Source organism: Streptomyces yongxingensis (assembly GCF_055597465.1).
Genome location: NZ_CM145717.1, coordinates 7,140,517 through 7,255,859, shown reverse-complemented (window position 1 = coordinate 7,255,859; position 115,343 = coordinate 7,140,517). Strand labels below are relative to the sequence as shown.

The 115,343-nt window shown below is 71.3% G+C and carries 89 protein-coding genes, 1 tRNA gene and 1 pseudogene (2 of these 91 only partly in view); 47 read left to right on the top strand and 44 right to left on the bottom strand.

The features are described from left to right. From ACZ6TD_RS30805 to ACZ6TD_RS30795, 3 genes are all read right to left on the bottom strand, one after another. Positions 1-10 carry the beginning of an ABC transporter permease gene (locus ACZ6TD_RS30805; RefSeq protein ID WP_471343374.1) on the bottom strand. It extends 2,522 nt beyond the left edge of the window, so 10 of the gene's 2,532 nt are visible here — the first part of the coding sequence; the start codon lies at positions 8-10; its stop codon lies off the left edge, out of view. After that, positions 7-825, bottom strand: coding sequence for an ABC transporter ATP-binding protein (locus ACZ6TD_RS30800; RefSeq protein ID WP_471343372.1), 819 nt, complete (start codon positions 823-825; stop codon positions 7-9). Before ACZ6TD_RS30800 ends, ACZ6TD_RS30805 begins: the two co-directional genes overlap by 4 nt. Before the next feature lie 239 nt (positions 826-1,064). Further along, positions 1,065-2,207, bottom strand: a complete 1,143-nt coding sequence (locus ACZ6TD_RS30795) for a SpoIIE family protein phosphatase (RefSeq protein ID WP_471343371.1) — start codon at positions 2,205-2,207, stop codon at positions 1,065-1,067. A 128-nt stretch (positions 2,208-2,335) separates the two neighbouring features. Between ACZ6TD_RS30795 and ACZ6TD_RS30790 the strand changes: the two genes are divergently transcribed. Then, a complete protein-coding gene (locus tag ACZ6TD_RS30790) occupies positions 2,336-3,568 on the top strand; it encodes a GNAT family N-acetyltransferase (RefSeq protein ID WP_471343369.1) in 1,233 nt (410 codons plus the stop codon). 4 nt (positions 3,569-3,572) lie between these two features. On the opposite strand, the gene ACZ6TD_RS30785 is transcribed toward ACZ6TD_RS30790, so the two are convergent. Together ACZ6TD_RS30785 and ACZ6TD_RS30780 are read right to left on the bottom strand one after the other, a co-directional pair. Beyond that, on the bottom strand, positions 3,573-4,382 hold the full coding sequence (locus ACZ6TD_RS30785) for an Fpg/Nei family DNA glycosylase (RefSeq protein ID WP_471343367.1): 810 nt from the start codon (positions 4,380-4,382) through the stop codon (positions 3,573-3,575). Beyond that, positions 4,382-4,870: a ribose-5-phosphate isomerase gene (locus ACZ6TD_RS30780; protein ID WP_471343365.1), complete on the bottom strand. Its 489-nt coding sequence runs from the start codon at positions 4,868-4,870 to the stop codon at positions 4,382-4,384. Before ACZ6TD_RS30780 ends, ACZ6TD_RS30785 begins: the two co-directional genes overlap by 1 nt. Positions 4,871-5,051: 181 nt before the next feature. On the opposite strand from ACZ6TD_RS30780, the gene ACZ6TD_RS30775 reads away from it, so the two are divergent. Next, the gene (locus ACZ6TD_RS30775; protein ID WP_471343364.1) at positions 5,052-6,524 is read left to right on the top strand and encodes an amino acid permease; all 1,473 of its coding nucleotides are present in this window, start codon (positions 5,052-5,054) and stop codon (positions 6,522-6,524) included. Between the two features lie 128 nt (positions 6,525-6,652). Here the strand turns inward: ACZ6TD_RS30775 and ACZ6TD_RS30770 are convergent, their stop codons facing one another. Both ACZ6TD_RS30770 and ACZ6TD_RS30765 read right to left on the bottom strand, forming a co-directional pair. Beyond that, entirely contained in the window at positions 6,653-7,486 is an 834-nt protein-coding gene (locus ACZ6TD_RS30770) for an alpha/beta hydrolase (protein ID WP_471343362.1), read from the bottom strand. 104 nt (positions 7,487-7,590) lie between these two features. Then, on the bottom strand, positions 7,591-8,709 hold the full coding sequence (locus ACZ6TD_RS30765; RefSeq protein WP_471343361.1) for a DUF5937 family protein: 1,119 nt from the start codon (positions 8,707-8,709) through the stop codon (positions 7,591-7,593). A 112-nt stretch (positions 8,710-8,821) separates the two neighbouring features. Between ACZ6TD_RS30765 and ACZ6TD_RS30760 the strand changes: the two genes are divergently transcribed. From ACZ6TD_RS30760 to ACZ6TD_RS30745, 4 genes are all read left to right on the top strand, one after another. Next, the gene (locus ACZ6TD_RS30760; RefSeq protein WP_471343359.1) at positions 8,822-9,835 is read left to right on the top strand and encodes a Bug family tripartite tricarboxylate transporter substrate binding protein; all 1,014 of its coding nucleotides are present in this window, start codon (positions 8,822-8,824) and stop codon (positions 9,833-9,835) included. After that, positions 9,832-10,455, top strand: coding sequence for a tripartite tricarboxylate transporter TctB family protein (locus tag ACZ6TD_RS30755; protein ID WP_471343358.1), 624 nt, complete (start codon positions 9,832-9,834; stop codon positions 10,453-10,455). The genes ACZ6TD_RS30760 and ACZ6TD_RS30755 overlap by 4 nt, the downstream gene beginning before the upstream one ends. A gap of 2 nt (positions 10,456-10,457) precedes the next feature. Further along, positions 10,458-11,972 carry a tripartite tricarboxylate transporter permease gene (locus tag ACZ6TD_RS30750; protein ID WP_471343356.1) on the top strand — a complete coding sequence of 505 codons (1,515 nt, stop codon included), beginning with the start codon at positions 10,458-10,460 and terminating at the stop codon, positions 11,970-11,972. Positions 11,973-12,206: 234 nt separating this feature from the next. Beyond that, a complete protein-coding gene (locus ACZ6TD_RS30745; RefSeq protein WP_471343355.1) occupies positions 12,207-14,240 on the top strand; it encodes a ricin-type beta-trefoil lectin domain protein in 2,034 nt (677 codons plus the stop codon). A 124-nt stretch (positions 14,241-14,364) separates the two neighbouring features. Here the strand turns inward: ACZ6TD_RS30745 and ACZ6TD_RS30740 are convergent, their stop codons facing one another. Continuing rightward, positions 14,365-15,006, bottom strand: a complete 642-nt coding sequence (locus tag ACZ6TD_RS30740) for a superoxide dismutase (protein ID WP_470005767.1) — start codon at positions 15,004-15,006, stop codon at positions 14,365-14,367. Positions 15,007-15,186: 180 nt separating this feature from the next. Beyond that, entirely contained in the window at positions 15,187-16,605 is a 1,419-nt protein-coding gene (locus tag ACZ6TD_RS30735) for an amino acid permease (RefSeq protein WP_471343353.1), read from the bottom strand. Between the two features lie 252 nt (positions 16,606-16,857). Between ACZ6TD_RS30735 and ACZ6TD_RS30730 the strand changes: the two genes are divergently transcribed. Then, positions 16,858-17,451, top strand: coding sequence for a biotin transporter BioY (locus ACZ6TD_RS30730; protein WP_191063433.1), 594 nt, complete (start codon positions 16,858-16,860; stop codon positions 17,449-17,451). Between the two features lie 107 nt (positions 17,452-17,558). Here the strand turns inward: ACZ6TD_RS30730 and ACZ6TD_RS30725 are convergent, their stop codons facing one another. Further along, positions 17,559-18,194, bottom strand: a complete 636-nt coding sequence (locus ACZ6TD_RS30725; protein ID WP_470005764.1) for a mycothiol-dependent nitroreductase Rv2466c family protein — start codon at positions 18,192-18,194, stop codon at positions 17,559-17,561. Positions 18,195-18,364: 170 nt separating this feature from the next. On the opposite strand from ACZ6TD_RS30725, the gene pepN (ACZ6TD_RS30720) reads away from it, so the two are divergent. Both pepN (ACZ6TD_RS30720) and ACZ6TD_RS30715 read left to right on the top strand, forming a co-directional pair. Next, positions 18,365-21,010 carry an aminopeptidase N gene (gene pepN, locus ACZ6TD_RS30720; protein WP_471343352.1) on the top strand — a complete coding sequence of 882 codons (2,646 nt, stop codon included), beginning with the start codon at positions 18,365-18,367 and terminating at the stop codon, positions 21,008-21,010. A 167-nt stretch (positions 21,011-21,177) separates the two neighbouring features. Further along, positions 21,178-22,203 carry a hypothetical protein gene (locus tag ACZ6TD_RS30715; protein ID WP_471343350.1) on the top strand — a complete coding sequence of 342 codons (1,026 nt, stop codon included), beginning with the start codon at positions 21,178-21,180 and terminating at the stop codon, positions 22,201-22,203. Positions 22,204-22,232: 29 nt separating this feature from the next. On the opposite strand, the gene ACZ6TD_RS30710 is transcribed toward ACZ6TD_RS30715, so the two are convergent. Continuing rightward, complete coding sequence (locus tag ACZ6TD_RS30710) at positions 22,233-23,975, bottom strand: TIGR03767 family metallophosphoesterase (protein ID WP_471343349.1); 1,743 nt, start codon at positions 23,973-23,975, stop codon at positions 22,233-22,235. Between the two features lie 337 nt (positions 23,976-24,312). Here ACZ6TD_RS30710 and ACZ6TD_RS30705 point away from each other — a divergent pair, with 337 nt between their 5' ends. Continuing rightward, positions 24,313-25,338, top strand: coding sequence for an aspartate-semialdehyde dehydrogenase (locus tag ACZ6TD_RS30705; protein ID WP_471343347.1), 1,026 nt, complete (start codon positions 24,313-24,315; stop codon positions 25,336-25,338). A 140-nt stretch (positions 25,339-25,478) separates the two neighbouring features. Further along, complete coding sequence (gene pepN / locus ACZ6TD_RS30700; RefSeq protein WP_471343346.1) at positions 25,479-28,370, top strand: aminopeptidase N; 2,892 nt, start codon at positions 25,479-25,481, stop codon at positions 28,368-28,370. On the opposite strand, the gene ACZ6TD_RS30695 is transcribed toward pepN (ACZ6TD_RS30700), so the two are convergent. The 6 genes from ACZ6TD_RS30695 to ACZ6TD_RS30670 form a co-directional block, all read right to left on the bottom strand. After that, positions 28,328-30,082 (bottom strand): SEL1-like repeat protein, encoded by a 1,755-nt coding sequence (locus tag ACZ6TD_RS30695; protein ID WP_471343344.1) that lies wholly within the window; start codon positions 30,080-30,082, stop codon positions 28,328-28,330. The two genes, pepN (ACZ6TD_RS30700) and ACZ6TD_RS30695, sit on opposite strands and share 43 nt — an antisense overlap. A gap of 51 nt (positions 30,083-30,133) precedes the next feature. After that, entirely contained in the window at positions 30,134-31,108 is a 975-nt protein-coding gene (locus ACZ6TD_RS30690; RefSeq protein ID WP_471343343.1) for an acyl-ACP desaturase, read from the bottom strand. A gap of 338 nt (positions 31,109-31,446) precedes the next feature. Continuing rightward, positions 31,447-31,689, bottom strand: a complete 243-nt coding sequence (locus ACZ6TD_RS30685; RefSeq protein ID WP_014060726.1) for a hypothetical protein — start codon at positions 31,687-31,689, stop codon at positions 31,447-31,449. Positions 31,690-31,784: 95 nt separating this feature from the next. Then, positions 31,785-33,515 carry an alpha-L-fucosidase gene (locus tag ACZ6TD_RS30680; protein ID WP_471343341.1) on the bottom strand — a complete coding sequence of 577 codons (1,731 nt, stop codon included), beginning with the start codon at positions 33,513-33,515 and terminating at the stop codon, positions 31,785-31,787. Between the two features lie 360 nt (positions 33,516-33,875). Then, on the bottom strand, positions 33,876-36,080 hold the full coding sequence (gene malQ, locus ACZ6TD_RS30675; protein WP_471343340.1) for a 4-alpha-glucanotransferase: 2,205 nt from the start codon (positions 36,078-36,080) through the stop codon (positions 33,876-33,878). After that, complete coding sequence (locus ACZ6TD_RS30670) at positions 36,080-36,370, bottom strand: hypothetical protein (protein WP_137977975.1); 291 nt, start codon at positions 36,368-36,370, stop codon at positions 36,080-36,082. The genes malQ and ACZ6TD_RS30670 overlap by 1 nt, the downstream gene beginning before the upstream one ends. Positions 36,371-36,783: 413 nt before the next feature. Between ACZ6TD_RS30670 and ACZ6TD_RS30665 the strand changes: the two genes are divergently transcribed. Further along, complete coding sequence (locus ACZ6TD_RS30665) at positions 36,784-39,771, top strand: beta-N-acetylglucosaminidase domain-containing protein (protein WP_471358190.1); 2,988 nt, start codon at positions 36,784-36,786, stop codon at positions 39,769-39,771. A 99-nt stretch (positions 39,772-39,870) separates the two neighbouring features. Here the strand turns inward: ACZ6TD_RS30665 and ACZ6TD_RS30660 are convergent, their stop codons facing one another. Then, the gene (locus tag ACZ6TD_RS30660) at positions 39,871-40,407 is read right to left on the bottom strand and encodes an HNH endonuclease (protein ID WP_030837811.1); all 537 of its coding nucleotides are present in this window, start codon (positions 40,405-40,407) and stop codon (positions 39,871-39,873) included. Positions 40,408-40,862: 455 nt separating this feature from the next. On the opposite strand from ACZ6TD_RS30660, the gene ACZ6TD_RS30655 reads away from it, so the two are divergent. Next, entirely contained in the window at positions 40,863-41,963 is a 1,101-nt protein-coding gene (locus ACZ6TD_RS30655; RefSeq protein ID WP_471343338.1) for a mechanosensitive ion channel family protein, read from the top strand. A 146-nt stretch (positions 41,964-42,109) separates the two neighbouring features. On the opposite strand, the gene ACZ6TD_RS30650 is transcribed toward ACZ6TD_RS30655, so the two are convergent. Beyond that, entirely contained in the window at positions 42,110-44,035 is a 1,926-nt protein-coding gene (locus ACZ6TD_RS30650; RefSeq protein WP_471358188.1) for a S53 family peptidase, read from the bottom strand. Between the two features lie 320 nt (positions 44,036-44,355). On the opposite strand from ACZ6TD_RS30650, the gene ACZ6TD_RS30645 reads away from it, so the two are divergent. The 13 genes from ACZ6TD_RS30645 to ACZ6TD_RS30585 all read left to right on the top strand — a co-directional run bounded on the left by ACZ6TD_RS30645 (position 44,356) and on the right by ACZ6TD_RS30585 (position 62,037). Beyond that, positions 44,356-45,591 carry an ROK family transcriptional regulator gene (locus tag ACZ6TD_RS30645; protein WP_471343337.1) on the top strand — a complete coding sequence of 412 codons (1,236 nt, stop codon included), beginning with the start codon at positions 44,356-44,358 and terminating at the stop codon, positions 45,589-45,591. A 158-nt stretch (positions 45,592-45,749) separates the two neighbouring features. Then, a complete protein-coding gene (locus ACZ6TD_RS30640; RefSeq protein ID WP_471343336.1) occupies positions 45,750-47,078 on the top strand; it encodes an ABC transporter substrate-binding protein in 1,329 nt (442 codons plus the stop codon). 11 nt (positions 47,079-47,089) lie between these two features. Continuing rightward, positions 47,090-48,043, top strand: coding sequence for a carbohydrate ABC transporter permease (locus ACZ6TD_RS30635; protein ID WP_471343335.1), 954 nt, complete (start codon positions 47,090-47,092; stop codon positions 48,041-48,043). Between the two features lie 27 nt (positions 48,044-48,070). Continuing rightward, positions 48,071-48,976, top strand: a complete 906-nt coding sequence (locus ACZ6TD_RS30630) for a carbohydrate ABC transporter permease (RefSeq protein WP_182470333.1) — start codon at positions 48,071-48,073, stop codon at positions 48,974-48,976. Further along, complete coding sequence (locus ACZ6TD_RS30625; RefSeq protein ID WP_471343332.1) at positions 48,973-50,235, top strand: 6-phospho-beta-glucosidase; 1,263 nt, start codon at positions 48,973-48,975, stop codon at positions 50,233-50,235. The genes ACZ6TD_RS30630 and ACZ6TD_RS30625 overlap by 4 nt, the downstream gene beginning before the upstream one ends. 77 nt (positions 50,236-50,312) lie before the next feature. Next, complete coding sequence (locus ACZ6TD_RS30620; RefSeq protein WP_471358186.1) at positions 50,313-51,323, top strand: N-acetylglucosamine kinase; 1,011 nt, start codon at positions 50,313-50,315, stop codon at positions 51,321-51,323. A gap of 133 nt (positions 51,324-51,456) precedes the next feature. Beyond that, positions 51,457-52,866, top strand: a complete 1,410-nt coding sequence (locus ACZ6TD_RS30615; protein ID WP_471343331.1) for a hypothetical protein — start codon at positions 51,457-51,459, stop codon at positions 52,864-52,866. A gap of 20 nt (positions 52,867-52,886) precedes the next feature. Then, positions 52,887-53,903: a glutamate ABC transporter substrate-binding protein gene (locus ACZ6TD_RS30610; RefSeq protein ID WP_471343330.1), complete on the top strand. Its 1,017-nt coding sequence runs from the start codon at positions 52,887-52,889 to the stop codon at positions 53,901-53,903. 188 nt (positions 53,904-54,091) lie between these two features. Then, positions 54,092-55,417 carry a hypothetical protein gene (locus tag ACZ6TD_RS30605; protein ID WP_471343328.1) on the top strand — a complete coding sequence of 442 codons (1,326 nt, stop codon included), beginning with the start codon at positions 54,092-54,094 and terminating at the stop codon, positions 55,415-55,417. Continuing rightward, positions 55,414-58,008 (top strand): serine/threonine-protein kinase, encoded by a 2,595-nt coding sequence (locus ACZ6TD_RS30600; protein WP_471343326.1) that lies wholly within the window; start codon positions 55,414-55,416, stop codon positions 58,006-58,008. Before ACZ6TD_RS30605 ends, ACZ6TD_RS30600 begins: the two co-directional genes overlap by 4 nt. Positions 58,009-58,011: 3 nt before the next feature. Beyond that, positions 58,012-59,382, top strand: coding sequence for a PP2C family protein-serine/threonine phosphatase (locus ACZ6TD_RS30595; protein ID WP_471343325.1), 1,371 nt, complete (start codon positions 58,012-58,014; stop codon positions 59,380-59,382). Positions 59,383-59,404: 22 nt separating this feature from the next. Beyond that, the gene (locus tag ACZ6TD_RS30590; RefSeq protein ID WP_471343324.1) at positions 59,405-60,802 is read left to right on the top strand and encodes a vWA domain-containing protein; all 1,398 of its coding nucleotides are present in this window, start codon (positions 59,405-59,407) and stop codon (positions 60,800-60,802) included. Positions 60,803-60,870: 68 nt separating this feature from the next. Beyond that, positions 60,871-62,037: an FHA domain-containing protein gene (locus tag ACZ6TD_RS30585; RefSeq protein ID WP_471343323.1), complete on the top strand. Its 1,167-nt coding sequence runs from the start codon at positions 60,871-60,873 to the stop codon at positions 62,035-62,037. Here the strand turns inward: ACZ6TD_RS30585 and ACZ6TD_RS30580 are convergent. After that, positions 62,018-63,181: a methyltransferase domain-containing protein gene (locus ACZ6TD_RS30580; RefSeq protein WP_471343321.1), complete on the bottom strand. Its 1,164-nt coding sequence runs from the start codon at positions 63,179-63,181 to the stop codon at positions 62,018-62,020. The two genes, ACZ6TD_RS30585 and ACZ6TD_RS30580, sit on opposite strands and share 20 nt — an antisense overlap. 80 nt (positions 63,182-63,261) lie before the next feature. Between ACZ6TD_RS30580 and ACZ6TD_RS30575 the strand changes: the two genes are divergently transcribed. Then, positions 63,262-63,666: a globin gene (locus ACZ6TD_RS30575; protein WP_256650867.1), complete on the top strand. Its 405-nt coding sequence runs from the start codon at positions 63,262-63,264 to the stop codon at positions 63,664-63,666. Between the two features lie 72 nt (positions 63,667-63,738). On the opposite strand, the gene ACZ6TD_RS30570 is transcribed toward ACZ6TD_RS30575, so the two are convergent. From ACZ6TD_RS30570 to ACZ6TD_RS30540, 7 genes are all read right to left on the bottom strand, one after another. Further along, on the bottom strand, positions 63,739-64,575 hold the full coding sequence (locus ACZ6TD_RS30570; RefSeq protein ID WP_471343319.1) for a DUF8185 domain-containing protein: 837 nt from the start codon (positions 64,573-64,575) through the stop codon (positions 63,739-63,741). Beyond that, complete coding sequence (locus ACZ6TD_RS30565) at positions 64,572-65,081, bottom strand: acyl-CoA thioesterase (RefSeq protein WP_470005709.1); 510 nt, start codon at positions 65,079-65,081, stop codon at positions 64,572-64,574. Before ACZ6TD_RS30565 ends, ACZ6TD_RS30570 begins: the two co-directional genes overlap by 4 nt. Positions 65,082-65,085: 4 nt before the next feature. After that, positions 65,086-66,750, bottom strand: coding sequence for an energy-dependent translational throttle protein EttA (gene ettA / locus ACZ6TD_RS30560; protein WP_471343317.1), 1,665 nt, complete (start codon positions 66,748-66,750; stop codon positions 65,086-65,088). Between the two features lie 318 nt (positions 66,751-67,068). Beyond that, positions 67,069-68,466, bottom strand: coding sequence for a Cys-Gln thioester bond-forming surface protein (locus ACZ6TD_RS30555; protein ID WP_471343315.1), 1,398 nt, complete (start codon positions 68,464-68,466; stop codon positions 67,069-67,071). Positions 68,467-68,683: 217 nt separating this feature from the next. Further along, positions 68,684-69,190, bottom strand: a complete 507-nt coding sequence (locus ACZ6TD_RS30550; RefSeq protein WP_471343313.1) for a single-stranded DNA-binding protein — start codon at positions 69,188-69,190, stop codon at positions 68,684-68,686. Positions 69,191-69,584: 394 nt separating this feature from the next. After that, the gene (locus tag ACZ6TD_RS30545) at positions 69,585-71,501 is read right to left on the bottom strand and encodes a GTPase (protein WP_471343312.1); all 1,917 of its coding nucleotides are present in this window, start codon (positions 71,499-71,501) and stop codon (positions 69,585-69,587) included. A 6-nt stretch (positions 71,502-71,507) separates the two neighbouring features. Beyond that, complete coding sequence (locus tag ACZ6TD_RS30540) at positions 71,508-73,118, bottom strand: dynamin family protein (RefSeq protein WP_471358182.1); 1,611 nt, start codon at positions 73,116-73,118, stop codon at positions 71,508-71,510. Between the two features lie 382 nt (positions 73,119-73,500). On the opposite strand from ACZ6TD_RS30540, the gene ACZ6TD_RS30535 reads away from it, so the two are divergent. Then, positions 73,501-73,576 (top strand) — tRNA-Arg (locus ACZ6TD_RS30535). A 418-nt stretch (positions 73,577-73,994) separates the two neighbouring features. Here the strand turns inward: ACZ6TD_RS30535 and ACZ6TD_RS30530 are convergent. Continuing rightward, positions 73,995-74,471: a TetR/AcrR family transcriptional regulator C-terminal domain-containing protein gene (locus ACZ6TD_RS30530; protein WP_471343309.1), complete on the bottom strand. Its 477-nt coding sequence runs from the start codon at positions 74,469-74,471 to the stop codon at positions 73,995-73,997. A 296-nt stretch (positions 74,472-74,767) separates the two neighbouring features. Between ACZ6TD_RS30530 and ACZ6TD_RS30525 the strand changes: the two genes are divergently transcribed. The 5 genes from ACZ6TD_RS30525 to ACZ6TD_RS30505 all read left to right on the top strand — a co-directional run bounded on the left by ACZ6TD_RS30525 (position 74,768) and on the right by ACZ6TD_RS30505 (position 80,235). After that, positions 74,768-75,499 carry an SDR family NAD(P)-dependent oxidoreductase gene (locus ACZ6TD_RS30525; protein ID WP_471343307.1) on the top strand — a complete coding sequence of 244 codons (732 nt, stop codon included), beginning with the start codon at positions 74,768-74,770 and terminating at the stop codon, positions 75,497-75,499. A gap of 495 nt (positions 75,500-75,994) precedes the next feature. Beyond that, complete coding sequence (locus ACZ6TD_RS30520) at positions 75,995-77,059, top strand: isocitrate/isopropylmalate dehydrogenase family protein (protein ID WP_471343306.1); 1,065 nt, start codon at positions 75,995-75,997, stop codon at positions 77,057-77,059. Between the two features lie 140 nt (positions 77,060-77,199). After that, positions 77,200-77,466 (top strand): putative quinol monooxygenase, encoded by a 267-nt coding sequence (locus ACZ6TD_RS30515; RefSeq protein WP_471343304.1) that lies wholly within the window; start codon positions 77,200-77,202, stop codon positions 77,464-77,466. Positions 77,467-77,610: 144 nt separating this feature from the next. Next, positions 77,611-78,339, top strand: coding sequence for a FadR/GntR family transcriptional regulator (locus tag ACZ6TD_RS30510; protein ID WP_471343302.1), 729 nt, complete (start codon positions 77,611-77,613; stop codon positions 78,337-78,339). Between the two features lie 447 nt (positions 78,340-78,786). Next, the gene (locus tag ACZ6TD_RS30505; RefSeq protein WP_471343300.1) at positions 78,787-80,235 is read left to right on the top strand and encodes a CitMHS family transporter; all 1,449 of its coding nucleotides are present in this window, start codon (positions 78,787-78,789) and stop codon (positions 80,233-80,235) included. A 52-nt stretch (positions 80,236-80,287) separates the two neighbouring features. Here the strand turns inward: ACZ6TD_RS30505 and ACZ6TD_RS30500 are convergent, their stop codons facing one another. From ACZ6TD_RS30500 to ACZ6TD_RS30480, 5 genes are all read right to left on the bottom strand, one after another. Next, on the bottom strand, positions 80,288-80,722 hold the full coding sequence (locus ACZ6TD_RS30500) for an aldehyde dehydrogenase family protein (protein ID WP_471343299.1): 435 nt from the start codon (positions 80,720-80,722) through the stop codon (positions 80,288-80,290). 273 nt (positions 80,723-80,995) lie between these two features. Then, a complete protein-coding gene (locus ACZ6TD_RS30495; protein WP_471343297.1) occupies positions 80,996-82,054 on the bottom strand; it encodes an Ldh family oxidoreductase in 1,059 nt (352 codons plus the stop codon). Between the two features lie 205 nt (positions 82,055-82,259). Continuing rightward, entirely contained in the window at positions 82,260-82,982 is a 723-nt protein-coding gene (locus ACZ6TD_RS30490) for a GntR family transcriptional regulator (RefSeq protein WP_471343294.1), read from the bottom strand. Between the two features lie 131 nt (positions 82,983-83,113). Next, positions 83,114-84,889, bottom strand: a complete 1,776-nt coding sequence (gene ctaD / locus ACZ6TD_RS30485; RefSeq protein ID WP_471343293.1) for an aa3-type cytochrome oxidase subunit I — start codon at positions 84,887-84,889, stop codon at positions 83,114-83,116. 433 nt (positions 84,890-85,322) lie between these two features. Continuing rightward, positions 85,323-85,517, bottom strand: a complete 195-nt coding sequence (locus tag ACZ6TD_RS30480) for a DUF2795 domain-containing protein (RefSeq protein WP_470005686.1) — start codon at positions 85,515-85,517, stop codon at positions 85,323-85,325. Between the two features lie 297 nt (positions 85,518-85,814). Here ACZ6TD_RS30480 and ACZ6TD_RS30475 point away from each other — a divergent pair, with 297 nt between their 5' ends. Next, positions 85,815-86,792, top strand: a complete 978-nt coding sequence (locus ACZ6TD_RS30475; protein ID WP_471358180.1) for a sporulation protein — start codon at positions 85,815-85,817, stop codon at positions 86,790-86,792. 100 nt (positions 86,793-86,892) lie between these two features. On the opposite strand, the gene ACZ6TD_RS30470 is transcribed toward ACZ6TD_RS30475, so the two are convergent. Beyond that, on the bottom strand, positions 86,893-88,164 hold the full coding sequence (locus tag ACZ6TD_RS30470; RefSeq protein ID WP_471343292.1) for a cation:proton antiporter: 1,272 nt from the start codon (positions 88,162-88,164) through the stop codon (positions 86,893-86,895). Positions 88,165-88,168: 4 nt separating this feature from the next. Beyond that, on the bottom strand, positions 88,169-88,639 hold the full coding sequence (locus ACZ6TD_RS30465; RefSeq protein ID WP_191068929.1) for a cation:proton antiporter regulatory subunit: 471 nt from the start codon (positions 88,637-88,639) through the stop codon (positions 88,169-88,171). 179 nt (positions 88,640-88,818) lie between these two features. Here ACZ6TD_RS30465 and ACZ6TD_RS30460 point away from each other — a divergent pair, with 179 nt between their 5' ends. Both ACZ6TD_RS30460 and ACZ6TD_RS30455 read left to right on the top strand, forming a co-directional pair. Then, positions 88,819-89,241: a hypothetical protein gene (locus ACZ6TD_RS30460; RefSeq protein WP_471343291.1), complete on the top strand. Its 423-nt coding sequence runs from the start codon at positions 88,819-88,821 to the stop codon at positions 89,239-89,241. A 210-nt stretch (positions 89,242-89,451) separates the two neighbouring features. Continuing rightward, entirely contained in the window at positions 89,452-89,862 is a 411-nt protein-coding gene (locus ACZ6TD_RS30455) for a VOC family protein (protein ID WP_471343289.1), read from the top strand. Positions 89,863-90,064: 202 nt separating this feature from the next. On the opposite strand, the gene ACZ6TD_RS30450 is transcribed toward ACZ6TD_RS30455, so the two are convergent. Next, the gene (locus ACZ6TD_RS30450; protein WP_471358177.1) at positions 90,065-91,054 is read right to left on the bottom strand and encodes a zinc-binding alcohol dehydrogenase family protein; all 990 of its coding nucleotides are present in this window, start codon (positions 91,052-91,054) and stop codon (positions 90,065-90,067) included. A gap of 147 nt (positions 91,055-91,201) precedes the next feature. Further along, positions 91,202-91,420: an MbtH family protein gene (locus tag ACZ6TD_RS30445; protein ID WP_452872526.1), complete on the bottom strand. Its 219-nt coding sequence runs from the start codon at positions 91,418-91,420 to the stop codon at positions 91,202-91,204. A 169-nt stretch (positions 91,421-91,589) separates the two neighbouring features. Between ACZ6TD_RS30445 and ACZ6TD_RS30440 the strand changes: the two genes are divergently transcribed. The 4 genes from ACZ6TD_RS30440 (at position 91,590) to crcB (ACZ6TD_RS30425) (ending at position 94,088) form a co-directional block, all read left to right on the top strand. Further along, complete coding sequence (locus ACZ6TD_RS30440; RefSeq protein WP_471343287.1) at positions 91,590-92,726, top strand: polyprenyl synthetase family protein; 1,137 nt, start codon at positions 91,590-91,592, stop codon at positions 92,724-92,726. 152 nt (positions 92,727-92,878) lie between these two features. Beyond that, entirely contained in the window at positions 92,879-93,385 is a 507-nt protein-coding gene (crcB, locus tag ACZ6TD_RS30435) for a fluoride efflux transporter CrcB (protein WP_471343285.1), read from the top strand. Further along, positions 93,382-93,717, top strand: coding sequence for a DUF190 domain-containing protein (locus tag ACZ6TD_RS30430; RefSeq protein WP_471343282.1), 336 nt, complete (start codon positions 93,382-93,384; stop codon positions 93,715-93,717). The genes crcB (ACZ6TD_RS30435) and ACZ6TD_RS30430 overlap by 4 nt, the downstream gene beginning before the upstream one ends. After that, a complete protein-coding gene (crcB, locus tag ACZ6TD_RS30425; protein WP_471343280.1) occupies positions 93,714-94,088 on the top strand; it encodes a fluoride efflux transporter CrcB in 375 nt (124 codons plus the stop codon). The genes ACZ6TD_RS30430 and crcB (ACZ6TD_RS30425) overlap by 4 nt, the downstream gene beginning before the upstream one ends. 133 nt (positions 94,089-94,221) lie before the next feature. On the opposite strand, the gene ACZ6TD_RS30420 is transcribed toward crcB (ACZ6TD_RS30425), so the two are convergent. Next, positions 94,222-95,157: a LysR family transcriptional regulator gene (locus ACZ6TD_RS30420; protein WP_471343278.1), complete on the bottom strand. Its 936-nt coding sequence runs from the start codon at positions 95,155-95,157 to the stop codon at positions 94,222-94,224. Positions 95,158-95,306: 149 nt separating this feature from the next. Then, positions 95,307-96,410 carry a sulfotransferase family protein gene (locus ACZ6TD_RS30415; protein ID WP_471343276.1) on the bottom strand — a complete coding sequence of 368 codons (1,104 nt, stop codon included), beginning with the start codon at positions 96,408-96,410 and terminating at the stop codon, positions 95,307-95,309. 587 nt (positions 96,411-96,997) lie between these two features. Here ACZ6TD_RS30415 and ACZ6TD_RS30410 point away from each other — a divergent pair. Continuing rightward, positions 96,998-99,799, top strand: coding sequence for a helix-turn-helix transcriptional regulator (locus tag ACZ6TD_RS30410; RefSeq protein WP_471358174.1), 2,802 nt, complete (start codon positions 96,998-97,000; stop codon positions 99,797-99,799). 40 nt (positions 99,800-99,839) lie between these two features. Next, positions 99,840-101,498, top strand: coding sequence for a flavin monoamine oxidase family protein (locus ACZ6TD_RS30405; RefSeq protein ID WP_471343274.1), 1,659 nt, complete (start codon positions 99,840-99,842; stop codon positions 101,496-101,498). Positions 101,499-101,558: 60 nt separating this feature from the next. Here ACZ6TD_RS30405 and ACZ6TD_RS30400 read toward each other — a convergent pair whose 3' ends face one another. Together ACZ6TD_RS30400 and ACZ6TD_RS30395 are read right to left on the bottom strand one after the other, a co-directional pair. Beyond that, positions 101,559-102,968 (bottom strand): class I adenylate-forming enzyme family protein, encoded by a 1,410-nt coding sequence (locus ACZ6TD_RS30400; protein WP_471343273.1) that lies wholly within the window; start codon positions 102,966-102,968, stop codon positions 101,559-101,561. A gap of 56 nt (positions 102,969-103,024) precedes the next feature. Next, positions 103,025-103,681: a thioesterase domain-containing protein gene (locus ACZ6TD_RS30395; protein WP_198270536.1), complete on the bottom strand. Its 657-nt coding sequence runs from the start codon at positions 103,679-103,681 to the stop codon at positions 103,025-103,027. A gap of 325 nt (positions 103,682-104,006) precedes the next feature. On the opposite strand from ACZ6TD_RS30395, the gene ACZ6TD_RS30390 reads away from it, so the two are divergent. Genes ACZ6TD_RS30390 through ACZ6TD_RS30380 form a run of 3 tightly spaced genes read left to right on the top strand, consistent with a single transcriptional unit; the run spans position 104,007 to position 107,523 of the window. Then, complete coding sequence (locus ACZ6TD_RS30390) at positions 104,007-105,035, top strand: ABC transporter ATP-binding protein (protein WP_471343270.1); 1,029 nt, start codon at positions 104,007-104,009, stop codon at positions 105,033-105,035. Then, positions 105,032-106,549 (top strand): ABC transporter permease, encoded by a 1,518-nt coding sequence (locus tag ACZ6TD_RS30385; protein WP_471343269.1) that lies wholly within the window; start codon positions 105,032-105,034, stop codon positions 106,547-106,549. Before ACZ6TD_RS30390 ends, ACZ6TD_RS30385 begins: the two co-directional genes overlap by 4 nt. A gap of 35 nt (positions 106,550-106,584) precedes the next feature. Then, complete coding sequence (locus tag ACZ6TD_RS30380) at positions 106,585-107,523, top strand: ACP S-malonyltransferase (RefSeq protein ID WP_471343267.1); 939 nt, start codon at positions 106,585-106,587, stop codon at positions 107,521-107,523. Between the two features lie 194 nt (positions 107,524-107,717). Here the strand turns inward: ACZ6TD_RS30380 and ACZ6TD_RS30375 are convergent, their stop codons facing one another. Further along, the gene (locus ACZ6TD_RS30375; protein WP_471343265.1) at positions 107,718-108,347 is read right to left on the bottom strand and encodes a TetR/AcrR family transcriptional regulator; all 630 of its coding nucleotides are present in this window, start codon (positions 108,345-108,347) and stop codon (positions 107,718-107,720) included. Positions 108,348-108,417: 70 nt separating this feature from the next. Between ACZ6TD_RS30375 and ACZ6TD_RS30370 the strand changes: the two genes are divergently transcribed. After that, on the top strand, positions 108,418-109,287 hold the full coding sequence (locus ACZ6TD_RS30370; RefSeq protein ID WP_471343263.1) for a ketopantoate reductase family protein: 870 nt from the start codon (positions 108,418-108,420) through the stop codon (positions 109,285-109,287). 19 nt (positions 109,288-109,306) lie between these two features. On the opposite strand, the gene ACZ6TD_RS30365 is transcribed toward ACZ6TD_RS30370, so the two are convergent. Next, positions 109,307-110,080 carry a glycosyltransferase family 2 protein gene (locus ACZ6TD_RS30365; RefSeq protein WP_471343261.1) on the bottom strand — a complete coding sequence of 258 codons (774 nt, stop codon included), beginning with the start codon at positions 110,078-110,080 and terminating at the stop codon, positions 109,307-109,309. A gap of 170 nt (positions 110,081-110,250) precedes the next feature. Between ACZ6TD_RS30365 and ACZ6TD_RS30360 the strand changes: the two are divergent. Next, positions 110,251-110,349: pseudogene (locus ACZ6TD_RS30360) on the top strand (hypothetical protein); the annotation flags it as partial. A 157-nt stretch (positions 110,350-110,506) separates the two neighbouring features. Here the strand turns inward: ACZ6TD_RS30360 and ACZ6TD_RS30355 are convergent. Beyond that, on the bottom strand, positions 110,507-115,343 hold the end of the coding sequence (locus ACZ6TD_RS30355) for a type I polyketide synthase (RefSeq protein ID WP_471343260.1). Its footprint extends 6,803 nt past the window's final position; 4,837 of the gene's 11,640 nt are visible here — the last part of the coding sequence; its start codon lies beyond the right edge, outside the window; the stop codon is at positions 110,507-110,509.

The window sequence follows — 115,343 nt, the reverse complement described above, 5'->3', positions numbered from 1 at the left end:
GCGGCCTCATCGGGCCCTCTCCTCGGCCCGGGCGCCCGCGAGGGCCGGAGTGCGGGCGGTGAGGCGGGTCATCCGCTCGGCGATCTCGTGTGCGGGCGAGCGGAGGAGCCGGTCGGCGATCGCGCCGTCGGCGAGGAACAGCACACGGTCGGCGTAGCTCGCGGCGACGGGGTCGTGGGTGACCATCACGACGGTCGCACCCAGCGCGTCCACGGCCTGCCGCAGGAGGGTGAGCACCTCTGCGGCGGTGTTGGTGTCCAGGGCGCCGGTCGGCTCGTCGGCGAAGACCACGTCGGGGCGGGTGACGAGGGCTCGGGCGATGGCCACGCGCTGTTGCTGGCCGCCGGAGAGCTCACCGGGCCGCCGCCTGGCCTGGTCCCCCAGGCCGACCTGGGTGAGCACCTCGTGGGCCCGGTGGCGGTCCGGGCGGGCGCCCGCGAGCCGCATCGGGAGCAGCACGTTCTGCTCGACGGTCAGGGAGGGGAGGAGGTTGAAGGACTGGAAGACGAACCCGAGGCGGGCGCGGCGCAACGCGGTCAGCCGGTTCTCACTCATTCCGGTGATTTCGGTGCCACCGAGTTTGACGGTCCCGGCGGTCGGCCGGTCGAGCCCGGCGGCGCACTGCAGGAATGTCGACTTGCCGCAGCCGGAGGGGCCCATGACGGCGGTGAAGCTGCCGTGCGGAAGGGCCAGGTCGATGCCGCGCAGGGCGTGGACGGCGGTGCGGCCCCGGCCGTAGCGGCGCTGGACGCCGTGGAGTTCGATGGCATGGGCGTGGTGCGGGGCCGGTGCCGCCGCCGTCTGTCGCCGCTTGCGCAGCCCCATGGTGGTGACCCTTCCGAGGAGTTCGCCCGATTCCCCTCGAACGTACGGATCACGGCCCCTGCGCGGCCATGACGGCCACCGGCGTATCCGAGGTGGGGCTAACCCCCGCCGGGCGGGCCGATCGGACCGTAAGGCGCCGCGGGGCAGTCCGGCGCGGCCGTAAGGCGGCCGTACTGGCTGCGGAGAGGCACCCCTACCGGTGGCCGCGAGGCGCCTCTACCGGCCGCCGCGAGCCACCCCTACTGGCGGCAGATCAGCAGCAGGGCGCGGTCGTCGTTGACGTCCTTGGCGACCGTCTCGATCAGGTGCCAGGCCGCGCCGTGGAAGCCGGAGCCGACATAGCGGTCCGCCTCGCCGGTGAGGCGGTCGATGCCCTCGCTGATGTCCCGGTCGGCGGTCTCCACGAGGCCGTCGGTGAAGAGCATCAGGACGTCGCCGGGCCGCAGGGTGCCCTTGGTGGGGTCGAATTGGGCGCCGTCGTAGACGCCCAGCAGCGGGCCGTCGGCGGACTTCTCCTCCCACTTGCCGGTGCCCGCGCTCAACTGGAGCGCGGGCAGATGTCCGGCGGAGAAGAGCTCGAAGTCGCCGCTGTCGAGGTCGAGGACGAGATGGATGGAGGTCGCGAAGCCCTCGTCCCAGTCCTGGCGCAGGAGATAGCCGTTGGCGGCCGGGAGGAAGCCGTGCGGGGGCAGGGAGCCGAGGAGGCCGCCGAAGGCGCCGGAGAGCAGCAGGGCGCGCGAGGCGGCGTCCATGCCCTTGCCGGAGACGTCGGTGAGGACGACCTCGAGGGTGCGGCCGCCGCCGGTGCGGGCGGCCACGACGAAGTCACCGGAGAAGGACTGCCCGCCGGCCGGGCGCAGCGCCATCTCGCGGTGCCAGCCGCGCGGCAGGTTGGGCAGCTTGCTCTGGACGCGGATGCGCTCGCGCAGGTCGAAGAGCATGGTGCCGCCGCGCCGCCAGGGCACCCCGACGCGGCTGCGGAACTGGGCGATCAGCAGGCCGAAGAAGCCGACGGCGGCGACGACCAGGATGGTGCCGGGAGTGACCCGCGAGGAGGCGTCCTCCTCGGTGTACGGGCCGAGCACGGCGGACTCCACGATCAGGGCCGTGGCGGCCGCCGCGTACAGGGCGAGCAGGCTGGCGGGGCGCAGCAGCAGCCCGCCCGCGACGATGGGCAGGACCAGGGCGGACGGGGAGCACCAGTCGGGCTGGGCGATGGTGCCTCCGGCGATGGCGGGGACGCCGAGGAGCAGCGCGGTCAGGGCGAGCCGGTCGGAGCCCTCACCCCGGAAGTAGTCCACTCCGGCTTTGCGCACGCCTGTGCGAGCCCGGTGCAGAGCTCTGCGCATCCGGGCCCACGGAGTGTCCACGCCGCCAGTCATTGCATCGGGACCCTACCCACCCGTTCGGACGCGCGTCGATTCGTGGCGCGTTGAACCACCCAGCCAGGGGGGCAATCGTAAGCGAAATTCGTTCGCGTGTACGGGAAACGGCTGCTAGGGATGGGAATATGAGGACTGAGCTGCGCGTGCTCGACCCATCGATTTGGGATGATTGGTACGGAAAACTGGTACTCGCATTCGGGGGAGTTCCCGAAGCGCCGGAGGAATCCGCGCTCTGGCGGGAGTTGACCGAATGCGAGCGCTCGATCGGCGCCTGGGACGGCGCCGACATCGTCGGCACGGCAGGGCTGTTCAGCTTCCGGCTGTCGGTCCCGGGCGGCGGGATCGTCCCGGCGGCCGGGGTCACGATGGTGAGCGTGCAGGCCACGCACCGGCGGCGCGGGGTGCTCCGGGCCATGATGCGGCGGCAATTGGACGACATCCGCGCGGCGGGCGATGAACCACTGGCCGTTCTGACCGCTTCGGAACCGGACATCTACGGACGGTTCGGCTACGGCGCGGCCACGCAGAACGCCTACGCCGAGATCGACACCTCCCAGGTGCGGCTGACCGTCCCCGAAGGCGCCGACGACGTGCGGCTGCGCGCCGTGCCCCCGGAGTCCGCCGTCGAGGCGTGCGAGGCTGTCTACGCCCGGCGGGTGCGCACCCGGCCGGGCATGCTGGAGCGGATCCCCGGCTGGGAGCGGGTGCCGCTGCTGGACCCGCCGGGCGACCGCGAGGGGGCGTCCCCGCTGCGCTGTGTGCTGGCCGAGTCGGGCGGCGAGGTCAGCGGCTACGTGCGGTTCGCGGTCAAGCCCGACTGGGATCTGGCCGGGCCGAAGGGCACGGTCGTCCTGCGCGACCTGGAGGCCCTGGACCCGGCGTCCTACGCGGCGCTGTGGCGCTTCCTCTTCGACCTCGACCTGACCTCGGTGGTCCGTACCGGCCCCCGCCCGGTCGACGATCCCTGGCAGCTCCTGGTCTCGGACATCCGGCGGTGCGCCGTAAGGCTGCGCGACTCGCTGTTCGTCCGCCTGGTGGACGTGGGGGCCGCGCTCGAGGCGCGGGCGTACACGACGCCCGTGGAGACCGTCCTGGAGGTCACGGACCCCTTCTGCCCCTGGAACGAGGGGCGCTGGCGGCTGAGCGGCGACGCCAAGGGCGCCTCCTGCGAGCGCACGGACGACGCTCCCGATCTCCGGCTGGGCGTGCGGGACCTGGGAGCGGCGTATCTCGGTGGGGTCTCGCTGACCACGCTGGCGGGTGCGGGACGCGTCCAGGAGGTCCGTCAGGGCGCCCTTACGGAGGCCACGACCGCGTTCGCGTCCCCGGTCGCCCCGTGGCTGCCCCACGGCTTCTGAGAGCTCAGGCTCTCTGACAGTCAGGGCACCAGAAGAGATTGCGGGCGGCGAGATCGGCGGTGCGGATCTCGCCACCACAGATGTGGCAGGGCTGTCCGGCGCGCCGGTAGACATAGACCTCGCCGCCGTGGTCGTCCACGCGCGGCGGGCGGTCCATCGCCTCGGGGGTGTGCTCGGGGCGGACCGTGTCGATCCGGTTGTTCCGCACCCCCTCGCGCATCAGCGCCACCAGGTCGGCCCATATCGCGTCCCATTCGGCGCGGGTCAGCGCACGGCCGGGCCGGTAGGGGTCGATCCCGTGCCGGAAGAGCACCTCGGCGCGGTAGACGTTCCCGACCCCGGAGATCACCTTCTGGTCCATGAGCAGCGCGGCCACGCTGACCCGGCTGCGGCGGATCCGGACCCAGGCCCGCTCGCCGTCGTCCGCCGGGCGCAGCGGATCGGGGCCCAGCCGGTCGTGGATCACCTGCTTCTCCCCGTCGGTGACCAGCGCACAGGCGGTCGGGCCGCGCAGATCCGCGTACCCCTCGGGGTTCGCCAGCCGCAGCCGGACGGTGTCGGTGGGCGGCGGGGCGGGGGCCGGGCCGAAGGCGTACGTACCGAAGAGCCCCAGGTGGACATGGACCCAGCCGGTGGCCGCGAAGTCCAGGAAGAGGTGCTTGCCGTGGGCCTCGGCGTGGCGCAGCGGCCGGCCGTCGATCAGCCCGGCGCCGTCGGCGAACTTCCCCTGTGGGCTGGTGGCCCGGACGGGCCGGCCGCCGAAGGTCTCGAGGTGATCGGCGGCCAGCCGGTGGATCGTGTGCCCTTCGGGCATCAGTCGCCTTGCGGGTGATGGGCCGGGATGGGCGGCAGCTCGCCGGTGGTCTCGTAACCGCTGAGCATCTCGATACGGCGGGTGTGCCGCTCCTCGCCCGAGTACGGGGTGTTCAGGAAAATCTCGACAAACTTGGTGGCCTCGTCCTGGGTGTGCATCCGGGCGCCGACGCTGATGACATTGGCGTTGTTGTGCTCACGGCCGAGGGCCGCGGTCTCCTCGCTCCAGGCGAGTGCCGCGCGCACCCCCTTGACCTTGTTCGCCGCGATCTGCTCACCATTGCCGGATCCGCCGATGACGATGCCGAGGCCCTGCGGGTCGGCGGCGGTCCGCTCCGCGGCGCGCAGGCAGAACGGCGGGTAGTCGTCCTGGGCGTCGTAGAGGTGCGGGCCGCAGTCGACGGGCTCGTGGCCGGCCGCTTTGAGCCACTCCACGAGGTGGTTCTTGAGTTCGAAACCGGCATGGTCGGAGCCGAGGTACACGCGCATGCACCGAGTGTGTCATGGCCGTGTGGCCCTCGCCGCTCAGGGTAGGCGTCGCATAAATCTCTGTAATGCCAAAGAACCTCATGAAAACCTCAAGTAACAATCTGGATTCAAAGGTTCAACTGGCCGACCTCCTGAGATTCACTGGCGTCGCTCGTAACGCGAGAGCAAAGGAATCGAGCACATGAGCGCACAACCTGCGACCACGCCGGAGCAGCAGCGGGCTCCCGGAGACCCGGGCTCGCCCGACGGCCTCAAGGCGGGACTCAAGAACCGCCATCTTTCGATGATCGCGATCGGCGGCGTGATCGGCGCCGGCCTCTTCGTCGGTTCCAGTGCGGGTATCGCCAAGGCCGGACCCGGCATTCTCATCTCGTATGCGCTGGTCGGCCTCATGGTCGTCTTCGTCATGCGGATGCTCGGCGAGATGTCCGCCGCCAATCCCACCTCCGGCTCCTTCTCCGCCTACGCCGACCGGGCGCTCGGCCGCTGGGCCGGTTTCTCCATCGGCTGGCTGTACTGGTTCTTCTGGGTCGTGGTGCTGGCGGTCGAGGCCACCGCCGGCGCCAAGATCCTGGAGGGCTGGTGGCCGGCCGTCCCGCAGTGGGGCTGGGCGCTGATCGTGATGGTGGTGCTCACCGCGACCAACCTGGTCTCGGTCGGCTCCTACGGTGAGTTCGAGTTCTGGTTCGCCGGGATCAAGGTCGTGGCGATCGCCGCGTTCATCGTGGTCGGCGGGCTCGCGGTGTTCGGGCTGCTGCCGCATTCGGACAACGAGGGCGCGGGCCTGGCCCACCTCACCGACCACGGCGGCTTCCTGCCGAACGGGCCGGGCGCCATCCTCACCGGTGTGCTGCTGGTGGTCTTCTCCTTCATGGGCAGCGAGATCGTCACCCTCGCGGCCGGTGAGTCCGAGGACCCGCAGCGGGCGGTCACCAAGGCCACCAACAGCGTGATCTGGCGTATCGCGGTCTTCTACCTGGGCTCGATCTTCGTCGTGGTCACCCTGCTGCCCTGGGACGCCAAGGCGATCGCCGACAAGGGCAGCTATGTCGCGGCGCTCGACTCGGTCGGCATACCGCACGCCGGCGACATCATGAACGTGATCGTGCTGACCGCTGTGCTCTCGTGTCTGAACTCCGGCCTCTACACCGCCTCCCGCATGGCCTTCTCGCTCGGCCAGCGCGGTGACGCCCCGGCCGCCTTCGCCCGCACCAACTCCCGTGGCGTCCCGCAGGCCGCGATCCTCGGCTCGGTCATCTTCGGCTTCGTCGCGGTGTGGTTCAACTACCAGTGGCCGGACACCGTCTTCACCTTCCTGCTGAACTCCTCGGGTGCGGTCGCGCTCTTCGTATGGCTGGTGATCTGCTTCAGCCAGCTGCGGATGCGCGGGATGATCCTGCGCGAGAACCCCGAGAAGCTGATCGTCCGGATGTGGCTCTTCCCGTATCTGACCTGGGCGACGATCGCGATGATCTCGTTCGTCCTGGTCTACATGCTCACCGACAAGGACGGGCGCGAGCAGGTGATCCTCTCCGCGCTGGTGGCCGTGCTCGTGGTGGCTCTCGCCCTGGTCCGGGACCGGATCACCGGCGGCCGCGGCACCGCCCCGGCCGCCTCCTCGGACCCCGCCCCGAAGGAGCGGGCGGCCCCGTAGGAACGCGCTCCGCTGATCCTGATGCCTGTGCCCCTGGGTGGCGGCCGCTGTGTCGCCGCCCGGGGGCACAGCCGTGTCCGTGGCGTGTCGGGCGCGGCCGTGTCCGTGGCGTGTCGGGCCCGCAGGGCTCAGACGACGCGCGGAAGGACCCGCTCCGCGAAGCGCCGGACCGCGTCCAGCACCCCCATCCCCAGGTGCCCGACGCCGGGCACGATATCGAGGGTGACATCGATGCCCAGCTCGGTGTAGTTGTCCCGCAGCGCGGTGATGCGCTCCACACGGGTGCGCCCGACGGCGTCGGCGCCGTCCATCCAGTTGGAGTCACCGGGGTTGTTGATCTCCCAGGTCTCGGTGTCCTCCGCCCCGACCACCATGTGCACCGGCACCTTACGGATGTCCTCCAGCCGCAGCGGGGCCCCGAAGCGCTGCTCGAACCCCTTCGTGCCCAGCCACCACTCGCGGTCGGGGTCGATCAGCGTGACCCGGCCGGGCGCGCCGATGGACACTCCGCTCAGCCGGTCCGGGTGCAGATACAGGAAGCGGTGCGCGAACTGCCCGCCGCCCGAGAAGCCCTGGAGCAGAAAGCGCTCGGTGTCGATGTGGAACCGCTCCCCCGCCTCGGCCACGATCGCGAGCAGTTGCTCGTCGTAGCGGATGCCGCGGTACTCGATGAACTTGAAGTTGTGGAGGTCCTCCGGGTCGTCGATGCCCGCCGGGAACATCGGGGTGAGCACGACACAGCCGTGCCGCTCGGAGAACTCGGCCATCGCGTCCCGGTACTGGGACGCGGTGCGCCCGGTGCCGTGCTGGATCACCATGAGCGGCAGCGGGGTGTCGGTGGTCTCGTGGACGGACGGGATGTGCAGGCCGTACGAGAACCGCTGGTCGTGCCGGGAGGCGAACCAGGTGGTGGAGCCGGTGCGGTAGAACGCCTTGGTGGTCTTGACGTGGGGGGTGGTCACGTATCGCTTCCTTCTGCCGTCGCGGGTGCCGCCACGATCCGCAACGGTCGGCGCACGCTCAAGATGATTGCCGCCTGAGCGTCAATACCTCCGCCGACGCTTTCTCAGCGGTGCAGCGCGGAGAGCAGGTCGACGCCGAGATTGCGCACCGCCGCCTCGTCCAGCTGATAGTGCACCCGCGCCCCCTCCCGGTGGGTGTGCACCATTCCGGCCTCCCGCAGCTTGCGCAGATGCCGCGACATCTGCGGCGGCGTCATCTCGAACTGGGTGGCCAGCTCCGTCGTCGTCATCGACTGCCGCAGCAGCGCCCGGCACATCCGGATGCGCAGCGGCTCGTCCAGCGCCCGCAGCCCGCGCATCACCACGTCCAGGGCGGTCGGCTCCGCGCCCGCCCCGTCGCGCACCGGGTACTGCACCACGACCGGGTAGCCGGGGTAGTGCTTGATCGCGAGATGCGGGTTGATGTGCAGCGACGGCACCAGCAGACAGGGGCTGTCGGCGAGGCTGGCCCGCGCGTTGTAGAGCTTGTCGAAGACCACTCGGGGCGGGTCCTGCTCCATGCGGGCGGTGGGGAATCCGGCCAGCACCGCCGCCCCGTAGCGGGAGTGTTCATGGGAGCGGACCCGGGCGTCGGCCTCCAGGGTGGGGCGCAGCCGCGTCCACTCCGCCTCGAAGACCTCCTCGGCCACGGCGGACAGGAAGGCGAGGAGGCCGTCGCGGAAACCGGCCGGATCGGCCAGCAGTCGCAGCCCCAGGGCGAACCGGCGCTCGGAGAGCTGCCGCAGCCGGGCCAGGAAGCGCTCCGGCGCGCGGCCGCCGCGCCGGGATCCGGGGCCCGGGCCGTGGCCGAAGCCGGGGCCGTGGCCAGACCCCGGGCCGTGGCCGTTCTTGCCGACGAGCGCCTGCTCGGTCATGGTCGTGAACGTCTCCTCGTCCAGCCGCGCCACCTCCGCCAGCTCCTCCTCCAGCTCGCGCTCCGGGCCCGGGGTGAGGGGCAGCAGATAGCGGGCGCGGAAGGCGCCCCACAGCGGCGCCCACCCACCGGCCCGCTCCAGCAGCCGCTCGTCCGCGCCCTGCAGGACCGCACCCACCCAGCGCCTGCTGGCCGGATGGTGGCGTGGCCCGTCCAGCGCGTGCAGACAGGCACACAGCTCGGCGAGCGGGGACAGACGGGTGCTGATGCGGTGCTCCGGGGCGGACCCCAGCTCGATCACGACGGGCATCCGGGCAGCGTCTGCCATTGATGCCTTCGAGTCAATCGTCTTGTACGGGCCGCTGGGGGAGGCGCAAGCTCCAGCCCACTTCGGCTTCCCCTCCCTCGCCTGGAGCGTCCCCATGCCTCCTCTCCTCAGGAACGGCCCTCGTCTGGCAGTGGTGGCCGCCCTCGTGGCCACGGTGAGCAGTGCGTGCACCATCGGTTCGCTGGACGACTCCGGCGCCGTCGCCGACTACCCCTCCCGGGGGCTGTCGATCCTCGCTCCCGGGAGCGTCGGCGGCGGCTGGGACTCGCGGGCGCGCGGCATCGGTTCCGCGCTCACCGGCTGCGAGATCATCGATGAGGACGTCACGGTCACCAACGCGCCGGGCGCGGGCGGCACCATCGGGCTCGCCCGGATGGCGGGGCGGGAAGGCGATCCGTACCAGCTGATGACCATGGACACGGTGACCATGATCGGCGGCGCCATCCAGAACCACTCCCCCGTGAAGCTGTCCGAGCTCACCCCCGTGGCGGGGCTCACGGTGAGCACCTCCGCGATCGTGGTGCCCGCCCGCTCCCCCTTCCACGACCTGCGCTCGGTGCTGGCCGCCATGCGGAAGGACCCCAGGCGGACGTCCTGGGTGGGCGGTTCGCTGGGCGGCCCGGACCACATCACGGTGGCCGGGCTCGCCAAGGCCGAGGGCATCCCGGCGCGCAAGGTCACGTACGTACCCACCGGTGGCGGCGGAGAGGTGCTCAACCTGCTGCTGAGCGGGGCCTCGAAGGTCGGCCTCTCCACGCTGACGGAGGTCCGGCCGCAGATCGAGGCCGGGAAGCTGCGGGTCCTCGCGGTCAGCGGCGGCAAGGCTCCCGAGGGCATCGACGCTCCCACCCTCGGCGCACTCGGCTACGGGGACGAGTCCGTGGTGAGCGTCGGCGGGGTCATGGCCCCGCCCGGGCTGAGCGACGACGAACAGCGGGCGATCGTGAGGGTGGTGGACCGGATGCGCCGGACTTCGTGCTGGAAACGGGCGTTGCGGCAGAACGACTGGAAGGACGTGTGGGTGCCGGGGAAGAAGTACGGCGCCCTGATCGACAAACAGCAGCGCCAGGTCGGCCAGGCGCTCACGTCCGTGGGACTCGGCTCATGAGCGCGCACGACGAGGCGGTGAGCGCGCGGGGCGAAGCGGCGAACCCGCGGGACGAGGCGGCGAACCTGACGCTGGACGCCGCGACGAACCCGGCAGAGGGCAGCGCGGCGCCCGATGCCGCGGGCGCCGTCGCCCCGCCCGACGAGCGGCCCTGGAGCCCGCGGATAGCCGCGCTGCTCTTCCTCGCGGCGGGCGTGGCCGTGCTGGGCTGGGCCTTCGCCATCCCCGAGGGGGCCATCGACCAGGACGTGGGCCCCCGTGCGTTCCCCCTGCTGGTCGGCGTGGGGCTGTGCGTGGCGGCCTCGGTCGCCGTCGTCCAGGCGTTCCGCGGCAGCGACCCGGCGCTGACCGAGCAGGCGCGCGAGGAGGCCAGGCTGACCGAGTGGCGTCCGGTGGCGGCCTTGCTGGCGCTGCTGGTCTGCTATCTGTTCGCGCTCGCTCCTTGCGGCTATTGGCAGTCGACCGCCGTGCTCTTCGCGCTGGCCGCCCGGGTGCTCGGCAGCCGCCGGATCCTCCGTGACGCCCTGATCGGCCTGGTGCTCGCGCTGGCCGTGTACTTCCTCTTCGACCGTCTGCTGGGCATCCACCTGCCGCCCGGCATCGTCCGATTGGCGTTCTGACCATGGATGTCCTCAACGACCTCATGGGCGGATTCGGCAGCGCGTTCAGCCCCCTGCACCTGCTGCTGGCGTTCGCGGGCTGCACGCTCGGCTCGCTGGTCGGCGTGCTGCCCGGACTGGGCCCCGCCACCACGGTGGCGCTGCTGCTCCCGCTCACCTTCGTCTTCGACCCCACCGGCGCGCTGGTGCTCTTCGCGGGCATCTACTACGGCGGGATGTACGGCGGCTCCACCACGGCCATCCTGCTGAACGTGCCCGGCGAGACGGCGTCGGTCCCCACCACCCTGGAGGGCCATCCGATGGCCCGCTCCGGGCGCGCCGGGGCCGCGCTCGCCACGGCCGCCATCGGCTCGTTCGTGGCGGGCACGATCTCCACCGTCGGGATCACCTTCGCGGGCCCGGCCATGGCGCGGATCGCCGAGGAGATCCAGCCCGCGGAGTACTTCGCGGTGATGGTCCTCGCCTTCGCCACGGTCACCGCGGTCGTGGCCGACGCCCCCGCGCGCGGGCTGTGCAGCCTCTTCCTGGGCCTGGCCATCGGGCTCGTCGGCATCGACAGCCTCACCGGCCAGGCGCGCTACACCTTCGGGGTGCCGGAGCTGTACGACGGCGTCCAGATCGTGGCCGTCGCCGTCGGCCTCTTCGCGATCGGGGAGGCGCTCTACACCGCGGCCCGGCTGCGGCGGGCGCCCGAGGAGCGGATGCTCCCGGTGGGCGGCAGGATCGGGATGAGCCCCGAGGACTGGCGGCGGTCCTGGAAGCCGTGGCTGCGGGGTACGGCGATCGGGCTGCCGATCGGCGCCCTGCCCGCGGGCGGCGCGGAGATCCCCACGTTCCTGAGCTACAACGTGGAGAAGCGGCTGTCCCGGCACAAGCAGCAGTTCGGCAAGGGCGCCATCGAGGGCGTGGCCGGCCCCGAGGCCGCCAACAACGCCGCGTTCTCCGGGGTGCTGATGCCCCTGCTGACGCTGGGCATCCCCACCTCGGCGACGGCCGGCGTGCTGCTGATCGCGTTCCAGATGTACGACGTGCAGCCCGGCCCCCAGTTGTTCGAGACCCAGTCGGCGCTGGTCTGGACGCTGATCGCCAGCCTCTACATCGGCAATGTGATGCTGCTCGTGCTCAACCTGCCGCTGATCCCGCTGTGGGTGAAGCTCCTCCGGCTGCCCCGACCGCTGCTCACCGCGGGCATCCTGGTCTTCGCCGCCCTGGGGGTGTACGCCCTGTCCCAGAACGCGGTCGACCTCGGCATCGCGGTGCTCTTCGGCCTCCTGGGCTTCGGCATGCGCCGCAGCGGCTATCCCGTCGCCCCACTGATCCTGGGTGCCGTACTGGGGCCGATGGCGGAGACCCAGTTCCGTCGCGCGATGGCCTTCAGCGAGGGCGACTGGACGGTCTTCTTCACCCGCCCGCTCTCCGCGGCGATCCTGTGCCTGTCCCTGATCGCCCTGGCGGGCCCCATGGCCGCCCGCGCACTACGCCGCACGCGAGCCCGCGAGCCGGAACCGGCGGGCTGAACCCGGGCAAGGCCCCCGCGTGGCGGGGGCCTTGCCGGGGTTTCGCCGGCGGTCGGCGGGCCGTGGGGTGAAGCGGGCGCGGTGAGGGCTCCCTCGGGGCGGGGTGACGTCAGGGGACAGTTTCCCCACGCACACCTCTTGTCACCGAACGACCGGGTCCACAGAATCCTTCGGAGACCAGCTACGGCCCATATCGCGAACATCGTTCGATATATCGAATGGGAGTGGTTCCTCATGCGTCCCGTGCTCCACCGCCTCCGCCGCCTGCCGCGCTTATCCCGCCCCGAACGGTCACGGCCCAGGCGCCTGGCCGGGGCGCTGCTGGCCGGTCTGCTGACCGCCACCGGAGTGGGTACCGTCGCGTACGCGGCGCCCTCGGCCGGTGCGGCCCCCGCCGCCGGAAAGACCCTGGCCGTCACCGGAAAGACCCCGGCCGCCGCCCCGCAGACCGCCGTACCCGCCGCGCCCATGGGCTGGGCCTCCTGGAACAGCCTGGCCAGCCAGATCGACTACGACACGATCAAGGCCCAGGTGGACGCCCTGGTGTCCACCGGCATGGCCGAGGCGGGCTACACGTACGTCAACATCGACGAGGGCTGGTGGTGGGGCACCCGCGACAGCAAGGGCAACATCACCGTCGACACCAAGCAGTGGCCCGGCGGGATGAAGGCCATCGCCGACTACATCCACAGCAAGGGGCTCAAGGCCGGGATCTACACCGACGCCGGCAAGAACGGCTGCGGCTACTTCTACCCCACCCCGCCCGGCACCCCGCCCGCCCCCGGCAGCGGCAGCGAGGGCCACTACGAGCAGGATCTGCGGGCCTTCCAGGAGTGGGGCTTCGACTACGTCAAGGTCGACTGGTGCGGCGGCCAGGACGAGGGGCTCGACCAGGAGGCCACCTACCGGGCGCTCAGCGAGGCCAACGAGGCGGCGACCGCCGTCACCGGCCGCCGCCTCGTGCTGTCGCTGTGCGAATGGGGCTCGGGGCGGCCGTGGAACTGGGCCGCGGGCGTGGGCGATCTGTGGCGTACCAGCACCGACATCATCTACTGGGGGCAGACGCCCTCGGCCACCGCGATGCTGTCCAACTTCGACCAGGGCCTGCACCCCACCGCCCAGCACACCGGCTACTACAACGACCCGGACATGCTCATGGTCGGCATGAAAGGCTCCAACGCCACGCTCGACCGCACCCATATGAGCCTGTGGGCGATCTCCGGCGCCCCGCTGCTCGCCGGGAACGACCTCACCACCATGACGCGCGAGACCGCGGGCGTCTTCACCAACCCCGAGGTCATCGCCGTCGACCAGGACCCGCGCGGACTCCAGGGCGTGAAGGTCGCCGAGGACGCGGCGGGACTCCAGGTGTACGCCAAGGTGCTGGCCGGCACCGGGAAGCGCGCCGTGCTGCTGCTCAACCGCACCTCCGCCGCCAAGCCCGTCACCGCCCGCTGGACCGACCTCGGACTGACCGGCGCCGCCGCCTCGGTCCGTGACGTCTGGAAGCGCGCCTCGGTCGGCACCCACAGCGGCGGCTACACCGCCACCGTCCCGGCCGGGGAGGCCATGCTGCTGACCGTCTCGGGCACGGAAGCCCCCGGCACCGCGTACCAGAGCACCACCGGCTCCTTCACCGTCACCGCCAAGACGGCGGGGCTGAAACTGGCCGACATCACGTACGCGAACGGCGGCACCGCCCCGCGCACCGCCACCCTCCGCGTCGGCGGCCAGTACGCGACCACGCTCGCCCTGCCACCCACCGGCTCCGCCACCGCCCGCCGCACCGTCTCCGTCCTGCTCTCCCTGGCCAAGGGCGCCAACACCGTGACCGTGAGCGGGGGCCCGGACGCCATCAGCGTCCAGGACCTCCCGGGCACCGACGGCGTCCAGATCGTCGGCGCCGGCTCCGGGCGCTGCGTCGATCTGGACCAGAACACGATCACCAACGGCGCCCAGGCCCAGCTGTGGGACTGCCACGGCGGCCAGAACCAGCTCTTCCGGCACACCTCGCGCGACGAACTCACCGTCTACGGCGGCAAATGCCTGGGCGCCGAGAAGGACGGCACCGCCGACGGTACGAAGGTCGTCATCGGCGACTGCACCGGTGCCACCGGCCAGAAGTGGACGGTGAGCGCCTCCGGGACCCTCGTCCACCAGGGTTCCGGCCGCTGTCTGGACGCCTACGACAACGGCACGGGGAACGGCACCCGGCTGGTGCTGTGGAGCTGCCACAGCGGCCCCAACCAGCGCTGGACCCTCACCTGATCGGAGAAGAGGCAGGGCCTGATCGGAGAAAAGGCAGGGCCCCCGCGCGAGTCGACCGCGCGGGGGCCCGTTTTCCGCCTGCCCGTGAAGGTTGAGAAGACGATCACGTGAGCAGGAGGTCCCCTTACGGCGCGAGCAGCAGGTTGTGCGCTCGCTCCTTGGCGGCCGTGTAACGGCGCGCCACATCCTGCCAGTTGACGACCTTCCACATGGCCTCGATGAAGTCCACCTTCTGGTTCTTGTACTGCAGATAGAAGGCGTGCTCCCAGGCGTCGAAGACCAGGATCGGCACCGAGCCCTGCCCCACGTTCCCCTGGTGGTCGTAGACCTGCTCGACCACCAGCCGCCCGCTGACCGGCTCATACGCCAGCACGCCCCAGCCCGAGCCCTGGGTGGTGGCGGCGGCCTTGGAGAGCTGGGCCTTGAAGCCCGCGAAGGAGCCGAAGTGCTCGGCGATGGCGTCGGCCAGCTCCCCGACCCCATCCCTCTCCAGCGGCTCGCCGCCACCGTCACCGGTCATGTTGTGCCAGTAGATGCTGTGCAGGATGTGGCCGGACAGATGGAAGGCCAAGTTCTTCTCGAGCCCGTTGATCGAGCCCCACTGATCCTTGTCCCGCGCCTCCGCGAGCTGCTCCATCGTGTCGTTCGCGCCCTTGACGTACGCGGCGTGGTGCTTGTCGTGGTGCAGCTCGATGATCTCGGGACTGATGACCGGGGCCAGTGCCGAGTAGTCATACGGAAGTTCAGGAAGTGTGTAGATGGCCATGCGAAGCCCTTCGGACCGCTTATTGCAATTAACTTGCAAGTACACGCTAGCAGCAAGAGCGATTCCCGCCAGTCGGAACCGGAGGCCCGGGCCCAAAGGAGGCTCGGGCCCAAAGACGGAGGCGGGGCGGGTCCTCCTCTCGAGGACCCGCCCCGCCTCCACGCGCGGGATGGTGTGGGCTCAGCTCCGCGCCGCCGCCATCCGCTGCCGTACGAAGCCGATGATGGCGAGGGCGATCGCCATGACGGCCGTGGCGTACAGCTGGCTGCGGGTGTCGGCCTCGCGCAGCATCAGCAGCAGGACCCCGACCGTGGCGGCCAGGGCCACCCAGGTCAGGTACGGGAAGAGCCACATCTTCACGACGAGCTTCTCCGGGGCCTCGCGCTGCAGGCGGCTGCGCATCCGGAGCTGGGCTGCGGCGATGAAGCCCCAGACCACCAGCACCGCGGCGCCGACCATGTTGAGCAGCCACTTGAAGATGGTGTCCGGCCACCAGTAGCTGAGCAGCACCGCGACGAAGCCGAAGAAGGAGGAGGCGAGGACGGTGAGGCGGGGCACACCGCCGGTGACCCGGCCCAGGAAGGCGGGGCCCTCGCCGCGGGTGACCAGGGAGTAGGACATCCGGGAGGCGCCGTAGATGTTGGCGTTCATCGCGGAGAGCAGCGCGATCAGCACGATCACGTTCATGATGTCGCCGGCCGCGGGGATGTCGAGGTGGTTGAGCACGGCCACGTACGGGCCCTTCTCGACCACGGACTTGTCGTTCCACGGGATGAGCGTGACCACGACCAGCATCGAGCCGACGTAGAAGAGGGCGATGCGCCACATCGCGGTGCGCACCGCGCCCGCGACGCTCTTGACCGGGTTCTCGGACTCGGCCGCCGCGATCGTCACCGTCTCCAGGCCGCCGTACGCGAAGACGGAGGCCAGCAGGCCGACGACCAGGCCGTTCACCCCGTTGGGCAGGAAGCCGCCGTCACCGCTGAGGTGGGAGCCGCCCGGGGCGTCGGTACCGGGCAGGACGCCGAGGATCGCGAGTACGCCGAGGACGAGGAAGATCGCGATCGCGGCGATCTTCAGCGCGGCGAACCAGAACTCGAACTCGCCGAAGTTGCTGACCGCCGCGAGGTTCGTGCCGCAGAACATCGCCATGAAGAGGGCGACCCACATCCAGGATTCGCTGCCCGGGAACCACTGGACCATGATCCCGGCCGCGCCGATCGCCTCGGCGGCGATGCCCACGCACAGCAGGATCCAGAACATCCAGCCCACCGTGAACCCGGCCCAGGGCCCGATCGCCCGCTCGGCGTGCACGGAGAACGAGCCGGAGGCCGGGTTGGCCGCCGACATCTCGCCGAGCATCCGCATCACGAGCATCACCAGCAGCCCGGACAGCGCGTAGGCGACCACGATCGACGGACCGGCGGCGGCGATTCCGGCGCCGGAGCCGACGAACAGCCCCGCCCCGATCACGCCACCGAGTGCGATCATCGACAGATGGCGCTGCTTGAGGCCGTGGGAGAGCGGCGGCGTGGCGGTCGCGCCCGTGCCGGTCGCCTCGGCGCCGGATGGCGCCGAGGACGCGGATGTCCGGTTCATTCTTCTTCTCTGTCCCTTACGAGCGCCGGTGGCGGATGCAAAACGCCCCTAGTGTGAAGGGCGTGTCCTATGGGGACAACATCGCGGACAATCTTTTCTGGATATCGGACACTTGCGTCACGCTCCGTATCAGGGATCTCTGCCAGAAGCCGCCAAGCCGATGCGTCCGGCTTTGTGGCCATCCGACGGTGTCCGAGGCCGCGCGTTGGGTTAGCGTCGCGGTATTCACCCTCTGACCTGGGAGCATCGCTGATGAGCACTGTTTCTGCCGCCGCCACACCCGGTACGGTCCTCGCGGACGCGGTCTTTCCCGCCCGGCGCGTCCTGGCCCGTGACACCGCGCTGGTCATCGGGGGCGCCGTGCTCACCGGCCTCGCGGCCCAGATCTCGGTGCCCGTCCCCGGCTCGCCGGTGCCGGTGACCGGCCAGACCTTCGCCGCCCTGCTGGTGGGCACCTCGCTGGGCGCCCGGCGCGGCTTCCTGTCGCTGGCGCTGTACACCCTGGTCGGGATGGCGGGCGTGCCGTGGTTCGCCGAGGGCAGCTCCGGCGCCGCCATGCCGTCGTTCGGCTATGTGCTGGGCATGCTGCTGGCGGCCACCGTGGTGGGCGCGCTGGCCCGGCGCGGCGGCGACCGCGGGGTGCTGCGCACCGCGGGCACCATGGCGGTCGGCTCGGCGGTCACCTACGCCGTGGGCGTCCCGTACCTCGCGCTGGCCACCCACATCTCCCTCGGCGAGGCGATCGCGGCCGGGCTCACCCCCTTCCTGATCGGCGACGCCCTGAAGGCCGCCCTGGCGATGGGCGCGCTCCCGGCCGCCTGGAAGCTAGTGGGCCGCCGCGGCTGAGCCGACGGAAGCCGAGAGAAGCCGACGGAAGACGGAAAAGGGCCCCCGCGCGGTCGACTCGCGCGGGGGCCCTGCCGTGGCGGCGGCGCAGCGGGGTGGGTCGTCCGTCAGTCGAAGATCGGGCCGACCGTGCGGGTCCGCTTGATCTCGTAGAAGCCGGGGATCGAGGCGACCATCAGGGTGCCGTCCCAGAGCTTGGCGGCGTCCTCGCCCTTGGGGGCCGGGGTGACCACCGGGCCGAAGAAGGCGATCTGCTCGCCGTCCGGGCCCGGGACGGCGATGACGGGGGTGCCCACGTCCTGGCCGACCAGGTCGATGCCCTCCTTGTGGGAGGCGCGCAGCTCGGTGTCGTACGCGTCGGAGTCGGCGAAGTCGGCGAGTTCGGCGGGGAGACCGGCCTCCTCGAGGGCGGCCACGATCGTCTCGCGGTTCTTCTCCAGGCCCTGGTTGTGGAAGCGGGTGCCGAGCGCGGTGTAGAGGGGGCCGAGGACCTCGCTGCCGTGCTTCTGCTCGGCGGCGATGCAGACCCGGACCGGGCCCCAGGCGGTCTTCAGCAGCTCGCGGTACTCCTCGGGCAGCTCATCCAGCTTGGGCTCGTTGAGCACGGCGAGGCTCATGACGTGCCAACGCACCTCGACCGGGCGCACCTTCTCCACCTCGAGCATCCAGCGCGAGGTCATCCAGGCCCAGGGACACAGCGGATCGAACCAGAAATCAGCGGGCGTCTTGGCAGTCTCGGTCACGGTTTCTCCTCGAGCGGGCGCGTAGATATCGCAAACGAATAAAGAGCTGGCTCCTTCAGGCAACGCGGGCGGGAGGGGGCTCATTCCCCGATGCCGCGTGTCGGTGCCCCGTGACATGATTCCCGCTGTCCGATATCCGAGATGCGAGACATTGGCGAGGGAGCCGCGTCGTGCCCGGTGAGAACCTGACCCGTGACGAGGCCCGTGAGCGGGCGAAGCTGCTGGCCGTCGAGCGTTACGAGGTGGCGCTCGATCTGCGGTCCGCGGTCGGTGAGCACACCGGGTCCGGGCCACGTACCTTCCGCTCCACGACGACGATCCGCTTCCGCTGCGCCGAGCCGGGCGCGGCGACCTTCGCCGATCTGCTGGCGCCCTCGGTGACCTCGGTGCGGCTCAACGGGCGGGAGCTGGACCCGGCGGCGGTCTTCGACGGCTCCCGGATCGCGCTGGAGGGCCTCGCCGCGGAGAACGAGCTGGTGGTGGACGCGCAGTGCGCGTACAGCCGGACCGGCGAGGGGCTGCACCGCTTCGTGGACCCGGAGGACGGCGAGGTCTACCTCTACACCCAGTACGAGCCGGCCGACGCCCGCCGGGTCTTCGCGGGCTTCGAACAGCCGGACCTCAAGGCCCCGTTCACCTTCTCGGTGACCGCCCCGGAGGGCTGGACGGTGCTGAGCAACGGGGCGGTGGACCGGGTGGAGCCGTCCGGTGCCGACGATGGCGCCGTGACCAGCCACTTCGTGACCACCCAGCCCATCTCGACGTACATCACGGCCGTGGTCGCCGGTCCGTACCACTACGAGAGCGACCTCTACCGCCGCACCCTGCCGGACGGCTCGGCGCTGGAGATCCCGCTGGGCGCGCTGTGCCGCAAGGGGCTGGCCAAGCACTTCGACGCGGATGACATCTTCACCATCACCAAGCAGGGCCTGGACTTCTTCCACGACCACTTCGACTATCCGTACCCGTTCGGCAAGTACGACCAGGCGTTCGTGCCGGAGTACAACCTCGGCGCGATGGAGAACCCGGGGTGTGTGACCTTCCGGGAGGAGTTCATCTTCCGCGGCAAGGTCACCCAGGCGTCGTACGAGGGCCGGGCGAACGTCATCCTGCACGAGATGGCGCACATGTGGTTCGGCGACCTGGTGACCATGGAGTGGTGGGACGACCTGTGGCTCAAGGAGTCGTTCGCCGACTTCATGGGGGCCTTCTCGCTGGTCGGGGCGACCCGCTTCACCGACGGCTGGATCACCTTCGCCAACCGCCGCAAGGCATGGGCGTACCGCGCCGACCAACTGCCGTCCACCCATCCGATCACGGCCGACATCCGTGACCTGGAGGACGCCAAGCTCAACTTCGACGGGATCACCTACGCCAAGGGCGCGTCCGTGCTCAAGCAGCTTGTGGCCTACGTCGGGCAGGACGCCTTCCTGGAGGGCGCGCGGCGCTACTTCAAGCGGCACGCGTACGGCAACACCCGGCTGTCGGACCTGCTGTCGGTGCTCGGCGAGACCTCGGGGCGGGACATGGCCACCTGGTCGCGCGCCTGGCTGGAGACCGCGGGGGTGAACGCGCTGACCCCGCGGGCCACCTATGACGCCGAGGGGCACATCACCGAGCTGGCGGTGGTCCAGGAGGCCGCCGACAGCGCTGGTTCCGATGGTGCGGCTCCGCCGCGCGGGACGCTGCGGCCGCACCGGGTGGCCGTGGGGCTGTACCGCAAGGAGGCCCCGGCCGGGGAGCGCCCCGGGGCGCTGGTGCGCTACGCCCGCGCCGAGGTGGACGTCGACGGCCCCCGTACGGTGATCCCCGAGCTGACCGGCGCCTCCCGGCCCGATCTGATCCTGGTCAACGACGACGACCTCACCTACTGCAAGATCCGCTTCGACGAGGGCTCGCTGGACACCCTGCGCGAGCACCTCGGCGAGCTGACCGATCCCCTCGCCCGCGCGCTGAGCTGGTCCGCGCTGTGGAACCTCACTCGCGACGCGCTGCTGCCCGCCCGCGACTACCTGGAGCTGGTGCGGCGGTTCGCCGGGGCCGAGAGCGACATCGGGGTGCTCCAGATGGTCCAGGCGTGGGCGCTGTCCGCCCTGCACGACTACTCGGCGCCGGACGCGCGCGAGGAGGCCGCCACGCGGCTGGCCGAGGGCGCGCTGCGCGAGCTGCGGCTGGCCGAGCCGGGCAGCGGGCACCAACTGGCCTGGGCGCGGTTCTTCGCACAGGTGGCCGTCGCCGACGCCGAGCTGCGGCTGCTGCGCGGGCTGCTGGACGGCACGGCCCGGGTCGACGGGCTGGATGTGGACCAGGAGCTGCGCTGGACGTTCCTGGCGGCGCTGGCCTCGAGCGGCCAGGCGGACGAGGCGCTGATCGCCGCCGAGCTGGCCCGCGACGACACCGCCTCCGGCAAGCGCCACCAGGTGCGGTGCCTGGCCGCCCGGCCCTCCGCCGCGGTCAAGGCAGAGGCGTGGGACGCGGTGGTGGAGTCCGACCGGCTCTCCAACGCCCTGGTGGAGGCCACCATCTCCGGTTTCGACCAGCCGGGCCAGCGGGATCTGCTGGCGCCGTACGCACCGCGCTACTTCGAGGTGATCGAGCGCGTCTGGCAGGAGCGGTCGATCGAGATCGGGATGGCGATCGTACGCGGGCTGTTCCCGGCCGCCCAGGGCGACACTCCCACCCTGGAGGCGGCCGACGCCTGGCTGGACGGGCACCCGGACGCGGCCCCCGCGCTGCGCCGACTGGTCCTGGAGGCCCGCGACGACCTCGCCCGCGCCCTGCGCGGCCAGGAGTGCGACGCGCGGGCGGCGGCCTGACGCGGCCGCCTGACGCAAACGTTCGACCGAAGCGGGAGCTCCTTCGGGAGAAGAGGGGAGCTCTTTCGGCATTCGAACTGCCGTACTTTAGTGCGGTGTTGTCCGCTTTTGTCGACGACTGTGTAACAGCGGTTAGCCGGTGGAGCGGGCGCGGGAATGGCGAGGGCATGAGCCACAACACGCCGCTGTCCCCCCGCCCCCTCCACCACCTCTCGGACGTCCAGCGCCGGGTCCTGACCACACGCCAGTTGAGCGAGCACGGTGTGACCGCGTCCGTCGCCGCCGAGCGCTGCCGGGCCGGCGGGCCCTGGCAGCAGATCCTGCCGGGCGTCCATCTGCTCCACCCGGGCCCCGCGACCAGCGAGGAGCGGCTGCTGGCCGCGCTGCTGTACACCGCGAGCCGTGGCCAGGGGGCCGACGGCGCGGCGCCGGGGGGCGGCGAGCCGTACGGCGAGGCGATGATCACCGGGCCGGCGGCGCTCGCCCTGCGCCACTTCTCCTCCGCTCCCCCGCTGGCCTCCCTCGACCACATCGACGTCCTGGTGCCGCGCACCCGGCGGCTGCGCGCCACCGGCTTCGTCCGCTTCGTCCGGGCCGGCACCCTGCCCGCCCCCCAGTACCTCGCGGGCGTGCCCACCGCCCCGGTGGCCCGCGCCCTCGCCGACGCCGTCGCCCGGCTCACCGACCCCGTACTGGTCCGCAGACTGCTCACCGAGTCCGTGCGCCACGGCCACTGCGAGGCCGCGGCCGTCGTCGCCGAGCTGAACTCGGCCCGGCTGCTGTCCCGGCCGCATGTCGTGGACGCCGTGGACGCGCTGCTCGCCGAGGGCCGGGCGATCGCCGAGGGGCGGCTGTACGACATGGTGCGCGGCCACCATCTGCCCGAGCCGCTGTGGAACGTGGAGCTGCGGCTGCCCGGCGGGCCCGCCCTCGGCGGGGTGGACGCCTACTGGCGTGAGCAGGCGGTGGCGGTGGAGATCGACGCCCGGGCGCCGCGCCAGGACGAGGAGGTCTGGCGCGGCGGTTTCGGCCGCAAGCGCGAGCACCTGGAGCGGCTCGGGATCACGGTCGTACGCGTGACCCCGAAGAAGCTGCGGGAGTCACCGGAGGAGCAGGCCGCGGTGGTCCGTACCGCCCTGATCGCCGCCGCCGACCGCGACCTGGCCTCCTATGTGGTGGTCCTGCCCCGCTGAGGTCCCCGGGGCTTCGCGGCGGGGAGGGGTCAGGGCTTGCGCAGCAGCAGCTCGGTGTTGCGGTCCGTCGCGTCGCCGGCCAGCTTCTGGCTGGCGCCGGGCGCGTTGAAGGACAGCTCGCGGTAGAGGGCCGCGAGCCCGGTCTGGGACAGGTCCGAGAAGTCCGTGCGGTGCGGCGCGGCCGACTCGATGAGCGTGGTGAACAGGGAGATCGTGCCGTCGTGGTTGTCCACGACCTCGAACACCCGGGCAAGCTGGGGGAAGTCCACGTGCGACGCGGTGGTGATCTCCCAGAAGGTGCCGCGCGGGGTGATCTCGTTCTTGTGGCTGTGGCCGTTGATCCAGGCCAGCACCTTGGGGTGGCGCTGGAAGAGGGCGACGACCTCGTCCCCGCCGTGGCGGGCCTCGCCCGGGCGGCCCGGGTCGTGGTTCATGTTGTCCAGGCTGCGGCTGTAGTGGTGGCTGAAGACGATCACGTAGTCGTCCTTGTGGGCCTTCAGCGTCCGCTCCAGCCAGCGCAGTTGGGCGGTGCCGAGCGAACCGGTGTAGTGGCCGCCCGGGTCGGTGGTGTCCAGGCTGACGCCGATCATGTTCTCGGAGATCCGGAACGAGTAGTAGAGCGTGCCCTGCTCGAGGTTGGCCTTGGTGTAGCCGTGGCCGACCGGACCGGAGCCGGTGGCGGCCGGGTCGAGGTGCGCGGCCAGGTACTCGGTCCGGGTGAAGGGCGCGCGGCGCTCGTCGGGGGTGACCGTGCGCATGTCCTTGGCGTGCGCCTCCAGCAGCGCCTTCATCTGGACGCCCTTGGGGTCGTCCCCGACGCGCGTGCCCTTGAAGAGCCGCTCCGCGTCGGCCGCCGGGATGATCTCCAGCTTGCGCTTTCCGGTGGCGAAGTCCGTGTAGTAGTCGTGGCCGAGGGAGTAGACACCGCCCGCCAGATCGTCGTGGTTGCCGATGGTGGAGTACCACGGCAGCCGCAGCCCGGGGCTGTGGACGGTGCGCAGCACGGCCTCGAGGAAGCCGTCGATGCGCGGGAAGCCGGCCTTCTTGTCGGCGTCGCGCAGCGCCTCCTCGGGATGCCAGAACTCCTTGAGCCCGCTGTTCTGGACGCCCTCGTAGCGGCGCGGATCGCCGGTGTTGGGGGTGATCCGGCCGCCGTTCATGGCGGTCAGGAACCAGTCCAGCTCGATCTTGGCGTTGTTGTCGGTGTTGTCGCCGGTGGTCATGACGAACGACAGCGGCGCCCCGGTGGCCGGTCCGCCGCTCAGCCCGTTGATCCGCTCGATGAGCGAGGCGACCCCGGCGATGGTCAGCGCCTCGTGCGGCCGCCAGGCCCCGGCGCGCCCCGAGCGCAGGAACTCATAGCGCATCGGGTGCTGGACGTCGGTCAGATGCAGATCCGTGAGCTGGACGAACGAGGCGAGCGCGGTGCGCCGGTCCTCGCGGCCGCCCTTGGCGCCGGTGATCTCGGTGCGGACCTCGCGGGCCCAGGCGGGGCCGTCGGCGAGCCGCCGGTAGCCGGTGGCGCCGTGTGCGGCCGAGAACGTCTCCAGCGTCGTACCGGCCGTCGAGGGCGCCGCCGGGGCCTGCACCACCCGGCGGCCCGCGGCGTGCGCGGTGGCGGGCTGCGAGGCACCGGCCGAGCCGCTGCCGGGACCGAAGGCGATCCCCAGACCGGCCGTGGCACCGGTGGCGGTGGCGGCGGCGAGGAAGGTGCGCCGGTCGAGGGTGGCGACGGCAGCAGCGGCGGACCGTACGGACCGTATGCGGGACATGCGCGATCTCCCCGAGTGGACACGCGGTGACGGGCGGACAGCGGGGCTGTCCTCACCTCGGATCGTTGGCATCGGGGATGGCCTGGGAGTGAACGAGACGGCAACGCGGGTCGCCGATCTCCACACGTGGATCTTGGCGGTAGCAAACGGTCATCGCGCCCTTGTGAACAGGAATTCTTCCGCTCACTCGGCGTTCATCAGATCTGGGAACCGGCCCCGCCATATCGGGGAACCGCCCCCGCCGTGGGATACATCACGGGACGGCAACGGGCCCGCCTGAGACACTTGCCAGGAGGGTAGGCGCCTCGAACAGGCACAACCAAGGAAAAGGGCTGATATGAGGATCGGAATCGTCGGAGCGACCGGCCAGGTCGGCGGAGTGATGCGCAGGGTGCTCGCCGAGCGTGACTTCCCGGCCGAGCAGCTGCGGCTGTTCGCCTCCGCCCGCTCGGCCGGCCGTACGCTCCCGTGGCGCGGCACCGAGATCACCGTCGAGGACGCCGCCACGGCCGACTACTCCGGTCTGGACATCGTCCTGTTCTCCGCCGGCGGCGCCACCTCCAAGGCGCTGGCCGAGAAGGTCGCCGCCCAGGGCCCGGTCGTGATCGACAACTCCTCGGCCTGGCGGATGGACCCCCAGGTGCCGTTGGTGGTCGCCGAGGTCAACCCGCACGCCGCGGTGGACCGCCCCAAGGGCATCATCGCCAACCCGAACTGCACCACCATGGCCGCCATGCCGGTGCTGCGCCCGCTGCACGCCGAGGCCGGGCTCACCGCCCTGGTGGCCACCACCTACCAGGCCGTCTCCGGCTCCGGGCTGTCCGGCGTGGCCGAGCTCGACGGCCAGATCCGCAAGGCCGCCGACCGCGCGGCCGAGCTGACCCACGACGGCGCGGCGGTGGACTTCCCCGAGCCCGGGGTGTACGCCCGCCCGATCGCGTTCAATGTGCTCCCGATGGCCGGGAAGATCGTCGACGACGGCCGGTTCGAGACCGACGAGGAGCAGAAGCTCCGCAACGAGAGCCGCAAGATCCTGGAGATCCCGGAGCTGAAGGTGTCCGGCACCTGTGTCCGGGTCCCGGTCTTCACCGGCCACTCCCTCCAGGTGAACGCCCGCTTCGAGCGTCCGATCAGCGTGGAGCGCGCCTATGAGCTGCTGGGCGCGGCCCCGGGCGTGGCGCTCTCGGAGATCCCGACCCCGCTCCAGGCCGCGGGTCAGGACCCCAGCTACGTGGGCCGGATCCGGGTGGACGAGACGGTCGAGCACGGTCTCGCGCTGTTCCTGTCCAACGACAACCTGCGCAAGGGCGCGGCGCTGAACGCGGTGCAGATCGCCGAGCTGGTGGCGGCCGACCTGACCTGACGCCCGCGTCTCGGCTCAGAGGGGAGCGGCCCGGCGGCCGCTCCCCTCTTTGTCTCCCCTCAGTCCCCGGTCCGACGTGCGAGGATGGCCATCCGCCTGACGCATGGCGTACCGCACATGACGAACGGGAGTTAGCCGACGTGCCTGGCACCAACCTCACAAGGGAGGAAGCGCAGCAGCGGGCGCGCCTCCTCACGGTGGACGCGTACGAGATCGAACTGGACCTGAGCGGCGCCCAGGAGGGCGGTACCTACCGCTCCGTGACCACCGTGCGCTTCGACGCCGCCGAGTCGGGCGCGGAGTCGTTCATCGACCTGGTGGCGCCCACGGTGCACGAGGTGGTGCTGAACGGCGACGCGCTCGACCCGAACGAGGTCTTCAAGGACTCGCGGATCGCCCTGCCGGGGCTGCTGGCCGGGCGCAACGAGCTGCGGGTCATCGCGGACTGCGCCTACACCAACACCGGTGAGGGGCTGCATCGCTTTGTCGACCCGGTCGACCAGCAGGCGTACCTCTACACCCAGTTCGAGGTGCCCGATGCCCGCCGGGTGTTCGCCAACTTCGAGCAGCCCGACCTGAAGGGCACGTTCCAGTTCACCGTGACGGCGCCCGAGGGCTGGACGGTGATCTCGAACTCGCCGACGCCGGAGCCGAAGGACAACGTCTGGCGGTTCGAGCCGACCCCGCGCATCTCCACATACATCACCGCGCTGATCGTCGGCCCGTACCACAGCGTGCACAGCTCCTACGAGAAGGACGGCCGCTCGGTGCCGCTGGGCATCTACTGCCGTCCCTCGCTCGCGGAGTACCTCGACTCGGACGCGATCTTCGAGGTGACGCGGCAGGGCTTCGCGTGGTTCGAGGAGAAGTTCGACTACGCGTACCCGTTCGCCAAGTACGACCAGCTCTTCGTGCCGGAGTTCAACGCGGGCGCGATGGAGAACGCGGGCGCGGTGACCATCCGCGACCAGTACGTCTTCCGTTCCAAGGTGACGGACGCGGCGTACGAGACGCGCGCCGAGACCATCCTCCACGAGCTGGCCCATATGTGGTTCGGCGACCTGGTCACCATGGAGTGGTGGAACGACCTGTGGCTGAACGAGTCGTTCGCCACCTACACGTCGATCGCCTGCCAGGCCCACGCGCCGGGCAGCAGGTGGCCGCACTCGTGGACCACCTTCGCCAACTCCATGAAGACGTGGGCCTACCGGCAGGACCAGCTGCCGTCCACTCATCCGATCATGGCCGAGATCAACGACCTGGACGACGTCCTGGTCAACTTCGACGGGATCACGTACGCCAAGGGCGCCTCGGTGCTCAAGCAGCTCGTCGCGTACGTCGGGATGGACGAGTTCTTCCGTGGCGTCCAGGCGTACTTCAAGCGCCACGCCTACAAGAACACCCGGCTGTCGGACCTGCTCGGCGCGCTGGAGGAGACCAGCGGGCGCGATCTGAAGACCTGGTCGAAGCAGTGGCTGGAGACGGCGGGCATCAATGTGCTGCGGCCGGAGATCGAGACGGACGCGAGCGGCACGGTGACCTCCTTCGCGGTGCGGCAGGAGGCCCCGGCGCTTCCGCAGGGCGCCAAGGGCGAGCCAACCCTGCGGCCGCACCGCATCGCCATCGGGCTCTACGACCTGAACCCGACCGGCAAGCTGATCCGCTCCGAGCGCGTCGAGCTGGACGTGGACGGCGAGCTGACCGAGGTGCCGCAGCTGACCGGCACGAAGCGGTCTGCGGTGATCCTGCTCAACGACGACGACCTCACCTACGCGAAGGTACGGCTGGACCCGGACTCGCTGGCCGTGGTCACCGAGCACCTCGGCGACTTCGAGGAGTCGCTGCCGCGCGCGCTGTCCTGGGCCTCGGCCTGGGACATGGTCCGCGACGGCGAACTGGCCACCCGCGACTATCTGGCGCTGGTGCTCTCGGGCATCGCCAAGGAATCGGACATCGGCGTCGTCCAGTCGCTGCACCGCCAGGTGAAGCTGGCCCTGGACCTGTACGCCGCCCCGGACTGGCGCGAGACGGGGCTGGCCCAGTGGACCGAGGCCACGCTGGACCACCTGCGGGCGGCGGCGCCGGGCAGCGACCACCAGCTGGCCTGGGCGCGGGCCTTCACCACGACCGCCCGCACCGACGCCCAGCTCGACCTGGTCTCCGGGCTGCTCGAGGGCACCGAGACGATCGAGGGCCTGACCATCGACACCGAGCTGCGCTGGGCGCTGCTGGAGCGGCTCGCCGCCACGGGTCGGGCGGACGAGGCCGCCATCGCGGCGGAGCTGGAGCGCGACAAGACCTCCGCGGGCGAGCGGCACGCGGCGACGGCGCGGGCCGCGCGGCCGACGCCGCAGGCCAAGGCGGATGCCTGGGCCTCGGTCGTGGAGAGCGACAAGCTGCCGAACGCGGTGCAGGAGGCGGTGATCGGGGGCTTCATCCAGACCGATCAGCGGGAGCTGCTGGCGCCGTACGCGGAGAAGTACTTCGCGGTGGCGAAGGACATCTGGAACAGCCGCAGCCATGAGATGGCGCAGCAGATCGTGGTGGGCCTGTACCCGGCGCTGCAGGTCTCGCCGGAGACCTTGGACGCCACGGACGCGTGGCTCGCGTCTGCCGAGCCGACGGCCGCGCTGCGGCGTCTGGTGACGGAGTCGCGGGCGGGCATCGAACGCGCCCTCCGCGCGCAGGCCGCGGACGCCGCCGCGGACCTTGGTTGCGGGGCAACCTGTCCCTGGTTGTGGGCATTCGTCCCTCCCCCAGCTACCGCTGGGAGGTGCCCCCTGGCGGGACGGGTGGGCACAACCCACCCACCGGGGTGCACCCGGGGGCGATGGCTCAGCCCGTACCGGGCTGGGCCGCACCGGGTCGGCCCGTCCCTGGCCGGGGTTTCGTTGCCGGGTACCGGCCGGTGGCCTGTTTGTGCCCACCCGTTCCTCCCCCAGCTACCGCTGGGAGGTGCCCCCTGGCGGAACGAATGCCCACAAACCGGCTACCCAGGGTCTCGTATCGCTAGGCGGGCCATTTCGCCGTAGTGGCGGAGGAGGTCTGGATAGGTCTCGGCGGCCACGCCAAGCCATCGCTCCGCCTCTTCCGTGCGCCCCAGCCCCCGCAGGGCCCGCGCCAGCCAGTACGGCGCCTCCTCATGCTCCCCCTCACACGCCACCCTCAACAACGGCTCCGCCTCCGCGCACGCCCCCCGCCGCACCATGCTCCGCCCCGCGAGAAACGCGGGCGGAACAAGACCGCTGCGCGCGGCGCGCACATACCACCGCTCGGCGTGCTGCGGATCCCCGCCGCGCTCCTCAGACGTCCAGCCCAGCCACCACGCGGCGCGCCCATGCCCCAGGTCGGCCGCCCGGCGGAACCAGATCTGGGCGGCACGCCGGTCCCCGACCTCGTCGTAGATCCGGCCGATGTCATACGCCGCACCGGCATCACCCTCCGCCGCCGCGGGCTCGTAGTACGGCACCATCCGCAGCCCCTTGGCCCCGCCCCCTTCGTACAGCATCCGCCCGAGGGCGAGCAGGGCGCGCGGGGTGCCCGCCTTGCGGTACCACTCGGCGGCCTCCGGGAGCCGGTAAAGCCGGTCGAGCGCGTCGGCGTACGCGAACCAGGCGTCCGGGCCGCCCTCCTCGGCGCGGGCCCGCAGCCCGGGCAGCCGCTCCTCCCACTCGGCGGGCGGCATCCGCTCGGGGTCGGCGCGGATCGCGGCGATGTCCCGAAGCGCCGCGACGATCCGCTCTTCGCCCTCGTCGAACGGGTTCGGATCATCCCCCTCGTCGACACCGCCGACACCGTCGACCCCCGTGGCCCGCAGCCACCGCTCCGCCTCCTCCAGCCGCCGCTGCCGCACGCACAGCACCCCGAGGTTGAAGCAGGCCCACATGTGGCCGCCGTCCGCCGCGTCGGCCGTGCGGTACCACTCCTCGGCGGTGCGGAGCTCGCCGTTCTCCTCCGCCCAGACGCCGAGGACGTACGCCGCGCCGTCGTAGCCCCGCTCATGGGCGCGCTCGACGAGGGCGCGGGCCTCGGCCCAGCGGCCGTCGTCGCGGGCGATGAAGAGGGCCTGGTCCACCAGCGCCTTGGCGCTGCCGACCGCGGCCGCCCCGGCGTACAGCGCCTCGGCCTCCGCGACCATCCGGGGGTAGCGCTCGAACATCGCCTTGCGCTCCGGGTCGAGCAGCTCGCGCAGCGCCTCGTACGCCTCCTCGGGGTCGCCCTCGGCCTCCGCCCGGGCGAGGGCCGCGCGCCAGCCGTCCAGGTCCCTCAGCATGGTCTGGATGGCCCGGCGGCTGTGCGCGGCGACGTCGTCGCCCTCGGCGGACGCCTCGGCCAGCCGCTCCAGGGCGGTGTCCCATGCGCCGCGGGCGGCCAGCAGCACGGCGCCGTTGGTCTTGCACTCGACGCTGCCGAGCGTCGCCCCGTGCTCGTACCACCGCTCGGCGCCGGCCGCGTCACCGGCCTCCTGCAGCAGCCGGGCCAGACCGAACGCACAGCCGCCGTCGCGATCGGCGGCCGTGCGGTACCACCGCTCGGCCTCGGCGAACTCGCCGCGGTCCTTATGGCAGATCGCGAGCGTGCGCGAGGCGTCCGCGTCCCCGGCGTCGGCGGCCCTGGCCCACCACGGCAGGGCCTCGTCCAAGCGGCCCCGGGCGGTGAGGAGTTCGGCGTAGGCCCGGTACGCGCCCGGCTTCCCGGCCGCCGCCGCGGCCCGCAGCCGGGCCGCTTCGGCTTCCGGATCCACCGCCGCATCTTGCGATGAATGTTCGACCATCACCCGATGGTGCCAGAGTGATCACGACCGTTCGGCACGGGCCCTGCGTCGGGCCAGCAGCGCCTGGCGCCGCTCGTCGAACTTGGTGGCCTGATCGTCCAATCCGCCCATGTAGAGCCCCAGTTCCTCCTGCGCCTTGAGCCCCTCCGGGCCGAGCCCGCCGATCTCCAGGACCTTCAGGAAGCGCAGCACGGGCTGGAGGACGTCGTCGTGGTGGATGCGCAGGTTGTAGATGCCGCCGATGGCGATCTGGGCGGCGGCGCGCTCGAAGCCGGGCATCCCGTGGCCCGGCATGCGGAAGTTGACCACCACATCGCGTACGGCGCACATGGTCTGGTCGGGGGCCAGCTCGAACGCCTTCGCGAGCAGGTTCCGATAGAAGATCATGTGCAGGTTCTCATCGGTGGCGATGCGGGCCAGCATGCGGTCGCAGACCGGGTCGCCGGAGTGATGGCCGGTGTTGCGGTGCGAGATGCGGGTGGCCAGCTCCTGGAAGGCGACATACGCCACGGTGTGCAGCATGCTGTGCTGGTTGTCCGACTCGAAGCCCTCGGCCATGTGCTCCATGCGGAACCGCTCCAGCTGCACCGGGTCGACGGCGCGGCTGGTCAGCAGGTAGTCGCGCATCACGATGCCGTGGCGCCCCTCCTCCGCCGTCCAGCGGTGCACCCAGGTGCCCCAGGCGCCGTCCCGGCCGAAGAGGGTCGCGATCTCGTGGTGGTAGCTGGGGAGGTTGTCCTCGGTGAGGAGGTTGACCACAAGAGCTATCCGGCCGACCTCGCTGACCTTGGACTGGTCGGGCGCCCATGCCTCACCGCCCATGATCCCGTCGAAGTTCCGGCCGTCGCTCCAGGGGACGTACTCGTGCGGCATCCACTCCTTGGCGACCTTCAGATGCCGGTTGAGCTCGGTCTCGACGACCTCTTCGAGTGCGTACAGGAGCTGGGTGTCGCTCCAGACGGCCTGACCGTGGCGGTGGGAGGGGGCAAGTGTCACGGAGGGGCTCCAGGGGACGGGGGCGACGGGCTATACCTACGGGCCCGTAGGTTACGACACCGTAGGTTAAAGCGAAAATAAACAGGCCAGGGCCGGTGGATGGCACACGGTGAACTCGGCGTGACGCGCTTCCACTTGGCGATCCGGGCCGACACGGGACGACTGGGCGGGGCGCGGCCGGGGCGTGGCCGGGACGACGGGACGGGGCGCGGCCGGGGGGCAACGGGGCAACGACCCGGGCATGGCCGGAAAGCGACTCGCCCCGTACACAACAAAAGCGCCCCGGCCGGATGGCCGGGGCGCTCCGCAGCGGCGTGCGCGCTTCGTCGACGATCGCGTCAGTCGGTCTGCTTACGGGACTTCCTGTCTCCCGCCATCACCAGACCCGCGATCACCAGGAACAGGATGATCGGAGCAGCGACATAGAGGCCCAGTGTCTCGGCGACACTCAGGCCCGGACCCGGGTCGTCACCGTCGTCGCGGGTGAGCGCGAACGCGGGGGACGACATCAGCAGCATCGCCGTCGTCGCGGCGATGACTGCACCGGCGCGCACGGCGTTCTTTTTGACCTTGTTGCTCACGGACTCAAGTTATCCGACGCCCCCCGGCGCCGCGTGCCCGGGGTGGCCTTAACACGGTGCTGAGATGGCCATGACACGACCCCCGGATCGCCGTCTCAGCGACGGCCCGCCTCACTGAGGTGGACCGTGGGCGGCAGCAGCCGTGGTGCGGCGCGGGAGGCGAGGACGCGTATCCGCAGCCCGTCGGCCGTGACGGGCGCGGCCAGCGGAAGGATGCGCCGGGCCCCGACGGTCGTCCCGGAGGCGATGTCCCGCCAGGTCCCGGCCACCCGGGCCTGCACGGTGAACTCCTCCACCCGCTGCCCCTGGCGGATGTCCTCGCCGAGCCGCACCCGGTCGAAGGTCACCGGATGGCCGGTCGTCGGCCGGGAGCCGGTGCCGTATGTCGTCCTTACGGCCTTGCCGAAGGCCGTAAGGGAGGCCATATCGGCGTCGTCGATCCGGCCGTTCTTCGCGGGCGGCACATTGAGCAGCAGCGAGGCGTTGCGGCCCACGCTGCGCTCGTACAGCGACATGAGCTGGTCGGGGGTCTTGGGCCGCTCCGCGGGGTCGTGGAACCAGCCGGGGCGGATCGAGACATCGGCCTCGGCCGGGTACCACTGCAGATAGCGCACACCCGGCGCGGTCAGCTTCGCGCGCGAGCCGATGTCGGCGTCGGTGGAGTCATTGGGCAGCCCGCCGCCGATGACGGTCCACGGGTCGACCGCGGACGGGGTCACCGACCACTCGGTCTCCCGGGCGATGCCGTCCTCGTTGCCCACCCAGCGCACGCCCTGGGCGCCCTGGAAGATCACGGACTTCGGGGAGAGCGCGTGGATCAGCTCGAACCAGTTCCTGACGTTGTAGTGCTGGGTGACGCCCGCACCGCCCCAGGGGTTGGCGCCGTCCAGCCAGAACTCGTCGATGGGGCCGTACTGCGTCAGGATCTCGTAGATCTGGTTGAGGTAGTACGCGTCGTAGTCGTCGGCGGCGAAGCGGAAGGTGGGCAGCGCCCCGGAGGCGACCTTGTCCGCCCGGTCGTCGCCGGGGACGAGGGTGGGGATGGTGCGCTCGGTCGGCTTGCTGCCGTTGCCGTAGCGGCCCTGGCCGGCGGGTGCGCGGTCGCCGTCCTCCAGGGCCATCCGCTCGGGCAGCGACAGCTCCTCGCCGTGTTGCTGCTTCTCGCGGATCTTCTCGACCCACTGGGCGTGCCAGGCGTGCGGCAGCTCGGCGCCGTCGGCGGGCGAGAGGTAGACGCCGACCTTGAGTCCCGCCTTACGGGCGGCCTTGACGTACGCGCCGAGGACATCGCCGTCGGGATTCCGGCCGCCGGGGCCCTTCGTCCACCAGGGGCTGGCCTCGACGTCGTGGTCGGTGTAGCGGCTCGGGTAGAGCGTGAAGCCGTCGTGGTGCTTGGCGGTGAGCATGACCTGCTGGGCGCCGGCGGCCTTGTACGCCCGCATCCACTGGTCCATGGCGAGCTCGGGCGGGTCGAAGAGCTTCTCGTCCTCGGCTCCGGAGCCCCACTGGCGGCCGGTCATGGTGTTCATGCCGAAGTGGGTGAATGCGGTGGTCTCGCGCCGCTGCCAGGCTCGCTGTCCGGGGGTGGGGACGGTGTGGGCGGCCTTGTCGATGATGCGGGCGGGGGTGTCGCAGTCCTCGACGACCTGCTGCGGGGCCGGGGTGATGGGCCCCTCGCATCCGGCCCGCGCGGCGGCCTGCGCGGGGGCGGGAGGGACGGCGGCGGCCGCGAGGGCGGCCAGGGCGAGGGCGCGGAGCGCGAGCAGCGCACGCCGCCGTCCGCGGGTTCCGTGGGTGCCGGGCGTTCCGGCCAGAGGTCGGGCCATGGTCCCCTCCAGCTCTCCGATCGGCATTGATCGGATCTCTATGGCGGTGTCCATGACAGCCTGACAGAAGAGAGACCCTCTGGGCAGACCGCATACGCCAGAGATCCCACCTATGGGGCGGGGCAGCCACTACGAGGTGTTCGGCGGACCACGCGGCGGAGGCCCCCTGGACGCGGGGCCTGGGGCAGAGCCCCGGTGCGAGGTCTGGGGCGAAGCCGGGGTCTGGGGCGAAGCCCCGGTACGGGGCCTGGGGCAGAGCCCCAGTTGTGGGAAGGGGCGGGGAGGGGGAAGCACCGATATGCGGCTCCGCCGCGTGGCCCGCCGCAGGCGCCAAGACCCGTCGCACACCCCCTGGCGGGGCTACGAGGCGGGGTCACCAGGTGCGAGCCGGACCACCTCGTCCATCAGCGCGCGCAGCCGGGGCGAGGCGACCAGCTCCTCCAGGGACATCGGGCGCCCCTCGGCGTCGGCGATCGGCAGCCGCCAGTTGGGGTACTGATCCCACGTGCCCGGCAGATTCTGCGGTCTGCGGTCCCCCACCGCGTCCGGCAGCCAGACGCCCACCATCTTCGCCGGGGTGCGCAGCAGAAAGCGGTGGACCGCCTTGACCGCCGCCTCCTCGTCACCCGGCCCCTCCGGCAGCAGCCCGAGCCGCCCCAGCAGCCCCAGCCACTCGGCGACCTCGACCGCGTCCGCCGCCCGCTCCTCGGCGAGGGGGCGGCTCAGCAGGCCCAGCCGGTGGCGGAGCTCGACATGGTCGCCGGTCAGCCGGGCGGCCGTACTCGGCAGATCGTGGGTCGTCACGGTGGCCAGGCAGTCCGCGCGCCACTCCTCCGGCGCCAGCGGCCGCGCGGCGCCCGCCCCGTTGTAGTTCCGCTCGAACCACATCACCGAGGTGCCCAGCACCCCTCGCCGCTCCAGCTCCTCCCGCACACCGGGCTCGACCGTCCCCAGGTCCTCCCCTATGACGACCGCCCCGGCCCGGTGCGCCTCCAGGGCGAGCGCGCCGAGCATCGCCTCCGCGTCGTAGCGGACGTAACAGCCCTCGGTCGGCTCCCGCCCCTCCGGCACCCACCACAGCCGGAAGAGGCCCATCACATGGTCGATACGGAGCGCGCCCGCGTGCCGTAAGAGGCCGCTCAGCAGATCGCGGTAGGGGGCGTAGCCGGTGGCCGCGAGGGCGTCCGGACGCCACGGCGGCAGGCCCCAGTCCTGGCCCCGGGAGTTGAAGGCGTCCGGGGGCGCGCCGATCGACATGCCGGAGGCGAAGACGTCCTGGAGCGCCCAGGCGTCGGCGCCCGAGGGATGGACCCCGACCGCCAGATCGTGGACGAGGCCGATGCCCATGCCCGCCTCGCGCGCGGCGCACTGGGCGGCGGCGAGCTGGGTGTCGGTGAGCCAGGCCAGCCAGCAGTGGAAGTCGGTGCGGTCCAGGTGCTCGGCCCGCGCCCGGGCGGTGCCCGCCGAGCGCGGATCGGCCAGGCCGTCGGGCCAGGTGCGCCATTCGGGGCCGTGGGTCTCGGCGAGCGCGCACCACAGGGCGTGGTCCTCCAGGGCCTGACCGCGCTCGGCGAGGAAGTCGCAGTAGGCGGCGCGGCGGCCGGGGCTGAGTGGGACCGTCCGCACCAGCTCCAGCGCCTCGCGTTTGAGGGCCCAGACGGCGTCCCGGTCGATGAGGGCGCCCTCGCGCAGGACGGCCGTACGGAGGGCGGCGGCGGCCTCCAGCAGCTGATCGGCCCGCTCACGGGCGCGGCCGCGCAGATGGGCGTATTCGGGCACGTCCTCGACGCGCAGATGGACGGGATCGGGGAAGCGCCGCGAGGAGGGGCGGTACGGCGAGGGGTCGGTGGGCGCGGCCGGGGTGCCGGGCACGGCGGCGTGCAGCGGGTTGATCTGGACGAAGCCGGCGCCGAGCGCCCGCCCCGACCAGGCGGCCAGATCGGCCAGGTCGCCGAGGTCGCCCATGCCCCAGGAGCGTGCGGAGAGCAGCGAGTAGAGCTGCACCAGGAAGCCGTGACTGCGGGCCGGGGACAACGGCATCCGGTCGGGGGCCACGATGAGGGGGGCGGTGGCGCGGCGGCCGTCGGGGGCCTCGGCGAGCAGGGTGTGGGCGCCGGGCGGCAGTGCGGCGAGCGCGGTAAGGAGGCCATCGGCGGTGGCGTCCTCCGTAAGGACGCCGTCGTCAAGAAATCTGGCCGTAAGAGCGCCGTCCTCGCGGGTGCCCCTCGTCAGGGGGCCATCGGCCCGTAAGGCCGCCGCGGCCGCCCGCCCCCGCGCGTGCGGTGCGCCGTCCTCGGGGCGCACCCGCAGCGCCGTGCCCTCGGGCAGGGTCAGACGGGGCACCTTGCCGGGGCGCACCACCACGCAGGGGGGCAGCAGCCGGTCGCGCCGCCGGCTGTCGTACCGGTCCAGCGCTTCGGTCACGGATCGGGGGGTCGAGGCGTCCACGCCGAGCGCGGCGAGCACGGCGACGACCGTGTCCTCGGGCACCTGGACGGTGCGGCCCGGGGCGGGGTCGTAGGAGGTGGCGACACCGTGCAGCTCGGCGAGCCGCGCTCTGCCCATCAGTACTCCATCGGCTCGCAGCCCGCGCCCGCGCCGGTAAGGACGGCGGTCGGCTCACTCGTCAGGGGAGGTTCGGCGGCGAGCGGAGGCTCGCTGGTCAGGGGAATGTTGTCGGAGAGCGGGGGCTCGCTGGTGAGGGGCGCCTCCGTGGCGCTTCCGGACCCGAAGCCGTCCAGGCCGCACAGTCCGCAGTCGGGGTCGGAGACCCCGTCGAAGGGATCCGGTTCGCTGGACGCCTCGGGGCCGGGTTTGGACAGGGCGGAAAGCAGGAGTTGAGCTGACGCGGCCACACGGACCTCCGTGGGGTTGTCGGCAGTGGGTCATCCCGAGCTCTACCCACTCCGGACGGGCGCAGACGTAAACGCCCCCCGGACGTGCTGTAGGTCACATCCCCTCTGGGCGGCGATTTCACGGCGCCAAGGGGTCGGGGGCACAGAGTTTACGAACAGGACCGCTCTTCATCCGTCAGACTTGCGCCGGGCGTGCCGCGCCCGGCGCGGGCCGCCCGAGGCCCGGCGCCAGGCGCCCGAGGCGTGGCGCACGCGGCAATGCCGACACTTCGGTCGTTCGCGTTGACACCCTCACCGGCCTGGTGGTGGGCTCACGCCTATCGGCGCCATATCTACGGGGACCGGCTATCTGGATCGAGGAGAGGCCCGTGCAGTTCGGGGGGAAGAGGCCCAGGGCAGCGGGCGCGACGGCCATGGCCGCCGCGGTCATCGGGGGGCTGCTCGGCGGTGCCCCGGCGGCCACCGCGGCACCGGTGGACCACGGCGCCCCGGGCGCCACCACACCGGAGCGCGACAGCAGCGACGGCATACCGCCCGTATGGCCGCGCCCCCAGTCGCTGCGGGCGCAGGGGTCGGAGGTGGCCCTGGGCGACGAGGCCACGCTCATAGCCGACGGCGACGCCGATCCGTACGCCCTGGACGCGCTGCGCGGCCTGCTGCACGACGCGGGGGTGCGCACCGTCAACGAGGCCACGCCCGGCGGCAAGGCCCCGGCACGCGGGCTGGTGGTGCACGTCGGCGGTAAGGGCGCGACGAACGCGCTGCGCGCCCTGCGCGCGCCCGAGCGCGGCGACCTCCCCTCCGGCGGCTATCTCCTGGCCACGGGCCCGGTGGACGGGCACCCCACGGTCGCGCTGTCCGGCGTCGGCCCGGACGGGCTCTTCCACGCCGTCCAGACCCTGCGCCAGTTGCTGGTGAAACGGGAGGGCCGGGGCTCCGCCCTCGCCGGGGTGACCGTCCGCGACTGGCCCGCGACGGCCGTAAGGGGGACGACGGAGGGTTTCTACGGCTCCCCGTGGTCGCACCGCGACCGGCTGGCCCTGCTCGACTTCATGGGCCGCACCAAGCAGAACCGCTATCTCTACGCGCCCGGCGACGACACCTACCGGCAGGCCCGCTGGCGCGACCCCTACCCCGCCGAGCGGCGCGAGGAGTTCCGTGAGCTGGCCACGCGCGCCCGGGCCAACCATGTGACCCTCGGCTGGGCGGTCTCCCCCGGCCAGGAGATGTGCTTCTCCTCCTCGAAGGACCTCAAGGCGCTGCTGCGGAAGGTCGACGCCATGTGGGCGCTCGGGGTGCGCTCCTTCCAGCTGCAGTTCCAGGACGTCAGCTACAGCGAGTGGCACTGCGGCGCCGACGCCGATGAATTCGGCTCCGGCCCGGAGGCCGCCGCCACCGCGCAGGCCAAGGTGGCAGGCGCCCTCGCCCGCCACCTGGCCGACCGCTACCCCGGCTCGGCCCCGCTGTCCCTGATGCCGACCGAGTACTACCAGGACGGCGACACCGAGTTCCGGCGCGCGCTGGCCGGGGCGCTCGACCAGCGTGTGGAGGTCGCCTGGACCGGGGTCGGGGTGGTGCCCAGGACCATCACCGGCGGTGAGCTGGCCGGGGCCCGGTCGGCGTTCGACCACCGCCTGGTCACCATGGACAACTACCCGGTCAACGACTGGGCGCAGGACCGGATCTTCCTCGGCCCGTACACCGGCCGCGACCCGGCGGTGGCCACCCAGTCCGCGGCACTGCTGGCCAACGCCATGGAGCAGCCGACCGCCTCCCGGATCCCGCTGTTCACCGCCGCCGACTTCGCCTGGAACCCACGCGGCTACCGCCCCCAGGAGTCCTGGCAGGCGGCCATCGACGACCTCGCGGGGCCCGATACCAGGACCCGGGCCGCCCTGCGCGCCCTGGCCGGGAACGACGCCTCCTCGGTGCTCGGCGGCGACGAGTCCGCGTATCTGCGCCCGCTCATCGACGCGTTCTGGTCGGCCCTGGGCGGTACGGACGTGGAGCGGCTGGAGCGCTCGGCCGACCGGCTGCGCGGCGCCTTCACGACGATGCGTGACGCCCCCGAGCGGCTCTCCCGCACGCTGGGCGACGATGTGCGGCCCTGGCTCGACCAGCTGAGCCGGTACGGCGACGCGGGGGTGCGGGCCGTGGACATGCTCACCGCCCAGGCCCGCGGCGACGGAGCGGCGGCCTGGAAGGCCCAGCTCGCGGTGGAGGCGCTGCGCGAGAGGATCGGGGACAGCCGGGTCACGGTCGGCAAGGGCGTCCTCGATCCCTTCCTCGCCAAGGCCCTGGTCCGGGCGGACGCCTGGTCGGGTGTGGACCGGACGCCGAAGCTGGGGCTGCGGACCGGCGAGGAGGACCGCGCTGCGGCCGACGGTAAGGCGGCCACCGAGGTGTCCTCGCCCGGCCGCCCGGTCACCGTGCGCTTCGGCCGCAGCCGTCCGCTCTCCTCGGTCTCCGCGCTCACCGCCCGGGTCCAGGACGCCGCGCCCGGCACCGTCGAGGCGCATGTCCCCGGTGAGGGCTGGCGCCGCATCGGCGCCCTCTCGAGCAGCGGCTTCACCCAGGTCAGGGCGGCGGAGGGGGACAAGAACCTGTCGGCCGACGCGATCCGGCTCAGCTGGCCGGACGGCACCACCCCGCCGGCCGTGCACGAGATCACGCCCTGGTTCGGCGACACCCCGGACGCCGGGCTCACGCTGTCCCACAAGACGGCGGACGCGCAGATAGGCGGCGACGCGGCCGTCGTCGAGGCCCAACTGGTCTCCCACCGCCCCGGCGATGTCAACGGCGACCTTACGGTGAAGGCGCCGCGCGGCATCACCGTCCGCGCCCCCGACGGGGTGACGGCCCCGCGCGGCGGTACGGCGACCGCCCGGCTGGAGATATCGGTGGCCAAGGGCACCAAGCCGGGCAGCTACTCCCTCCCGGTCCGCTTCGGGTCCGAGGAGCGCATGCTGACCGTAAGGGCGCATCCGCACACCGGCGGCCCGGACCTGGCCCGCGCGGAGGGCACGAAGGCGACCTCGTCCGGCGATGAGAACGCCGATTTCCCGGCGTCCGCCGCGATCGACGGCAAGGCGGACACCCGCTGGTCCTCCCGGGCCGAGGACGGCGCCTGGCTCCAGTTGGAGCTGGCCCACCCGGCCCGGATCGGCCGCCTGGAGCTGACCTGGCAGGACGCGTACGCCTCCCGCTACCGCGTCCAGGTCTCCAAGGACGGCCGCACCTGGCGGGAGGCGGCGACGGTGGCCCATGGGAAGGGCGGCCGGGAGTCGATCGGCATGGACGCCCCGGACACACGGTTCATCCGCGTCCAGGGCGTCGAGCGCGCCACCCGCTTCGGCTACTCCCTCTGGTCGGTCGCCGCCTACGCGGTGCAGAAGGACTAGCCGGCCTGGGCCCTGTCCGGCGGATCTGCATGGCCGGTGAAGGTCCACCGGACAGGGCCCAGGGGCTCCCGCGAGCAGACACAGTAATGGCCCGGTCTCTCAGGCAGATCTGCCGTCGATCCGGGCCATGGCGTCTTCCGCGCCGTATGCCTGCAGGTATGGCAGCCAGCGCGGGTCCCTATGGCCCGTGCCGATGATCCGCCACGCGAGCCCCGACGGCGGCGCGGGTTGATGGCGCAGCCGCCAGCCGATCTCGGCGACATGGCGGTCCGCCTTGACGTGATTGCAGCGACGGCACGCGGCGACCACGTTCTCCCAGGTGTGCTGCCCGCCACGGCTGCGCGGGATGACGTGATCGACGCTGGTTGCGACGCCACCGCAGTAGGCGCATCGGCCGCCGTCGCGGGCGAACAGGGCGCGGCGGGTGAGCGGAACGGGGCCGCGAAAGGGCACCCGCACAAAGCGCTTCAGCCGGACGACGCTGGGTGCGGGGATGGCGCGGGTCGCGCTGTGCATCAGGGCGCCTGAGTCCTCGAGGCTGACGGCTTTGTCATTGAGGACGAGTACGAGCGCGCGGCGGAGCGGTACGACGCCGAGGGGCTCGTACGACGCGTTGAGGACCAGGACATGCGGCACGGGGGCCTCCTTGTACGCCGGCGGCGCGTGGCTCGCGCCGGGACGATCTCCCCCAGTTTCCCCTGAACCCTGGCCGGAACGCCACTATCACCGGGTTAACGGTTGAGAGGCATTTCCGCGTACCCCACGTATACCCTCCGTACCCGGCGGCGACACCGACCGCTTGACCACCGGCCCCGTCCGGCTTCCGGCGCCCTCGCGCACGAGGTGCGCGGGGAGCGGGATACCACCGCGAAGTGGCAAGAATCACGGCCCGCTCCGGCCGGTGCCGCCGCACGGCCTCCGGCCGGGGCAGAAGGTGGAATTGCCGCCTCCGGACCCGCTCATATGCGCCCCCTGACCGCGCTCGCGCGCTCTCGAACACAGGAACGGCGCCACTCGCGCCCGGCTACTGTGTTGGAGGTTGCGCGCGCGGGCGATCCGTGTGGGCATGTCGCATACGAAGGGTTTCTGCTGTGTTCTGGTCCGCTGCTCTGGCCGCTGACTCGACGCCTCGTCCCACGACTCTCGACGATGCGCAGAAGAGCGCCACGAACGCCGCGGGCTGGGTGGAGGAGAACTGGTCCACCTGGCTCGGCATCGGGCTGCGCATAGCCCTGATCCTGGTCATCGCCTTCGTGCTCCGGTCCGTCGTCCGGCGGGCGATCACCAAGCTGATAGAGCGCATGAACCGCACGGCCCAGGCCGTCGACGGCACCGCGCTCGGCGGGCTGCTGGTCAATGTGGAGCGACGGCGGCAGCGGTCCGCGGCGATCGGCTCGGTGCTGCGCTCCGTGGCCTCGTTCCTGATCATGGGCACCGCGGCGCTGATGATCCTCTCCGCGCTGGAGATCAATCTGGCGCCGCTGCTCGCCAGTGCCGGGGTCGCGGGTGTGGCGATCGGTTTCGGCGCCCGCAATCTGGTCACCGACTTCCTCTCCGGTGTCTTCATGATCCTTGAGGACCAGTACGGGGTCGGCGACACGGTCGACGCCGGGGTGGCCTCCGGCGAGGTGATCGAGGTCGGTCTGCGGGTCACCAAGCTGCGCGGGGACAACGGCGAGATCTGGTACGTGCGCAACGGCGAGGTCAAGCGGATCGGCAACCTCAGCCAGGGCTGGGCGACGGCCGCGCTGGATGTCCAGGTCCGGGCCGAGGAGGACCTGGACCAGGTCCGGGCCGTGATCACGCAGGTCGGTGTGGACATGGCCAAGGAGGAGCCGTGGAACGAGCGGCTCTGGGAGCCGATCGAGGTCCTGGGTCTCGACGCGGTCTATCTGGACTCGATGATCGTCCGGGTGTCGGCGCGGACCATGCCCGGCAAGGCGCTCGGCGTCGAGCGGGAGCTGCGCTGGCGGATCAAGAAGGCGCTGAACGAGGCGGGCATCCAGCTCGTGGGCCGGCCCCTGGACCCGGAGCTCCAGACCGACGCCGTCGATCCGAGCGCCACCACGTCGGCGCCGTCGGCGCTGGCCAACCCGGACTCGCCGCAGTCGGCGGCGGCCAGCCCGATCGCTCCGGGCGCCGGTCCGGCCGCCACCCCCTCCGCGACGGTGCCGCCGCCCACGGCGAAGTGAGCGCGGCGGGCTCGACACGGCGGACATGACGAGGCTCCCGCCCCGGGGAGGGACGGGAGCCTCGTGCGAACCGTAAGGAGCTCGGGCCGGTGAGAGCCGTGAGGAGCCAAGGCCCGCGAGAGCCGTAAGGAGCTCGGCCCGGCCGCTCAGCGGCGGTGGTGTCCGCCGAACGAGGTGAGGTAACCGGCCGCGGGCGTGCCCACACCGGTCACGTCGTCATAGCCCACGACCGCGTGGAGCGAGCTGTCCCGGCCGAGGCTGCGCAGCGAGGTCACCAGCCCGTCGGTGTCGTCGTGGCTGTTGACGTAGTCGACCCGGACCACGCCCAGCGAGACACCGGCGCCCAGCGGGTGGTCGGTCACATCGTGGTACGAGGCGGTGCCGTACCGGTCGTACAGCGACGGGTTGGCGAAGCCGATCGGCTGGCCGCCGCGCGCCTGCTGGGCGAGCGCCTGCACACCGGCGATCACGGGCGCGGCCAGCGAGGTGCCGCCGATGCGGTACTCACCGTACTGGAGCGACCCGTCCGGGAAGGTCTGCGTCTGGCCCACCAGGAAGCCGGTGTTGGGGTCGGCCACGGCCGCGATGTCCGGGGTCACCCGCTGCTTGGCCGTGCCGCCGCCTGCCAGGGCGAGCGCGTCCGGCACCACGCCGCGCTGGTAGAAGGGCTGGGCGACGGTCTTGCTGGTGCCGCCTCCGGCGCCGGAGGTGTACGCGCCGGGCAGCGCGTCCCAGTTGGTGCCGTCGGCCGAGAGGGTGGCCTTGGTGGTGCCCCAACCGGTCTCCCACTGGTACGTCCCGCCCTTGCCGACGGCCAGGGAGGTGCCGCCGACCGCCGTCACCCAGGCCGAGTTGGCCGGGGTGTCGACCTGCTTGGTGCCGGTGGACGCCACGTTGTCGCCGTTGTCACCGGAGGAGAAGTAGAAGCCGATGCCCTCGACCGCGCCCTGCTGGAAGATCTGGTCGTAGGCGGCGGCCACGTCCGGCGTCTCGTTGGCCTCCACATCTCCCCAGGAGTTGGAGACGATGTCGGCCAGCCGGTTGTCGACGACCTTGGCGAGCGAGTCGAGCAGATCGTCGTCGGTGCAGGAGGCTCCGCCGACGTAAGAGATGTCGGCCGCGGGCGCCACCGCGTGCACCGCCTCGACGTCGAGGGTCTCCTCGCCGTACCAGCCGCTCGCGTCGCACTCCTCGGTGTACCGGTAGTCGGCCGGCAGCACCTGCGTCAACTGGCCCTTGCGGTAGGCCGGGTCGCCGTTGCGCTTGGCGTACTGGGCGGCGTCCGCGGCGATGGTGGGCGAGGCGAAGGCGTCGGTGATGGCCACGGTGACGCCCTTACCGGTGTTGCGGCTCTTGGCGCCGTAGGCGGCGCGCAGTTGCTTGCCGGTGTACCCCTTGATCGCGTACGGCTGCTTGGCGCCGTAGGCCGAGGGCAGGCTCCGGTCGGTCCGGGAGCCGTAGTAGGTGGAGAACGGCCCGGCGTTCTTGAAGACCGGTCCGGGGGGCGGGAGGGTCTCGTCGTGCTTGGCCCGCTTGGGCGCGTTGTCCAGGCCGACGACGGTCAGCACGGCGCCGTGCAGCGAGGCGGGCACGGTGGCCGCGTTCGACGGCGCCCGGTAGACCTTGCCGTCCTTGGTGTAGTTGTGCAGCTGGGTGCCGAACGCCCGCTCGGCGGCCGGGACTTCGCCGGTGACCGACAGATAGTGCTGGTTGCCGCCGGTGACATCGAGCCCGGCGCCCTTCAACCAGGCGGTCACGGCGTCCTTCTGCTGCCGTGTCGGTCCGAAACGTGCCTGGGTCTGCCGGGCCGACAGATGCTTGCCGTAGTCCGGCGATGAGGGGTCGGACACGGCCTTGGCGTAGTCGGCCAGCCCCTTGGCGTCCCGTCCGGCGAGATAGACGCGCGCGGTGACCTTATCGCCGTCATCGGTCGCGCCGCGGTCCGAACGCGCCGTCGCCCAGGCGGGCTTGGTGCCGTTCAGGGTGTCACGGCCGTGCGGTGCGGAGTCGGCCTGGGCCGTGGGTATGCCGAGCGCCAGCGCACCGGCCACCAACGGCAGTGCCGCCGCCAGCCCCAGGGCCGTCCGTTTGCCGGAACGGGCCGTGCGCTGTCTGGAACGGGCCGTGCGCTCCCGGGAAGAAATAGATCTCACCTAGCCCCCTTGCGATTCGAGTCGTCGCATGACAGTGGGGGCTGACGATCACAGGCACCCCACCGGAGGCCACTCTTACGGTGACTTGTCCATGCCAGGTACATGGATGATCCATCTCTTCGCCAAAACCCCGCCAAGGAAAGCCCGCCCATGACCCATTGACGCCGCCCCGGTCCGCCCCCTAGCTTGCTCTTCATCAATAGGAAACTTTCTTAACAGAGTGAGACGGGGGCATCACCATGGCCGCATCACCCGGCAGCAATACGCAGGGCGGCACCCCCGGGACCCCCCGCGTCCTCCGCGCCATGAACGACCGCGCCGCACTGGAGCTGCTGGCCGCCCACGGACCCCTCACCCGGACCCGGCTCGGGGAGCTGACCGGGCTGTCCAAGCCCACCGCCTCCCAGCTGCTGACCCGCCTGGAGTCCGTCGGCCTGGTCCGCACCACCGGGAACGTCACCGGACGCCCGGGGCCCAACGCGCAGCTGTACGAGATCGATCCGGCCGCCGCCCATGTGGCCGCGCTCGCCGTGGACCAGGAGGGCATCACCGCCGCCGTCGCCGACATCACCGGACAGGTGGTCGGTGAACACCGGGTGACGGCCCCGGCGACCGACGCGAGCGTGACCAACCGGACCGGGGAGCTGGTCGCCGAGGCGGTGGACGGGGCGCTGGCCGCCGCCGGGCTCGGCCGGGACGATCTGCACTCCACCGTGATCGGCACCCCCGGCGCGCTCGACCCGCGCACCGGGACGCTGCGCTACGCCCCGCATCTGCCCGGCTGGCAGTCCCGCACCCTGCGGGACGACCTGGCCGAGGTGCTGCACACACCGATCGTCATCGAGAACGACGTCAACCTCGCCGCCATCGCCGAACAGCACGACGGCACCGCCCAGGACTTCGACGACTTCGCGCTGGTCTGGGCCGACGAGGGGGTCGGCGCGGCCATCGTGCTCCACGGCACCCTGCTGCGGGGTGCCACCGGCGGGGCCGGGGAGATCGGCTACATGCCGCTGCCGGGCGCCCCGCTGGCCCGGGGCGGGCCGGACGCCGCCGCCCGGCCGGACGGGGGCGGGGGGTTCCAGATGCTGGTCGGCTCGCCCGCCGTCGTGGAACTGGCCCGCGCCCACGGGATCGACGCGCCCACGGCCACCAAGGCGCTCGCCGCCGCGCTGCGCACCCCCGGCCCGGGCGACGAGGTGCTGACCGAGCTGGCCCGCCGGCTGGCCGCCGGGCTGGCCTCCGTCGTCGCCGTGGTCGACCCGGAGCTGGTCGTCCTTTCGGGTGAGGTCGCGCAGGCCGGCGGGGAGCGGCTGCGCCGGCTGGTCGAGGCCGAGATGACCGGTCTCGCACTGCCCCGGCCGCACCTGCGGATCAGTGAGATCGAGGGGGATCCGATTCTCATCGGCGCGCTGCGGACGGCGGTCGCCGATGCCCGTCAGACCGTTTTCGACACCGCCCGGTTCGACGCCTGATTCACCGGGCGCCGCTCCACCACCCCGTACGCCCCTTTCCCCTTTCCCCACTGCCCGTTCTCAGGCTCTGTCCGCTCTCCCCTTTGTCCGTTGTCCGGCGCCCCGCACCGCCGCTTCCCCTGCCGTCCCCCTCGTACCGCAGTAAAGGAAGTCTCCCCATGGCACGAAAACTGGCCGCTCTCGCCGCAGCACTGAGCGCCGGCGCCCTGCTCCTCACGGGCTGCGCCAATCCCAGTACCGGCAGCGCCGAGGACGACCCGACCAAACCCGTCACGCTGAAGTTCTGGCACGGCTGGTCGGAGGAGAGCGAGGTCAAGGCGATCGATGCCGGCATCGCCCGGTTCGAGGAACTCCACCCCAATATCAAGGTGAAGGCCACCGGGAATGTCACCGACGCCACCGTGAACCAGGCACTGCGGGCGGGCGGCGGCGACGCCCCCGATGTCGTCTCCTCCTTCACCACCAAGAATGTGGGGCAGTACTGCTCCTCCGGTATGTGGGTGGACCTCGATCCGTTCATGAAGAAGACCGGTCTTGACAAGGCCAAGGTCTTTCCGAAAACGCTGCTGGACTACACGAGCTACCAGGGCGACCAGTGCGCCCTCCCGCTGCTCGCCGACGCGTACGGCATGTACTACAACAAGGACGCCTTCGCCGAGGCGGGCATCAAGCGGCCGCCCCGCACCATGTCGGAGCTGCGGCGCGATGCCGTCAAGCTGACCAAGCGCACCAAGAGCGGCGGCTACGAGCGGGTGGGTTTCATGCCCAATTTCCGGCTCTACCAGAACAGCCCGGACCGGTTCTTCGCCCAGTGGGGCCCCACGTACTTCGACAAGGACGGCAAGGCGCGGCTGGCGAAGGGGAAGGCGGCCAAGGAGTTCTTCGCCACCACCGGGGAGCTGGTCCGGAGCCAGGGCGGCTACGGCCCGCTGGAGACGTTCCGCACCTCCTTCGGCGACGAGATGTCATCGCAGAACGCCTTTCTCACCGGAAAGCTCGCGATGCACATGGACGGCGAATGGCGCGGGCTCTTCATGAAGGGTGCGAAGTTCAAGTGGGGCACCGCCCCGCTGCCCGTGCCCGACGACCGGCCCGAGACCTATGGCCGGGGCTACCTCACCGGCACCGTGGTCGGCATCGCGCACAGCAGCACCCATCAGAACGCCGCGTGGGAGCTGGTGAAGTTCCTGACCGCCAACACCGATCAGGTGGTCGCCTTCGCCAACGCCATTCACAATGTGCCGTCCACGAAGGCGGCGCTCACCTCACCGAAGCTGGACTCGGATCCCACATTCCGGGCCTTCCTCGATATCGCGCAGAACCGCTACAGCACCGCCCTGCCGCCCTCGATCAACGGCGGTCAGTACGTCACCTCGCTGCAGGACTTCTCCTACGGCGTCGAGGCGGGCAAGGTGCACGATCTGGACGCGGGGCTACGAAAACTCGATGACGAGATAGACGCCGACAATCTCCAGGCACAGAACTGACGGAGCGCGACATGGCCACCTCGACGAACGCCCCCGCCCTGCGCCGCAAGGCCCGGCGCGAGCGGCTGCGCACCCTCGGTTTTCTCTCCCCCTGGCTGGTCGGATTCACCGTCTTCTTCGGCTATCCGCTGGTCGCCACCGTCTACTTCTCCTTCATGCACTACAACCAGATCGAGGCCCCGACCTTCGTGGGGCTGCGCAACTGGCGTTATGTGCTGGAGCAGATGCCGCTGTTCGGACCGGCGCTGTGGAACACGCTCTGGCTGGTCGTGGTCATGGTGGCGCTACGGGTCGTCTTCGGCCTGGGCATCGGACTGCTGGTCACCAAAGTGAAGTCCGGGGTGGGATTCTTCCGCACCGCCTTCTATCTGCCGTATCTCGCCCCTCCGGTGGCGGCCACCGTCGCCTTCGTCTTTCTGCTCAATCCCGGTACCGGCCCGGTGAACGACATTCTCGGCAGCGTCGGGATCCACGCCCCGAACTGGTTCAACGACCCGGCCTGGGCCAAGCCGTCCCTCGTCCTGCTCTCCCTGTGGGGCATCGGGGATCTCATGGTCATCTTCATGGCGGCCCTGCTGGACGTCCCCAAGGAGCAGTACGAGGCGGCCGAGCTGGACGGCGCCGGGGCGTTCCACAAGTTCCGCTATGTGACCTGGCCGTCGATCACCCCGATCGTGATGTTCGCGGTCGTGACGGGCGTCGTCCAGACCATGCAGTACTACACCCAGGCGCTGGTCGCCGGAAAGCTCGCCTCCGGGGTCAGCGTCGGGCCCGGATCGGTCATCCAGCCCGGCTACCCCGACCATTCCACGCTCACCGTGCCGCAGCTCGTCTACTCGCTCGGCTTCCAGAACTTCAACACCGGAGCCGCCTGCGTGCTCTCGCTCGTGCTGTTCGCGATCGCGATGGCCGTGACGACGCTGCTGATGCGCAGGCGTGCCGGACTGCTGTCGGCCGATGACTGAGCCGAGGACTGAGAGGACCGATCCGTCATGACCGCCACCACCGCCCTCTCGGCGCCGTCCGCGCCCGCGCGCCCCGCCGCCGGACGCTCCCCCGCCCCCGCCGCCCGCCGCCGCGCCGCGCTGCACTGGATCGCCGTGCACACGGTCGCCATCGCCGCCGCGCTCTTCTTCATCCTGCCCTTCGTCTTCGTCTTCCTGACCTCGGTGATGAGCGACGACCAGGCGCTGAGCGGCGACCTGTGGCCCACCGAATGGAACTGGTCGAATTACGCCGATGTCTTCAACACCCCGGGCTTCCTGGACTGGTGGCGCAATTCGCTGATGTACGCCGGGCTCGGCACCCTCTTCACCGTCTGTTCCTCCATTCCGGTGGCCTACGCCCTCGCCAAGTTCCGCTTCCGCGGCCGCCGCACCGCCATGATCCTGGTCATCTCCACGATGATGCTGCCGCCGCAGGTGATCGTGATACCGATGTATCTGGTCTGGGCCCAGCAGCTCCATCTGTCGGGTTCGCTGTGGCCGCTGATCATCCCGATGGCGTTCGGCGACGCGTACTCCATCTTCCTGCTGCGCCAGTTCCTGCTGACGATTCCCCGGGAGTACCTGGAGTCGGCGAAGGTGGACGGCAGCGGAGAATTCGGCACGCTGCTGCGCATCGTGATCCCGATGGCCAAGCCGGGGATCGCGGCCGTCGCGCTGTTCCAGTTCTTCTACTGCTGGAACGACTACTTCGGCCCGCAGATCTACGCCTCGCAGAATCCGGGCGCCTGGACGCTCAGTTACGGCCTGGAGAGCTTCAAGAGCGCGCACAGCGTCAACTGGAATCTGACGATGGCCGCGACCCTGCTCGTCATGGCCCCCGTCATCATCGTCTTCTTCTTCGCTCAGAAAGCCTTCGTCGAAGGCGTCACACTGACAGGAGTCAAGGGTTGAAGCTCGCAGTCGTGGGGGGTGGGTCCACCTACACCCCCGAACTCATCGACGGATTCGCCCGGTTGCGGGACGTGCTCCCGCTGGAGGAGCTCGTCCTGGTCGACCCGGCCACCGACCGGCTGGAGCTGGTCGGCGGGCTGGCGCGCAGGATCTTCGCCAAGCAGGGCCACCCGGGCACCATCTCCTGGACCGACGACCTGGACGCGGGCGTGGACGGCGCGGACGCGGTCCTGCTCCAGCTGCGCGTCGGCGGCCAGGCCGCGCGGAACCAGGACGAGACCTGGCCGCTGGAGTGCGGCTGTGTCGGCCAGGAGACCACCGGCGCGGGCGGGCTGGCCAAGGCGCTGCGCACCGTCCCGGTGGTGCTGGACATCGCCGAGCGGGTGCGCCGCCGCAACCCCGACGCCTGGATCGTGGACTTCACCAACCCGGTCGGGATCGTGACCCGGGCGCTGCTCACGGCCGGGCACCGGGCGGTCGGCCTGTGCAACGTGGCCATCGGCTTCCAGCGGAAGTTCGCCAAGCTGCTGGGCGTGGACCCCGGCGAGGTGACGCTGGAGCACGTCGGGCTCAACCACCTCACCTGGGAGCGCGCGGTGCGCGTCGGCGGCGGCGACGGTGAGGACGTGCTGCCCAAACTGCTCGCGGAGCACGGCGAGGCGATCGCCGAGGACCTGCGGATGCCGCGCACGCTGGTGAGCCGGCTCGGCGTCGTGCCCTCCTACTATCTGCGCTACTACTACCAGCACGACGCGGTGGTGCGGGAGCTGCGCAGCAAGCCGTCCCGGGCGGCGGAGGTCGCGGCGATCGAGCGGGAGCTGCTGGAGATGTACGGCGATCCGGCGCTGGACGAGAAGCCCGAACTGCTCGGCAAGCGCGGCGGGGCGTTCTACTCGGAGGCGGCGGTCGATCTGACCTCGTCCCTGCTGGGCGACACCGGCGAGGTGCGGATCGTCAATGCGTTCAACGAGGGCACGCTGCCCTTCCTGCCGGACGACGCGGTGATCGAGGTCCCGGCGGCCGTCAACGCTCAGGGCGCGAAGCCACTGCCCGTGCGCCCCCTCGAGCCCCTGTTCGCCGGCCTGGTCGCGCATGTCACCGCGTACGAACACCTGGCGCTGGAGGCGGCGTTGAAGGGCGGCCGGGAGCGGGTCTTCCAGGCGCTGCTGTCCCACCCCCTCATCGGCCAGATCGAATACGCCGAGAAACTGACCGACGACCTCATCGCGCACAACCGGGAGCATCTGGCGTGGGCCTGACCCAGTCCGTATCGACCCCCTCTCCTTCCCCTTCGTCCGCTTCCCCCACGCCCGCTTCCCCGCCGGACGGATCGGTCCTGGCGATCGACGCGGGCAACAGCAAGACGGACGTGGCACTCATCGGCCCGGACGGCTCCGTCCTCGGCACGGCCCGCGGCGGCGGCTTCCGGCCGCCCGTCGTGGGCGCCGAGCGGGCCGTCGGCTCGCTCGCGCCCCTGGTGGAGGAGGTGGCGCGGCAGGCGGGCCGGTCCGGTCCACCGCCCGCGGGGCATGTCTCGGCATGTCTGGCCAACGTGGATCTGCCCAGCGAGGAGGAGGAGTTGACGGGTGTCCTGGCCGATCGGGGCTGGGGCGCCACCGTCACCGTCGCCAACGACATCTTCGCCCTGCTGCGGGCCGGGGTCGCGGACGACGGCGAGCCAACCGGCGTCTCCGTCGTCTGCGGTGCGGGCATCAACTGCGCGGGGATCGGTCACGGCGGCCGGGTGGCCCGCTTCCCCGCGATCGGCCGGATCTCCGGCGACTGGGGCGGCGGGGGCTATCTGTCGGAGGAGGCGCTGTGGTGGGGGGCGCGTGCGGAGGACGGCCGCGGCGAGCCGACCGAGCTGGCCCGCGCCCTGCCCGCGCACTTCGGGCTGACCACCATGTACGAGCTGATCGAGGCGCTGCATCTGGGCCGGCTGGAATCGGGGCGGCGGCATGAGCTGACGCCGGTGCTGTTCGCGGTGGCCGAGGCCGGCGACGAGATCGCGCGGGCGATCGTCGAGCGCCAGGCGGAGGAGGTGGTGACCATGGCCACGGTCGCCCTCGGCCGTCTCGACCTGCTGGGCGAGGAGACACCGGTGGTGCTGGGCGGCGGGGTGATCGCGGCCCGCCATCCGCTGCTGGACGACCGGATCCGCGAGCTGCTCGCGGAGCGCGCCCCGAAGGCCGAGCCGCGGGTGGTCACCGCACCGCCGGTGCTCGGCGCCGCGCTGCTGGGCCTGGATCGCACCGGCGCGCCGGAATCGGCGTACACCCGGCTGCGCGCGCACTACGCCCCGGCCGATGGCACGGAAAGTGGAACCGAAAGCCCTTCCGGAGCGTAATGAAAAGGGGAGGGAAGATCGCGATCCGAACAAGATCCAGGCTCGACCGGTGACCTCTCCTGGCGCCGCGGTCCATACTGCTGCGACACCGACCGCGACACCAACCAGGAATCCGGGCCAAGGGGGAGGTCTTGTGTCATACCCGCCGACCACCGGCAGAGCCGCACCGCCGCCCGCGCCCGCGGCCCCGCCGCGGACCGCGTGGGCCGAGGGGCTCGACCGGGCGCGGGCGGCGGCGACGACCGAGCCCGGCCGCCTGCGCGTCATCGGAGCGGTGCTGGCCGCGCTGGTGGTCGCGTTCGGCGCGGTCACGGCCTGGCAGGTCTCCGACCGGCAGACCGCGGCGGACGCCGTGGCCGAGCGCAGCCAGCCGCTGAGCGCCGACGCGGCGCAGATCTACCGCTCCCTCGCCGACGCGGACACCACGGCCACCGCGGGCTTCCTGGCCGGCGGCCAGGAGCCTCCCCAGGTCCGGCAGCGGTTCGTGCGGGACATCGACACCGCCTCCAGGCTGCTGGTGCGGGCCGCGGCCAATACGGAGGGCTCCTCCTCCGCCCGCGACGAGATACGGAAGATCAATCAGCTACTGCCGGTCTACACCGGACTGGTCGACTCCGCGCGCGCCAACAACCGCCAGGGGCTGCCGCTGGGCGGCGCGTATCTGCGCTATGCCAACGACACCATGCGCGACAAGCTGCTGCCCGCCGCGGGCAGGCTCTACCAGGCGGAGACCGCCCGTCTCGGGGAGGACTACGAGGACGCCGAGGCATGGCCGTGGGTGGCGATCGCCACCGGCCTGGTCGCCCTGGGCGCGCTGGGCTGGGCCCAGCGCCGTGAGTTCCAGCGGACCAACCGGGTGCTCAACCGCGGTCTGCTCACCGCCACGGCCGCCTCCACGGTGGTGATGCTGTGGCTGGTGGTCGGCCACGCGGTCGCCAGCACCCAGCTCAGCGACTCCAACGACCACGGGGCGAAGTCCCTCCAGGTGCTCAACGAGGCGCGGATCGACTCCCTGCGGGCCCGCGCCGACGAGAACCTGACCCTGGTGGCGCGCGGCGCGGTCGTCGTGGACGAGGACGGCGCCGACAAGGGCAAGGACGCCTACGACGTCAGCTATGGCTCCCGGATGTCCGCGCTCGTGGGCACGGCGTCCGGCGGCCGTCCCTCGGACGGCAGCCTGCTGGACAAGGCGCGCGCCCTCGCGGACGACGACGAGGGCCGCGAGCCGGTGGAGAAGGCCGCAGACCGGATCCACGAGTGGCAGGTGCGGCACAAGGCCGCCCGCGCCGCCGACGACGGGGGCGACTACAAGAAGGCGCTGACGAGGGTCATAGGCGCCGAGGACAGCACCGGCGAGTCCTTCGACGCGGTGGACAGCCAGCTGGCCAAGGCCCTCGACCACGAGCAGCGGGAGTTCCAGCAGGCCGCCGACGACGGACGCGGCGCGTTCACCGCCATGGCGCTGGGGGCCGGGGTGCTGGCCGTGCTGGGAGCCGCGGGAGCGGTGCTGGGCATAGGCCGCAGACTGTCGGAGTACCGATGAGGACGATGGGGGGCGGAAGCATGCGATCGCTGCGATCGGCCGCCGCGGTGACGGTATGCGCCCTGGGCGTGGCCACGGCCATCGCGGTGCCGGCGATGATGGACGACGGCGGGGACGGCGACGGCAAGGGCGGTGCGCGGCAGCCGCGTACGGTGCGGACCGGCGCCGAGGCCGCGGCGGCGGACAGCTGCCGCGATCCCGAGGCGAGCCTGCGCCCGTCCAGTGCGAGCGGCCCCGCCATCAAGCGGATCAAGAACCGCGAGGTCAACGGGCACAAGCTCAACAAGCTGATCGCGGGCGTCGACCAGAACAGCTACCGCTGGGGATACCGCGATCCGGCCACCGGCGACCTCACCGGCTTCGACATTGACCTGGTGCGCGCCATCGCCGAGGACATCTTCGGCGACCCGGACGCGGTCATCTTCCGCACCATACCCACCAGTCAGCGCATCAAGGCCCTCCAGCAGGGCAAGGTCGACGTCGTGGTGCGCACCATGACCATCAACTGCGAACGGATCAAGGACGTCGCCTTCTCCACCGCGTACTTCCAGGCCGGGCAGCAGGTGCTGGTCCCCGACGACTCGTCCATCACCGGCTACAACAAGACCCTGCGCGGCAAGAAGGTCTGCACCGCCCAGGGTTCCACCGCCGAAGCCGAGCTGGACAAGCCGGACACCGGGGCCGAGCATCTGGGCGCGATCAAGGTGAAGCCCGTGCCCAACCAGCTGGACTGCCTGGTCAGACTGCAGCTCGGCCAGGTGGACGCGGTGATCACCGACAATGCGCTGGCGGCCGGCCAGGCGGCCCAGGACCCCTCCGTCAAGCTGGTCGGCTCGCGATTCACCGATGAGTTCTACGGCGTGGCGATGAACAAGAACGACGACGACCTGGTACGCCGGGTCAACAAGGTTCTGGAGAACTACCGCCAGGGCGGGGCAGGCAGCCCCTGGATGCAGGCTTACCAGAAGTGGCTCGCCAAGGACTTCAGCACGGCGCAGGAGAACCCGACGCCGCCCGCCCCCATATACAAGGACTAGAGGGGCCAAGGACTAGAGGGGCCAAGAACCAGCGCGGACAAGGACCAGCGCGCACCAGCACGACGGACCCGGACGCATCGGGTACGAGCAAGGATCACGGACCGGCAAGGATTAGCACCCGCCTCACACGCGTAGGGATGACGCAGCAGACGGATCACACAACGGTTACGGACATGGAGAGGTGATCGATGGGGGTCCCGGGACCCTTTCCCAGCTTCGCGGGGACACCCGACGGCCCGGTCATGGGCCGGGAGGAGGTGGACCGCGCACTGGCGAAGCTCGCCGCCGAACACGAGGCGATCGAGTCCTCGCTGCTCGCCCTCCAGGACCACGCGGGCAGAAGGCTTCTCGAGGGCGCCGAGCTCACGGGCGTCACCAAGGACCGCTGGTCCACCACCGAGCAGGCCATCTCTCTCCTGTGGAGCTACTTCGACGCGTACACCGAGGCCCTCACCCGGGCCCGTGAGGTGCGCTCCCGTCACCGCTGGCCGACGCAGGACGAGTTGGCCGAGCTCACCGAGCTGCTGTGCGGCACCGCGATCACCCTGCCCAGCAGCGCCACCCTCGGCGGTTCCCCGCTGCTCAGCGAGGAGTTGGGCCTGGACCGGCTGGTCGACCGGATGAACCGCTGGTACGCGGAGGCCCTCGACGTCATCGTCAGCGCCGACGCCGTATGGTCCGCGCTGCCCGCCCGGATCGACATGCTCTCCGCCGAGCTGCACCGCACCCGTTCGCTCGCCCACTCCGTGGGGGTGCGCCCCGGTGAGCACCCCTCGGGGGACGATCTGGAGCAGATCACCGCCGAGCTGACCGCGCTGCGCGCCGAAGTGGTCTCCGACCCGCTGGCCTTCTGGAAACCGGCCAGCGGCAGCTCCGCGCCCGGCGGCGGCAGCCCCGACACCGAGCGCTATGACCGCGCCGCCCGCGCCCTGGAGGACGTGCGCCGGGAGATCGAGGCGGTCCTGGATGTGCGGCAGGACGCCGAGCGGCGGCTGATGCGGCTGCGGGACGTGCTCTCCCGCGCCGATCGCACCCTGGCGGAGGCGCGCCAGGCGCGTGGTGAGGTGCTCGCGAAGATCGCGGCATCGGAGGTTCCGGCCGTCAGCGGCCCGCCGACCGCGCTGCACGAGCAGCTGGTCGCCGCCGCCGACTATCGCAGGCGCTCGCAGTGGCACCGGCTCTCGCCGCTGCTGGAGAGCCTGGAGCAGCGCGCCGACGACGAGCTGCTGCGGGCCCGGGAGTCGTTGACCGCGGTCACCGCGCCGCTCGCGGTCCGCGCCGAGCTGCGCGGCCGCCTCGACGCGTACAAGGCGAAGGTCGCCCGCCATGGCATGGCGGAGGATCCGTTCCTGGTGGAGCGGTACGACGTGGCCCGCCGGATGCTGTGGAGCGCCCCGTGTGATCTGCGGGCGGCCGAACAGGCCGTGCTGCGCTACCAGCAGGCGGCGGCCGAGGCCCTGGTGCCACGCCAGACGGGCCCGGCCGGGCAAGGCATCGAGGGAGGCACGGAATGAATGCGGCGGTCGTCGCCTGCCAGCGGCGTGACTGCGGCGGGTCCTACGAGGACGTGGGCGGAGGCGAGCTGTACTGCGATGTCTGCGGTATGGCCCCGGTCGTCTCACCGCAGGGGATGGTGGCCTCACCGCCCACCGGGATCACCGGCCGGGCCGGGCCGGGCGGAAGCTCCTCGGCACGGAGCGGGGCCTCCTCGGCACGGAGCGGCTCGTCGGCGTGGAGCGGAGGCTCGTCGGCGTGGAGCGGGCGTTCCTCCGCGACCGGCCAGGACTCCTCGTCCGGCACCTCGGACCGGTCACGTTCGGCACGCTCCTCCTCGTCCCGGCGCTCGGTGTCCGGGCGGCTGTCCCGCTCCATGTCCGGGCGGACCTCGTCCCGTTCGGTCTCGGTGCGCAGCTCCCGCTCCGCCACCTCGGCCTCCTCGGGGCGGAACGCCCTGGGCGCCGGTCTGGTCAGCGTCCCCGATGTACCGCGCCCCGATCCGCGGACGGCGGTGCTGGCGGACCCCGAGGTCCCCGAGCGCAAGCGGTTCTGCAGCCGCGGGGACTGCGGCGCCCCGGTGGGCCGCGCCCGCGGCGAACGGCCCGGCCGTACGGAGGGGTTCTGCACCAAGTGCGGCCATCCGTACTCGTTCGTACCGAAGTTGAACCCCGGTGACATCGTCCACGGCCAGTACGAGGTCGCGGGCTGTCTGGCGCACGGCGGCCTCGGCTGGATCTATCTGGCCATCGACCGCGCGGTGTCGGACCGCTGGGTGGTCCTCAAGGGCCTGCTGGACACGGGCGACGAGGAGGCGCTTGCCGCCGCCGTCTCCGAGCGCCGCTTCCTCGCCGAGATCGAGCACTCCAACATCGTCCGGATCTACAACTTCGTCGAGCACCTCGACCAGCGCACCGGCAGCCTCGACGGCTACATCGTCATGGAGTACGTGGGCGGCAAGTCCCTGAAGGACATCGCCAACGCCCGCCGCACCACCGAGGGCCGCCGCGATCCGCTGCCGGTGGAGCAGGCGTGCGCCTACGGCATCGAGGCGCTGGAGGCGCTCGGCCATCTGCACAGCCGCAATCTGCTCTACTGCGACTTCAAGGTCGACAACGCCATTCAGCAGCAGGACCAGCTCAAGCTGATCGACATGGGCGCGGTCCGGCGGATGGACGACCACGACAGCCCCATCTACGGCACGGTCGGCTACCAGGCCCCGGAGATCTCCGAGTCCGGCCCGTCGATCTCCTCCGACCTCTACACGGTGGCGCGCACCCTGGCCGTGCTCACCTTCGACTTCCAGGGCTATACGAACGTCTACGTGGACAGCCTGCCGGACCCCGAGCACATCGAGGTCTTCCGGGCTTACGAATCCTTCTACCGGCTGCTGGTGCGGGCCACCGATCCCGACCCTGGGCGCCGCTTCGCCTCCGCGCGGGAGATGGCCGACCAGCTGACCGGGGTGCTGCGGGAGGTCGTGGCGCTGCAGACCGGGCGGCCCCGGCCGGCCCTGTCCACGCTCTTCGGACCGGAACCACGCGTCGTGGACACCGAGTTGTTCGCCGACGACGGAAAGGACCCGTCCCTGCTGGGCGCCCGGTCCGCCGGCGGCGGCGCCACCGCGCCCGCCATCCCCGCGCAGCGCCCGCCGGGCCCCCTGGCCCTGCCGCTGCCCGCCATCGCCACGCTGGACGGACGGGCCACCGCGCTGGCGCTCCCGGTGCCGCTGGTGGACTCCGACGACCCCAACGCGGGGTTCCTGGCCGGTCTGCTGGCCGCCGACCCCGCCGAGGTGAGCGCCGCCCTGCGGACCGCGCCCGTGGACTCGGTCGAGCTGCGGCTGCGCCGGGTGCGCGCCCAGCTGGAGCTGGGCCAGGAGCACGACGCGGGCGTCGCGCTCACCGGTCTGGAGGCCGCGTACAGCGACGACTGGCGGATCGTCTGGTACCGGGGGCTGCACGCGCTCGCCACCGGCGACCGCGAGACGGCCGCGCTCTCCTTCGACGCCGTCTACGACGCGTTCCCCGGCGAGCCCGCGCCGAAGCTGGCGCTCGGCGTCTGCGCCGAGGTGCTGGGCCAGTTGGACAACGCGGCGGAGTACTACCGGCTGGTCTGGGCCACCGACCCCAGCTTCGTGAGCGCCGCCTTCGGCCTCGCCCGGGTCCTGCTGTGCTCCGGGGACCGCCCGGGCGCGGTGCGGGCCCTGGAGTCGGTGCCGGAGTCCTCGATCCACTACACGGCGGCGCGGGTCGCCGCCGTACGAGCGCGGCTGCGCCAGCGCGCCCCGTACGACGCCCTGCTGAGCGATCTGACGGCCTCGGCGGTCCAGGTCGAGCGGCTGGGCGAGTTCGGTCTGGACGCGGTGCGGCGCGAGCGGCTGCGTACCGAGGTCCTGGGCAGCGCCCTGGATTGGGTACTGTCCGGCAGCAGCGGGGCGCCCCCGGGACACAACCGGCCGCCTCTGCTCGGCAGCAGCCTGGACGAGCGCGGGCTGCGCTTCGGATTGGAGCGCTCGTACCGTGTACTCGCCAGACTCGCGCAGCGAGGCGAGGAGAGGATCGAACTGGTGGAGCGAGCCAACCGTTTCCGCCCCAGGACGTGGGTGTGATCGATGTCGCAGATGCCGCAGCCGCCCCAGCTGTCAGCCTGCCCGACCTGTGATGAGCCGCCGCAGGCGGGGGACAGATACTGCGATCAGTGCGGTGCCGATCTGACGGTGGCGGCCGCGCTGGCTGCGGAGGCCGCGCTGTCGGCGGAGGCGATCGCCGACCGGCCGGAGGCGCACGGCGACCTGCCGGTGCCGCCGCGGGTGAACGGGGCGGCGCGGTCCACCCACCCGGGGCCGGAGCCGGACGACTACGAGCTGGCCGCCCCGGTCCCCGGCGGGTACGGCCAGGTGGCCGATCCGCGGGCCGCGGCGGCGCTCGGCGCGCCCGAGGCACCCGGCGAGTCCGGCATTCCCCCGGAGACCAACGCGAGTACGCACACCAGCGCGGCGAGCAGCACGGGCAGCGGGACCGGCACCGGTGCGGACCCCCGGCTGCCCGGCGGCGAGCACCGCCCCCGGTGCGCCGCGTGCCAGGAGGGCACCATCGACCAGGACGGATACTGCGAGCGCTGCGGACACGCCCAGGCACGGACACGCGACCATATGGAGAGCGAGTTGGAGGGAGTCGCGGCGGCCAGCGACCGGGGGCTGCGCCACCACCGCAACGAGGACGCGTTCTCGGTGTCCACCGCCGCGCTGCCCGACGGCTCACCGGTCACGGTCGCCGTGGTGTGCGACGGGGTCTCCTCGGCCACCCGCCCCGACGACGCCTCGGCCGCCGCGGCCCATGCCGCGAGTCAGGCGCTGCGGGCCTCGCTGCCGCGCGGCGCCCATCCCCAGCAGGCCATGAACGAGGCGATCATCGCCGCCGCCGACGCGGTCAACTCCCTGGCCCTGGACACCGGCGCGGCGCCTCCCCACCACGAGGGTCAGCGCCATCAGAACGCACCGGCGTGCACCATCGTCAGCGCCGTCGTCACCAGCGACATCCTCACCATCGGCTGGGTCGGGGACAGCCGCGCCTACTGGGTCCCCGACGACCGTACGGCCCCGCCCGCGCGGCTCACCGAGGACGACTCCTGGGCGGCCCAGATGGTGGCCGCGGGGCTGATGTCGGAGGCGGAGGCGTACGCGGACGAGCGCGCCCACGCCATCACCGGCTGGCTCGGGGCGGACGCCTATGAGCTGGAGCCCCACACCGCCTCGTACAAGCCGGACCGGCCGGGCGTCGTGGTGGTGTGCACCGACGGGCTGTGGAACTACGCCGAATCGGCGGAGCAGATGGCCCGCGCGGTGCCGCCGGACGCCCGCTCCCGGCCGCTGAACAGCGCGCGGGTCCTGGTCGGCCATGCCCTGGACGGCGGGGGCCACGACAACGTAACAGTGGCGGTCGTGCCGTTCCCCGCTGCCCCGGGCCGGGCAGGATCCGCCTGACGGTCGCCAAGGAGCGGATGACATGGCCCACTTCTCCACGCCCGATGCGCCGCGGTTCTCGGTGGAGGTCTACCAGAACGAGTACCTCCCCGAGGGAGGCCGCGAGGTGAACGCGATCATCACCGTCACCTCGGCCGGCGGCGGGGCCACGGCAGGGCCGCCGATACCCGCCCCCGCCCATGGTGGGTACGAGGACGTTCCCGGCGCGTACGACAGCGCGTCCGGCCGGGCCGGCGGCTCCCCCCGCGCGGCCGTGGTGATCATGGTGGACTGCTCCGGCTCCATGGACTATCCGCCGACGAAGATGCGCCACGCACGGGACGCGACCGCCGCGGCGATCGACACCGTGCGCGACGGCGTGGCCTTCTCCGTGGTGGCGGGCACCCACAAGGCGGTCGAGGTCTTCCCCGGCAACGGGCGGCTGGCCATCGCCGATCCGCTCACCCGCGCCCAGGCCAAGGAGGCACTGCGGAGCCTGAGTCCGGGCGGCGGCACCGCGATCGGCACCTGGCTGCTCCAGGCCGACCTGCTGCTCGGCTCCGTCGATGCCGCGATACGACACGGCATCCTGCTCACCGACGGGCGGAACGAGCACGAGGAGCCGCAGCGGCTGCGGACCGTGCTCGACGCCTGCGCGGGCCGCTTCACCTGCGACGCCCGCGGGGTGGGCACCGACTGGGAGGTCGAGGAGGTCACCGGTATCGCCGCCGCCCTGCTCGGAACGGCGGACATCGTAGCCGATCCCGCCGGGCTCACCGCAGACTTCACGCGGATGATGGAGACGGCGATGGGCAAGGAGATCGCCGACGTCAGCCTCCGGCTGTGGACCCCCAAGGGCGCCGAGGTGGCGTATGTGAAACAGGTCGCACCGACGGTCGAGGATCTGACCGCCCGGCGCGTCGAGGCCGGTCCGCGCGCGGGCGACTACCCCACCGGGTCCTGGGGCGATGAGTCCCGCGACTACCACCTCTGTGTGAGGGTTCCGGCGGCGGAGGTCGGCCAGGAGATGCTCGCGGCCAGGATTTCCCTGGTCCAGCCGGTGCCCGACGGGGTCGGCAGCCCGCCCAGTCCGCTGGCGCAGGGGCTGGTGCGCGCGGTGTGGACCGATGACCTGGCCGTTTCCACCGCGATGAATCCGCAGGTGGCGCACTATACGGGCCAGGCCGAACTGGCGCAGGCCATCAAACAGGGCATGAATGCCCGCAAGTCCGGCGATGCCGAACAAGCGACCGCGAAGCTGGGGCGTGCCGTACAACTGGCGGCCGCATCGGGGAACGAGGACACGGCGAAACTGCTTGCGAAGGTGGTGGACGTGCTCGATGTGGCGGCAGGTACTGTGCGACTGAAGGCGAAGGTCGCGGAGGCGGACGAGATGACACTCGAAACGCGCTCCACCAAGACAGTTCGCGTCAAGAAGTAGCACATAACCAGCACTCACGTAGCTCTTCTCGGCAGAAACGCCAAGAACGCCACAGAGGGGGATCCGACATGCCGACCTGTCCCAACGGCCACCAATCGGCGGCCGACGACTGGTGCGAGGTGTGTGGGCACCGGATGTCGGGGACACCCATGCCCTCCGGCGCCGTCCCGCCACCTCCGCCCACGCCGAACGGCCCCGGTGTTCCCGTGCCACCGGGTGGCTACGGGAGTCCGGGGCCGGGCGGCCCACCGCCGCCCGGCGGCGCGGGTGGCTACGGCTATCCGGCACAGCAGCAGGAGCTGTGCCCGCAGTGCCGTACGCCGCGTGAGGCGCAGGCCCCGTTCTGTGAGGAGTGCCGCTTCAACTTCCAGACGCACACGCCGTCTCCGTACGGCCCGCCGCAGGGCGGTTACGCGCCGCCGCAGCAGCCGGGGCCGCCGCAGCCCGGGCCCGGGGGACCGCAGGGCCCGCACCCGACGCAGGGCGGCGGTCAACCCCCCGGCTTCGGCGGCGACAGCGACTGGACGCTTCCGCCGCCGCAGGGGGGCGCACCGCACCAGGGCACGCCCCCGCACGGTGCCCCGCAGCACGGTGCCCCGCAGCAGGGCGCCCCTGGCCACGGCGCGCCCCAGGCCCCGCAGTACGGCTACGGCTACCCCCAGGCCCCGGCGCCCCCGGCCCAGCCGTACGGGAACGAGGGGTACGCCCCGCCGCCCCAGCAGCAGGGGCCGGGGCACCAGCCGCCGCAGCAGCAGCACCCCGGTGCCCCGCAGCAGCAGCACCCCGGCGGCGCCCAGTTCGGCCAGGGCGGGGCCCCGGCGCAGGGGCCCGGAAACTGGATAGCCGTCGTCGCCCCGGACCGTGACTACTTCATGGCGATGATGAACCGCAGCGGTCCGGAGGCCGCCGGGCTGAACCTCCCGGCCTACTCCCCCGAGCAGCAACTGCCGCTCAACGGCCACCAGATCACCATCGGCCGACGCCGCCACAGCACCGGTGAGGCCCCCGACATCGACCTCGGGCGGCCGCCCGAGGACCCGGGCGTCTCGCACCAGCACGCGCTCCTCGTCCAGCAGCCCGACGGCGTCTGGGCGGTCGTCGACCAGGACTCGACCAACGGGACCACGATCAACGGCGGCGAGGAGCCGATCCAGCCGTTCGTGCCGGTCCCGCTCCGGGACGGCGACCGCGTCCACGTCGGCGCCTGGACGACGATCACCGTGCGCCGGGGCTGAGACCCCGGAAGGGCTCAAGACGGCCGGGAGGGCCCAGCGGCCAGCCGTAGGCGCCCTCCGGGTCGTCCAGCCAGGCCCATTGGCGCTCGCCCCGCACCGTCACCCCGTAGCGCTCCCGCCCCGGCCTGCCCTCGTGCTCCCACAGCGCGAGGGCTTCGACCGGCTCCATATGGCCCGCGGCCACGTTCAGCAGGAAGCGGAAGGAGTCGTCCAGCAGCGGCCGGGACGGCAGCCCGTGGGTGGGCACCTGAGGCGGCGGGCCGCTGCCGCGCAGCGGGACGAAGTACGCGGGGATGGCCAGGAAGTGCCCCTCGGCATGGCGGGCGTCGGCGACCCTCAGGGCGATCAGCCCGGTCGCGAGCGGCGTCAGGATCAGCGCGTCCGGCCGGCACTGACCGAGCCATGCGGACGGGATGGACGCCACGGCGCAGGTGGCGATGATCCGGTCGTAGGGAGCGCGCAGCGGACAGCCGCGCGCCCCGTCCCCGGTGACGACCGCGGGGCAGAATCCGGCCGCGGCCAGATGGTTACGGGCGGCCTCGGTGATCTCCGGGTCGAGGTCGAGGGTGGTGACGTGGGCGTCGCCGAGCCGATGGGCCAGCAGCGCGGCGTTGTAGCCGGTGCCCGCGCCGATCTCCAGCACCCGGTCCCCGTCCCGCACCTGGAGCGCCTGGAGCATCCGCGCCATCAGCGACGGCTGGCTGCTGGAGGTGATCAGTTCACCGTCGCGCACCCGCGTGGCGAGCGGGGCGTCCGCGTAGGCGCCGGCCAGCCAGCGGGCCCGGCGCAGCGGATGGGGGTCGTCGCGCCACAGCCGGGTGTAGCCGACCGTTCCGTGCGCCGCACCCACCTGCCCTGTCCCCGCCGCCCCCGCCGTTTTGGCGCCCGGCGGTGCGGCCGCCACGGCAGCGTCCCCCGCCTCGTAGTAGTAGGGCACGAAGAGATGGCGCGGCACCTCCTCGAAGGCCGCCCGCCAGGCGGGGTCGGTGAGCCCGCCGCCCGCCACGATCTCCCGGACCAGCCCGGTCCGCAGCGCCGCGGCCTCCTCGGCGTACCCATCGGCCTCCCGGCGCGCAGGCTTCCGCCGCGCCACACGCTCCGCGGCGTCCGGCGCACTCCGTGTGCTCCCGCCCGTGCTGCCCATGACTCCACTCTCCTGCGCCCGGCCCCCGGCCGCGACCCACGCCCCCTTTTCCAGACGGGGGCGTCTGAGAGCATGGAGGCGTGAAAGAGATTCCGCGAGGCACACTTCAGGAGCAGACCTTCTACGAGCAGGTCGGTGGCGAGCAGACCTTCCGGCGTCTGGTGCACCGCTTCTACCAGGGGGTCGCGGAGGACCCGCTGCTCCGGCCGATGTACCCCGAGGAGGACCTGGGACCGGCCGAGGAGCGGCTCGCACTCTTCCTGATGCAGTACTGGGGCGGCCCCCGCACCTACAGCGACAACCGCGGCCACCCCCGGCTCCGGATGCGCCACGCCCCCTTCACCGTGAACCGCGCCGCCCATGACGCCTGGCTGCGCCATATGCGCGACGCGGTGGACGAGCTGGAGCTGGCCCCGGAGCTCGAGCGCCAGCTGTGGCACTACCTCACCTACGCCGCCGCCTCCATGATCAACACGGAGGGCTGACCCGGCGGGTCGACCTGGAGGGCCGACCCGGCGGGGTTGGCCTGAACGACCCCGCCGGGCTGACCGCTGGGCTCAGGTGGGCGTGACGGACAGCCCGGACAGACCGCCGGACAGGCCCTGCGTACGCACCGCGATCGAGCCGTACGGCGTGCGCAGCCGCAGCCAGCCGCCCGCGGTGAGCAGCGCCAGAGGCTCGGCCATGGAGCCGAGCCCGGCCGCGGCGACACTGGGGAGAACCTCGAGGCCGGACGGAGCGGCGAGCGCCCGGACCGGGCGCAGGAAGCCCAGCGACTGCGCGGCGTGCACGGCACGCAGCGGGAGCCCGGTGTCGCCGAGGGTGCGGGACCAGATCTCATGGCCGATGCGGTCGCGCTCGGCGCGCGTACGGCGCTCCTCGGGGAGCGCCGCGTCGCGGGCCCGGAACTCGGCGACGGCGGCGGCGACCGCCCCGCGCACCTCCTCCACGCCCGGCAGCCCGTTCGCCCGGCGCCAGCCGCCACGCGGCGGCAGCACCCCGGCCCAGGGCGGGCCGGTGACGGCCTGCGGCACGGTGACCACCAGGCCCCGGTCGCGGCCCTCGGGCCCGTCGGCGGTCCGCGCGGCCCGCGCCGTGTCCAGCGCGTCCGCGAATTCGCCCGCCGAAACTGTCGTGTCCAGCGCGCCCGCTCCGGCCGACGTGTGCGGTGTGTCCGATGCGGCCTCGGTGCCGACGATCGCCTCGAGCCGCGCCGTACGGATCGCGAGAACCTCGAAGGAGGGCGGCCGGCCGAAGACGGCGAGCACACCGCCGCCCGCCTGCAGCCGCACCGCCGCCGCCCGGTCGTAGTGGATCAGCCGGGCCAGGAAGGCGGCGAGATCGGCCGCCTCCCCGGCGTCGGCGAAGTGGAGCTCCTGGCTGGAGGCCGTCATACCGAGACGGCCCCCTCCGCCCGTTCGGCGCCATCGGTGGATCCGGCGGGCTTCGTGGACGCCTTGGACGCCTTCTTGGCGGCGCCCTTCTTCACCGGGTCCGGCTCCAGGTACTCGGTCAGGAACTTCTCCTCTTCCGGGGTGACCCGGCGCGGGCGGCCCTGGTCGAGGTCGTAGGGCACGATGCGGGTGGCGGCACGCACATACAGGGCGTCCTCGTCCTTGATCTCATAGCGCAGGGTGAGGTACGCGGCCTTGATCTCCGTCACCCAGGTCTCGATCGTCACCGGCCGGTGCCGGTGGACGAGGGGCCGCAGATAGTCGATCTCGTGCCGGGCCACGACCACGCCGCCGGTGAACGCGTCACTCCCGTTCCCCGGCGCCAGCCGCCACATGAAGTCGACCCGGGCCTCCTCCAGATAGCGGAGGAAGGTCACGTTGTTGACGTGGCCGAACGCGTCCATGTCGGACCAGCGCAGGGGACAGGGGTAGATATGGCGTGCCATCCACTCAGCCCCGGGTCAGCTTCTTGTAGGTGGCGCGGTGCGGACGGGCCGCGTCCGGGCCGAGCCGCTCGATCTTGTTCTTCTCGTACGACTCGAAGTTGCCCTCGAACCAGAACCACTTGGATTCGCCCTCGTACGCCAGGATGTGGGTGGCGACGCGGTCGAGGAACCAGCGGTCGTGGGAGACGACCACGGCGCAGCCGGGGAAGTCGAGCAGCGCGTTCTCCAGCGAGGAGAGGGTCTCCACGTCGAGGTCGTTGGTGGGCTCGTCGAGGAGCAGCAGATTGCCGCCCTGCTTGAGGGTGAGCGCGAGGTTGAGGCGGTTGCGCTCACCGCCCGAGAGCACCCCGGCCGGCTTCTGCTGGTCCGGGCCCTTGAAGCCGAAGGCGGAGACATAGGCGCGGGAGGGCATCTCGACCTGGCCGACGTTGATGTAGTCGAGCTCGTCGGAGACGACCGCCCACAGCGTCTTCTTGGGGTCGATGTTGGCGCGGCTCTGGTCGACGTAGGAGATCTTGACGGTCTCGCCGACCTTGATGCTGCCCGCGTCGGCGGTCTCCAGGCCCTGGATCATCTTGAAGAGCGTGGTCTTACCGGCGCCGTTGGGGCCGATGACGCCGACGATGCCGTTGCGCGGGAGGGTGAAGGAGAGGTCGTCGATCAGGACCTTCTCGCCGAACGCCTTGGAGAGGTTCTCCACCTCGACCACGACATTGCCCAGACGCGGGCCCGGCGGGATCTGGATCTCCTCGAAGTCCAGCTTCCGGGTCTTCTCGGCCTCGGCGGCCATCTCCTCGTAACGGGTCAGCCGGGCCCGGGACTTGGCCTGGCGGCCCTTGGCGTTGGAGCGGACCCAGTCCAGCTCTTCCTTGAGGCGCTTGGCGCGCTTGGCGTCCTTCTGGCCCTCGACCTTCAGACGGGCCTGCTTCTTCTCCAGGTAGGTGGAGTAGTTGCCCTCGTAGCCGATGGCGCGGCCGCGGTCGAGCTCCAGGATCCACTCGGCGACGTTGTCCAGGAAGTACCGGTCGTGGGTGATGGCCACGACGGTGCCCGCGTACTTGGCGAGGTGCTGCTCCAGCCAGTTGACGGACTCGGCGTCCAGGTGGTTGGTGGGCTCGTCCAGCAGCAGCAGGTCGGGGGCCTCCAGCAGCAGCTTGCAGAGCGCGACGCGGCGCTTCTCACCACCGGAGAGGGTGGTGACCGGCCAGTCGCCGGGCGGGCAGCCGAGGGCGTCCATGGCCTGCTCGAGCTGGGCGTCCAGGTCCCAGGCGCCTGAGTGGTCCAGGTCCTCCTGGAGCTTGCCCATCTCCTCCAGCAGCTCGTCGCTGTAGTCGGTCGCCATCTGCTCGGCGATCTCGTTGAAGCGGTCCAGCTTGCCCTTGGTGACCGCCACACCGTCCTGGACGTTCTCCAGCACGGTCTTGGACTCGTCCAGCGGGGGCTCCTGGAGCAGGATGCCGACGCTGTAGCCGGGCGAGAGGAAGGCGTCACCATTGGACGGCTGCTCCAGGCCGGCCATGATCTTCAGCACCGTCGACTTACCGGCGCCGTTGGGGCCCACGACACCGATTTTCGCGCCGGGCAGAAAGCTCAGCGTGACATCGTCGAGGATCACCTTGTCGCCGTGCGCCTTGCGCGTCTTGCGCATGGTGTAGATGAACTCAGCCAAGAGAAACCGTCCGGCAATCTGGTAGGTATCGAGGTGCGGCTCCGCCGCGGTGTCCGTACCCGTGGCGGCTCCACCGCGTGAGGGTAGATACAGCCATCTTGCCGTACGCCGCGCCCGAGGCGGAAACCCGTTTGGTCCGGCGTGCGGCATGGGTCCGGCATTCGCCGTCCCCCGGCGACGCGAAGGGCCGGAGCCTCCACGAGGCTCCGGCCCTCCATCACCGCGTTCTTTCGATGATCACCACATTCGGTGACCGTCGCTTCACTCAGCGATCACTGCTGCCCCGGCGTCGCCGCTCCGGCGTCGCCGACCTGGGGTTCACTCGCCCGCGGGCGCCTTCTTCTTGCGGACGAAGAAGATCGCGCCGCCACCGACCACGACCAGCGCCACGGCGATGCCCGCGATCATCGGGGTGTTGCTGCTGCTACCGGTCTCGGCGAGGTCGCCACCGGAGGTGTCACCACCGGTGCTGCCACCGGCCGACGCGGGGCTCGGCTGCGAGGAGGGGGTGTCGCTGCTGCCGCCGCTGCTGGAGGTCTTGCAGTCGAGAACGCCGGAGAAGGTCTTCTCGAAGCCGTTCGGACCGGCGATGGTGAACTTGTAGCTCTGGTCCTCCTTCACCGGGGCGGTGACGGTCTTCGACTGACCCGCCTCGACGGTGTACTTCTGGCCCAGCAGCTCGAAGGTGAACGCCTCGTCGCCCTTGTTGGTGGCCGTGATGTCCACGCCGCCCTTGGCGCAGTCCTTCTCGGCGGAGACCGCCGGGACCGCGCCCTTCTTCGCCCAGTTCGCGGTGGCGGTGGCGGAGACGGTGCTCTCGCTGGAGCCGGCCAGGATCTGCGTCTGGCTCTTGGTGGCGCTGGCGAACGCGCGGCCCACCGGAACCTTGGTGGCGGCCTGGGCGGTCAGCGTGGCGGAGCCGTCCGACGCGCCCTCCGGGACGTCGAAGTACACCTCGCCGCCGTCGGCGGCGCTGGTGAGGGTCTTGCCGCTCTTGTCGACGAGCTTGACGCCGCTGCCCGCGGACTCGGTGCCCGGGGCCAGGGTGACGCTGTCGGCGTTGGTGTGGACCTTGACCGGGCCGAGCCGCTCACCGGCCTTGCCGGAGACCGCCGGCGGGTCCAGGCTCAGCGACGCCTTGGGCTCCTGGAGGTTCTGCGCGCTCTTCTCCAGGTAGTCGGCCAGCTTCTCGGCCTGCGGGTCGGCCGCGTCCACCTTCGCGTTGTCGGAGAAGCGCCAGATGGCGACCTGCGTGCCCGCGGCGGCGGTCTTCTCGGTGAGCGGGCCGGTGCCCGCCGTCTTCGCCAGCGCACCGAGGTCGTTCACCTGCGGGTAGGAGTTCTGCAGAACCCAGTTGATCTTGCCCGCGTTGGGGTTGTTCGCCAGCGACGTCTCGGCCCAGGACTTCTCCTCGTACTTCGCCTTGCTCTGCGTCGGGTTGTGCAGATCAATGCAGTACGTCTGGATGGAACCGCCATTGTCGACCGACATCTCGAAGAGACCGGCGCCGACCTGCTGGTCCTTGCCGTTGTCGTGAATGATGGCCTTGTCGAACGTCTTGAGACCGCCCAGCGTGGCGGTGGCGCCGCCCTGACTCGGGGGCGCGTCATCGGCGGCGGCGGTGCCGGCGGTGACTATCGCGCCCGCCGCGACCAGACCGGACGCCAGAACGGCGGCCGCAAGGCGGGCAGCGCCCCGCCTCCTTACAGAAATCATGGTTTCCCCTCCGGGCGAGCGCCAGTCAGTTGGTGCGCCTCGCCAGCGAACTCAAAACTCAGGAACCCCCGTTGGGCACGCACGGATCCTAGGGAGAAAGGAACCGCACGCTCCCCGGGAATACCTAGACCCAACCGATCCGAATCGGAATCGTTATCTAATCCCCGGATCCCATATGACCTGGGATTATCGACAAATCTCCCGTGGTCGCGGCCGCTCACGGGGAAGTTGCCCCGGTCGGCGTGTTTAGAAGCGGTTTGGCCTGCGAAACCCGGCGAAATGCGGATGTACCCCGCGTGAGATCGTGTCCGACCGCCACCGCGTCGATCTCCGCGGTGACCCAGCGCCTGGGCTGATGCGCCCCGTCGCCGGAATCCCCGCCCGGGGCCGGAGGCGCGGCCGTGCCTCTCCCTTCCTCTTCTCCCTGAAGCGGCCGGTCCCTCTCCCGCTCCCGGTCCCATTCGCGCTCCCGCACCCGCAACGTCCCATGGACGACAAGGGGTTCACCGAGCGATACCGACCCGGCGACATTCACGGCGAGCGACCGCCACGTCCAGACCGTGTAGAAACTCGTGTACGCGTCCGCCCACGCGTCCCGCCCCCGGTCCCACCGGCGCACCGTCACCGCCAGCCGGAACCGGGCCACCGCGACACCCGCCGCCGTCTCCCAGAAGTCCGGCCGCGTCGCGGCATTGCCCACCACGGTCACCCAGCTCTCGTTCACCGGCTACGCCTCCCCCATCACTCCGCGGCTCTCCCGTGCCGTTCGTGGACCATGCTGCCCGGCATCTCGAAACCCCGCCGGGGCCTGTGCACGAGCCCGCGTTTGTGGACAACTCGGCCACCCGGACGAGTGACCGCCCATCACGCCCCGGCCCTGAGACCGCGTCCGTCACGCCGAGCCGGGTCCGGCGGAGCTTGGCGCCTGCGGCGGGCTGGCCCCCCTCCCCGCCCCTTTCCACAACTGGGGCTCCGCCCCAGACCCCGGGTCCAGGGGCAGAGCCCCTGCCACGCGGCGGAGCCGCATAGCGATGCCCTGGGGAGGGGCGGGGAAGCATCGCTATGCGGCTCCGCAGCCTGGTCCGCCGGACGCCCCGTAGAGCGTCTTGTACCGCCCGTCAGGCCCCGCCCGCCGCGATCACGTACTGCGCCCGTACCTCCCCGTACCGCGCCAGTTCCGTCTCCACCGGCTCCAGCACCCGTCTGCGCCCGCACTCGGCCGCTGCCTCCCGCAGCCGGCCCTCCACCGACCGGCCGTGGCGCCGGGCGGGCCCCCGCGCGGCCGCCCGGGAGGCCCACGCCAGCGCCGGGCCGACCGCCGCGCCGCCCATCACCAGCAGCGCCGGCATCCACCACTCCGGCCCGCCGAACACTCCGGCCATGGCCCCCAACAGCCACAGCACCCCCATCACTTGCACCAGCAACACGGTCACCTGAGCCGCCGCCACCATCGACCACCACACGGGCCGGACCGGCCGCCGGCGCGCCGTCTCGGCCGCCACCGCCTCGTCGACCGCCTCCGCCAGCCCCCTGCCGCCCCACCCCGCCGCCTCCCGTACGGCCTGGGCCCATGGACCGGGCAGCCCGGCCGTCGCCTCGTCCCCGAGCGTCCGTACGGCCTCCTCCACCGCGGGGCGCGCCGTGACCGCCTCCACCGCCACCGTGCGCGCCCGCGCGCCCGGGATCTCCGTCCACGCCCCGGCTCCGGGGGGCCGCGAGCCCCGAGAGCCGCCTCGAGAGCTCCCTGCGGCGCGGTTCTTCCTCCCCCGCAGCCGCCCCCACGGCGTTCCGCACGCCCACTCCGCGTCCCTCAGCCAGGCGCGCTCGGCCGCCTTCCCGGCCGCGCCCGCGCCGGCCGCCTCGGCCAGCCGGTCCTCGAACTCCGCCCGCGCCCGCTCGGTGAGCCCGACCGGCCCGCCGTCCGCCACGTACTGCGGCCGCAGCCGCGTCATCGTGCCGTCCACGTCCGCCGACAGCCGGCGCTCGGCCGCCCCGCACTCGGCCGTGAGCCGCGCGAGCATCTCCCGCAGCTCCCCGACGCCCTCGCCGGTCAGCGCGGACAGCGCGAGCACGGCGGCCCCCGGCTCCCCGTGCTCCCCGAGCGCGAGCCCGTCCTCGTCCAGCAGCCGCCGCAGATCGTCCAGCACCTGGTCCGCGGCCTCGCCCGGGAGCCGGTCCACCTGGTTGAGCACGACGAAGGTCACCTCGGCGTATCCGGCGAGTGGCCGCAGATAGCGCTCATGGAGGACCGCGTCCGCGTACTTCTCGGGGTCCACCACCCACACCACCGCGTCCACCAGACCCAGCAGCCGGTCCACCCGCTCCCGGTGGCCCGGGGCGGCCGAGTCGTGGTCGGGCAGGTCGAGCAGGACCAGGCCGCGCAGCGCGGGGTCGTACGGATAGCCCGGGTTGCGCCGGTCCACCGCCGGGATGCCGAGGCGGTCCAGCAGGCCGTCGGCGTGGTCGGTCCACGCGCAGGCGAGGGGCGTGGCGGTAGTGGGGCGGCGGATCCCGGTCTCGGAGAGGGGGGCTCCGGCGAGGGCGTTGAACAGTGTCGACTTACCGCTTCCGGTGGCCCCGGCGACGGCGACCACGGTGTGCCCGTAAGGATGCCGTCCCCGCGCGTCCGCCTCGTCGAGCACCCGCGCGGCCCCGGCGAGCGTGCGCCCCTCGAGCCGGGACCGGGACAGCCCGACAAGCTGGCGCAGGGCCTCCAGACGGGGCCGGAGAGTGCCCGTGGCGAAGCTGCGGACGCCGGCCTGGTAGACGGCGTACGGAGGCCCGCCGAAGGACCGCCGGCCGGTCTCCTCCCCCGGGAAGAAGCCCGCCGCGGCGCCGGGGATGTCCGGTGCGGCCTCCTCCGCCGCCCCCTGGTCCGTCGCACGGGGCGGGAGGCCCGCGGCGCGCCCGGCGGTCCTGCGGTGCGCGCGCCGGGCGATCAGGCCGTCGTCCCAGGTGTGGCGGCCCTCCGCCGCCAGACCTCCCCCGCCGCCCCGGCCGCCCTCGTTGCCGCCGTTGCCCTCCGTGGCCGTCACCTGCGGTCACCTCTCCTTCTGCAGTACGGACAGCGCGGCGATCAGCTCGACCTGGTGTTCCGGTGACATGTCCAGGGCGTTCAGAGGGGCGAGTCTGCGGTCGCGCTCCGCCCGCATCGCGCGGGTGACACAGCCGTCGAGCAGCCGTCCCCCGCGGTCGCCCAGGCGCAGCGCCGCATGCGCGCCCAGGGTCTCGGCGAGCTGCTCGCCCGCCTTACGGGCGCGGCGTCCGCCCAGGAGCGACGCGGCGAGCAGGGCGGCGATCTCCTCCGGCACGCAGCTGCCCCCGCATTCGGCGATCCGGGCCCGGGCCTCCTCCTCGGCCAGCTCCTCGGCACAGCGCCGCCAGTGCCGTACGGCCACGCCGATCCGCTCGGCGGCGCCGCGCGCGTCGGACTGGGCGAGCCCGGCCCGCGCGGCCGGATCCCGCCTCCCGGCCTCCGCGACCCGTTCGTCGGCCGTGGCCGCCGCGCCGCGCAGCAGGGTGGCCAAGGAGTCGGTGAGAGCCGTAAGGAGCTCATCGGGGGCGCTGCCGTGCGGCAGGCCGTGCCAGTGGGTGAGCGCACCGCCCGCGAGCGCCGTGCCTTGCGCGATCTCGCGCCGCACCCGCTCCACGGCCTCCCCGTACGCGCCCTCGACCCGCTGGATCAGCCGCACCGCGGCCGCGTGCTGCGCGGCCGCGGCCCCGGCCAGCGCGGGCATCCGGGCGCGCAGCGAGGCGAGCGTTCCGGCGGCCGTACGGGTGGCGGCGACGGTACGGGCGTACGGATCCTGTGCGTGCTGGGTGAGCCAGGCCCGCAGGGCGGCGACGGCGGTGGCCGGGAGCAGCCCGCTGCCGCCGCCCGCGGATTCGGGGAGCTCGGGGATGGTGAAGCGCGGGACATCGCCGAGCCCGGCCGCCGTAAGGAGCCCGGCGTACTGCCGGGAGACCTCGGCGGCAAGCTGGTGCGGCACCCGGTCGAGGACGGTGACGAGGGTGACGTCGTACTCCTTGGCGGTCCGCAGCAGATGCCAGGGGACGGCGTCGCCGTAGCGGGTGGCGGTGGTGACGAGCACCCAGATGTCAGCGGCGCAGATCAGTTCCGCGGCCAGATCGCGGTTCCGCGCGACCAGCGAGTCGATGTCCGGCGCGTCGAGCAGGGCGAGCCCCCGCGCCAGCCCCGGGTCGGTCTCCACCCGCAGCGCCGCCGGCCCCTCCTGCGCCCGCCCCTCCTCGTCGTACGCGCTCTCCGCCCGCTCCCCCTGCGCCGGCACCCACACCCGGGTGAGCCGCGGCAGCACCCGCTGCCCGGCGAACCAGGGGTGGTCGTCGGGGTGGCACACCAGCACCGGCGTACGCGTTGTGGGCCGCAACACACCGGCCTCGGTGACCCGTCGGCCGACCAGCGAATTGACGAGGGTGGACTTGCCCGCGCCCGTGGATCCCCCGATTACCGCCAGCAGGGGCGCTTCGGGGGCGCGCAACCGGGGCACGAGGTAGTCGTCCAGTTGAGCGAGCAGCTCGGCGCGGCTGCGGCGAGCGCGGTCGGCGCCGGGAAGGGGGAGCGGAAACCGAGCGGCGTCGACACGGTCACGCAGTGAGGTCAGCGCGTCGAGCAGCCGGGGCCGTACGTCCAAGATCGCCACGTGGTGAAGAATGCCCGCTTTTGGTGTCTTTTTGAAGCGTATGCTCACTCGTGCGCGTCAAAGAGACCCACCCGGATCACCCCAAAAGGAGCACGAGGCAGACGTGACGACAGGGGCGCGGGCATAACGAGTGCACAACACCCGTTCCTTGAGGCGTGAAAAACGATGCGAGTTCCGGGCCTGCCTGCGATTATCAGACCGCTTCACCGAACCTCCACAACGTGCCACGGAGGTGAAGCAACCGGGGCGAGGTGCAAGGAGCCCTATCCTTGTCCCGGCAAGGTCACGGTCCGTCGAGCCCGGCCACCCGCACCACGGCCGCCCCGGCGGCCCCGCAGGCACCGGGGGCTCACCCGCTCCATGACCACCACCGGCCCCCGTAGCTCAGTGGATAGAGCAGGCGCCTTCTAAGCGCTTGGCCGCAGGTTCGAGTCCTGCCGGGGGCGCCACACAGAAGGGTGGCGAGGGAGGGCAGCGCGCCCTGTCTTCATCTCTCGCTCTTGTTCGGCGCGATCCCGAGCGGCGCCGGCGAATCGTCGGCCGTCTCGCCGAGCCCCACCGCACCGGCTTCGATGAGCGTCCGGCGGCCTTCGGCGAGGTCGCTCATGTCGAGCATGAGCTTGCCGCCGGGTCGGCGGGACTGGCTGAGCTTGGCCGGACGCGACGCTCTCCGGGCTCGTCGCCCAGGCCGCCGCTGAGCTGGGCGAGGCGGTCGCGCCGCCGGCCCCGACGGTCCACTGAGTCCGCCGCGCGAAGAGGGCGGCGCCCGCCTGGTGTTCCAGTGCGGTTTTGTGGCCTGGCCACCAGGTCAGCCGCGGCTGAGCAGCGGCTCGGCCGTCGGCAAGGCCGCTGCGTGCGTGGCAGCTCTCAGCGGCGTAGGAGTCCGTCGAGTATCAGCTCGATGGTGAAGTCGAAGCGTTCGTGGTCGGTGCCCGAGGTGAGTTCGGCGGCGTAGCGCCTGGTCTGTGGGAAAGCGTCGGGCAAGTTTGAGAGGCGACGCCGCATTTCGTCGGGGCTGGGTACCCAGTCGCCGTCGGTCCGGCCGAGCAGGGAGAGTTCGAGGGTGTAGGCGTTGACGTAGAGCGTCAACGCGTCGATGCCCCAGGCCGCGGTCCGTGGGGCGATGCCTCCGGCAAGCAGGATGGCGAGCATGCATTCGGAAAGGCGCAGCGTGTCGTTGTTGACGGGGGCGGCGGCGAGCGCGGCCCGGGAGATGCCGGGGTAGTGCAGGTATTGGTCACGCATCTGAGTGCAGATGCCGGTCATCTGCTGCCGCCAGACGGCGGGGTCCGGATCGGGCAGGTCGATCTCGGCGTACAGGCGGCCGATGAGCAGCTCGTCCAAGTCGTCCTTGTTGACGACGCGGGCATACAGCGACGCCGATCCGGTGTCCAGAGCAGTTGCTACGCGACGCATGGTCAGGGCCGGGTAGCCCGCCCTGGCTGGGCCGCGGCCGCGCGGTCGGCGCTTGCCATCGACTTCCGCGGCTCGGTCATGCCCCCGGTTGCCCGACCGCCGCCCGCGCACCCCCAGCAGACCCCCTGACCGCCTCCCGCGGGCGTCCCGAACCTCCACCCCCGAGCCGCACGCATCCCCGCACATGCCCGAAAACCCCCTTTACCCCGAAGGATTCCGTCGGCATGCCCATCAAGACCGCTTTGATCACCGGAACCAGCCGCGCGGCCGGGCTCGGCTTCGCCGTCGCCCGCGACCTGGCCGAACACGGCTACCACGTCGTCCTCACCGCACGCGATCGCTCCGCGGCCGAGCCGCTGGCCGAGCGGCTGCGCCAGGACGGACACGCGGCCACCGCGCTGCGCCTGGACTTGTCCGACCGGGCAAGCATGGACGAGGCGGCCGATTACCTCACCCAGACCTTCGGCCACCTCGATGCTCTGATCAACAATGCCAGCGGCATGCCCGACCACCAGACCCTCTCCGCGCTGGAGGCCGACATGGACGCGGTGCGCTCCGCGCTGGAAGTCTCGGTGATCGGCCCGTGGGGTCTGACCGAGGTGATGCTGCCGCTGCTGACCGCCGCGCCCGCGGCCCGGATCGTGAACGTCACCAGCCTGTCCGCCCAGCAGATCGCCACCGGCCTCGACCTCGGCGCACCTCTGCGATCCCCGGCCTACTCGATGGCCAAGTACCTGCTCAACGCCCTGACGACCGTGCTCGCCCGGGCCTTGAAGGACACGCCGATCCTGGTCAACGCCGTCGACCCCGGCAATACGGCCACCCACCCCGAGCGCGGCGACGACGCAACCGACCGCCCGGCCGCCGAAAGCGCCCGCGACGTCGTCCGAGCCGCCACCCTCGGCGCCGACGGCCCAACCGGAGAGCTCTTCAGCAACGGGTACCCCGCTACCTGAGCGCCTGTCCGAGCCGGCGCTCCTGATCGGCCTGGTCGGCTTCGCCCGCGCCTCCGCCCTCGGCGGCGCCGCACCCGACTTCCAAGTCCTCGTCACCGCCCGCGCCCTGCAAGGCGCGGTCGGCGCGATGCTCGGCCCGCACAGCTCCTACGCCGCGCACATCCTCGGCCCGCTGATGCTCTTCGGGGTCGGCATCGGTGCCACCATCGCCCCGGCGCTCGTTGGGCCACCCACGGGATGCGGGTTCCGCGGGTTCGGCGGGTTCGGTGGGTTCGGCGGGTTCGGGGTTGCCGGTTCGCAGGATCAGGCCGCAGATGACGGCGCCGGCGGCGAAGAACGAGCGTCGTGCCGACCGACCCGCCGATCTGCTGGGCGACGACCTCTGGCTCTTTAGCCGGATCGGGGCGCGAGTCCCTTTGCGCTGCCCTCGATCTGTGTTAGAGATAAGAACAATGGTTGACAGGTTGACAGGTAGCTGAGCACCAAGGAGGCATCATGAAGCTGGCAGTACTGCCCGGCGACGACATAGGTCCCGAGATCACGGCGGCGGCCCTGGAAGTACTGGACGCCGCGGACAAACGCTTCGGCCTGGGACTCGAGTACGACCGGCACGAGGTCGGCATGGCGTCACACCGCGCGAAGGGCACGACGCTGCCCGAATCCGTCCTTCAGGCGGCGCATGAGGCCGACGGGATGGTCCTGGGCCCGGCCGGCATGACCGAGTACCCGCCTCTCGACCAGGGCGGCGTCAACGTCCCCGGTACCGTGCGCAAGCGCTTCGAGCTCTACGCCAACATCCGCCCCGCCCGCTCACGCATCGGTGTCGCCAATGCCCGGCCCGGCCTTGACTGCGTGATCGTCCGGGAGAACACCGAGGGCTTCTACGCCGACCGCAGCCTCTTCCAGGGGTACGGCGAGTTCATGCCCAGCGAGGACGTCGCGATGTCCATGCGCGTGATCACCGCTCGCGCCTCACGACGCATCGCCACGGTGGCCTTCGAACGGGCGCGGCAGCGGCGCGGGCACGTCACGGTGGTCGGCAAGCGCCACGTGCTGCAGGTGACCGATGGCCTGTTCATGGATCAGGTGCGCGCGGTCGCGGCGGACCACCCCGATGTGGAACTGCGTGAGATGGACGTAGACGCGATGGCGGCGGCCGTCTACACCCACCCCGGCGACTTCGACGTCATCCTTACCACCAACATGTTCGGCGACATCTTGTCGAACCTGACGGCGGCCCTGTCCGGCGGCCTCGGCCTTTCGGCGTCGCTGAACGTGGGTGACGACTACGCGGCCGCCAACGCCGGCCATGGATCCGCGCCCGATATCGCAGGCCGCGCAATCGCCAACCCGACCAGCCTGATCCTCTCCAGCGCGCTGCTGCTGCGCTGGTGGAGCGGGCGCTCGGGGAACAGCGCGTTCGAGGCCGCCGCCTCCCGGATCGAGGAGGCCGTGGACGAGGTACTGGCCAAGGGCAAGATCGTCACCGCGGACCTCGGCGGCAGCGCGTCCACCACCGAATACGCGCGAGAGCTGTGCGGCCGCGTCGCCGCGGAGTGACCAGCAGCCCGCACCCCACCCGGTGCGCCCCACTCGTCCCCCTACAGAGGTCTACAGAGGTCTACAGAGGAGAGAGAACCTTGTTCGCCCTCATCGTTTCGCTTCACGTCCGGCCCGGTAAACGGGAGGAGTTCCTCCGGGTGATCCAGGCCAACGCGGAGGCTTGCCTGCGGGATGAGCCGGGTTGCCTGAGGTTCGACATCATCGAGCGGCACGACACCGAGAACCGCTTCCTCCTGTACGAGGTGTACCAGGACGAACAGGCGTTTTACGAGGGGCACCGCGGTTCCGCCCACTACGCGCACTGGCGCGAGCAGGCACCTCACCTCCTTGCCGAGGGCGGGCACAGCAATACGTTCGGCACCACGATCCACCTCTCCTCGCCCGAGACGGCCGCGACAAGCTGACGCTCCGCCGCCTGCCGCCCCTCGCCCCGCACGCCGGGTGTGGCACCGGCACCGTCATGGTCGGGCTGCCGCGGAGATACTGTTTGGATGACAGGTTGATGTCCGGCGCACAAGGGAGCCGGGCCTTGCACGAGAGGACTCAGCATGAGCGCCGGCCTGACCCGGGTGGAGCGTGTTCAGCGGGATGCTCCCGCGTTGCAGGTCGCACGGCAGCTCCTTGGTTATCTCCTGGAGTCCGGAAAGGCTCAGGTGGGCCAGAAGCTGCCGGGCGAGCGGGAACTCGTGGAGACCTTCGGTGTCGGGCGGTCGTCTGTGCGCGAGGCGTTGAAGTCCCTCAGCCTCCTTGGGCTGCTGGAGATTCGCCAGGGTGACGGGACGTATGTGCGCAATCCCAGCTCGGACCTGCTGCCGCAGGTGATCGAGTGGGGCTTGATGCTGAGCGACCACAAGACGGCTGAGATGATCGAGGCCCGGCTGGTGATCGAGGTTGCCGTGGCCGAGTTCGCCGCGGCTCGCCGCACGGAGGAGGACCTGGCCGATCTCGAGCGACACCTGCGCGGGATGAAGGACAGCGTGGACTCGCCGCAGGACTGGGTCGAGCACGACATGCAGTTCCACTTCGCCGTGGCGCGCGCCTCGCACAACGGCGCCCTTGCCGACTACCTGCTGCGGCTGCGCTCCCTGCTCGGGGCGTGGATCAAGCGGAACCAGGAGACCGGCGGCGGCAACGCGGACAAGTACGAAGAGCACCACGCTGTCTACGTCGCGATCCGGGATCAGGATGCCACGGCCGCGGGCGTGGCGATGCGCCGCCACATCAACCGGGTGGCCACCCGGTTGGATACTTCTGAGGCCACAGAGGCATCCGGCTGATCTTCCCGCGTGACGCTGTGCCCCGCCTGGGCCGGACGCGGCACAGCGATCACGGACGGCACCACCACAAGCCCTCTCCGCCATGCACCGGATCACTGCGGGCGAATTGGTTGACAGGTGGATGGGCGGACGTATTCTGGCGAGGCCGGGCCTCCAAGCGACCGCCACGGAACGTGAAGAACGTCGTATCACAACCGAACACCACAGCTAATGCGACCGGTTTATCGAGAACAGACTGACCGGCTGTTTTTCTGGCACGGCATCCCGTCGCAACCCCCTCAACAACCCGTCTGGCCACGCCGACAGACGGGCCTTTGGGATATCCGAAATAGCGGCCCGCCATTGCGTCACGAATTTCCGCGAATTATTGCCGGCGAGAGTCTATGCGGTACTGAATTCACCAATGTATACAGGGCTCGTTACGGCTGCATAGAGAGGAGATGACCAATGTTGGTCATCCTGGGATTCGCGATGATCGCGACGTTCCTCTACCTGATTACGACGAAGCGCATGGTGCCCGTCGCCGCCCTGATTCTCGTGCCCATCATCTTCGGGCTCCTCGTCGGCGGCGGGTTGTCGCTCAGCGACGACATCGCCAAGTCGATCGAGGACGCCGCCCCGACGGCTGCCCTGCTGTTCTTCGCCATCACTTTCTTCGGGGTCATGATCGACGTCGGTCTCTTCGATCCGCTGATCCGCGGCATCCTGCGGGTAGTGCACAACGACCCCGTCAAGGTCGTCGTGGGAACGGCACTGCTGTCCGCGATCGTGTCGCTCGACGGGGACGGCTCGACGACGTTCATCATCGTGACGTCGGCATTCCTGCCGGTCTACCTTCGCCTCGGGATGAGTCCTGTGGTGCTCACCTGCGTCACCGCCACCGCGAACGGTGTTCTGAACACCGTGCCGTGGGGTGGCTCCACCGCTCGTGCGGCGGCAGCCTTGAAGGTCTCCCCCATCGAGATCTTCGTACCGATGATCCCCGCGATCGCCGCCGGCCTGGTCGCGACCCTGTTCTTCGCCTACTTCCTCGGCCGCAGCGAGCGTCGTCGGCTGGGCACCGTGGAGCTGCGCGACGGGGTTCTGCGCAAGCACCGTGAGACCAACATGGGCACGAACGACGTCCCCGCGCCGGCCACCGCCGCGGTTACCGCTTCCAGCGGATCCGGCCGTTCTCGCCCAGACGCCTCTGTAGACCCCGGCCCCTCCCCCAGCGACGCGGCGGACACCGACGATCAGCCGCTCATCGCTTCCGATGGCCACATTCGCCGGCCCAACGCCCGCCCCGAACTGCTGTGGATCAATCTCGTTCTGACCCTCATCGTCATGACCCTGCTGGTCGCAGACACGGTCGAGCCGGCCGTCGTCTTCTTCATCGGTGTTTCCTGCGCGTTGATCCTCAACTTCCGGCAGGTGGCCGATCAGCGAGCGCAGTTGGAAGCCCACGCATCCAGCGTCGTCAACGTCGTCGGCATGGTCTTCGCTGCCACGGTGCTCACCGGCGTGCTGAGCGGCAGCGGCATGGTCAAGGCGATGGCCGACTGGCTCGTCGGCATCATCCCCGAATCCCTCGGCGGGCACTTCCCCGTCATCGCCGGTCTTCTGTCGATCCCGATGACCTTCTTCACGAGCAACGATGCCTTCTACTTCGGCATGCTGCCGGTCCTCAACGAGACCGCCTCGCACTTCGGCATCACCTCACTGGACATGGCGCGTGCTTCACTGGTCGGCCAGCCGCTGCACCAGTCCAGTCCGATCGTCGCCTCGTTCCTGCTGTTGGTGGGCCTGGCCAAGGTCGACCTCGGCGACCACCACCGCAAGGCCATCTGGCGCGCCGCGATGGTGGGGCTGATCATGCTCGGCGTCGGCGCCCTGACACTCGCCTTCCCCGTCTGAGCCCCCGCTGTGCGCACGCCCTTCTGGGGCCGGACGCGGTGGCCCTCGGGCGTCAGCGACCGGTCCAGTAGGTGCGTGTGTTGGTGAACTCGCGGATACCCGCGTCCGCCGGTTCGCGGCCATAGCCACTGCGCTTGGTACCGCCGAAGGGCAGGCGCGGATCGGAGGCGACGACAGCGTTGACGAACGCGGCACCGCTGGTGATGCGGCGGGCCACCTCGAGGCTGCGGGCGGGCTGAGCGGTCCATACGCTCAGCCCGAGGCCGAAGCTGGTGGCGTTGAGCCGTACGGCGTCGTCCTCGTCCGAGGCGACGGCGATGGCGGCCAGCGGGCCGAAGGTCTCCTCGTCGAACGCGGCCATGCCCGGTTCGGTGTCGGCCAAGACGGTCGGCTGGTAGAAGAGGCCGTCGCCCGGGAGGGGCTCGCCTCCGGTCAGCAGCCGGGCGACGCGTGCGGCGCGTTCGGCGACTGGCGTCTCCCACCTCAAGGTCGAAGAACTCACCGTCGATCTCGGCGGTGGCCTGGCCTTCGAGGATCAGGACGGACTCCTGGACGTTGTGGCTGTGCAACGGCAGTCCGTTGCCGGGCTGGAAGACGGTCTGACCGGTCGTGATGACGGTCTTCTCGGAGTTCCACCTGCCTACGTAGGGGATGGTCGCCACGCCGCCACCGCGGTCGAAGCGCTCGACCTCGTCGGGGTGGATGAGCAGGTTCGGCTCTGCGGGCTTGGTACACATGGGGTTTGCTCCGTTCGATCGCGTCAGGAGTGATGGAAAAGGCGGCAGGAGGGTGATGTTTTCTGGGACATCGGCAATGCGGCGCCCGTGGTCGTGGCGATACGGGCGAGAGAGGCCCAGGTGTCGTCGACGACGGTGATGCCTTCGGTGCGCAGCCGTTCGGCTGTGCGGATCTCCAGCTCGCCGGGGACGAAGATCTCGCTCGTGCCGGGCGCTGTCGGGGTGGACTTCGTCTCCGCGACGAGGGCCTCCATCCGCTGCCCGAACTCGGCCGGATCGGCCATGGCGCGGATGTCGACGCACATCAGCAGGTGTCCCACGCCGCTGCGGCCGGTGGACTGGTAGGGGCCGACGACCTGGGAGCCGAAGGCGCTGCCGGTCAGCACGCCGGCCAGCACGTCGAACATGAAGGAGATGGCGTAGCCCTTGTGGCCGGCCATCGGAAGGATCATGCCTTCGATGGCGCGGCGCGGGTCGGTGGTCGCCACGCCGTCGGCGTCCGCGGCCCAGCCTTCGGGGATGGAGGTGCCGCGCTCCTTGGCGGCATAGATTTTGCCGCGGGCCACGGCGGTGTTGGCGATGTCCATCACCACAGTGCCGTATCGGCCGCCGGGGGCGGCGATCGACCAGGGATTGGTGCCGATCCGCTTCTCCTTGCCGCCCCACGGGGCCATCGCCGGGCTGGCGTTGGTGGCCAGCAGGGCGACACAGCCGAGTTCGGCGGCCTTGCGGGTGAAGTAGGCGGCGGTGCCGAAGTGGCCCGAGTTGCGGACCGCTACGGCGCTGATCCCATGCTCGCGGGCCCGCTCCACACCCTCGTGGACGGCATGGGTGGTGAGGACCTGCCCCAGGCCGTCGCGCCCGTCGATGACCACCACAGCGCCGGTGTCGCTGACCACTTCCGGGGAGGCGACGGCCGCCGTGGCGCCACTGCTGATCCGGTCGAGGTACCAGGGCAGGCGCAGCATCCCATGGGACGGGTGGCCCCACAGCTCGGCCGTCACCAGCGTGTCGGCGAGCAGCCGGGCATCGGCGGCGGGCACTCCGTGAAACTCGGTGGCGGCGGTAGCAAACCGGAGCAAGTCCGCTGCTGAGACGGTATGCGGCATCTGGCAGCCTCACTTCGCGGGGGTATGTATTCACCACTGTATACAGCAACCAGGTAAAGCACAGCCCCCTGCGGGGCCCGTCAGTTTTGCGCGCGGCTGGGTGCTGAGGGTTTTCGCGCGGCTGGGCGCTGAGGGCGGCCTAGCCGAGCGCGTCTGGGGTCCTTCTGACGGATCTCCGTCAGAAGGACCCTAGGTGCACCTCGGCTCCGAACTCGGCGTACTGGCCGGTCAGGCTGTCGATCAGCGCTTGCAGCGTCTGCGCGAGGTGGTGGCGGCAGGCGGCCGACGCCGCGGGCCCGTCCCCGTCGACGATCGCCCTGACCATGGCTCGGTGCTCGTCCAGGGAGGTCAGCATCCGACGCGGCCCGCTGTGGGACAGGTGCCGCAGGCGTACGGTCTGACTGCGCAGGTCACGGATGGTGCGGGCCAGGTAGGCGTTGCGGCAGGCGGCGATGACTTCCTGATCGAAGAGCTCGGTCAGGGCATAGAAGCCCTGGAAGGACTGGGCCTGTTGCGCCTCATCCCCGGCGCGGAAGGATTCCTCGAAGTCGTCCAACCGCGTCAACAGCCGGACGAAGGGCTCTCGTACGGACTCGCGGGCCTGCCCCAGGGCTGCCACCTGCGAAGCCGCTTCCGGCTCGAGCATCATGCGGAACTCGAACAGGGAATGTACGCCGCCCATGGAGATAGCCGCCACGCGGGCCACCTCGCCCGGCACGAAGTCGACGAGACCCTCGCGAGCCAGACTCCGGATGGCCTCCCGCACCGGGGTGCGCGAGGCGCCCAGCTCCTCCCCGAGCTGGATCTCGCTCAGCTTGGCCCCCGGCCTGAGCCGCAGAGACTCGATGTCCTGCTTGAGCCGCTCGTAGACAGCTTCGCTCTTGCCAGTTGCCCGAGCCATTTCGCTCCTCGTCGCCAGGGCCGTATCTCGTTCTGTATACAGTCTATCGCCGGGGGCAATTCGGCGGGCAGGGGGAATGGGAACCGCATTATCCGGAATGGGAACCCCGTGATGAGTACGACCAGCGAGGGTCAGTCCTCGCGGCCCTCGGTGTCGTCGCCCGTTTCGGGGCCCGGCCCGCCGCCGGTGCGGTCGTCCTTGGTGCCGAGGTCCACCGGGGCGCCCATGGCCTCGGAGAGGGGCGGTCGGTTGGTGGTGGGGACCTCGTGGGGCACGACCTCGGGGTGGTGGAGGTCGAAGGCGGGGGATTCGGAGCGGATCTTCGGCAGGGTGAGGAAGTTGTGCCGGGGCGGGGGGCAGGAGGTGGCCCATTCCAGGGAGCGGCCCCATCCCCAGGGGTCGTCGAGCTCGACCCGCTTCCCGTACTTCCCGGTTTTCCACACGTTGTAGATGAACGGCAGCGTGGACAGGCCCAGGAGGAACGAGCCGATGGTGGAGACGGTGTTCAGCGCGGTGAAGCCGTCGGCGGCCAGATAGTCGACATAGCGGCGCGGCATGCCGATGACGCCGAGCCAGTGGTGGACCAGGAAGGTGGTGTGGAAGCCGACGAACAGGGTCCAGAAGTGGATCTTACCGAGGCGTTCGTCGAGCATTCTGCCGGTGAACTTGGGCCACCAGAAATAGAATCCGGCGAACATCGCGAAGACCACCGTGCCGAAGACCACGTAGTGGAAGTGGGCGACGACGAAATAGCTGTCGTGGACCTCGAAATCCAGCGGAGGCGAGGCCAGGATCACCCCGGTCAGCCCGCCGAAGAGGAAGGTGACCAGGAAGCCGATGGCCCACAGCATCGGCGTCTCGAAGGAGAGGGCGCCACGCCACATGGTTCCGATCCAGTTGAAGAACTTCACCCCGGTCGGCACCGCGATGAGGAACGTCATAAAGGAGAAGAACGGCAGGAGCACCGCTCCGGTGGCGAACATGTGGTGGGCCCACACCGTCGCGGAGAGGCCGGTGATACCGATGGTGGCGCCCACCAGACCCATATAGCCGAAGACCACCTTGCGGGAGAACACCGGAATGATTTCGGTGATGATGCCGAAGAACGGCAGGGCGATGATGTAGACCTCGGGGTGGCCGAAGAACCAGAAGAGGTGCTGCCACAGCACCGGCCCGCCGTTTGCCCCCTCGAAGACGACCGCGCCGAATTTGCGGTCCGCCTCCAGCACCAGCAGGGCGGCCGCCAGGACGGGAAAGGCGAGCAGCACCAGGATCGAGGTGAAGAGGATGTTCCAGGTGAAGATGGGCAGGCGGAACATCGTCATTCCCGGGGCGCGCATGCACACGATGGTCGTGATGAAATTGACGGCGCCCAGGATGGTCCCGAAGCCGGAGAGGGCGAGGCCCATCACCCACATGTCACCACCCACGCCCGGTGTCCGCGCCTTGCTGCTGAGCGGCGTATAGGCCGTCCAGCCGAAGTCCGCCGCGCCGCCGGGGGTGAGCAGACTGCCGATCACGATCAGCCCGCCGAAGAAGAAGAGCCAGTACGAGAGCATGTTCAGCCGGGGGAACGCGACATCCGGGGCGCCGATCTGGAGCGGCATGATCTCGTTGGCGAATCCGGCGAAGACCGGCGTGGCGAAGAACAGCAGCATCAGCGTGCCGTGCAGGGTGAAAGCCTGGTTGTACTGCTCGGGGCTGACCAATTGCAGTCCGGGGCGGGCGAGTTCGGCCCGCATGATCATGGCCAGAAGGCCGGCGATCAGAAAGAAACCGAACGCGGTCACCAGGTACAGGTGTCCGATTTTCTTGTGGTCCGTGGTGGTGAGCCAGTCGACCACGATGCTGCCGAGTTTGGTGGGTTCGGCGGGAGCTTCACTTTCGGGCTTGGTTGTCGTCGCCATGTCCGTGTCCGCTCCTCGGCCGTCTGCATGGATGGGCGGCCGGCGGAACCGGCCGACGAATTCGTTGTATCGATTCGCCCACCATTACCCGAAGCGGAATGGCAATTCGGACCCGACTCGCCGTAGAGGCCGGGTCATTCACCGGCGTCCTGCGCGCGACTCGCGGGCCGGTCTGCGCCGCCATCGCCGGATTCCCGCGCTCACGACGATGGCCACGGCGCTCAGCAGCGCCGATCTCACCCGACGCACACGTGACATCGGTTTCTCCCGTTCTCTGGGAAGAGCGCCTCGCATTCGAGCGCGTGCCGGTGCGGGGGCGTTCCGCCCTCGGCGGGCACGTTCCGCTCTCGGCGGGCGTACCCGCCTTCACGGGCGTGCCCGCCCTTCGCGGGCGTGCTCCGCTCTCCGCACCGGCTTTCGCGCCCGCAGGCTGCTATTTCCCCTTGAAGACGGCCTTCTGGACGTCGTCGGGGCCTTCGAAGCGGCCCTTCTTGACGTGGGACAGCTGGTCGACCAGTTCCCGGTCCGCTCCGTTGTCCTTCGCGCGCTCCACCAGGGAATCCCGGTCGGTCGGATAGGTGGCCCCCTTGAGCGCCTTCTGGAGCTCGGTGGGGTTGGGCTTCGCCATGACCAACGCTCCCTTCAACCTGTTCGTCGCGTGCATGGGGCCCGACCCGAGTTACCCATGGCCGGAGGACCCATTCAGATAGCTCTCCGTGAGCGGGTGAGCACTCGAGCCGGGCCGTGGACACGTGGGCGGCCGGGACGGCACCACCCCTGGCCGGTTTTGCCGCCCCAGAACGCGTACATGGGAATCCCTTTACCTTCCCGTTCGTTCCACGCATACCCCCCACGGAACTCAGACCGAACGCCCCCACACGGGACAGAGAACGATCACAGTGACAGTGAAGGAGTGAACGCCGCGATGGTGTTCAAACGAGTGCTCGGCTCCCTCGGGGTCGGTGGACCTGTCGTGGACACGATCCTGGACCGGGAGCCAGTGCGCCCCGGCGGGGTGGTGCGGGGGCATGTGCGGCTCCGGGGCGGCGGCAGCGCCTGCCATCTCGAGCACCTCGCGCTGGAGCTGGTCGCCGGGGTCGAGGCCGGGCACGGCGGCGAGGAGCACGAGGGCGGTGTGGTCTTCGACCGCCTCCGGCTCGGCGGCGGGTTCCGGCTCGACGCGAGAGAGCACAGAGACGTTCCGTTCACCATTCACATACCGTGGGAAACGCCGCTCACCGAGGTGTCCGGGCAGCCGCTGGGTGTCGTCCTGGGCGTCCGGGTCGAGCTCGCGGCGGCGGGCGCGAAGGACCACGGCGATCCGGAACCGCTGATCGTGCGCCCGCTGCCGGTCCAGGAGGCCGTGCTGGGGGCGCTGGGGCGGCTCGGCTTCGGCCTCGTCGCCGCCGACCTGCGGCTCGCCGATATCGCGGGCGCCGGGCAACGGCTCCCCTTCCATCAGGAGATCGAGCTCACTCCCGCCCCTCAGTACCTCCACGACGTGAACGAGATCGCGCTGACCCTTCTCACCGGCCCCGACGGCATGGAGGTCGTCCTGGAGGCCGACAAGCGCGGCGGGGGCTCCGGCGCCCAGGGCCGCCACACCGTGAGCCATGAGGGCCTCGAGCAGCGCGACTGGACCGGTGAGGTCGACTCCTGGATCCGGGCGCTCATCGAACCCCGCGCCACGCGTACCGCCCGCGGCGGCCGCACCGGTGCGGCCGCCGCGGGCATTGCGCGTGGCGCGGGCGTCACGGCCGGTACGGCGGCGGGCGGGGCCGTGGGCGGCGGCATGATCGCGGCCGGGCTCGGCGACGCGTTAGGGAACTTAGCGGACTTAGGGGACTTAGAGGGCCTGGGGAACTTGGAGGGCTTGGGGGGCTTGAGGGCAGAAGAGACTTAGGGGGCTCGGGGTCCGGGGAGGAGGACCGGGGCTGAGCCGTGGAGTGACGCGGAGGGCCGCGGATCGTCCCGCGGCCCTCCCCGTACGCACCGGCGAACGGCTAGGAACGACGCCCCACCGCGTCCGGGTCGTCCACCGCCTCCCGCGGCTCCTCCGCCACACCATCGCCCCCGCCCTCGACCGCCGCAGCGGCAGCGGGCTCGCGGCGCGCCGCCAGCCGGGCCGTGACCCGCCGGGCGACGGGCTCGGTCCAGCGGGCGGTGAGCGGGCCCAGGACGACCAGGATCAGGACGTACGCCGTGGCCAGCGGGCCGAGCGACGGTTCGATACCGGCGGTGACGGCGAGCCCCGCGATGACGATCGAGAACTCGCCCCGGGCCACCAGCGTGCCGCCCGCCCGCCAGCGGCCCCGGGCCGAGATCCCGGCCCGCCGCGCCGCCCAGTAGCCGGTGGCGATCTTCGTACCGGCGGTGAGGACGGCCAGCGTCAGGGCGGGCAGCAGCACCGGGGGAATGCTGGCCGGATCCGTGTGCAGACCGAAGAAGACGAAGAAGACGCCCGCGAACAGATCCCGCAGCGGGCTGAGCAGATGATGGGCGCCCTCGGCGACCTCCGCGGACAGGGCGATGCCGACCAGGAACGCGCCGACGGCCGCCGACACCTGGAGCTGCTGGGCGATCCCCGCCACCAGCAGCGTCAGCCCGAGCACCACCAGCAGCAGCTTCTCGGGGTCGTCGCTGGAGACGAAGCGGGAGATGTGCCGTCCGTAGCGGACGGCCAGGAACAGCACCAGACCGGCCACGCCGAGGGCGATGGCCAGGGTGACGCTGCCCGACGCCAGGCCCGCACCGGCCAGCAGGGCGGTGACGATCGGCAGATAGACGGCCATCGCCAGGTCCTCGAGGACGAGGATGCTGAGGATCACCGGGGTCTCGCGGTTGCCGAGCCGGCCCAGATCGCCGAGCACCTTGGCGATGACGCCGGAGGAGGAGATCCAGGTGACGCCGGCCAGCACCACGGCGGCCACCGGCCCCCACCCCAGCAGCAGGGCCATGACGGCGCCGGGCAGGGCGTTGAGCACCGCGTCGACGAGCCCGGCCGGGTACTGGGTCTTGAGATTGCTGACCAGGTCGCTGGCGGTGTACTCCAGCCCGAGCATCAGCAACAGGAGGATGACGCCGATCTCGGCGCCGGTCGCGACGAACTCCTCGCTGGCCCCCAGCGGCAGCAGCCCGCCCTCGCCGAAGGCCAGCCCGGCCAGCAGATACAGCGGGATCGGGGAGAACTGGAGCCGCCCGGCCAGCCGCCCCAGCAGCCCGAGGCCCAGGATGACCGCACCGAACTCGATCAGAAAGACAGCAGACGAATGCATGGGCTCACTCCCGCCCTAGTATCGCCGCGGCCGTCTCCACACCCTCGCGGGTGCCGATCACGATCAGCTCGTCCCCACCGGCCAGCCGGAAGTCGGGGGTCGGGGAGGGGATCGCCTCCGCCCTGCGCAGCACCGCGACGATCGAGGCGCCGGTCTCCGTCCGCATCCGCGTCTCACCCAGCACCCGGCCGTTCCAGTACGACGTGGTCGACAGTTCGATCCGCTCGGCCACCAGCCCCAGCTCGGTGGTGGACAGCAGATTCGGGCTGTGATGACTTGGCATCAGTACCCCGACGAGTGCCTCCGCTTCCCCTGGGGTCAGCCTGGTGGACAGGGCACACTCATCGGGATCCTCCTTCCGGTAAGCACTCAGCGTCCGCCCGCCGTCGCGATGCGCGATGACCGAAAGCCGCCTGCTCTCTCGTGTCGTCAGGTCGTAGCGAACCCCGATGCCGGGCAATGGCGTACTGCTCATGCGCGGAGCGCCCACAATCATCCCTCTCGTCGCTCGATTCTTGTGCCACCCTAACGAATGGCAAAGAATTGGTAATGACGGCAGGTGCGCGAGGGTGCGATGGGACGATGCCGACCGCGTATGGGTGGGGCGGCCATCGATCCACGAAGAGGATGGCGCCCAGAGGAGGGGTGGTGTCCATGATCGAGTGGAGGCGGCTCAACACCGGGATCAGGCCAGTTCCCGATCCGGTCGCCACTCCCATCATCTGGGGCGGGGCCTTCCTCGGCGCGCTGGTGCTGGTGGCGACCCTGAATTTCCTCGGCGGCCACGGCCGCCCGATGTTCGCCCTGATCGCGCTCTCGCTGCTGGCGGCCCTGCTGGGGCTGTGCGCGCGCTTCGTCGCGGCGCCCGGTACGGCGGCGCTGTGCTGGCTGTTCCTCAATGGCTTCGCCATCCCGCCCGCGGGGCGGCTCTCCTGGGCGGGCGACCGCGACGCCCGATGGCTCGCCTGCCTCATGGCGGCGGCCGTCGCGGGCACCGCGCTCGCCCGCGTCGTCAACGCCCGGGCGGGATACCGCCGCATCAGCCCGCTCGGCCGTCATCCGGGGTCGCCGAAGTGAGGGACCGGTCCACGAGCGATGCGGCCGGTCCACGAGTGAGGTGACCGGTCCACGGTCGTAGGTCCCACGGCCGTGGGAAGGCCCGGCGAGCGGCCCATGCCCCGGGGGCGGGCCGTCCCTAGGCTCGGGGCGCGGCCCGGTGATCACCGTGCCGCCGATGCGTTCCCCACGACGAAGTCGACGCGTTCCCCCACGACGAAGGAGGCACCCATGCCCGCCGACGGTCAGAGCCACATCCGCATCGCCCGCCCCTCGCGCGACCTCGCGGCGGCGGAGCGCTTCTGGTGTGCGGGGCTGGGGTTGAGCGTGGTGTACCGGGTCGAGGGCGGTGACCGGGCCGGGGAGCACGATCTGCTGATGGTGGGCTGGCCGGACGCCTCCTGGCATCTGGAGCTCGTGTCCGAAGCGGCCCACCCCGTGGAGCCCCGGCCGACCGAGGAGGACCTGCTGGTGATCTACCTCGACGAGCCGGTCCCCGAGGAGCTGGTGGACCGCCTCACCCAGCACGGCGGCACCCGCGTCACCTCCCCCAATCCGTACTGGAACGAATGGGGCGTCACCATCGAGGACCCGGACGGCTACCGCCTGGTGCTGTGCCGCCGCGGCTGGTCGAATTCCTGAGTCGGCCGCTGGGGGGATCCGACGGCTCGTGCCGCCTGCGGCGGGCTGCTCCCCTCCCTGCCCCTTCCCACAACTGGGCCTCCGCCCCCAGACCCCGGGGCCTGGGGGCGGAGGCCCCAACGCGGCCGAGCCGCATATCGATGCCGCGGGGAGGGGAGCAGAGGAGCAGCCCGCCGTGGGCGGCACGAGCCGCCGGACAGCCCTAGTGCGGCATCGTCAGGACCGCCACACCGTTGACGCGGTCGGCGGCGAGGTCGTCGAGGGCGGCGTCCGCCCGGTCGAAGGGGTACGGCGTGACCGTGGCCCTGATGCGGTGCTCGGCGGCCGCGGCGAGGAATTCGCGCCCGTCCTCCCGGGTGTTGGCCGTGACGCTGCGGACGGTGCGCTCCCGGAAGAGATGCCGCTCGTAGTCGAGTGACGGGATGTCGGTGAGGTAGATCCCGGCGATGCTCAGCGTGCCGCCCGCGTCCAGGGACTCCAGGGCGACCGGGACCAGTTCGCCCACCGGGGCGAAGAGGATGGCGGCGTCGAGCCGCTCGGGCGGACGGTCGTAGGCGTCGCTCGCGGAGGCGGCGCCGAGGTCCAGGGCGAGCGCGCGGGCGGCGGGCGAGCGGGTCAGGACGTGGACGACGGCGCCCTGGGCGATGGCGACCTGGGCGGTGAGGTGTGCCGAGCCGCCGAAGCCGTAGATGCCGAGCCGGCCGCCCGGCGGGAGGTCGGCCCGGCGCAGCGCGCGGTGGCCGATGATCCCGGCGCACAGCAGCGGGGCGAGCTCCTCGTCGCTGTATCCGGAGGGCAGCTCATAGGCGTAGGCCGCCGGTACGGTGACGTACTCGGCGTAGCCGCCGTCCGCGTCCCAGCCGGTGTACTCGGAGAACGGGCACAGGTTCTCCTGGCCCCGGAGGCAGTAGTGGCAGCGGCCGCAGGTGTGCCGCAGCCAGGGGACGCCGAGCCGGATTCCGGGGCCCGGGCCGTGCGCCCGCGAGCCCGCCGCGACGACCTCGCCGACCGCCTCGTGACCGGGGACGACGGGGCTGCGGTGCGGGGGCAGATCGCCGTCGCGGACATGCAGATCGGTGCGACACACCCCACAGGCCCGGACCCGGACCAGCAGCTCGTCCTCCGCCGGCCGCGGAACCGGCAGCTCCACCTGCTCGATCCGGCCCGGGGTGGGGACCACCCATGCCCGCATGGTCGCCGGAAGGTCGGCGTTCGCGTCCGTCACCTCGCCAACGTAACGCCGTGGGCGCCGTGGCGACCGTAAGGCACGCGTTACGGCCATGCGGCGCCAAAAAGGGAAGGGATACGACCGGAAACTGCCAACCGCGTGCGGGCGCGATCAGGCCGAGGTGCCGTCCATCGCGTTGATCAGGCTCGTGGGGCGCATATCGGTCCAGTGCTCATTGATGTAGTCCAGGCACGCCTGGCGGTCGTCCTCGCCGTGGGCGACCGTCCAGCCCGCGGGGACCTCGGCGAAGGCGGGCCACAGCGAGTGCTGCCCCTCCTCGTTGACGAGCACGAGATAGCGGCCGTCGGGGTTCTCGAAGGGGTTGCTCATCGCTGGTCTCCTCGCTCACGGTCGGCGTCGACGAGCTTGACGGTACCGGCAGGGGGCGGGCACCCGCCGTGGGGTTCCCGGGGCCTGGGGAAAAGCCTGGGATACCGAAAATGGCACCTTCCTGACGGAATTCGGGGTTCCGGGGTGCGCCTCGCCTACGGTCCGCGGCATGGTCGCGTCCGCCAGAACCGAGCCCAGGGGCTCCATGGCCATGGAGCTCACCATCGGCGACCCCGCGCTCACGGCCCGGCTGGAGCGCGGAATGGACGCCTCGGAGGAGCGGCTGCGCGCTCTCGCCGCCGAGGCCCGGGACCCTTGTGTCGCCGAAGTCGCCGGACATCTCTTCGGCCCCGGCGGCAAGCGCCTGCGCCCGCTCCTGGCGCTGGTGGGCGCGGAGTTCGGCGAGCGCGCCCCGTCCAGCGCCGGCCCGTCCGCCACCGACCCGTCCGCCACCGGTCCGGCCAACGCCGACTCGTCCGCCACCGGTCCGGCCAACGCCGATAGGTCCGCCGCCGACCCGTCCCCCGCCGTGGAGGCCGCCGCCCTGGCCGAGCTGGTGCATGTCGCCTCGCTCTACCACGACGACGTCATGGACCAGGCCCGCACCCGGCGCGGAGTCCCCAGCGTCAACGCCCGCTGGGGCAACACCACCGCCGTCCTCGCGGGCAATTGGCTGCTGTCGAAGGCGGCCCAGCTCGCCGCGGAACTCGGCCCGGCGACCATACGGTTGCAGTCCAAGGTCACCAATCGGCTGATCATGGGCCAGATACGGGAACTCGTCGGCCCCTCGGACGACGACGATCCGCTCTCCCACTACTTCACCGTGGTGGCCGGGAAGTCGGCCGCGCTCATCGCCATGGCGCTGCAACTGGGGGCGGTCCGGACGGGCGCTCCGGAGCCTGTCGTCCAGACGCTCGCCGAATACGGAGAACATCTGGGCATCGCGTTCCAGATATCCGACGACATCCTCGACATCACCTCCACCTCCGAGGTCTCCGGGAAGGAGCAGGGCAAGGATCTCGCGATCGGGGTCGCCAGCCTCCCGGTGCTGCTGGCGCTGGCCGACGAGCGGCCGGAGGCGGGTGAGTTGCGCACCCTGCTGGCCGCCGCCACCGCGGGCCCGGAGGGCGCCGGGCTGCCGAGGGCCGTCGCGCTGCTGCACCGCTGCGGGGCGCTGGCGGAGGCGCGCACGGTGATGCACGCCCGGCTGCTGCGCGCCCGGACCGCGGCGAACAGGCTGCCGGACGGCCCGGCGACCCGGGTCCTGCACGCGCTGTGCGACTTCGTGGCGCGCCGGGATCACTGACGGGCTTTCTCCGTATGGCGCCCTTACGGCTTCCGTAAGACGCCCTTACGGCGCCCGTACGGCGTCCGTACCTCTCCCCCTGACCTCCCCGGCCCGCTTCCGTCGTCAGCCCCGGTCGGCCGGTGTCCGCGTCACGACGTAATCTGAGCCCTATGGGCAGCTCACGGTCAGATGTGGTGGACGAGCCCATCGACCCCAATACCGGCCCGGCCCCGCCCGCCCGGCACAGCCCCTGGCGGGGGCAGGGCCCCGTGGTGGGTGTGGTGGCGGTGGGCGGCGCGCTCGGGGCGACGGCCCGCTACGGCGCGTCGCTGCTGTGGCCGACCCCGTCCGGCGCCTTCCCCTGGACGATCCTGCTGGTCAACGCCGTCGGCTGCGCGATCATCGGCGTCTTCCTTGCGCTGATCACCGAGATGTGGACGGCCCACCGGCTGGTACGGCCCTTCTTCGGCACCGGTGTGCTCGGCGGCTTCACCACCTTCTCGACATACGCCGTCGACTTCACCCGGCTCGTCCAGGACGGCCGTATCGCGATCGCCTTCGGCTATCTGGTGGGGACGCTCGGGGTGGCGATGGCGGCCGTATGGGCGGCCGTGGCGGCGACCCGGCGCGTCCTCGGCGCGTACGGCGGCGGCCCCGGCGGGAGGGCGGCCCGGTGACCGGCGAGCCCGCGCTGCGACTGACCGTCTTCATCGGCGAGAACGACACCTGGCACCGCAAACCGCTGTCCGCCGAGATCGTCCACCGCGCCCACCGCGCGGGGCTCGCGGGCGCGAGCGTGTTCCGCGGTGTCGAGGGGTACGGCTCCACGTCCCTGATCCACACCTCGCGGCTGCTGTCGCTCGGCGAGGATCTGCCCATGGCCGTCGTGATCATCGATACGGAGGAGCGAGTGCGGTCCTTCCTGCCCGAGCTGGAGGAGATCGTGGGTGACGGCCTCGTGGTGGTCGACCCGGTCGAGATCGTGCACCCCCGGAGGCAGGCCCGGTGAACTGGCTGCTGGTGATCGCGGGCGGGATGGTCGGCGCCCCGCTGCGCTATCTGACCGACCGGGCGGTGCAGACACGGCACGACTCGGTGTTCCCCTGGGGCACGTTCCTGGTCAATGTGGCCGGCTGTCTGGTGCTGGGCCTGCTGACCGGCGCGGCGGCGGAGGGGGCGGCGTCCCAGCGGCTGCAACTGCTGCTGGGCACGGGGCTGTGCGGGGCGCTGACGACGTATTCGACGTTCTCGTACGAGACCCTGCGGCTGGCCGAGGAGGGCGCCCGGCTCTTCGCCGTGGCGAACGTGGGCTTGAGTCTGGTGGTCGGAGTGGGCGCCGCCTTCGCGGGTGTGGGGCTGGCCCACGCGACCTGGGGCTGATCCCAACCCCCAGCGGCCTTATCGCTCACGCCACCCTGACCGCTCACGCCACCCTTACCGCTCACGCCACCCTTACCGCTCAGTCCGCCCTTCCCGCTCACTCGGCCCTTACCGCGCGCCCCTCCCCCACCCGCTACGGCAGCAGTCGTGTCGTGGTCGGCGGCAGGCCGAACTCCCCGGCGGCCGCCGTCCGCAGATGCTCCAGCATCACCCGGCGCAGCTCCCGCGCGGCCCGGGGCGGCGCGACGTCCTTACGGTGGGCGACGGCGATGGTGCGCTGCATGTCGTGGCCCGCGAACGGCGTGATCCGCAGCCCGGACCGGGCCGCCACCATCCCCGGCAGTACGGCGATGCCGAGCCCGGCCCGTACGAAGCCCAGCACCGCGTCCATCTCACCGCCCTCGACCGTGAAGGACGGCTCGAAACCGGCCGCCCGGCAGGCCGCCGTGGTGAATTCCCGCAGGTCGTAGCCGCGCCGGAACATCACCATCGGCCGGTCCCGCAGCTCCTCGACCTGGATCCGCCGGTGCCGGGTGGGCGGCGGGGACGCGGGTGAGGAGGCCACCACCAGCTCCTCCCGCAGCAGCTCGGTGGCGGCGAGCGCGGGGGCCTGGCCGAGCACCGGGGTGATGATCAGTGCGAGGTCCAGTTCGCCCGCGGAGAGCGTGCGGACCAGGTCCTGGGAACCGCCCTCGTCCACGATCAGCTCGATGCCCGGGAACTCGTCGTGGAAGCGGCGCAGCACATCGGGGACGAAGCTGGCGCACAGGCTCGGCGTGGCCCCCAGCCGCACCCGGCCGCGCCGCAACTGGGCGACCTCCTGGACCTCGCGGTGCGCGGTCTCGGTGTCGGCGAGGATCTGGCGGGCCAGTGGCAGCAGTGCCTCTCCCGCGTCGGTGAGGGCGATATTGCCGCGCGCCCGGTGGAAGAGATCGGCTCCCAGCTCCCGTTCGAGGGCGCGGATCTGCTGGGACAGCGAGGGCTGGGCGACATGCAGGAGCTCCGCGGCGCGGGTGAAGTGCCGGGTCTCCGCGACGGTGGCGAAATAACGCAGCTGATGCAACTGCACACCACGATGATAGGCACCGGCTATGGACCTCTCGCCACAGCGTGCCCAGGACGTATGGGTCTCTCCGGGGAAGTACTCGCGGGGGAGCAGGGCGCCACCCGGCGACCGGCCTCCAGGAGGGCGGCCGTCGCCGGGTGACGATGTGCGCCCTACTGGTGGGCGGCCAGCGCCCGCATCCCCGGGCTACAGGATTCCAGCAGCGAGGTGAGCTCCTCCTCGGCCAGCTTGCTCGCCGCGCCGGGCCGGCCACCGTCGAGGTGGGCGATGGACGCGTCCAGCCAGTCGCGGTGCGGTTCCACCCCGATGAACTCGGCGAGCCGGATCAGCTCCTTCTCCGGCTCCTCCAGCAGGGTCTCGTACGACAGCGCGGTGCGCTGCTCCGGCGGGACCTCGTCCAGCTTCCTCAGACCGTCGACGATCGTCTCGGACCACAGGGTGCCGAACGCGTCGATCGGGATGGGACGGTCCCACACCAGCGCCGGGTCGTAGGCGTCGCTCAGCAGCGGGGCGAGGTCAGGCGGGAGCTGGGCCGCGTGCTGCGGCGTCAGATGCCTGGGGGTCTCCAGACCGCAGTGGACGGCCATCTCCCACAGCATCGGGATCATCCGGAAGCTGAAGTGGCGGCTCATGGAGACGGCACAGTCGGGGCCCTGGCGGTAGAGGTGCACGAAGCGGGCCTCGGGGAAGGCGCGGTGCATCTCGGGTACGCGGCCGATGGACAGGCCGGTGCGCTCGACGACGGCTCCGGGGTTGCCGAACCGTGCGCCGAGGGTGGCGAAGAGGGCCGTCCAGTGGTCTGCCGGACGGCGGGTGGGCCAGGTGGTGACCTCGGCCTCCAACGCGTCGAAGAGCGCGTCGGGGTCGTCGGTCAGATGGGGCAGCACCATGACGCTGATGGCCGGGACACCGGTGGTCTCCGCGTCGAACCGCCGCTTGGGCATCCTGTGGTAGAGGAACTCGGGCGGGATGGCGCCATTTTTGATCATGCTATTGGTGACCACATTGGGCCGGGACAGAAATCCCCAGAAATCCGAACCGCTCAGCGGGGCCTCGTCCAGCACCTCCGTGTCGGGAATACTGGCGAACAATTCATTGATGCTGAGCACATCCGGATGAATATTGATGATCTGAGACAGAGCCGTCGAACCGCACCGTCCGGTGCCGACGACAAATGTCAACTTCTGGTTGACCACGCGCACTTCCTCCCGTTTCTCGCTCGGACAACTAGCCGTTTCCCTAGTGGCCGTTCCCATAGTGGCCCATGACACACCGCGGTCGATTCGGTGGCCGCGGCGATGCTAATGGATGCCTGGGGCGACGATGGCTCCGACCATCGAACAGGGGAAACGCACACAACGGGATGCGAGAGAGCGAACTCAAAGTTCAGCTACTTCCTGCACTTTTGCGCAACTTTCACATCCGACAGGGGCGTTACCTTCGGGAACCCCTCAACTACCTGCGGCGGAGCCCGATCTGAGAGTCGACTCCGGGCTTCACAACTCGACTACAGGGACGAAACCGTAATCGAACAGTTTCTCCCGTGACGAGACGGTCATCTTTTCGTACCAACAGCACTGCTAGAGTGCGCATCCACCCCATACCCGTGAACCTGGGCTGGCATGCCCAACCCGGCCGGGTGGGGCGGGGAACACACGACATGACGCAGAGCAGCGATGCCGCCGCGCAGGGTGCAGCAAGGGAAGGGACAGGGGACCCGAACAGCGGCACGGTATTTTCAACTCTCGGGGGACGATGCATTACCAGGTGCGCCATGCACGGTGATTCGCTTTCAAGACCCCCGCGCACACGGAAAATCGGGGAAGGTGTTTCGTACGTGTTGGTGGAGCGCGATCAGGAGATAGCCCGGCTCAATCGGCTCCTCTTCGAGGGCGCCCGCGAGGGAAGCCGGCTCGCCGTTATCAGCGGCGCCGTGACATCGGGAAAGACCGCACTTCTGCACACCGTGACGGATACGGCGGGCGGGCGGGGCGTCCGGGTGCTGCCCGCGGTCGCCTCCGCCTCGGAGCAGAAGTTCCCCTACGCCGTGCTCGAGCAGCTCTACCAGGGCATGCCGGCCCATGTGCAGCGCTCCCGGCCGCGCCCCGGCCTCGAGGCGCTCCGCGACCCGAACGGCCCGGACCAGGCCGAACTCCCGCTGCTCCAGGACTTCCACCGCACCCTCGACGAACTGACCGGCGACGCCCCCCTGTTGATCGCCATCGACGACGTGCAGTTCGCCGATCTTCCGTCGCTGCGCTGCCTGGCGTACGGCATCCGCCGCTGCCGCTCGGAGGCGCTGTCCGTCGTGGTGAGCCGCGGGTCGCTGACCGGCCCCGCCGCCACCGCCCTGGACGAGCTGCTGCACGAGCCGAAGGTGTGTCACGTCCGGCTCGCCCCGCTCACCGTCGCGGGCGTCTCCACGCTGCTGACCGAGGAGTTGGGCACCGAGGAGGCCGGGCGCCACGCCGCCGCGTACCACGAGCTGACCGGCGGCAACCTGCTGCTGCTGCGCGGTCTGCTGGACGACCGGTTCTCCCGCCTCACCCGCGGCCCCCTCGACCCCGCGCCCGGCACGGACGCCCCGGTGGCCGGGGAGCTGTTCCGGCAGGCGGCGCTGTCCTGCGTCTACCGCGGCGGCCCGGCCCACCGCCGGGTGGCCCACGGAGTCGCGCTGCTGGGTGACGCCACGTCCGTTCCCCTGCTGAGCAGGCTGATCGAGGTCGAGGAGCGGCTGGTCCGGCAGTCCGTCGCGCTGCTCACCGAGGTCGGGATCCTGCACGGCGGGCGGTTCCGCAGCGACGCGGTGCGCACGGTGCTCCTGGACGACCTGGAGTTGCACGAGCTCGGCCCGCTGCACCACCGGGCCGCCCGGCTGCTGTACGAGGAGGGCGCCGACCCCATCGACGTGGCCCGCCATCTGCTCAGCCACGAGGCGCCCGAGCCGGTCGAGGAGTGGATCACGCAGGCGCTGTGTGACGCGGCCGTGCACGCCATCGCGGCGGACCGCAGGGAACTGGCGATGAACTGCCTCCAGATGGCCGACCGTTACACCACCGACGAGCGCGAGGCGCTGCGGCTCCAGGCCACGATGGTGCAGGCCATGTGGCCGTTCAACCCGCTGTCCCAGATGCGGCGGCTGCAGTCGCTGGCCGGCCCGGCGGGCAGCGGGCTGCTGCCCGCCCCCGAGGCCATCCCGGTCGTCATCGGGCTGCTGGGTCTTGGCCGGATGGACGAGGCGGCCGCCGCGCTGGAGCAGGTCAGCCGGGCCGCCGCCGAGCACCCGGGCACCGAGCTGGACACCGGGCTGCGCGCCATCCGGCTCGCCCTGTCCTCCACCTATCCCGACCACCCCGAACTGTGGCCCTTCCTGGACCAGGAGGAGGCCGACGGCCCGTGGGACGCCCCGCTGTCGCCGGACCAGACCCCGGAGTCGCCCCATCTGACCGCGTTCCGCGCGCTGCGGACCGTGCTGAGCCGCGGGGTCGACGAGCGCGCCGTACGGGCCGCGGAGCGGGTGCTGGAGACCGTGCCCCTCTCGGACCGGACGATGCTGACGGTGCACGCCGCGCTCCAGACGCTGGTGTACGCCGACCGCCACGCCACCGCCACCACCTGGTGCGACCGGCTGATCGAGGAGACCTCCGAGCGCGGCGCCAAGGCGCTGCTGGCCTACTTCTGCGTGCTGCGGGCCCAGATCGCGCTGCGCGTGGGGCGGCTGCGGGACACGGTCCGGTACGCCGAGCGGGCGCTGGAGGAGCTTCCGGCGCGCGGCTGGGGCGTCACCGTCGGCATGCCGCTGGGAATGCTGATCAACGCCCACACCGCGATGGGCAACCATGACGCGGCGGCCGAACTGCTCGCCCGCCCGGTGCCGGACGAGATGTACCGCAACCGCTTCGGGCTGCACTACCTCTACGCACGGGCCCGGCACCAGCTCGCCACCGGCCGGCAGCACGCGGCCCTCACCGACTTCCGCGCCTGTGGCGAGAAGATGGCCGACTGGGGCCTGGACTCCCCCGCCACCCTGACCTGGCGGCTCGGCGCCGCCGAGACCTGGCTGACGCTGGGCGGCCAGGAGCGGGCGGCGCGGCTGGCGGAGGAGCAACTGGAGCTGGCCGGGGAGTCCTCCTCGCGCACCCGGGGCGCCGCGCTGCGGATCCTGGCCGCCACCCGGCCACGACACGAGCGCGTCGCGCTGCTGCAGCAGGCGGTGGGGGTGCTCCAGGCGAGCGGCGGCTGGTACGAGATGGCGCGGGCGCTGGCGGACCTCGCGGAGGCGCACAAGCAGCTCGGCGATCTGGACACCAGCCGGCTGATGACCCGTCGGGCCCTGCGGCTCGCGGACAGCTGCGGCGCCGACGAGCTGTCCCGCTCATTGCAGCGCACTCCGGCCCGTTCGGCCCTGTCGGAGGCGGCCCGTACCGGAGAGGATACTGCCGCCTTTTCCGAACTCTCCGATGCAGAAAGTCGAGTGGCAGCACTAGCAGCTTCCGGCTACACCAACCGCGAGATCGCCGCTAAGCTTTTCATCACGATCTCCACGGTGGAACAACACCTGACCCGTGTCTACCGGAAGATCAACATCAGCCAGCGCCGAGAACTGCCCGCGAGCCTGGATTTCGATGTCGCTTACACCGCCTGATCTCCCCGCGAAGCCACTCGGCCCCAACGAGGTTGATGCCATGACGTGCGCCACCGCGTCCGCCACGACGATGCTCGTGCCGGATTTCCCCTTTTCCTACGACAGATGGCTGTCCCATCCAGCAGGTCTGGGCGCCCTGCCTGCAGCGATGCACGGAACCGAAGTCGCCGTCATCGGCGGCGGGATGTCCGGACTGACCGCGGCCTATGAGCTTCTACGACTAGGGCTTTCCCCAGTTCTTTATGAAGCGGAGCAACTGGGCGGCCGGATGCGCTCCACGCCCTTCCCCGGTAATCCGGAATACAAGGCGGAGATGGGCGCCATGCGCTTTCCCATCGCCGCGCGATCGCTGTTCCATTACATCGATCTGCTGGGCCTGTCCACTCGTCCTTTCCCTAATCCTTTGGCACCGGCCACCGCGAGCACGCTGATCGACCTGAACGGCGGCCAGGACCGGGCGCGCACCGCAGGCGAGCTCCCGGAGGTCTACCAGGAGGTCGCCGCCGCCTGGGACAAGGCGCTCCAGGAGCGGGCCGACCTGGCCACGCTGCGGGACGCCATCCAGCGACGGGACGTCAGCACGCTGAAGACCGTATGGAACTCGCTGGTCAAGGAGTTCGACGACCAGTCCTTCTACGGCTTCCTCGCCACCTCTTCCACCTTCCAGTCGTTCCGCCACCGGGAGATCTTCGGCCAGGTGGGCTTCGGCACCGGCGGCTGGGACACCGACTTCCCCAACTCGGTGCTGGAGATCCTGCGCGTCGTGGTCACCGAGGCCGACGACAACCAGGTCGGCATAGTCGGCGGCTCCTCCCAGGTGCCTACGGGGCTGTGGGAGCACCGGCCCGAGACGCTCCGGCACTGGCCGCAGGGCACCTCGCTGGCCTCGCTGCACGGCGGCCGGCCCCGCCCCGCGGTCACCCGGCTGCGGCGGACCGCCGACGGCGTCCGGGTGACGGACGAGAGCGGCGAGGAGCGCGAGTTCCCCGCGGTGATCTACAGCCCGCATGTGTGGACGCTGCTGAACCGGGTCGACTGCGATGCGACGCTGCTGTCCACTCCGCTGTGGACGGCGGTGGAGCGCACCCACTACATGGGCGCGTCCAAGCTGTTCGTCCTGGTCGACCGGCCGTTCTGGCGGGACGCCGACCCGGTGACCGGCCACGACGCGATGAGCATGACGCTCACCGACCGGATGCCGCGCGGGGTCTATCTGTTCGACGACGGGCCCGACCGGCCCGGGGTGATGTGCCTGTCGTACACCTGGAACGACGACTCGCTGAAGGTCGCCACGCTCTCGGCCGAGGAGCGGCTGGAGACGCTGTTGACCAAGCTGGCCGCGATCTATCCGGATGTGGACATCCGGTCGCACATCATCGCGGGGCCGCTGACCGTCACCTGGGAGACCGAGCCCCGCTTCATGGGGGCCTTCAAGAACAATCTGCCCGGCCACTACCGCTATCAGCGGCGGCTGTTCACCCAGTTCATGCAGGACGGGATGGATCCGGAGCAGCAGGGCTTCTTCCTGTGCGGGGACGATGTCTCCTGGACGGCCGGCTTCGCCGAGGGAGCGGTGACCACGGCGCTGAACGCGGTGTGGGGCGTGCTCCGCCACCTCGGCGGCGCCACCCATCCGGACAACCCCGGCCCCGGTGATCTCTTCGACACCTTCGCGCCGCTGGAGCTTCCGTACGACTGACGGCCGCGGCGTCACGCACAGGGGGAGCCGCCGCGCGCCGTCGGCTCCCCCCGTCATGGCTCAGCCCCGCGCGATCTGCTCGAGTCGGCGCTTGTCCGGCTTGCCGTTGCGGTTGAGCGGGAAGTTCTCCAGCACCTCGACCCGGTTGGGCTGTTCGTAGACCGGGAGCACCTGGCAGAGCCGCTCCCGCCAGTGCTTGGCGTCCCGCAGCTCCTCGTCCTCCACGAAGAAGACCAACTGCTCGTCGCCGGCGCGGCGCTCGTCGGGGAGCGGCACGATCCGGGTGGAGATCTCGGCGAGGGCCGCCTTCCGCTCGATCAGCTCGGGGTAGAGCGTGTAGCCGGAGCGGTGCACCGCGAACTTCCGCCCCAGGACGAAGAGGTTGTCGTGCTCGTCGAGGTAGCCAAGGTCGCCGGTGGACTGCCAGCCGGTGGGCACGGCGTCGATGGTGCCGTCCGCGGCGAGGTGGCCCTCGAGCGCGTCCGGGGTGTCGACCTCGATCTCGCCAGCCTCACCGGGGGCGGCCGGGTGGCCGTCCTCGTCGACGACGCGCAGCTTGATGCCGTCCATGGCCCGGCCGCAGGAGACCGGGTTCTCCAGGGTGGCGAAGGCGATGTTGCCCAGCTCGGTGCTGCCGTAGCTGTCCAGCAGCGGCAGTCCGAATTCGGCCACATAGCGCTCGGAGAGCGCGCCGTCCAGCGGCGCGGCGCCCGAGCAGAACATCCGGACGCCCTCCAACTGGGCCCGCAGTGACGGCTTCCGGCCGACCAGGTTGAGCATGGTGCGGTAGCTGGACGGAGTGGCGTCGATCACCGTGGCGCCGGTCCGTCCGGCCATCTGGACGGCCCGGTCCAGGCGCTTGTACGGGGCGATCACCAGCGAGCAGCGGGTGAGCCAGGCGATGAGCACCATGGACAGCCCGTACTGGTGGGCGAAGGGCAGCAGCGGCAGCAGTACGTCGTCCGGCCGGTGCCCGACCTGGGCGGCGTTGCGCTCCAGGTTGGTGAGGAACTTACGGCCGGACTTCACGGCGCCCTTGGGCTCGCCGGTGGAGCCGGAGGTCCACATGATCAGGCCGTCGCGCCGGTCGGCCCAGGCGTCGAAGTCCAGCTTCCGGTGCTCAAGCGGGCGCCCGGCGGCCGGGGCGATCAGCTCGTAGAGGTTCACCGTACGGATGTCGTCGTGGATCGGGGCGTCGTCGTCCACGAAGGCGATCGCGGCGCCGGTGCGCCCGGCGATCCGCCGGGTCTCGTCCGGGTGCTCCTGCTGGTCGATCAGGACGATGGAGGCTCCCACGTGCATGAGCGCGAACAGCACGCTCACGTAGGCGGCGGAGTTGCCCGCCTTGAAGATGACGCGGTCGCCGTGGGCCACCCCGTGCTCGCGGATCACATCGGCGACGCGCAGCGCGTCCAGCTCGAAGTCGGCCAGGGTCTGCACCGAGTCGAGCGCGTAGATCTTCGCGGTCATCGAACGTACTCTTTCCTTTTCGCTCAGGAGTACGGGCAGCCCTGGGCGGCTCCCCCCTAGGCTCCCTGGTCTTCGGCGCCGGCTTCCCACTCGGCGTCGACGGGGACTTGGGAGAGCAACTGGTCGTGCACCAGGTTGACGACCTCTCTCCGGCTCGAGTCGAGGTAGTAGCGGGAACCGGGAAACACCTCGAGGTCGAATCGTCCGCTCGTCCGCCGCCGCCAGGCCCGTACGCCGCGCAGCGGGGTCTTGGGGTCGCCCTCACCGGCGAGGGCGACGATCCGGCAGCCGAGCGCCGGGGGCCCCAGGGTCATGCCCCAGTGCGCGGTCCGGCCGGAGACGAACAGGGTCAGCAGCGGCGTCCCGGTCTCCCGCTCCAGGCGCTCGGCGACGCGGTAGGCGAGGTCGGCGCCGGCCCGGTGGCCGAAGAAGGCGAGCGGGCGGTCCATCCACTCCCCCAGCGCACCGAAGATGCGGTCCGCGAGATCGGCGGAATCGGTCAGCCGCTCATCGTCCTCGAGCCCGACATACAGGGGGTACTGGATCGCCAACACCTCCACCGTGGGCAGCAGAAGCTCGGACAGTGAGAGGTAGTACGCGGTGGAGTGGGCGGATTCCGGGAAACAGATCAGCCGGAAACTGCTCGGAGTTTCCGTTTGCAATATCCGAATAAGGCCCACATCATCGGGCTTGATCTGGCTCAAGGAGTACATCCCCGCGATTGCACTGAGGGGCCGGGCACGAGTGCACGGTGGGGCGCGTCGACCACGCTCGTCCGAGATGCTGACTCCGTGAGGCTATGAGCCCTTCTCCGGGGCCACAACCCCTAGTAACCGCTATTCGAGGTACGCGCTATATGCGGGTACCGCGCCCGTCCCGACGTGGCGCGGGACACAGACCGGCGCCCCCTAAGGCCCCCTCACCCGTGCCACCACCCCCTAATCTGGCGTCAGTTAGGGGCCAGGAGTCAAGCTGTCGTGTTAAACAAGAGGAAAGTAATGGTCTCCCCAAGCCAATTAAATCGGTGCGACGACAGCGATGAACACAACACGTCCTATTGATTTCGCCGTCGTTGTCGACGGCTTGATCAAGAAGTACCCCGGCCGGCCCGTCCCGGCTGTCGACAATCTCAGCTTCACCGTCAGGCACGGTGAGGTCTTCGGCTTCCTCGGGCCCAACGGAGCGGGTAAGACCACCACCATCGGCATTCTGACCACCCGTGTCGCTCCCAGCGGCGGACGTGCCTTCGTGCAGGGTGTCGACGTGGTGGCCAGGCCGGCGGTGGCCCGGCAGTCCTTCGCCGTCGTGCCGCAGCGCAACAACCTGGACCGGTCGTTGACCATCCGTCAGAACCTGACCTTCCACGCCGGCTACCACGGTCTCTCGCGCTCGGAGCGCAACCGCCTCGCGGACGAGAGCCTGGACTGGGTCGGCCTCTCCGACCACGCCAAGGCCCGGGCGGATCAGGTCTCCGGTGGTCAGGCCCAGCGCGTGATGATCGCACGGGCCCTGATGCACCGCCCCCGGGTGCTGTTCCTGGACGAGCCGGCCACCGGCCTCGACCCGCAGTCCCAGATCTTCGTCCGCGACCGGGTCGCCGAACTGAAGACCCGTGGCGTCACGGTGGTGATCACCACCCACGACATGGAGGAAGCGTCCAAGCTCTGTGACCGGATCGGCATCGTCGACCACGGCAAGCTGCTCGCTCTGGACACCCCCGAGGCGCTGACCAGCCGGATGAGCAACACCGCGCTGACCGTCACGGTGCGCCCGCCGTACTCCGGCATGAACGGCGTGGTCCACATGGTGCAGGGCCTCGGGGTCGCCGAGCGGGTCGAGGTGCTCCAGGCCGAGGACGACATGGCCGCCCTCATGCAGGGCGGGGCCGCGGCCGTCAACGACGGCACCTTCCGGATGAAGGTCTACAGCAACGCGCCGTCCTCCGTCCTCCTGCCCACGGTCATCAAGGCCCTGACCGACACCGAGTGCGAAATCAAGGACCTGAATGTGAGCAAGGCGAGCCTGGAAGACGTCTTTGTCGACCTGACGGGGAAGGAGATGCGATGAGCTCCTCCTCACGACCCACGTCATCGACGGACGGGACCCCCGGCGGCAAGGCCGGGGAGGAGAAGGCCGCGACCGGCGCGGCGACGCCCCCGCACCAGGGCGGCGGCCACGGTTCCGCCGCCGGCCGGGGCGGTGAGCGCCCCTCCGCCGAACACAGGCCCGCCGACCCCAGGACCCCCGGCGCCAGGCCGGACGGGACCGGGCCCGCCGATCCGCGGAGCGCCGACCCCCGGAGCGCCGATCCCCGCCGCGTCGACGCCAAGTCCGCCGAGGACGACGGCTTCGAGGACACCCGGACCGTCCTCGTCCGGTCCAAGCCGTCCGCCCCGCGTCCCGGTCCCGAGGCCCAGGCCCCGCGTCCGGGCGCCGAGGCCCAGAGGGCCGCCCCGAACGCCCCGCACGCGCCGAACGCCCCGGTCAAGCACGAGAGCCGGCCGCACGACCCCCGGCACCACGAGAGCCGGCCGCAGGAGCACCGGCACCACGACGCCAGGGGCATGGGCGCCCCGCACGGCGGCGGGGACGTCGGGGACACCATGACGCTGGTCATCAAGCCCATACCGGCCCCGTCGGCGACCCAGGCCGCACAGGACGCCAAGGCCGCGCTGAACGCCATCATCGCGGCGGCGGACGCCCGTTCGGGGCTCGTGGAGCCCGAGCCCGAGCCGGAGCCCGAACTCGAGCTCGACCTGCCCGACGCCAAGCGCCGCGGCGGGCGTCACCGGCGCCGCGCCAACCGGTGGCGGACGTTCTTCTTCATCCTGTGGCGCGACATCTTCGTCACCGGCCGCGAGATGGGCCCCTTCCTGGGCCAGGTCATCGTGGAACCGTTCTTCATGCTGTTCGTCTTCGGCAAGGTGCTCGGTGAGATCGGGTTCACTCAGCCCGGCTTCCAGCAGGTGCTGCTGCCCGGTGTGGTGGCGCTCAACAGCTTCCTGGTCGCCCTGCAGAACACCGCGCTGCCACTGGCCATCGACTTCTCCTGGACCAAGGAGATCGAGGACCGATTGCTCTCGCCCATCCCGGTCGGCCTGGTGGCGGTGGAGAAGGCGGTCTTCGGCGCGATGCGCGGTCTGATCGGCTCCCTGGTCATGATCCCGATCGGGCTGGCGCTGCTGGACGACGTCTCCTGGCCGCTGGACAAGATGCCGGTGACGCTGGGCATCCTCAGCCTCGGCGGACTCGTCGGCGGCTGCGTCGGCCTCACCCTGGGCACCCTGGCGCCCGCGCGTCACATCTCCATCGTCTTCGCCATGACGCTGACCCCGATCATGTTCACCGGGGCCACCCAGTTCCCGTGGCGGAGCCTGGAGACCGTCCGCTGGTTCCAGGTGCTGTGCACCTTCAACCCGCTGACCTACGTCACCGAGGCGATGCGCGGACTGCTGCTGACTCCCGGACCGAAGACGCCGGAGTCGATCCCGCTGTGGATCTGCTTCTCCGCCATCGGCGCGGCCATCCTGGTCTTCGGGACGATCGGCATCCGGGGCTTCAACCGCCGGGCGCAGGACTGAGCCACGGCAGGACTTGAGAGTTAAGGCACCACACCATGACGGCATCCGAGCAGACGAAGACAGCCATCGTTTTCCCGGGCATGGGACCCTCCGGCTTCTCCGAGGTGGGCAGGTTCCTCACGCTCGACCCGTTCGCCCGGAAGCGGCTCGCCGAGGCCGACGAGGCGCTGGGCTACTCGGTCTTCGACCGGCTCCGCGACTCCGAGGACGACTACTCCGAGGCCACCCAGATCGCCTTCCTGGTGAACTCGATGGCATCGGCGGACCGGGCGGAGCAGGAGCACGGGCTGGTCCCCGACCTGTGCGTGGGCCCCAGCTTCGGGCAGAAGGCGGCCGCGGCCTACGTCAGTTCGCTGCCGTTCCCCGAGGTGGTGCGGCTCACCGCGGAGCTGGCCCGCTGTGAGCACGCGTACTTCACCGAGGAGTACCAGGACGCGGTCACCCACACCTTCGTCCGCACTCCGCAGGAGAAGCTGACGGAGATCCTGACCGAGCTCGGCGAGCGCGGTGAGTGGTACGACTACTCCGGCTATCTCGACGACGGCTTCTTCATGGTGTCGCTGCGCGAGACGGAGCTGGAGTGGTTCAAGAAGGCGATCAGTCAGGCCGGCGGCTACTCCATGTACACCATGGTCCCGGCGGTGCACGCGCCCGCGTTCGCGGAGCTGCGGCGCCGGGCCGCCGAGGAGATCCTGCCCAAGTACGACATCCTCGACCCGAAGCTGCCCGTGGTCACCGACCAGGACGGCACCGTCGTGACCACGGCCGACGAGCTGCGCACGATGCTGCTGGACACCTTCGACCTGCCGATCCACTGGCCGAAGGTGGTGGACACGCTGAAGGGCGCCGGGGTGTCGAAGATGTACATCACCGGGCCGGACAACCTCTTCCACCGGCTGGACCGCACCAAGTCCAACTTCGAGGTGGTGACGGTGGGTCCGGGCAAGCGCTCGCGGCCCCCTCGTAAGCGCTGATGACGGCGTAACACGCCGCGCGGCGGTAATCCGCCCAACGCCCCGTTGACTTCGCCGAGTTGACGGGGCGTTGGCGTGAGCGGGATGTCTCCCCGGCCGCGAACCTCGACCGCGCCGCCGGGCCACCTGCACCCGCCCCCACGGCGTGCGCGAACGCCGCCTGACCCGGCGCCGCCAGCGTCTGTCTTGGGTCGTCAGGTCCGGGTCGGTGGCGCACTCATCGCTGCCGTCAGGAACGTGATCGCCCATCGCCGGGCCGCCTCGCCCGCTACCGGGGGCACGCAGCCAGCGGAGGGCTGCTGGTTGACCTGGAGGCGGTCGACGGCCGTCACGGCAAGGATTCCCCGCATCCGGAACCGCAGCTCCTCCGGGGAAAGGCCGGGCAGTACGCGCGCGAAGGCTGCGAGGTAGCGCTCGCGGACCGAGTCCTCGGCCGGGCCGGTCCAGCCGCGTGCCTCCTCGGCCGGGTCGCTGAGGATCGTCACGATCAGCCGGGACGTCCGGGCGCCGCCCTCGTCGCCGGCCGGCATCTCGTCGAACAGCGGCCCCACGAACGCCTCCACCAGTTCGCTGACCGGTGGGTCGGGGGTCCGGGCGAGCAATTTGTCGAGCCCGGCGCACTGGGCAGCGCTGATGGGCTCGATCACGCGGCGGGCGACTGCGGCCATCAGCTCCGCCTTCGAGCCGAAGTGGTAGCCGACGGCGGCCAGGTTCGCTCCGGCGAGTTTGGTGATCGCGCGGACCGAGGTGCCGCGGTATCCGTGCTCGGCGAAGAGGTGCCCGGCCGCGTCGAGGATCTGGGTGCGGGTGTCTGGGGTCGCCACACGAGGGACTCTACATATGCTTGAATGAAACGAACGTATGAATGAAACGAACGTATGAAAGAGGGCTGTCATGAAGCTGCTCGTGTACGGCGCCGGGGTTTGCGGCAGCCTTTTCGCCGCCCGCATGCACGAGGCCGGCCACGACGTCTCGCTCCTCGCCCGGGGCGTGCGCCTGACCGCCCTGCGCCGGCAGGGAGTGCGGCTCGCCGAGGAAGACGGCCCTGTCAAGCGGGTGCCGGTACCGGTGGTAGAGCACCCGAACGGCGGGTACGACCTGATCACCGTCTTCGTCCGCACCCACCAGGTGGATGCAGTGCTGGAATCACTCGCTGGTGTCCAAGGTGACGTGCTGTTCCTGCTCAACTGGGCAGCCGGCCCGGAGACGCTGGGTGCGGTGATCGGCCACGAGCGGGTGCTGCTCGGCTTCCCCACGACTGGCGGCACGATGGACGGCGACGTGGTCCGCTACCGCAAGAGCAATCTCATCACCCGCCGGGTCGCGATGCCGATCGGCGAGCCCGACGGCCGTACCACCCCGCGACTGGTACGGATCGTGGAGACGTTCCGTACCGCCGGGATCAACGCCAAGGCCGAGCCGCGGATGGATGCCTGGCTCAGGACGCACGCCGCGTTCGAGGTCCCGCTCGGTCAGGCGGTGCACGCGGCGGGCGGCCCGGTAGTGCTGGCCGACGCCCCGGACGCGGTCCGCGGCATGCTCCACCTGATACGGCAGAACCTCGCCGCGATGGAGACGCCGCCGGTACCTCGCGCGTTCGCCGCGCTGCGGGCTCTGCCGCAAGGGCTCCTCGTGGCCGGGCTCCGGCGCTTCCTGAAGAGCCCGACGGCCGTGCACAGCGGACTCAACGACCCCTCGCCTGCCACGGCGGCCGAACTCGAGCGGCTGGCCGAACAGCTCCGTGCCCCTGCGGGAGCCCGCTAAGCGACTCAGGACGGCGCCACTAGATCCGCGAATTACGCAGCGACTGCCACACGGCCCCGGCCAACGCCCGCGTCGACCGGGGAACCGACAGCCGCTCGTGCTCCCGGTACAGCGCCCAGTTGTACTGGACGAGCGACAGCTTGTTCGAGGACAGCGATCCCGCGCGGTGAGCCCTGTACACCGCCAGCGGCTCGGGAAGACCGCGGGCGTCATGGCCGTCACGCATGATCGACAGCCACAAGGCGTAGTCCTGTCGCTTCCGCATCTCCGGCATCAGCCTCGTGCCGAGGACCGTGCGGTCGTACATGGCGGTCAGAGCCCCGATGTGATCCTGGACCAGCATCGCGCGGTAGTCCACGTGTTCTCGCGCGCGAATCACACGCCCGTTCGGGACGAAATCGGTGCTCTCGCCGTCGTAGTCGGCGTCCATCTTGTAGTAGGAGGTGAACGTCAAAGGCGCATCAGCCGTCGCCGCGAAGTCAATTTGCCGCTCAAGTTTCTCCGGAAGCCACATGTCGTCGCTGTCAAGAAAAGCGACGTAATCTCCCCTGGCCCGTTCGATAGCGAGATTCCGCGCCCGGCCCGCACCACCCCGTTCGGGCGCCGATTCCGGCAGGACGCGCTTGTCCTGCCGGGCAAATTCCATGAGCAGGTCCATAGAGCCATCGGAAGATTTGTCGTCGGTGACCAGAAGCTCCAGATCGCTGTAGGTCTGCGTGAGCACCGATCGAATCGCTGCACCGAGAGTGGCTGCCGAGTTGTACACGGGCATCACGACAGAAACCAGGGACACAGCGCTTCTCCTTGCCAGGCCAGGGACGACGGTCCATTCAAGCACTGGGATTGTAGTAGGAGCCGCCATCGCTCCGTGACCGCCGAAGCCGCCGCGCCGGCCGGGTTCGACATCGCGGTGATCACCGTGCCGACCCCGCCCCGGGGACGGCGTGCCCGACCTGACCTACGGCGATCGACGCCGCCGAGTCCAAGCCCTTCGGGTACATGAGATTCACACCCGGCCCCGGCCTCGGCGGACATTGCCTGCCGACCGACCCGTCATTCCTGTTGGGGGGCGCCGCGTCAATATCTCCACCGTGTCCCACTGTGCTTCATCGCATCAGTGGCACCCCACAGGGGTCGTACAGGCCGTCGTCACGCGGGCCCCGGAATCACCGGCAGCCCCCTCGGGGTTGGACTCGGGCCCGCGCCCTCCCTCCGTCAGTTAGGACAGCCAGTCCTCCACGGCACGGGCCGTCGTCCCGGCGTGCTCCTCCATCATCGTGAAGTGGTTCCCCGGCACATCGAGCGCGGTGTGCGGGAGCTGCCAGTACGACCGCCAGTCGCCGTCGCGGGACCAGTCGAAGAGCCGGTCGCCGGCCCGGACCAGCAGGGTCGGCGTCTTGACCTCCTTGGGCCGCCACTCCCCGAACAGCCGGAAGTACGCGCCCATGGCCAGCAGCCGGGTGTCGTCCACCGGCACCTGGCCCGCGCTCCGCTCGGCCATCCCGGCGCTCAGGCCGGGCTGGAGGGCCACGGCCGCGTCCCGGTCGTGGGAGTAGATGTCGAGCAGGACGACCGCGTCCGGGAACACCCCGGTGCTCTCCAGCCGCGCGGCCACCTCATGGGCGAGCAGCCCGCCCGAGGAGTGGCCCAGCAGCACGAACGGCGCCCCGTCGGTCTCCCGCAGCACCGCCTCGGCCTGCGCCTCGACCACCGCCTCCGGGTTGGCCGGGAGCCGCTCCCCGGCGACGAAACCGGGGTTGCCCAGCGCGAGGACGTTCCGGTGGCCGCGGAATCCGGCGGCGAACCGGGCGTACTGGTGCGGGCCGCCGATGGACAGGATCGAGGAGAAGCACACCAGCGCGGGCCCGGTCTCGCCGCGCGAGAGCCGCACCAGCGGGGGCGCCTTGTCCAACTCGGCGGCGCTCGCGAAGGAGGGGCGGAACCGCGAGAGGTCCATCAGCAGCCGGGTGAACTCCTCCTGCCGGCCGGACCGTCCGGCCTCGCGCATCATCGCGCCGAACACGGCCGACGGCTCCGCGCCCGCCGCCTCGTCCCGCGCCGCGTCCGACACCGCGCCGCCCTCGGCGGCCACCGCACCGGCCAGTTGCGCGAGGAGCTGCCGGGCGACCAGCTCGGGCGTCGGGTGGTCGAACAGCAGCGTCGGGGGCAGCCGCAGCCCGCTCGCGGCGCCCAGCCGGTTGCGCAGCTCGACGGCGGTCAGCGAGTCGAAGCCCTGCTCCAGGAAGCCCCGCGTGGCCCCCACCGCCTCCGCGTCCGCGAAGCCGAGGACCGCGGCGGCCTGGCCGCGGACCAGGTCAAGCACGGCCTTCTCGCGCTCCGCCTCGGCCAGCCCGGCCAGCCGCCGCGCCAGCGAGGGGCCGCCGGTGTCGGCCGCACCGGCGGAGACCGTACGGCGCCGGGCCGGGGCCCGGACCAGCCCGCGGAAGACGGCGGGCAGCGCGCCCTCGGCGGCCTGCTCGCGCAGCGGCGCGATGTCCAGGTGCAGCGGTACGAGCACCGCCTCACCGCCCACCGAGCACGCCGTGTCGAACAGCTCCAGACCGTCCCGCGAGGTCAGCGGCGCCATCCCGGAGCGCTCCATACGGGCCACGTCCGCGTCCGCCATGCCGCCGGTCATCGCGCTGCGCTGCTCCCACAGGCCCCAGGCCAGCGAGAGCGCGGGCAGCCCGGCGGAGCGGCGGTGCGCGGCGAAGGCGTCCAGGAAGGTGTTGGCGGCCGCGTAGTTGGCCTGGCCCGGCGCGCCGAAGGTACCGGCGGCGGACGAGAACACCACGAACGCCTTCAGGCCGAGGTCCAGGGTCAGCTCGTGCAGATTGAGCGCCGCGTCCACCTTCGGCCGGAAGACCGTGTCGATCCGCTCCGGGGTGAGCGCGGGCAGCAGTCCGTCGTCCAGCACCCCGGCGGTGTGCACGACGGCGGCGAGCGGATGCTCCGGGTCCACCTCGGCCAGCAGCATCGACAGCGCCTCGCGGTCGGCCACGTCGCAGGCCGCGACGCTCACCCGGGCGCCCAGCGCGGTCAGTTCGTCGACCAGCTCGGGCATCCCCTGGGCGCGCTGGCCGCGGCGGCTGTTGAGCAGCAGATGCCGCACTCCGCGCTCGGCCACCAGATGGCGGGCGAGCTGCCCGCCGAGGACACCGGTGGCGCCGGTGATCAGGACCGTGCCGTCCGGGTCGAACTCCGGCAGCCCCTCCGGCGTCCGGTCCTCCTCCTGCGCGGCGACCTCCTGAACGGCGACCCGGGCCAGCCGGGGCGCGTGGAGGGCGCCCGCGCGGACGGCGAGCTGCGGCTCACCGCCGGCCGCGGCCGCCATGAGCGCGTCCGCCGAGGCTCCCTCGTCGTCCAGGTCCAGCAGCAGGAAGCGGTCGGGGTTCTCGGTCTGCGCGGTGCGGATCAGCCCCCATACGGGCGCGTGCGCCAGGTCGAACACCTCGGCGTCCGGGGACGTGGCGACCGCCCCGCGGGTGACGAACGCGAGCCGCGCCCCGGCGAGGCCCTCCTCCGCGAGCCACGACTGCGCGGTGTCCAGCGCCGCGTGGGTGGCCAGCCGCGCGCCCTCCGCCAGATGGCCGCCACCGCCACCGGCGGGGCCGGAGAGCGGGAGCAGGACGACGTCCGGCCGGGGGCTGCCCGAGGCCACCACGGCCGCGAGCTCGGTCAGATCGGGGAAGACGGCGCACTCGGCGCCGATGGACTCCAGCGCGTCGACGAGCCCGAAGGGGTCCCTGCCGTTCGCGGCGGCCTGCTCGCCGACCAGGGCCCAGCGGACGGCCGCGGAGGCCGCCGAGGGCGATGGCACCGGCGCCCACTCCAGCCGGAACAGCGAGTCGTGGTAGGTCACCTGGGCCGCGCGCAACTGCTCCGGGGCGATGCGCCGCAGCACCAGGGAGTCCACCGACGTGACCGCGCCGCCGTTTCCGTCCGCGACGGTCAGCGCCACCGCGTCCGGCCCGGCCGGGGCGATCCGTACGCGCAGCGCCGTGGCGCCCGCCGCGTGGAGGGTGACCCCGCTCCAGGAGAACGGCAGCCGGATGCCGTCGGCGCCGGCGCCCAGGAAGTCGCCGAGCGCGACTCCGTGCAGCGCGGCGTCCAGCAGCGCCGGGTGCAGCCCGAACAGCGCGGCGTCGCGGTGCTGCCGCTGGTCCAGACGCAGTTCGGCGAAGACCTCCTCGCCGCGCCGCCAGGCGGCGGCGAGGCCCTGGAACGCCGGGCCGTAGCCGAAGCCGCCCGCCGCGAACCGCTCGTAGAGGTCCTCCACATCGAGGGCGACGGCCTCCGCGGGCGGCCATACGGACAGGTCCGCCCCGCTGTCGGCGGCGTCGCCGGGGGCCAGGACACCGCTGGCGTGGCGGCTCCAGGGCCCGTCCGAGGCGTCGCCCCGGTCCGCGTCCGGCTCCGGGCGGGAGTAGACCTCCAGCGCCCGGCGGCCACTCGCGTCGGGCGCGCCGACGGTCAGCCGGAGCTGGATCCCGCCCCGGGCGGGCAGGATCAGCGGCGCCTCCAGGGTCAGCTCCTCCAGAAGATCGCAGCCGACCTGGTCACCGGCGCGGATCGCCAGCTCCACGAAGGCCGTTCCCGGCAGCAGTACGGTGCCGGACACGGCGTGGTCGGCGAGCCAGGGGTGGGTCTGGAGGGAGAGCCGCCCGGTGAGCAGGAAGCCCTCGGAGTCGGGCAGTTCGACGGCGGCGCCCAGCAGCGGATGCCCGGCGGCGCCGAGACCGGCGGAGGCGACGTCGCCCACCGAGAGCGGGACCTCGATCCAGTAGCGCTCGTGCTGGAAGGCGTACGTGGGCAGCTCGACGCGGGCCGCGCCCGTCCCCTCGTACACCGCCTCCCAGTCCACGGCCACACCGCGCGTCCACGCCTCGCCCAGCGAGATGTGGAAACGGTCCAGGCCGCCCTCGTCGCGGCGCAGCGACCCGATCGCGGCGGCCTCACGGCCCGCGTCCTCGGCGGTCTCCTGCACACCCATCGTCAGCACCGGGTGGGCGCTGGACTCGATGAAGGCTCCGTAGCCCTCATCGAGCAGGCGGCGGATGGCGCCCTCCAGCTCGACGGTGCGACGGAGGTTGGTGAACCAGTACTCGGCGTCCAGCTCCGGACCCTCGACCCACTCCCCCGTCACCGTCGACAGGAACGGCACCTCGGCCGCCCTGGGCTGTACGGGGGCCAGCAGCTCCAGGAGTTCCTCGCGGAGGAGTTCCACCTGGGCCGAGTGCGAGGCGTAGTCCACCGGCACCCGGCGCGCCCGCACCTCATCGGCCTCACAGGACGCCAGAAGCTCCTCCAGCGCCTCGGGCTCACCCGAAACCACCACCGAGGAGGGACCGTTGACGGCCGCGACGGAGATGCGCTCCTCGCCCCAGGGGGCAATGCGCTCCCGGATGTCCGCCACCGGGAGGGCCACCGACACCATGCCGCCCTTGCCCGCCAGCACCCGGCCGATCGCCTGACTGCGCAGCGCCACCACACGCGCGGCGTCCTTCAGCGACAGGATTCCGGCCACGCACGCGGCCGCGATCTCGCCCTGGGAGTGGCCGACCACGGCGGACGGCCGGACGCCCAGCGAGCGCCACAGCTCGGCGAGCGACACCATCACGGCGAACAGCACCGGCTGGACCACATCCACCCGCTCCAGCGACGGCGCGCCCTCGGTGCCGCGCAGCACCTCCACCAGCGACCAGTCGGTGAACTCCGCGAGCGCGGCGGCGCATTCGTGGATACGGGCCGCGAAGACGGGCGAGGCGTCCATCAGCCCCACCGCCATACCGGCCCACTGCGACCCCTGCCCGGGGAACACGAACGCCGTCTTGCCCGCCGTCCCGGTGCCCTGGACCAGTTGGGCCGCCGCCTCGCCCCGGGCGAGTGCCGTCAGGGCGCGGGTGAAGTCCTCGCGGTCCGTGCCGACCAGCGCCGCGCGCTGGTCGTGAACGGCGCGGGTGGTGGCCAGGGAGTAGCCGACGTCGGCCGGGCGCAGGCCCGGGTGGGCGTCGAGGTGGGCCAGCAGCCGCTCGGCCTGGGCGCGCAGCGCCGTC

Bases quoted from the DNA above. Each gene is read 5' to 3' on its own strand.
- ACZ6TD_RS30800 (WP_471343372.1), bottom strand. From the start codon at position 825: ATGGGGCTGCGCAAGCGGCGACAGACGGCGGCGGCACCGGCCCCGCAC.
- ACZ6TD_RS30795 (WP_471343371.1), bottom strand. From the start codon at position 2,207: ATGACTGGCGGCGTGGACACTCCGTGGGCCCGGATGCGCAGAGCTCTG.
- ACZ6TD_RS30790 (WP_471343369.1), top strand. From the start codon at position 2,336: ATGAGGACTGAGCTGCGCGTGCTCGACCCATCGATTTGGGATGATTGG.
- ACZ6TD_RS30785 (WP_471343367.1), bottom strand. From the start codon at position 4,382: ATGCCCGAAGGGCACACGATCCACCGGCTGGCCGCCGATCACCTCGAG.
- ACZ6TD_RS30780 (WP_471343365.1), bottom strand. From the start codon at position 4,870: ATGCGCGTGTACCTCGGCTCCGACCATGCCGGTTTCGAACTCAAGAAC.
- ACZ6TD_RS30775 (WP_471343364.1), top strand. From the start codon at position 5,052: ATGAGCGCACAACCTGCGACCACGCCGGAGCAGCAGCGGGCTCCCGGA.
- ACZ6TD_RS30765 (WP_471343361.1), bottom strand. From the start codon at position 8,709: ATGCCCGTCGTGATCGAGCTGGGGTCCGCCCCGGAGCACCGCATCAGC.
- ACZ6TD_RS30760 (WP_471343359.1), top strand. From the start codon at position 8,822: ATGCCTCCTCTCCTCAGGAACGGCCCTCGTCTGGCAGTGGTGGCCGCC.
- ACZ6TD_RS30755 (WP_471343358.1), top strand. From the start codon at position 9,832: ATGAGCGCGCACGACGAGGCGGTGAGCGCGCGGGGCGAAGCGGCGAAC.
- ACZ6TD_RS30750 (WP_471343356.1), top strand. From the start codon at position 10,458: ATGGATGTCCTCAACGACCTCATGGGCGGATTCGGCAGCGCGTTCAGC.
- ACZ6TD_RS30745 (WP_471343355.1), top strand. From the start codon at position 12,207: ATGCGTCCCGTGCTCCACCGCCTCCGCCGCCTGCCGCGCTTATCCCGC.
- ACZ6TD_RS30740 (WP_470005767.1), bottom strand. From the start codon at position 15,006: ATGGCCATCTACACACTTCCTGAACTTCCGTATGACTACTCGGCACTG.
- ACZ6TD_RS30735 (WP_471343353.1), bottom strand. From the start codon at position 16,605: ATGAACCGGACATCCGCGTCCTCGGCGCCATCCGGCGCCGAGGCGACC.
- ACZ6TD_RS30730 (WP_191063433.1), top strand. From the start codon at position 16,858: ATGAGCACTGTTTCTGCCGCCGCCACACCCGGTACGGTCCTCGCGGAC.
- ACZ6TD_RS30715 (WP_471343350.1), top strand. From the start codon at position 21,178: ATGAGCCACAACACGCCGCTGTCCCCCCGCCCCCTCCACCACCTCTCG.
- ACZ6TD_RS30710 (WP_471343349.1), bottom strand. From the start codon at position 23,975: ATGTCCCGCATACGGTCCGTACGGTCCGCCGCTGCTGCCGTCGCCACC.
- ACZ6TD_RS30705 (WP_471343347.1), top strand. From the start codon at position 24,313: ATGAGGATCGGAATCGTCGGAGCGACCGGCCAGGTCGGCGGAGTGATG.
- ACZ6TD_RS30680 (WP_471343341.1), bottom strand. From the start codon at position 33,515: ATGGCCCGACCTCTGGCCGGAACGCCCGGCACCCACGGAACCCGCGGA.
- malQ (WP_471343340.1), bottom strand. From the start codon at position 36,080: ATGGGCAGAGCGCGGCTCGCCGAGCTGCACGGTGTCGCCACCTCCTAC.
- ACZ6TD_RS30665 (WP_471358190.1), top strand. From the start codon at position 36,784: ATGGCCGCCGCGGTCATCGGGGGGCTGCTCGGCGGTGCCCCGGCGGCC.
- ACZ6TD_RS30645 (WP_471343337.1), top strand. From the start codon at position 44,356: ATGGCCGCATCACCCGGCAGCAATACGCAGGGCGGCACCCCCGGGACC.
- ACZ6TD_RS30640 (WP_471343336.1), top strand. From the start codon at position 45,750: ATGGCACGAAAACTGGCCGCTCTCGCCGCAGCACTGAGCGCCGGCGCC.
- ACZ6TD_RS30635 (WP_471343335.1), top strand. From the start codon at position 47,090: ATGGCCACCTCGACGAACGCCCCCGCCCTGCGCCGCAAGGCCCGGCGC.
- ACZ6TD_RS30630 (WP_182470333.1), top strand. From the start codon at position 48,071: ATGACCGCCACCACCGCCCTCTCGGCGCCGTCCGCGCCCGCGCGCCCC.
- ACZ6TD_RS30610 (WP_471343330.1), top strand. From the start codon at position 52,887: ATGCGATCGCTGCGATCGGCCGCCGCGGTGACGGTATGCGCCCTGGGC.
- ACZ6TD_RS30605 (WP_471343328.1), top strand. From the start codon at position 54,092: ATGGGGGTCCCGGGACCCTTTCCCAGCTTCGCGGGGACACCCGACGGC.
- ACZ6TD_RS30600 (WP_471343326.1), top strand. From the start codon at position 55,414: ATGAATGCGGCGGTCGTCGCCTGCCAGCGGCGTGACTGCGGCGGGTCC.
- ACZ6TD_RS30595 (WP_471343325.1), top strand. From the start codon at position 58,012: ATGTCGCAGATGCCGCAGCCGCCCCAGCTGTCAGCCTGCCCGACCTGT.
- ACZ6TD_RS30590 (WP_471343324.1), top strand. From the start codon at position 59,405: ATGGCCCACTTCTCCACGCCCGATGCGCCGCGGTTCTCGGTGGAGGTC.
- ACZ6TD_RS30585 (WP_471343323.1), top strand. From the start codon at position 60,871: ATGCCGACCTGTCCCAACGGCCACCAATCGGCGGCCGACGACTGGTGC.
- ACZ6TD_RS30580 (WP_471343321.1), bottom strand. From the start codon at position 63,181: ATGGGCAGCACGGGCGGGAGCACACGGAGTGCGCCGGACGCCGCGGAG.
- ACZ6TD_RS30570 (WP_471343319.1), bottom strand. From the start codon at position 64,575: ATGACGGCCTCCAGCCAGGAGCTCCACTTCGCCGACGCCGGGGAGGCG.
- ACZ6TD_RS30565 (WP_470005709.1), bottom strand. From the start codon at position 65,081: ATGGCACGCCATATCTACCCCTGTCCCCTGCGCTGGTCCGACATGGAC.
- ACZ6TD_RS30555 (WP_471343315.1), bottom strand. From the start codon at position 68,466: ATGATTTCTGTAAGGAGGCGGGGCGCTGCCCGCCTTGCGGCCGCCGTT.
- ACZ6TD_RS30525 (WP_471343307.1), top strand. From the start codon at position 74,768: ATGCCCATCAAGACCGCTTTGATCACCGGAACCAGCCGCGCGGCCGGG.
- ACZ6TD_RS30520 (WP_471343306.1), top strand. From the start codon at position 75,995: ATGAAGCTGGCAGTACTGCCCGGCGACGACATAGGTCCCGAGATCACG.
- ACZ6TD_RS30510 (WP_471343302.1), top strand. From the start codon at position 77,611: ATGAGCGCCGGCCTGACCCGGGTGGAGCGTGTTCAGCGGGATGCTCCC.
- ACZ6TD_RS30505 (WP_471343300.1), top strand. From the start codon at position 78,787: ATGTTGGTCATCCTGGGATTCGCGATGATCGCGACGTTCCTCTACCTG.
- ACZ6TD_RS30490 (WP_471343294.1), bottom strand. From the start codon at position 82,982: ATGGCTCGGGCAACTGGCAAGAGCGAAGCTGTCTACGAGCGGCTCAAG.
- ctaD (WP_471343293.1), bottom strand. From the start codon at position 84,889: ATGGCGACGACAACCAAGCCCGAAAGTGAAGCTCCCGCCGAACCCACC.
- ACZ6TD_RS30480 (WP_470005686.1), bottom strand. From the start codon at position 85,517: ATGGCGAAGCCCAACCCCACCGAGCTCCAGAAGGCGCTCAAGGGGGCC.
- ACZ6TD_RS30475 (WP_471358180.1), top strand. From the start codon at position 85,815: ATGGTGTTCAAACGAGTGCTCGGCTCCCTCGGGGTCGGTGGACCTGTC.
- ACZ6TD_RS30470 (WP_471343292.1), bottom strand. From the start codon at position 88,164: ATGCATTCGTCTGCTGTCTTTCTGATCGAGTTCGGTGCGGTCATCCTG.
- ACZ6TD_RS30465 (WP_191068929.1), bottom strand. From the start codon at position 88,639: ATGAGCAGTACGCCATTGCCCGGCATCGGGGTTCGCTACGACCTGACG.
- ACZ6TD_RS30460 (WP_471343291.1), top strand. From the start codon at position 88,819: ATGATCGAGTGGAGGCGGCTCAACACCGGGATCAGGCCAGTTCCCGAT.
- ACZ6TD_RS30455 (WP_471343289.1), top strand. From the start codon at position 89,452: ATGCCCGCCGACGGTCAGAGCCACATCCGCATCGCCCGCCCCTCGCGC.
- ACZ6TD_RS30450 (WP_471358177.1), bottom strand. From the start codon at position 91,054: ATGCGGGCATGGGTGGTCCCCACCCCGGGCCGGATCGAGCAGGTGGAG.
- ACZ6TD_RS30445 (WP_452872526.1), bottom strand. From the start codon at position 91,420: ATGAGCAACCCCTTCGAGAACCCCGACGGCCGCTATCTCGTGCTCGTC.
- ACZ6TD_RS30440 (WP_471343287.1), top strand. From the start codon at position 91,590: ATGGTCGCGTCCGCCAGAACCGAGCCCAGGGGCTCCATGGCCATGGAG.
- crcB (WP_471343285.1), top strand. From the start codon at position 92,879: ATGGGCAGCTCACGGTCAGATGTGGTGGACGAGCCCATCGACCCCAAT.
- ACZ6TD_RS30415 (WP_471343276.1), bottom strand. From the start codon at position 96,410: ATGGGAACGGCCACTAGGGAAACGGCTAGTTGTCCGAGCGAGAAACGG.
- ACZ6TD_RS30405 (WP_471343274.1), top strand. From the start codon at position 99,840: ATGACGTGCGCCACCGCGTCCGCCACGACGATGCTCGTGCCGGATTTC.
- ACZ6TD_RS30400 (WP_471343273.1), bottom strand. From the start codon at position 102,968: ATGACCGCGAAGATCTACGCGCTCGACTCGGTGCAGACCCTGGCCGAC.
- ACZ6TD_RS30395 (WP_198270536.1), bottom strand. From the start codon at position 103,681: ATGTACTCCTTGAGCCAGATCAAGCCCGATGATGTGGGCCTTATTCGG.
- ACZ6TD_RS30390 (WP_471343270.1), top strand. From the start codon at position 104,007: ATGAACACAACACGTCCTATTGATTTCGCCGTCGTTGTCGACGGCTTG.
- ACZ6TD_RS30385 (WP_471343269.1), top strand. From the start codon at position 105,032: ATGAGCTCCTCCTCACGACCCACGTCATCGACGGACGGGACCCCCGGC.
- ACZ6TD_RS30380 (WP_471343267.1), top strand. From the start codon at position 106,585: ATGACGGCATCCGAGCAGACGAAGACAGCCATCGTTTTCCCGGGCATG.
- ACZ6TD_RS30370 (WP_471343263.1), top strand. From the start codon at position 108,418: ATGAAGCTGCTCGTGTACGGCGCCGGGGTTTGCGGCAGCCTTTTCGCC.